General features: G+C 45.8%; 91 protein-coding genes and 3 tRNA genes (1 of these 94 running past the window's edge). 64 read left to right on the top strand and 30 right to left on the bottom strand.

From position 1 onward, the window contains the following. Positions 1 to 153: 153 nt before the first annotated feature. From B4F66_RS05440 to B4F66_RS05425, 4 genes are all read right to left on the bottom strand, one after another. Positions 154 to 1479, bottom strand: coding sequence for an ATP-binding protein (locus tag B4F66_RS05440; RefSeq protein ID WP_292354343.1), 1326 nt, complete (start codon positions 1477 to 1479; stop codon positions 154 to 156). Beyond that, positions 1476 to 2138: a response regulator transcription factor gene (locus B4F66_RS05435; protein ID WP_292354344.1), complete on the bottom strand. Its 663-nt coding sequence runs from the start codon at positions 2136 to 2138 to the stop codon at positions 1476 to 1478. Before B4F66_RS05435 ends, B4F66_RS05440 begins: the two co-directional genes overlap by 4 nt. Before the next feature lie 2 nt (positions 2139 to 2140). Beyond that, the gene (locus B4F66_RS05430; RefSeq protein WP_292354346.1) at positions 2141 to 2461 is read right to left on the bottom strand and encodes a PepSY domain-containing protein; all 321 of its coding nucleotides are present in this window, start codon (positions 2459 to 2461) and stop codon (positions 2141 to 2143) included. Between the two features lie 86 nt (positions 2462 to 2547). Beyond that, positions 2548 to 4131, bottom strand: coding sequence for a methyl-accepting chemotaxis protein (locus tag B4F66_RS05425; protein ID WP_292354348.1), 1584 nt, complete (start codon positions 4129 to 4131; stop codon positions 2548 to 2550). A 267-nt stretch (positions 4132 to 4398) separates the two neighbouring features. Between B4F66_RS05425 and cfa the strand changes: the two genes are divergently transcribed. The 3 genes from cfa (at position 4399) to B4F66_RS05410 (ending at position 7720) form a co-directional block, all read left to right on the top strand. Next, the gene (gene cfa, locus B4F66_RS05420) at positions 4399 to 5586 is read left to right on the top strand and encodes a cyclopropane fatty acyl phospholipid synthase (protein ID WP_292354349.1); all 1188 of its coding nucleotides are present in this window, start codon (positions 4399 to 4401) and stop codon (positions 5584 to 5586) included. 140 nt (positions 5587 to 5726) lie between these two features. Further along, positions 5727 to 7184, top strand: coding sequence for a catalase (locus B4F66_RS05415; protein WP_292354351.1), 1458 nt, complete (start codon positions 5727 to 5729; stop codon positions 7182 to 7184). Between the two features lie 65 nt (positions 7185 to 7249). Continuing rightward, on the top strand, positions 7250 to 7720 hold the full coding sequence (locus B4F66_RS05410) for a Dps family protein (RefSeq protein ID WP_292354352.1): 471 nt from the start codon (positions 7250 to 7252) through the stop codon (positions 7718 to 7720). A 76-nt stretch (positions 7721 to 7796) separates the two neighbouring features. On the opposite strand, the gene B4F66_RS05405 is transcribed toward B4F66_RS05410, so the two are convergent. From B4F66_RS05405 to B4F66_RS05395, 3 genes are all read right to left on the bottom strand, one after another. After that, on the bottom strand, positions 7797 to 9248 hold the full coding sequence (locus B4F66_RS05405; protein ID WP_292354354.1) for an aldehyde dehydrogenase family protein: 1452 nt from the start codon (positions 9246 to 9248) through the stop codon (positions 7797 to 7799). Positions 9249 to 9257: 9 nt separating this feature from the next. Continuing rightward, the gene (locus B4F66_RS05400; protein ID WP_292354355.1) at positions 9258 to 10898 is read right to left on the bottom strand and encodes an acetolactate synthase large subunit; all 1641 of its coding nucleotides are present in this window, start codon (positions 10896 to 10898) and stop codon (positions 9258 to 9260) included. Between the two features lie 86 nt (positions 10899 to 10984). Then, positions 10985 to 11791, bottom strand: coding sequence for an OmpA family protein (locus tag B4F66_RS05395; protein ID WP_292354357.1), 807 nt, complete (start codon positions 11789 to 11791; stop codon positions 10985 to 10987). A gap of 249 nt (positions 11792 to 12040) precedes the next feature. On the opposite strand from B4F66_RS05395, the gene B4F66_RS05390 reads away from it, so the two are divergent. The 6 genes from B4F66_RS05390 to B4F66_RS05365 all read left to right on the top strand — a co-directional run bounded on the left by B4F66_RS05390 (position 12041) and on the right by B4F66_RS05365 (position 20967). Continuing rightward, positions 12041 to 14995: a bifunctional diguanylate cyclase/phosphodiesterase gene (locus tag B4F66_RS05390; protein ID WP_292354359.1), complete on the top strand. Its 2955-nt coding sequence runs from the start codon at positions 12041 to 12043 to the stop codon at positions 14993 to 14995. A 345-nt stretch (positions 14996 to 15340) separates the two neighbouring features. After that, positions 15341 to 15829, top strand: coding sequence for a hypothetical protein (locus B4F66_RS05385; protein WP_292354361.1), 489 nt, complete (start codon positions 15341 to 15343; stop codon positions 15827 to 15829). Between the two features lie 61 nt (positions 15830 to 15890). Further along, positions 15891 to 17198 (top strand): sodium-dependent transporter, encoded by a 1308-nt coding sequence (locus B4F66_RS05380; RefSeq protein ID WP_292354363.1) that lies wholly within the window; start codon positions 15891 to 15893, stop codon positions 17196 to 17198. A 131-nt stretch (positions 17199 to 17329) separates the two neighbouring features. Beyond that, positions 17330 to 19447 carry a VTT domain-containing protein gene (locus B4F66_RS05375; protein WP_292354365.1) on the top strand — a complete coding sequence of 706 codons (2118 nt, stop codon included), beginning with the start codon at positions 17330 to 17332 and terminating at the stop codon, positions 19445 to 19447. Then, a complete protein-coding gene (locus B4F66_RS05370; RefSeq protein ID WP_292354367.1) occupies positions 19444 to 20151 on the top strand; it encodes an endonuclease/exonuclease/phosphatase family protein in 708 nt (235 codons plus the stop codon). Before B4F66_RS05375 ends, B4F66_RS05370 begins: the two co-directional genes overlap by 4 nt. Before the next feature lie 51 nt (positions 20152 to 20202). Next, a complete protein-coding gene (locus tag B4F66_RS05365; protein WP_292354369.1) occupies positions 20203 to 20967 on the top strand; it encodes a proteasome-type protease in 765 nt (254 codons plus the stop codon). A gap of 15 nt (positions 20968 to 20982) precedes the next feature. Here the strand turns inward: B4F66_RS05365 and B4F66_RS05360 are convergent, their stop codons facing one another. From B4F66_RS05360 to B4F66_RS05345, 4 genes are all read right to left on the bottom strand, one after another. After that, positions 20983 to 21999 carry a zinc-binding metallopeptidase family protein gene (locus B4F66_RS05360; RefSeq protein WP_292354371.1) on the bottom strand — a complete coding sequence of 339 codons (1017 nt, stop codon included), beginning with the start codon at positions 21997 to 21999 and terminating at the stop codon, positions 20983 to 20985. Then, entirely contained in the window at positions 21996 to 22937 is a 942-nt protein-coding gene (locus B4F66_RS05355; RefSeq protein WP_292354373.1) for an alpha-E domain-containing protein, read from the bottom strand. The genes B4F66_RS05360 and B4F66_RS05355 overlap by 4 nt, the downstream gene beginning before the upstream one ends. Further along, complete coding sequence (locus B4F66_RS05350) at positions 22937 to 24400, bottom strand: circularly permuted type 2 ATP-grasp protein (RefSeq protein ID WP_292354375.1); 1464 nt, start codon at positions 24398 to 24400, stop codon at positions 22937 to 22939. The genes B4F66_RS05355 and B4F66_RS05350 overlap by 1 nt, the downstream gene beginning before the upstream one ends. Positions 24401 to 24516: 116 nt before the next feature. Next, positions 24517 to 25011, bottom strand: coding sequence for a hypothetical protein (locus B4F66_RS05345; protein WP_292354377.1), 495 nt, complete (start codon positions 25009 to 25011; stop codon positions 24517 to 24519). 199 nt (positions 25012 to 25210) lie between these two features. Here B4F66_RS05345 and B4F66_RS05340 point away from each other — a divergent pair, with 199 nt between their 5' ends. The 25 genes from B4F66_RS05340 (at position 25211) to B4F66_RS05220 (ending at position 53550) form a co-directional block, all read left to right on the top strand. After that, positions 25211 to 26329, top strand: a complete 1119-nt coding sequence (locus B4F66_RS05340) for a porin family protein (RefSeq protein WP_292354379.1) — start codon at positions 25211 to 25213, stop codon at positions 26327 to 26329. A 46-nt stretch (positions 26330 to 26375) separates the two neighbouring features. After that, positions 26376 to 27599, top strand: coding sequence for a formamidase (fmdA, locus tag B4F66_RS05335; protein ID WP_292354381.1), 1224 nt, complete (start codon positions 26376 to 26378; stop codon positions 27597 to 27599). 16 nt (positions 27600 to 27615) lie between these two features. Then, positions 27616 to 27972 carry an FmdB family zinc ribbon protein gene (locus B4F66_RS05330; RefSeq protein ID WP_292354383.1) on the top strand — a complete coding sequence of 119 codons (357 nt, stop codon included), beginning with the start codon at positions 27616 to 27618 and terminating at the stop codon, positions 27970 to 27972. 63 nt (positions 27973 to 28035) lie between these two features. After that, positions 28036 to 29286 carry an urea ABC transporter substrate-binding protein gene (gene urtA / locus B4F66_RS05325; RefSeq protein ID WP_292354385.1) on the top strand — a complete coding sequence of 417 codons (1251 nt, stop codon included), beginning with the start codon at positions 28036 to 28038 and terminating at the stop codon, positions 29284 to 29286. A gap of 115 nt (positions 29287 to 29401) precedes the next feature. Next, positions 29402 to 30325: an urea ABC transporter permease subunit UrtB gene (gene urtB, locus B4F66_RS05320; RefSeq protein ID WP_292354387.1), complete on the top strand. Its 924-nt coding sequence runs from the start codon at positions 29402 to 29404 to the stop codon at positions 30323 to 30325. A gap of 14 nt (positions 30326 to 30339) precedes the next feature. Further along, entirely contained in the window at positions 30340 to 31506 is a 1167-nt protein-coding gene (urtC, locus tag B4F66_RS05315; protein WP_292411611.1) for an urea ABC transporter permease subunit UrtC, read from the top strand. Continuing rightward, positions 31506 to 32252 carry an urea ABC transporter ATP-binding protein UrtD gene (urtD, locus tag B4F66_RS05310; RefSeq protein WP_292354391.1) on the top strand — a complete coding sequence of 249 codons (747 nt, stop codon included), beginning with the start codon at positions 31506 to 31508 and terminating at the stop codon, positions 32250 to 32252. The genes urtC and urtD overlap by 1 nt, the downstream gene beginning before the upstream one ends. Positions 32253 to 32273: 21 nt before the next feature. Continuing rightward, positions 32274 to 32963 carry an urea ABC transporter ATP-binding subunit UrtE gene (urtE, locus tag B4F66_RS05305; protein WP_292354393.1) on the top strand — a complete coding sequence of 230 codons (690 nt, stop codon included), beginning with the start codon at positions 32274 to 32276 and terminating at the stop codon, positions 32961 to 32963. Positions 32964 to 33083: 120 nt separating this feature from the next. Beyond that, positions 33084 to 33962, top strand: coding sequence for an urease accessory protein UreD (locus tag B4F66_RS05300; protein ID WP_292354395.1), 879 nt, complete (start codon positions 33084 to 33086; stop codon positions 33960 to 33962). 27 nt (positions 33963 to 33989) lie between these two features. Beyond that, positions 33990 to 34292, top strand: a complete 303-nt coding sequence (gene ureA / locus B4F66_RS05295; protein WP_292354397.1) for an urease subunit gamma — start codon at positions 33990 to 33992, stop codon at positions 34290 to 34292. Positions 34293 to 34303: 11 nt separating this feature from the next. Next, positions 34304 to 34612, top strand: coding sequence for an urease subunit beta (locus tag B4F66_RS05290; protein WP_292354399.1), 309 nt, complete (start codon positions 34304 to 34306; stop codon positions 34610 to 34612). Further along, a complete protein-coding gene (gene ureC / locus B4F66_RS05285; RefSeq protein WP_292354401.1) occupies positions 34609 to 36327 on the top strand; it encodes an urease subunit alpha in 1719 nt (572 codons plus the stop codon). Before B4F66_RS05290 ends, ureC begins: the two co-directional genes overlap by 4 nt. A 23-nt stretch (positions 36328 to 36350) precedes the next feature. Then, complete coding sequence (ureE, locus tag B4F66_RS05280; protein ID WP_292354403.1) at positions 36351 to 36851, top strand: urease accessory protein UreE; 501 nt, start codon at positions 36351 to 36353, stop codon at positions 36849 to 36851. Between the two features lies 1 nt (position 36852). Next, on the top strand, positions 36853 to 37533 hold the full coding sequence (locus tag B4F66_RS05275; protein WP_292354405.1) for an urease accessory protein UreF: 681 nt from the start codon (positions 36853 to 36855) through the stop codon (positions 37531 to 37533). A 16-nt stretch (positions 37534 to 37549) separates the two neighbouring features. Beyond that, positions 37550 to 38158, top strand: a complete 609-nt coding sequence (gene ureG, locus B4F66_RS05270; protein ID WP_292354407.1) for an urease accessory protein UreG — start codon at positions 37550 to 37552, stop codon at positions 38156 to 38158. 24 nt (positions 38159 to 38182) lie between these two features. Then, a complete protein-coding gene (locus B4F66_RS05265; protein ID WP_292354408.1) occupies positions 38183 to 38752 on the top strand; it encodes a HupE/UreJ family protein in 570 nt (189 codons plus the stop codon). A 236-nt stretch (positions 38753 to 38988) separates the two neighbouring features. Next, positions 38989 to 42375, top strand: coding sequence for a hybrid sensor histidine kinase/response regulator (locus B4F66_RS05260; protein WP_292411613.1), 3387 nt, complete (start codon positions 38989 to 38991; stop codon positions 42373 to 42375). Further along, positions 42368 to 43321, top strand: a complete 954-nt coding sequence (locus tag B4F66_RS05255) for a response regulator transcription factor (protein WP_292354412.1) — start codon at positions 42368 to 42370, stop codon at positions 43319 to 43321. Before B4F66_RS05260 ends, B4F66_RS05255 begins: the two co-directional genes overlap by 8 nt. 109 nt (positions 43322 to 43430) lie before the next feature. Then, positions 43431 to 44306 (top strand): MOSC domain-containing protein, encoded by an 876-nt coding sequence (locus B4F66_RS05250; protein WP_292354414.1) that lies wholly within the window; start codon positions 43431 to 43433, stop codon positions 44304 to 44306. Between the two features lie 144 nt (positions 44307 to 44450). Further along, positions 44451 to 45653, top strand: coding sequence for a tetratricopeptide repeat protein (locus tag B4F66_RS05245; protein WP_292740801.1), 1203 nt, complete (start codon positions 44451 to 44453; stop codon positions 45651 to 45653). Positions 45654 to 45688: 35 nt separating this feature from the next. Next, positions 45689 to 48061, top strand: coding sequence for an EAL domain-containing protein (locus B4F66_RS05240; protein WP_292354418.1), 2373 nt, complete (start codon positions 45689 to 45691; stop codon positions 48059 to 48061). Positions 48062 to 48179: 118 nt separating this feature from the next. After that, complete coding sequence (locus B4F66_RS05235) at positions 48180 to 51776, top strand: DUF748 domain-containing protein (RefSeq protein ID WP_292354420.1); 3597 nt, start codon at positions 48180 to 48182, stop codon at positions 51774 to 51776. A 78-nt stretch (positions 51777 to 51854) separates the two neighbouring features. Next, positions 51855 to 52487, top strand: coding sequence for a DUF1294 domain-containing protein (locus B4F66_RS05230; RefSeq protein WP_292354422.1), 633 nt, complete (start codon positions 51855 to 51857; stop codon positions 52485 to 52487). A gap of 74 nt (positions 52488 to 52561) precedes the next feature. Next, positions 52562 to 53014, top strand: a complete 453-nt coding sequence (locus B4F66_RS05225) for a nucleoside deaminase (RefSeq protein ID WP_292354423.1) — start codon at positions 52562 to 52564, stop codon at positions 53012 to 53014. A gap of 77 nt (positions 53015 to 53091) precedes the next feature. Then, on the top strand, positions 53092 to 53550 hold the full coding sequence (locus tag B4F66_RS05220) for an ATPase (protein ID WP_292354425.1): 459 nt from the start codon (positions 53092 to 53094) through the stop codon (positions 53548 to 53550). A 192-nt stretch (positions 53551 to 53742) separates the two neighbouring features. On the opposite strand, the gene amt is transcribed toward B4F66_RS05220, so the two are convergent. Next, entirely contained in the window at positions 53743 to 57168 is a 3426-nt protein-coding gene (gene amt, locus B4F66_RS05215; protein ID WP_292354427.1) for an ammonium transporter, read from the bottom strand. 241 nt (positions 57169 to 57409) lie between these two features. Further along, positions 57410 to 59584: a glutamine synthetase III family protein gene (locus B4F66_RS05210; RefSeq protein WP_292354428.1), complete on the bottom strand. Its 2175-nt coding sequence runs from the start codon at positions 59582 to 59584 to the stop codon at positions 57410 to 57412. 734 nt (positions 59585 to 60318) lie between these two features. Here B4F66_RS05210 and B4F66_RS05205 point away from each other — a divergent pair. Continuing rightward, the gene (locus B4F66_RS05205; protein ID WP_292354429.1) at positions 60319 to 61395 is read left to right on the top strand and encodes an NAD(P)-dependent alcohol dehydrogenase; all 1077 of its coding nucleotides are present in this window, start codon (positions 60319 to 60321) and stop codon (positions 61393 to 61395) included. A 107-nt stretch (positions 61396 to 61502) separates the two neighbouring features. Next, on the top strand, positions 61503 to 61574 hold the full coding sequence (pqqA, locus tag B4F66_RS05200; RefSeq protein ID WP_081443609.1) for a pyrroloquinoline quinone precursor peptide PqqA: 72 nt from the start codon (positions 61503 to 61505) through the stop codon (positions 61572 to 61574). 82 nt (positions 61575 to 61656) lie between these two features. On the opposite strand, the gene B4F66_RS05195 is transcribed toward pqqA (B4F66_RS05200), so the two are convergent. After that, positions 61657 to 70266, bottom strand: a complete 8610-nt coding sequence (locus tag B4F66_RS05195) for a glycoside hydrolase family 94 protein (RefSeq protein WP_292354430.1) — start codon at positions 70264 to 70266, stop codon at positions 61657 to 61659. A 485-nt stretch (positions 70267 to 70751) separates the two neighbouring features. Between B4F66_RS05195 and pqqA (B4F66_RS05190) the strand changes: the two genes are divergently transcribed. Beyond that, on the top strand, positions 70752 to 70823 hold the full coding sequence (gene pqqA / locus B4F66_RS05190) for a pyrroloquinoline quinone precursor peptide PqqA (protein ID WP_081443609.1): 72 nt from the start codon (positions 70752 to 70754) through the stop codon (positions 70821 to 70823). A gap of 286 nt (positions 70824 to 71109) precedes the next feature. Here pqqA (B4F66_RS05190) and B4F66_RS05185 read toward each other — a convergent pair whose 3' ends face one another. Then, positions 71110 to 71322, bottom strand: coding sequence for a hypothetical protein (locus tag B4F66_RS05185; protein ID WP_292354431.1), 213 nt, complete (start codon positions 71320 to 71322; stop codon positions 71110 to 71112). A 289-nt stretch (positions 71323 to 71611) separates the two neighbouring features. After that, positions 71612 to 72304 (bottom strand): plastocyanin/azurin family copper-binding protein, encoded by a 693-nt coding sequence (locus B4F66_RS05180; RefSeq protein WP_292354432.1) that lies wholly within the window; start codon positions 72302 to 72304, stop codon positions 71612 to 71614. Positions 72305 to 72536: 232 nt separating this feature from the next. Here B4F66_RS05180 and pqqA (B4F66_RS05175) point away from each other — a divergent pair, with 232 nt between their 5' ends. Next, positions 72537 to 72608 carry a pyrroloquinoline quinone precursor peptide PqqA gene (gene pqqA / locus B4F66_RS05175; protein WP_081443609.1) on the top strand — a complete coding sequence of 24 codons (72 nt, stop codon included), beginning with the start codon at positions 72537 to 72539 and terminating at the stop codon, positions 72606 to 72608. Positions 72609 to 72800: 192 nt separating this feature from the next. On the opposite strand, the gene B4F66_RS05170 is transcribed toward pqqA (B4F66_RS05175), so the two are convergent. Both B4F66_RS05170 and B4F66_RS05165 read right to left on the bottom strand, forming a co-directional pair. Beyond that, the gene (locus tag B4F66_RS05170; RefSeq protein WP_292354434.1) at positions 72801 to 73868 is read right to left on the bottom strand and encodes a mechanosensitive ion channel family protein; all 1068 of its coding nucleotides are present in this window, start codon (positions 73866 to 73868) and stop codon (positions 72801 to 72803) included. Positions 73869 to 74355: 487 nt separating this feature from the next. Continuing rightward, positions 74356 to 75078: a plastocyanin/azurin family copper-binding protein gene (locus B4F66_RS05165; RefSeq protein WP_292354436.1), complete on the bottom strand. Its 723-nt coding sequence runs from the start codon at positions 75076 to 75078 to the stop codon at positions 74356 to 74358. Positions 75079 to 75581: 503 nt separating this feature from the next. Between B4F66_RS05165 and B4F66_RS05160 the strand changes: the two genes are divergently transcribed. Continuing rightward, positions 75582 to 76442, top strand: a complete 861-nt coding sequence (locus B4F66_RS05160; RefSeq protein WP_292354438.1) for an aldo/keto reductase — start codon at positions 75582 to 75584, stop codon at positions 76440 to 76442. A 50-nt stretch (positions 76443 to 76492) separates the two neighbouring features. On the opposite strand, the gene B4F66_RS05155 is transcribed toward B4F66_RS05160, so the two are convergent. From B4F66_RS05155 to B4F66_RS05140, 4 genes are all read right to left on the bottom strand, one after another. After that, positions 76493 to 76579: transfer RNA gene (locus tag B4F66_RS05155), tRNA-Leu, on the bottom strand. Between the two features lie 52 nt (positions 76580 to 76631). Continuing rightward, a complete protein-coding gene (locus tag B4F66_RS05150; protein WP_292354440.1) occupies positions 76632 to 78365 on the bottom strand; it encodes a chloride channel protein in 1734 nt (577 codons plus the stop codon). Between the two features lie 5 nt (positions 78366 to 78370). After that, on the bottom strand, positions 78371 to 79744 hold the full coding sequence (gene hemN / locus B4F66_RS05145; protein WP_292354442.1) for an oxygen-independent coproporphyrinogen III oxidase: 1374 nt from the start codon (positions 79742 to 79744) through the stop codon (positions 78371 to 78373). Positions 79745 to 79830: 86 nt separating this feature from the next. Then, positions 79831 to 80502: an LOG family protein gene (locus B4F66_RS05140; protein WP_292354444.1), complete on the bottom strand. Its 672-nt coding sequence runs from the start codon at positions 80500 to 80502 to the stop codon at positions 79831 to 79833. A 177-nt stretch (positions 80503 to 80679) separates the two neighbouring features. On the opposite strand from B4F66_RS05140, the gene purD reads away from it, so the two are divergent. Genes purD through hemF form a run of 4 tightly spaced genes read left to right on the top strand, consistent with a single transcriptional unit; the run spans position 80680 to position 84375 of the window. Next, positions 80680 to 81972, top strand: a complete 1293-nt coding sequence (gene purD / locus B4F66_RS05135; RefSeq protein WP_292354446.1) for a phosphoribosylamine--glycine ligase — start codon at positions 80680 to 80682, stop codon at positions 81970 to 81972. A 28-nt stretch (positions 81973 to 82000) separates the two neighbouring features. Next, positions 82001 to 82873 carry a phosphoribulokinase gene (locus tag B4F66_RS05130; RefSeq protein ID WP_292354448.1) on the top strand — a complete coding sequence of 291 codons (873 nt, stop codon included), beginning with the start codon at positions 82001 to 82003 and terminating at the stop codon, positions 82871 to 82873. Positions 82874 to 82906: 33 nt separating this feature from the next. After that, complete coding sequence (gene tsaC / locus B4F66_RS05125) at positions 82907 to 83461, top strand: L-threonylcarbamoyladenylate synthase type 1 TsaC (protein WP_292354449.1); 555 nt, start codon at positions 82907 to 82909, stop codon at positions 83459 to 83461. Next, positions 83458 to 84375 (top strand): oxygen-dependent coproporphyrinogen oxidase, encoded by a 918-nt coding sequence (hemF, locus tag B4F66_RS05120; protein ID WP_292354451.1) that lies wholly within the window; start codon positions 83458 to 83460, stop codon positions 84373 to 84375. Before tsaC ends, hemF begins: the two co-directional genes overlap by 4 nt. Positions 84376 to 84386: 11 nt before the next feature. On the opposite strand, the gene prfA is transcribed toward hemF, so the two are convergent. Beyond that, positions 84387 to 85475: a peptide chain release factor 1 gene (gene prfA / locus B4F66_RS05115; RefSeq protein ID WP_014705722.1), complete on the bottom strand. Its 1089-nt coding sequence runs from the start codon at positions 85473 to 85475 to the stop codon at positions 84387 to 84389. 3 nt (positions 85476 to 85478) lie between these two features. Next, on the bottom strand, positions 85479 to 86738 hold the full coding sequence (gene hemA / locus B4F66_RS05110; RefSeq protein ID WP_292354456.1) for a glutamyl-tRNA reductase: 1260 nt from the start codon (positions 86736 to 86738) through the stop codon (positions 85479 to 85481). A gap of 122 nt (positions 86739 to 86860) precedes the next feature. Between hemA and B4F66_RS05105 the strand changes: the two genes are divergently transcribed. From B4F66_RS05105 to B4F66_RS05060, 10 genes are all read left to right on the top strand, one after another. Continuing rightward, positions 86861 to 88636, top strand: coding sequence for a tetratricopeptide repeat protein (locus B4F66_RS05105; protein WP_292354459.1), 1776 nt, complete (start codon positions 86861 to 86863; stop codon positions 88634 to 88636). Further along, positions 88633 to 89232, top strand: coding sequence for a lipoprotein insertase outer membrane protein LolB (gene lolB / locus B4F66_RS05100; RefSeq protein WP_292354461.1), 600 nt, complete (start codon positions 88633 to 88635; stop codon positions 89230 to 89232). The genes B4F66_RS05105 and lolB overlap by 4 nt, the downstream gene beginning before the upstream one ends. After that, positions 89229 to 90074 (top strand): 4-(cytidine 5'-diphospho)-2-C-methyl-D-erythritol kinase, encoded by an 846-nt coding sequence (gene ispE, locus B4F66_RS05095; RefSeq protein ID WP_292354462.1) that lies wholly within the window; start codon positions 89229 to 89231, stop codon positions 90072 to 90074. The genes lolB and ispE overlap by 4 nt, the downstream gene beginning before the upstream one ends. Before the next feature lie 44 nt (positions 90075 to 90118). After that, positions 90119 to 90193, top strand: a tRNA-Gln gene (locus tag B4F66_RS05090). An 88-nt stretch (positions 90194 to 90281) separates the two neighbouring features. Then, positions 90282 to 91217 (top strand): ribose-phosphate diphosphokinase, encoded by a 936-nt coding sequence (locus tag B4F66_RS05085; RefSeq protein ID WP_292354683.1) that lies wholly within the window; start codon positions 90282 to 90284, stop codon positions 91215 to 91217. 112 nt (positions 91218 to 91329) lie between these two features. Beyond that, a complete protein-coding gene (locus B4F66_RS05080; protein ID WP_292354464.1) occupies positions 91330 to 92004 on the top strand; it encodes a 50S ribosomal protein L25/general stress protein Ctc in 675 nt (224 codons plus the stop codon). A gap of 20 nt (positions 92005 to 92024) precedes the next feature. Beyond that, complete coding sequence (gene pth, locus B4F66_RS05075) at positions 92025 to 92597, top strand: aminoacyl-tRNA hydrolase (protein WP_292354466.1); 573 nt, start codon at positions 92025 to 92027, stop codon at positions 92595 to 92597. Between the two features lie 102 nt (positions 92598 to 92699). After that, the gene (gene ychF / locus B4F66_RS05070) at positions 92700 to 93791 is read left to right on the top strand and encodes a redox-regulated ATPase YchF (RefSeq protein ID WP_292354468.1); all 1092 of its coding nucleotides are present in this window, start codon (positions 92700 to 92702) and stop codon (positions 93789 to 93791) included. Between the two features lie 59 nt (positions 93792 to 93850). Then, positions 93851 to 94918: a phospholipase A gene (locus B4F66_RS05065; RefSeq protein ID WP_292354470.1), complete on the top strand. Its 1068-nt coding sequence runs from the start codon at positions 93851 to 93853 to the stop codon at positions 94916 to 94918. Positions 94919 to 95007: 89 nt separating this feature from the next. Beyond that, positions 95008 to 95084, top strand: a tRNA-Met gene (locus tag B4F66_RS05060). Positions 95085 to 95316: 232 nt separating this feature from the next. Here the strand turns inward: B4F66_RS05060 and B4F66_RS05055 are convergent. Beyond that, entirely contained in the window at positions 95317 to 96183 is an 867-nt protein-coding gene (locus B4F66_RS05055; protein WP_292354472.1) for an SDR family oxidoreductase, read from the bottom strand. A 111-nt stretch (positions 96184 to 96294) separates the two neighbouring features. Between B4F66_RS05055 and B4F66_RS05050 the strand changes: the two genes are divergently transcribed. After that, positions 96295 to 97179, top strand: coding sequence for a LysR family transcriptional regulator (locus tag B4F66_RS05050; protein ID WP_292354473.1), 885 nt, complete (start codon positions 96295 to 96297; stop codon positions 97177 to 97179). Between the two features lie 16 nt (positions 97180 to 97195). Here B4F66_RS05050 and B4F66_RS05045 read toward each other — a convergent pair whose 3' ends face one another. Continuing rightward, complete coding sequence (locus tag B4F66_RS05045; protein WP_292354475.1) at positions 97196 to 98326, bottom strand: mechanosensitive ion channel family protein; 1131 nt, start codon at positions 98324 to 98326, stop codon at positions 97196 to 97198. A 364-nt stretch (positions 98327 to 98690) separates the two neighbouring features. Here B4F66_RS05045 and B4F66_RS05040 point away from each other — a divergent pair, with 364 nt between their 5' ends. The 3 genes from B4F66_RS05040 (at position 98691) to B4F66_RS05030 (ending at position 100227) form a co-directional block, all read left to right on the top strand. After that, the gene (locus tag B4F66_RS05040) at positions 98691 to 99077 is read left to right on the top strand and encodes a hypothetical protein (RefSeq protein WP_292354477.1); all 387 of its coding nucleotides are present in this window, start codon (positions 98691 to 98693) and stop codon (positions 99075 to 99077) included. A gap of 73 nt (positions 99078 to 99150) precedes the next feature. Continuing rightward, positions 99151 to 99711: a hypothetical protein gene (locus tag B4F66_RS05035; RefSeq protein ID WP_292354478.1), complete on the top strand. Its 561-nt coding sequence runs from the start codon at positions 99151 to 99153 to the stop codon at positions 99709 to 99711. An 81-nt stretch (positions 99712 to 99792) separates the two neighbouring features. Then, entirely contained in the window at positions 99793 to 100227 is a 435-nt protein-coding gene (locus tag B4F66_RS05030; protein WP_292354480.1) for a DUF6647 family protein, read from the top strand. Here the strand turns inward: B4F66_RS05030 and B4F66_RS05025 are convergent. Further along, on the bottom strand, positions 100224 to 100964 hold the full coding sequence (locus tag B4F66_RS05025; RefSeq protein WP_292354482.1) for a hypothetical protein: 741 nt from the start codon (positions 100962 to 100964) through the stop codon (positions 100224 to 100226). The two genes, B4F66_RS05030 and B4F66_RS05025, sit on opposite strands and share 4 nt — an antisense overlap. Positions 100965 to 101047: 83 nt before the next feature. Then, positions 101048 to 102031, bottom strand: coding sequence for a hypothetical protein (locus tag B4F66_RS05020; protein WP_292354484.1), 984 nt, complete (start codon positions 102029 to 102031; stop codon positions 101048 to 101050). 186 nt (positions 102032 to 102217) lie between these two features. Here B4F66_RS05020 and mscL point away from each other — a divergent pair, with 186 nt between their 5' ends. After that, complete coding sequence (mscL, locus tag B4F66_RS05015) at positions 102218 to 102619, top strand: large-conductance mechanosensitive channel protein MscL (RefSeq protein ID WP_292354486.1); 402 nt, start codon at positions 102218 to 102220, stop codon at positions 102617 to 102619. A gap of 54 nt (positions 102620 to 102673) precedes the next feature. Beyond that, positions 102674 to 103288 (top strand): hypothetical protein, encoded by a 615-nt coding sequence (locus B4F66_RS05010; protein WP_292354488.1) that lies wholly within the window; start codon positions 102674 to 102676, stop codon positions 103286 to 103288. Here the strand turns inward: B4F66_RS05010 and B4F66_RS05005 are convergent. Then, a complete protein-coding gene (locus B4F66_RS05005; protein ID WP_292354490.1) occupies positions 103266 to 104216 on the bottom strand; it encodes a LysR family transcriptional regulator in 951 nt (316 codons plus the stop codon). The genes B4F66_RS05010 and B4F66_RS05005 overlap by 23 nt on opposite strands. Positions 104217 to 104459: 243 nt before the next feature. Between B4F66_RS05005 and B4F66_RS05000 the strand changes: the two genes are divergently transcribed. The 5 genes from B4F66_RS05000 (at position 104460) to B4F66_RS04980 (ending at position 110182) form a co-directional block, all read left to right on the top strand. Then, complete coding sequence (locus B4F66_RS05000) at positions 104460 to 105878, top strand: form I ribulose bisphosphate carboxylase large subunit (RefSeq protein ID WP_292354492.1); 1419 nt, start codon at positions 104460 to 104462, stop codon at positions 105876 to 105878. Between the two features lie 69 nt (positions 105879 to 105947). Next, complete coding sequence (locus B4F66_RS04995) at positions 105948 to 106304, top strand: ribulose bisphosphate carboxylase small subunit (RefSeq protein ID WP_014705744.1); 357 nt, start codon at positions 105948 to 105950, stop codon at positions 106302 to 106304. Between the two features lie 96 nt (positions 106305 to 106400). Next, positions 106401 to 107213: a CbbQ/NirQ/NorQ/GpvN family protein gene (locus tag B4F66_RS04990; protein ID WP_292354496.1), complete on the top strand. Its 813-nt coding sequence runs from the start codon at positions 106401 to 106403 to the stop codon at positions 107211 to 107213. A 39-nt stretch (positions 107214 to 107252) separates the two neighbouring features. Beyond that, complete coding sequence (locus B4F66_RS04985) at positions 107253 to 109595, top strand: nitric oxide reductase activation protein NorD (RefSeq protein ID WP_292354498.1); 2343 nt, start codon at positions 107253 to 107255, stop codon at positions 109593 to 109595. Between the two features lie 275 nt (positions 109596 to 109870). Then, positions 109871 to 110182 (top strand): hypothetical protein, encoded by a 312-nt coding sequence (locus B4F66_RS04980; protein ID WP_292354500.1) that lies wholly within the window; start codon positions 109871 to 109873, stop codon positions 110180 to 110182. 119 nt (positions 110183 to 110301) lie between these two features. On the opposite strand, the gene B4F66_RS04975 is transcribed toward B4F66_RS04980, so the two are convergent. Continuing rightward, positions 110302 to 112368 carry the final stretch of an EAL domain-containing protein gene (locus tag B4F66_RS04975; RefSeq protein WP_292354502.1) on the bottom strand. Its footprint extends 2175 nt past the window's final position, so 2067 of the gene's 4242 nt are visible here — the last part of the coding sequence; its start codon lies beyond the right edge, outside the window; the stop codon is at positions 110302 to 110304.

Below are 112368 nucleotides of genomic sequence, written 5' to 3'. Positions count from 1 at the left end.
AAACGTTTTTGAGCGCAAGCCCCAATGGTGTGAGATACATGGATGTATCTCACAAAAGGCGCTCCTCGTGCCTCGATTGACGCTTTTTCAGCTCACAACAGAGGCGGAGATGAAAGATCAACAAGTCCTAGGGAATCCGCCGAGGCGGGTTCCTTATACAATTAATGGCAGTCGGACTTCCACTTTCAATCCGCCCATCGCAGAACGACTGAACAACATTTCGCCGCTATAACTTTCTACTATGTCAGACACAATGGCCAGCCCAAGCCCACTCCCAGGTACCGACTCATCAGCTCTGAAGCCTCGTTGTGGTAGTTGTGACAATTTACTTTCATCACAGCCCTGACCATCATCTTCAACCACAAAATAACAATAATGGTTTTGATAAACAGTAATATTGACGCGTTTACGACACCATTTACAGGCATTTTCCAGCAGATTACCCAGCATCTCTAGCAAATCTTCCCGATCACCAAAAAACTGTAAATCAGGTTCAATTTCCCAGTCGATAACGGGTGATTTATCTCGATAAAGTAACTGTAAGGTCCGGCTCAGCTCAGCAATCTCATGTTCCAGATCGACTTTTTGACCCGGCATCGGCGAACCTAGTAAACGGGCACGTTTTAATTCTCTTTCGATGGTTTGTCCCATATCCCGGCTGACCTGATGTAATGCTTTTTGCATATTCGGAAGCGTTTTCAGTTCGCTACTTTCAGCGGTTTGATTCAATAGCGTAAGACGTGTTTTTAGAGCATGTGCCAGATTACCTAATGCAGCACGTGAGCGTTGGGTTTTGCGAGTCATGGTCACCAATAAACGGTTAAGCTCTTGTATCATGGGCTGAATCTCTTCAGGCCCCTGAGTTTCAATTTTTTCCGTTTCACCTCTGCGTAATCTTGAGAGTTGTTGCTGGAGGCGTTGTAAAGGTTGTAATGCTTTGCCAACGATCAACCACTGAATTATCAGCAGAACAATCAGACCAATACCTGATACCAGTGAATACAGCATCTGAAAATGCGATATATCTTCATTCAGTTCACTGATATTTTGCCCCACCATAATGGTCAGGCTTTGTCCTTGCTTGAAATAGCCACGTTGCAGGCTGAACAGTCTTTCCTCATTCGGTCCATCGATTAATGTTTGGCGTTTCTGTCCACTGGCAAGTTGTTCGATGGTTAATGATTCATCCCATAAAGATCGCGACTGTTTACAGATTTTTTCAGTACACACTACATAGTAATGACCAGAAAAAGGTCGTTGATACAAACTGCTGAGACGAAGCGAGCTTAGGTCGAAGGAACCGTCAGGATTAATTTCGACGCTAGCCAGCAGCCCTTCAGTCTCGCTTTCCAACCGTTCCAGGAGTTGTGTTTCGGTAACACGTTCAATGACCAGCGTTATAAGTGCCCATTGCAGCAAAATTAACAGGCTGAGAGTAAACGTCAGACCAATCGACAGTCGGCGTTTTAGTGAGCTCATGCCGATCCGAAAATATAGCCTTGCCCACGACGGGTTTGAATCAAATCTGTGCCTACCTTCTGGCGTAGTCGGTTGACATACACTTCAATAACATTGCTGTCTCTATCACTGTCATATTCATAGACATGTTCCGTCAGTCGGCTTTTCGAAATAACCTGGCCTGGATGCAACATAAAATAGCGTAACAGTCGGAATTCCGTCCCAGTTAAGTTAAAAAAACGGCCATCTTTTAATTTAACGGACTGGGCATCTTCATCAAGCAGTAATCCGGCGACCTGTAATGGTCCTCCACTGGTACCTGAACTACGTTTCAGCACCGCACTGATTCGAGCCAATAGTTCTTCTGTTTGAAACGGCTTAGCAACGTAATCATCAGCGCCGGCTTTAAAGCCCTGCACCTTTTCTTCCCAGCTGCCTCTTGCTGTCAGGATAACCACGGGCACATGATTGTTGCGATGACGCCAGTTTTGCAAAACTTCCATCCCGGAACGTTTCGGTAAACCCAGATCCAGAACAATCAGATCATAGGGCTCAATATCGCCCAGGGCTTCAGCATCAATGCCATCGACAGACAAATCAACGGCATAACCTGCTTGTGATAATGCATTCTGTAGCGTTGGCCCCATCAGCACATCATCTTCAACCAGCAATATCCGCATGTTTAATCGTCCAGTTCGAGTTCGAGCAAGTCGCCATTTGTTGCGTCAAATTCAAGTTCCCAAACCCGTCCTTGATCATCCAGTATTTCAATTTCGTAGACCAGCAAACTGTCATCCCGCTCAAGCTCTGTATCAATAACTTCGCCTTTACGATAGTTATTGGCGGTTTCAAGAATGCTTTCTAATGGCAGAATCTTTCCGGACTCACGCAGCATTCGTGCTTCAGAATGACTGACATCATCAGCCAGCACAGGGCTGGGGAGCAGCCCTGAAACAAGCGCCAAGCCTATTAAATGAAATGCCGATGAAATTGAACGTTGCATAATTTTCCCAAAAAAGCCCTTGTGGTTAACTTGGATGGTATCGAATCAGCCTTAATTTAAGCTTAACTGTTTCTGCAGAAATTAACTTACCCCTGTTGGAATCGTTTAATCATATCGCTCATATGATGTGATTGAGTTGAAAGACCATTGGCAGCGTTATCTGCTATTTCAGCACCGTGTGTTACCTGAGCTGCACTTTCATTCACCTGCACAATATTTCGGTTTATATCCTCACTGACACTGCTTTGTTCTTCAACAGCAGTGGCTATTTGCGTATTCAATTCATTGATATTGCTGACTTCATTAGCGATAGTTTCCAGCGCCTGAATCGAGGATTTAACATGCAGCTCACTGGTTTCACTGGTTTGCTGGCTTTGTTCCATTACCACAACAGCTTGTTTGACCGCGCCATTAAGCTTGCCGATTAAATCCTGAATTTGCTGGGTAGAAAGCTGCGTTTTGCTGGCCAGTGAGCGGACCTCTTCAGCAACGACAGCAAAACCACGCCCATGTTCTCCTGCACGTGCTGCTTCGATGGCGGCATTCAATGCCAGCAAATTGGTTTGATCAGCAATGCTGGTAATGACCTCAATGATCTGACCGATATTACGAGTGTCTTTATCCAGCTGAGCAACCACGGAAGAAATATTCCCAATGGCAGTGCTCAGATCGCTTAACGAGTTCACCGCCTTAGAGGCACTGCTTACGCCATTTTTCGAGAGTTCATCTGTTTCGCGAGCCTTGGTGGCAGCATAGGCGGCATTATTAGCTACTTCCTGAATACTGGCTGTCATTTCAGTCATTGCAGTGGCGACTTCTTCCATACGCATGGATTGCTGGCGAATAGCTGTTTGAATATCAGTCACTGAACGGGCGCTTTCATCCGCTTCATGTTCGATACTGGATGCAGAATCCCGGATCCGGCCCAAAGTCGTTCCAAGCCGGCCACGTAAGAATTCGGTTGGCAACTGGATTTGGCCAATCTCATCTGAACGACCGGTATAGATCAATGCCATCAGTGGATTATCAATTTCCTGTCGCGCTTTTTCTGCAGCTTGTTTTAAAGGTGAAAAAGCCCAGATGGACAATATAAAAAATACCGATAAGGCAATGATTAAAGCGGCGGTCATGGCATAAACAGGGGTGGTGCTCAATAATAAACCTGCTACAACAATAGCGCTCAACAAGGCCAGGGTATGCGCGAGCATAAAACGTGTTTTCAGGTCCATCCTTGCCAGGAAGCTGCCATCCCGAGCTGAACCGCCATTATTGACTCGTTGGTAAACTCTTTCAGCTCTGGCAACACGTTCTCGACTCGGTTTGGTGCGAACCGATTCATATCCAGTAACTTCTCCATTATCGATCATTGGGCTTACATAGCCATCCACCCAGTAATGATCGCCATTCTTAGTACGATTTTTGATAATACCCATCCAGTGATGATTGGATTTCATTGCTTTCCATAAATCATCAAACGCTGCCGGAGGCATTTCTGGATGTCGAATAACATTATGATTTTTATTTAATAATTCATCGGATTCAAAACCGCTGATTTTCTGAAAGGTGTCGTTAAAACTGGTAATAATCCCTTTTAAGCTGGTGGTTGATATTATTTCTTCACCTTCAGGAAAGGCCACCTCGTTATTGGTTATAGGTAGGTTTTTTTTCATGATCTTGCCCTCTGTGGCCCGATTTTTTTATTTTTGTTCAACACTTAATGCGAACTGCCGTTTTTGTACTTTTATTATTATCGGCACTTTCATTGTGGACTTTAAATGAACAGAGGTGAATGGTTTCTGTAATTCATTAAAACTTTTAACTTAATTATCAGAGCAAACAACCAAGCTGAAAAATCAGTAATTACCTTATACAAATCATTTTATTTTTCAGCTATGGTAGGGCTATAAACCCGAAAGAATAGAGGAGAAATACCGTCTATGACTGAATCCACTTCAAAAGTGCCTCACGTAAAGTTGAGTGAGGAACGACAAAGTCAAACGCAAACGGTTTCCCCACCTGCTATTTTAAAAGAGGCAGCTGATCTCGCCGGTGTCAGTTTCAATGGCGATCAGCCTTGGGACATTCAGGTGTTTGATTCAAGAGTTTATCGGCGGATTTTAACGCAGGGTTCTCTCGGGTTTGGCGAAAGCTATATGGATAACATGTGGGAGAGCCATGAACTGGATGAGCTGTTTCACCGCTTACTTAAAGTTGATATCGAAAAACATCTGGGCAGTGTCGCCAAATTCAGACTGTATTTTGAAATCTTTCGCCAGAACCTGTTCAATCGCCAAACCAGCAAACGGGCTTATGAAGTAGGCAAAAAACATTACGACACCGGTAATGATATTTTTCAGGCGATGCTCGACCCCACAATGAGCTATTCCTGTGGGTACTGGGCAGAGGCGGATAATCTGGCCCAGGCCCAAACGCATAAGTTGGATTTGATTTGCAGAAAACTTATGCTTCAACCCGGTGAACGGGTGCTTGAAATTGGCTGTGGCTGGGGCAGTTTTGCTCAATATGCTGCAGAGAATTATGGCGTAGAAGTTCATGGCATTACGATCTCAAAAGAGCAACAAACCCTCGCCCAGGAGCGTTGTGCCGGTTTACCAGTGACGATTGAATTGATGGATTATCGGGATTTAGAAGGGCAATTCGACAAAATTGTGTCTATCGGTATGTTCGAACATGTTGGGCCCAAGAATTATCCGATCTATTTTGACAGTGCAATGAAACTGCTCAAACCCGAAGGACTGTTCCTACTGCACACCATCGGCATTCACGCTACGTCACTTAAAGTGGATCCATGGATTGATAAATACATCTTTCGCAATGGCAAATTACCTTCAGCAGCAGAACTGGCATCAGTCCTTAATAGCCGTTTTGTCATTGAGGACTGGCACAACTTCGGCACTGATTATGACAAAACACTGATGGCGTGGTGGGAAAACTTCGATAAAGCCTGGCCCGATTTATCCACCCATTATGATGAAAGGTTTTACCGTATGTGGAAGTATTATTTGCATAGCTGTGCCGGTTTCTTTCGCTCCAAACAAGGCCAGCTGTGGCAGCTCGTATTAAGTAAACAGGGCCGTGAAGGCGAGTACCGATCTTTAAGATAAGTGATATCGAAAAATTTTGTTTATTGATAAAAGCGATTAATGTTATTGATATTAGTTGTTTTACCGATTCATCTGTTTCGCCTATAGTCATTAAAAACTCACAAAGATGAGTTTTATTTAATGCCCTCAAGGAGGCGAACATGGCAGATAAACAAAAACTTACCACAATTGGTGGTGCACCGGTTGTAGATAACCAGAACAGCATGACAGCTGGCCCTCGTGGCCCGTTATTGATGCAGGATGTCTGGTTTCTGGAAAAAATGGCTCACTTTGATCGTGAGGTGATTCCAGAACGACGGATGCACGCTAAAGGTTCGGGTGCTTTTGGCACGTTTACAGTGACCAACGATATAACCCAATACACTCGTGCTAAAATTTTTGCTGAAGTGGGAAAACAAACGGAATTATTTGCCCGTTTCTCCACTGTTGCCGGTGAAAGAGGGGCGGCAGACGCAGAGCGTGATATTCGTGGCTTTGCCGTTAAGTTCTATACCGAAGAAGGTAACTGGGACATGGTCGGTAATAACACACCGGTGTTTTTCTTGCGTGATCCGTTGAAGTTTCCGGATTTGAATCATGCCGTGAAACGGGATCCCAAGACCAATATGCGTAGCGCGCAGAACAACTGGGATTTCTGGACTTTATTACCAGAAGCGTTACATCAGGTCACGATTGTGATGAGTGATCGCGGTCTGCCGAAAAGTTACCGGCATATGCATGGCTTTGGCAGTCATACCTATAGCTTTATCAATGCCAATAACGAGCGCTTTTGGGTGAAATTTCATTTCAAATGCATGCAGGGTATTGAAAACCTGACCGATGAAGAGGCGGCCAGAGTCGTCGGCGAAGATCGTGAAAGTCATCAAAAGGATTTATTTGAAGCAATTGATCGCGCTGATTATCCTCGCTGGGAATTGAAAGTGCAGGTCATGCCTGAAAAAGATGCGGATACCTATCACGTTCATCCGTTTGATCTAACGAAAGTCTGGCCCCATAAAGATTATCCGCTGATCGATGTTGGTGTAATGGAGCTTAATCGTAATCCAGAAAACTACCATGCAGACGTAGAGCAATCAGCGTTTACACCGGCTAACGTTGTGCCTGGAATTAGCTTTTCGCCAGATAAAATGTTGCATGGACGGTTGTTTTCTTATGGTGACGCCCATAGATATAGGTTAGGGGTTAATCATCATCAGATACCGGTGAATACGCCTAGATGTCCTTATCACAGTTATCATCGCGATGGGGCAATGCGAGTTGATGGCAATTACGGAAGTACTAAAGGCTATGAACCTAATAGCTATGGAGAATGGCAGGAACAACCTGATTTCAGTGAACCACCATTAGCCATCAATGGTGCTGCAGATCATTGGAACTTTAGGGAAGATGATGATGACTACTATTCACAACCCGGTAACTTGTTCCGTTTGATGACGCCAGAGAAACAGCAAGTGCTGTTTGAAAATACTGCTCGGGCAATTGATGGTGCTGATGACGAAGTTAAGAAACGTCATATTCGCAATTGTCTGAAAGCAGATCCTGCCTACGGTAAAGGTGTGGCGGATGCGATTGGTATTTCGCTGAACGATGTGAACTAAACAAATATGGATCATGGTCGCCGTGATATCACGGCAGACTTCGAATTTTATCAGGAGGTAAATTTATGAGTTCGATTGATATTGGTATTAATAAGAAAGACAGAGAAAAGGTCGCCGAAGGTTTGAAAAAATTATTGGCAGACACTTACACCCTGTATTTGCAAACCCATAATTTCCATTGGAATGTCACGGGTCCACGCTTTCGTGACCTGCACTTGATGTTTGAAGAACACTACGTCGAGTTGGCTACAGCCGTCGATGATATTGCGGAACGAATCAGAACACTGGGTGTCTCAGCTCCAGGTACTTATAAAGCGTTTGCTGAATTAAGCTCCATCAAGGAAAAAGACGGTGTACCAGATGCGATGGAAATGACCGAAATTCTGACGCATAACCACGAATTAGTGGTGAAAACCTGCCGTGAAGTATTGAAATTGGCAGAAGCAGCAGATGACGAATCTTCGTCGGCATTAGCATCTGACCGTATGCGAATTCATGAAAAAACTGCCTGGATGTTACGGGCAATGACGCAGTAGCAAGTACTTTTTTCTCTCTCAAATTTTAAGACCGCCCTCGGGCGGTCTCTTTTTGTCTGCAATATGGGATTCACACCTAAGGGATACTTTTAGAGGTGAGCACTATCATTTTGTCTATCTGCATATCTTCCATGCTGTAGGCAATGCCACCGGTGCCATGCCCTGAATGTTTCAGGCCGGCAAATGGCATCCAGTCAACCCGAAATGCAGTATGTTCATTAATCATCACAGCAGAAGCATCCAGTCTTTCTGCAACATACATGGCATTATCAATATTCTGGCTATAAACAGACGCCTGAAAGGCAAAATCCAGACTATTGGCCTCAGCAATCGCTTGATCCACATTCTGATAAGGATAGACACAGACCACCGGCCCGAAAATTTCGCTTTTGGAGACTTTGGCATCTGCTGGCGGATCAAATAATACAGTCGTGGCATAACAGTTATTTGCCATAGCTTCACCGCCGGATAATAATTTTGCGCCCTGGCTTACTGCTTCCTGTACCCAGTCATTTACCCTGGTCACTTCACTGTTACGAATTAAAGGACCGATTTCCGTTTGATCAGATAATGGGTCGCCAATCTGCATTTTATTGCCTGCCACTGCCAGTTTGTCAGCCAGCTCACGTGCAATCGAATGATGAGCAAAAATACGCTGAACTGACACACACACCTGACCGGCATGGTAAAAGCTGCCTTTGGCCAAACCAGGAATGGCTGCATCAATATCGGCTTTTTCATCGACGATTACCGGTGCTACGCCACCATGTTCCAATGCACAGCGGGTTCCAGCCGCCAGTTTGGAACGTAAATACCAGCCTACTTTGGCACTGCCGATAAACGTTAAAAAAGCGACCCGGTGATCGGTGGCGAGTTGCTCAGCAACCTGATGATTTTCGGTCAGTAAAGCCTGGCACCATTCAGCGGGTAAACCAGCCTGATGGAAGATTTTGACTAGACGGAAACAGGATAACGGAGTGTTTTCAGCCGGTTTGACAATTACCGGACATCCCGCAGCAATTGCCGGTCCCACCTGATGAGCAATCAGATTTAACGGGTGATTAAAGGCACTGATGGCAACCACCACACCAATTGGCTCTTTGTGCAGCATGGTTAAGCGATGCTGTGAAGCAGGATTAACACCCATCGGAACCGGATGCGACGTTTGATGACGCAAGGTGTCCATACAATGCCGAATACTATCAATACAACGCACCATTTCGACTTTGGAATCAATTAACGGCTTGCCGCCCTCTTCAGCAGCGCCTTTGGCCAGCTCATCAGATTGCTGCTGCATTAATTCAAGCGATTTTTCCAAAATCGCCAAACGCTGTGGAACAGAAAGCCATTTGCTTCTATCGGTAAATAAACTATGTGCAGTTTGCAGGGCGGTTTCGACGGCGTTGCTATCTGCCACATCAGCGGTAGCGATCAGCTGATCATTATATGGATTGGTCACATCAATCTGTGCCCGTTGTTTGGCTGCTACGCCGGGTAGGTTCAGGGCGAAGTGAGGTGCGCTAGACATAAAGCTTCCTTATAGAATGCAGATTTTTTGTTTCAACCCTTCATTAAGTATTGAGTGGTTGAGAGAATAATCAATGGCAACATCAATCAAATGTACGCCGGGGCTATTGAGTGATTCGCGCAGCATTTTATCGAACTCAATATAGCTGGATGGTCGATGTCCGATGGCACCATAGCTGTCAGCATATTTCACAAAGTCAGGGTTATCGAAATTCAGACCGAAGTCTTTAAATCCCATTCCCTGCTGTTTCCATTTGATCATGCCGTAGGCGTTATCATTAAGAATAATCACCACCAGATCCAGTTTCAGTCGAACCGCGGTTTCCATTTCCTGCGAATTCATCATAAACCCGCCATCACCACAGACCGCAACTACTTTACGATCGGGGTTTATCAGTTTGGCCAACATTGCTGTCGGTAAGCCGGCCCCCATTGTTGCCAGCGCGTTATCCAGTAGCAGTGTGTTGTTTTCATAACATTGATAATTCCGGGCAAACCAGATCTTGTAAAGCCCATTGTCCAGCGCCAGGATATCTTTTTCACCCAGCGCTGCACGAATGGTGGTGACTGCGCTTTGCGGTAAAATTGGAAAACGATCATCATCACTGTAAAGCCCCAGGCGTTGCTGAACTTCCTGTTTAACACGATAGAAATAGGAAAAATCCCAGTTTGACTGTGGTGACAGGGCATCTGATAAGCGATTAATTGACGTGGCAAGATCGCCGATGACATCCAGTTGTGGAAAATACACCGGATCGACTTCAGCCGGCTGGAAATTGATATGAATAACTGGTGCCCCACCATCTTTCATAAAGAAAGGAGGCTTTTCTACAACATCGTGGCCGACATTGATGATTAAATCTGCCCGTTCGATGGCGCAGTGCAGATAATCGGATTCGGATAATGCCGCTGTACCGAGATAACTATCATGACGCTCATCAATAACGCCTTTACCGAGCTGCGTATTAAAAAACGGAATCCCGGTTTTTTCGACAAAACGGGTTAACGCTTTGCTGGCACGTTTCCGGTTTGCCCCGGCACCAATCAATAACAGTGGCATATTGGCCTTGCGAATCATTTCCAGCGCATCTTTTATTGCCGTGTTATCAGCATCCGGACGGCGGATATTTTCGACTACATAAATTCTGTCCTGAACTTCTTCAGCAGCAATATCTTCCGGTAATTCGATATGCACGGCGCCGGGACGTTCCTGAACCGCCAGACGGCAGGCCTCCCGAACCACAGCACCAATCGTATTACCATGCACCACCTGCTTGGTGAACTTGGTGATAGGCCGCATCATGTTAACGATATCGACAATTTGAAAGAGTGCCTGTTTACTGGCCTTTATCGGTTTTTGGCCAGTAATGATCAACATCGGCATGCCACCCAATTGGGCATAAGCAGCGGGGGTGATGAGATTGGTCGCGCCAGGCCCCAGAGTTGACAGACATACACCGGGTTTGCCGGTTAAACGTCCATAATTAGCCGCCATAAATCCTGCGCCTTGCTCATGGCGGGTAATAATCAGTTTGATGGAGGAATGTTGTAGTGAATCAAGGAAATCGAGATTTTCTTCGCCAGGGATACCAAAAATATATTCGACCCCTTCGTTTTCTAACGCTTTAACCAGTAGATCAGATGTTTTCATGGAGTGTTCCTAGGTCCTCTGGGATGGCGGAGCAAACATTGCGTCGTTGCTTGGTTGTACCATAAATAATCAAGGCATCACAGCCCTTACTGAGTGAGGACAGCTATTTCTACCCTTCGGTTGCGTGCTCGACCTGATTCAGTGTCATTTTCTGTGATTGGACGTGTATCTGCATAGCCCTCAACACGAAAACGTTCGGCTTGATATTCTGGATAGCGAAGCAGTTCATGCACCACGGAAGTGGCACGTGAACCGGATAACTCCCAGTTGGAACGATATTGTGATGTACTCAATGGACGATCATCAGTATGCCCTGAAACGACCAGTGGATCCTCAATATTTGCCAGGGCATCTGCAATAGTCTTCAGAACAGGAACAAAGGCCGGTTTTATCGAGGCCAGACCGGAAGGAAAGGAGGCTTGCTCATCAATGGTGATGACCACCCGGTCCTCTCTCGTTTCAACCTGTAGCAGTCCTTCATCAATTTGTTCTTTTAAGGCTTCTTTGATTTCCCTCAGTTGCCGTTGTTGCTTGGCTTGCATGTATAAATTGAGATCAGAGGTTTCAAGAATAGGGTTATTAGGATCAGCATCCTGTCGGACCTCCTGAATGACCGTCATATCAGAAGGATTTGGAGAAAAGGTTTGCCTTATGATTGAAGTGCCTTTTGGGATGGGGTCGGGTTCTTCGGGCTGCTCAACGCCAAAAGCGTTGTGCATGGATTGGGCAACCATTTTTAACCGGACAACATCCAGCTCTGACATGGATAAAAGTAACACAAAGAAACATAACAATAATGTCATCAAATCAGCAAAGATAGCGATATAAGCAGGAATAGCTTTACGTTTTACCATGCGATTCGAAGTACCCGGCGTTCGTTTTTGATTTGTCATTTGTCCGTTCACCAATTCATTCAGATCTTCATAATTGGCTGATGGAATTAGGACAGTATTTATTCGAGGTTTCATTGTTACCGTAACTGTATGATAAATCAAGATTTTGCCGTAGCAATAAGTGGCCTAATAGTAATCCTGTTGGTTAGAACAGGTTGTGACCTGTAACACATCGTTCGGCAATCATTTTTTTATCACATTGTTCCAGCTGTAATATATTGTATGTATTGGCTATTTCACGGATCGCAAATGCGTCCTTTTATCGCAACTAAACCGGTTTTCAACAGCATGATTGCCATAATCGCATTGCTGATTCTGGTTGCCGCAACTTATCTTGATTATGTTATTCAGGATCGGCATAAAAATGCTTTGCTGGCGGAAACTCAGCAGCACCTGAGTATTTTGCATAACAATCTGGTTACAAATTTACAGAACCATATTCAGATCGTACGTGGCCTGCCAGGCTTATTTGCCGTAAATCCTGACTTAACCCAGCAGCAATTTGCAATTGCCATGCAGCATTTGATTGGTGAACACACGCAACTGCGAAATATTGCTGCTGCCCCCGAAATGGTTATTCGTTATATGTACCCGATAGCAGGAAATGAACAGGCTATTGGTCTGAATTACCTTCAGGAGCCCACACAAAAAGATGCGGCTGAACGTGCGAGATTAAATCGAAAACTGGTACTGGCTGGTCCTCTTGAGCTTAAACAGGGTGGGATCGGATTGATTACTCGTATTCCGGTCTATCTTAACGATGAGAAAGGAGATGAATATTTTTGGGGCATTATTTCAGCCGTTATTGACGTTGAGGCCTTTTTTGAGGCCTCAGGCCTTAAGGATGAGACGTTACCAATTGATATAGCCATTCGGGGGAAGGATGGTCTTGGTTCCGCTGGCGAAGTATTTTTTGGTGACGCTTCCCTGTTTAAAGACCCGGTCTTAACCATGCCGCTGGCCTTACCGGACGGCTATTGGCTGCTGACAGGACAACCTGAAGGGGGCTGGAAAACCATTAACAATGATGTATGGCAATCCAGAATTCTGGTTTTTGTGGTTGCATTGGGGATTTTTGCTTTATTGACCGCTTTTGTACGCTTCATGTTTACAGCTTCTCTGGCCAATCTGAAGTTTCGTCAGGTAATAGACTCATCTCCCATCCCCTATATTATGGTGGCAAGGGATCGGAAAGTAAGTTTTATTAACCCTGCTTTTACCGAACTCTATGGCTACAGCACTGCCGATCTGCCTAGTCTTGCTATCTGGTGGAATAAAACCGATATCAATCAGGAATATTTGAGAAAAATAAATGCCTGGTGTGATTCGACCATTGATGCCAAGGCGTTACCCGAGCACTCTGTTGAGATCAAAGTTCACTGTAAAGATGGTACGCCGCGCGATGTGATGCTTTCAGTTTCACCGCTGGATGCGGCTGTGAACAGAGAGTTATTACTGGTGGTTTATGACTTAACCAGTCGTAAGCTGGCAGAACAGAAAATTCACTTTTCAGAGCAGATTTTCAGTCAGGCACATGAGGGAATTGTAGTAACCGATATCCAGGGGCGAATTTTGGAAGTTAACCCGGCTTTTACTGAAATTACCGGCTTCACCGCTCAGGATGCGTTGCAAAATACACCCGCCATAATGAAATCAGGCAAACATGATGATGTTTTCTTTGAGGAAATGTGGCGAAAGCTGGAAAATCACGGACATTGGCAAGGTGAAATCTGGAATCGGCATAAAGATGGACATTTGTATGCATTGCAACTGACCATCACGGCGATGACCAATCCTCAAGGCTTCAAGCAATATTACGCAGGCTTGTTTTCCGATATTACCCAATCAAAAACGCAGCAGGAAAAGCTCGAGCTAATGGCACATTACGATGTGCTGACTCACTTGCCAAACCGGGTATTATTTGCTGACAGATTCAGTCAGGCTGTGGCTCACAGTCAGCGTTTAGGTACTTGGTTAGGGATCTGTTTTCTGGATTTGGATGATTTCAAACCGGTCAATGATACCTATGGCCACAATGTGGGCGATTTATTACTGATTGAAGTGGCTGATCGGCTACGTGCCAGCGTCAGGGAGGAAGATACTATTTCCCGCTTTGGTGGTGACGAATTTGCTATTTTATTTCGTGATATCAATTCCTATGAGCAATGTGAGCAGCTACTCATCAGATTGCATCAGACTCTTGCAGAACCTTATTGGATAGATAACAGGCGCATTACCATCAGTGCCTCCAGTGGCGTCGCCCTGTATCCAATGGATAATGTGGATTTGGATACCTTGCTGCGTCATGCCGACCAGGCGATGTATCAAGCAAAGATGACTGGGCGCAATAAGTCCAGATTATTCAACCCGGAACTAAACCAGCAGGTTATTCAAAAGCATCATGTTGTACAGCGGTTACGTGAGGCGTTGTTAAACGATGAATTTGTTCTGCATTATCAACCAGAAATAAATATGCGAACTGGAGAAATAATTGCAGTAGAGGCTTTGATTCGCTGGCAGCACCCGCAGCGTGGATTGTTGTTTCCAGGCGATTTTTTAACGGATATGGAAGGCTCTGAGCTCGAGTTTGAGCTGGGACTGTGGGTTATTGATTCAGCTTTGCAGCAATTACAGTACTGGCAGCAGGGTGGTTTGGATATCGTAGTGAGTGTCAATATTGCAGCAAATCATTTACATGCCAAAAACTTTATTCAGTCTTTACAGCAGATTTTAAATCGCTACCACGATATACGGCCAGCGTCATTACAGTTAGAAATTCTTGAGAGCAGTGCATTGGGTGATGTGACCACACTTAGTCGTATTATTGATGATTGCCGTGAGCGGGTAGGGGTTCTGATTGCACTTGATGATTTTGGCACCGGCTATTCCTCGCTAACCCATCTGCGGCATTTGGCGGCTAACTCAGTAAAAATTGACCAGAGCTTTGTGCGGGATATGTTAGAGGATGCCAGCGATTACAATATCGTAGATGGTGTGATTAGCCTGGCCAAAGCCTTTAACAGACAAGTGATTGCCGAAGGCGTCGAAACTGTCGAGCATGGTTTGATGCTGTTATCGATGGGCTGTGATCATGCACAGGGTTACCAGATTGCCCGACCTATGCCAGCTCAACATATTATGAACTGGTGTCAGGCGTATCAATTGCAGCCTGAGTGGAGAGAGTTTCACGACAATAACGTTTAACCAAATAGCCTTTGGTAGGCAAACAGCTAATATCCTGGTTAATACCCCCATTCATACTTCAACATAACTGAGCAAAGCTACTTTCCCCACCAACCATGCCATTATTGAATATTTGATTGCCAATACATAGCAATAGCCGAAATTTCTCCCAGAGCTAATTTTGCGACATCACGAAGAAAACTTTACCCATGATAAAGACGTGACTTATGCAAAAAAGGCATGATATGCATTAAATAATATGGCGAATAATGCTCTTCGTAAAAATAAGTACAATCATGATGACTATCTTATTCTTTATGGGTAACAATCTATTCAAATGCGTTTGAACAATAATCAGGATGAAATATGTCTCGAGATTTAACCAGATGGCTCTTGATTACATTAATGGTATTACCGGTTATCACTGCCTGTGCATCACGTACACAGAGTAATTACTATCGAGATGAAATTGGTGAGATCATGGCGGTTGAAGATGTCTGGATCATTTCATCTCGTATGGTCAGGATTGAAGGGCTCGGTGATAAACGTCCAGGTTGGGGCGCTGCGGTTGGTGCAACAGTTGCCGGAGCTTCTGCTTACGGAATTACCCAGGCGGATAATCCTGCAGGCGTAGCCATTACTATTGTGGCGCTGGTGGGCGGGGCATTGGCTGGCCAGTTCTTTGATGAAAAGATTAAGTCCCAGCTGGGTGTTGAATACATTCTGGATAAACCCGCGGGCAACAAAGTTGCTATTGTTCAGGCAGTCGAAAGTGCTGAAGAAATGTTACCCGCCAGAACCCCGGCATTATTAATACGTGGGAAAAGCGGTTACTATCGCGTCATTCCGCAGTAATTCTTTTTTGTTCAACTAACTTTAAACCGTTCAACTCGGATGTTTGAAACGGAAGATTTTTATGCCAGACCAAAGTTTTATCATTCAATCGAGAAAACAATGGAGCTCTGAACCGGCCTTTATAGCATCGATGGCAGCAGCAGCTGTTGGGCTTGGTAATCTATGGCGGTTTCCTTATATCGTGGGCGAAAATGGTGGTGGCGTATTTGTCATCGCTTATTTGCTGGCGTTATTTATCGTCGTGTTACCAATCATGATGCTCGAAGTGGCAGCCGGACGTCTTACCCATGGCAATACCGTTGCAACTTTCAGACAGGTGAATCGTCTGGGAAGCTATTACGGCTGGCTGGTTGTGACCATTACAATTGCTATTACCAGTTATTATCTCGTCATTACCGGTTGGACTCTGGGCTATGCTATTGATGCCAGCCGAGGAGAGTTAAGGGTATTTGATCAGTTTACCGAGGGCTATAACAGTTTTTGGTATTTTCTGGTCATTATTGGATTGGCCTCGATCGTCCTGATTAACGGTCTAAAATCAATTGAGCGATTGTCAAAATTTCTGATGCCGGTGCTACTGGCGGTAATGATTTTTTTAGTGGTAATGGCCAGTAAAACTTCCGGCTGGGAACAAACCATTAATTTTTTCTTCCAGTTTGACTGGAATAAAATAACCAGCGGCGAACTATGGGTTTTTGCTTTTGGCCAGGCTTTTTATACGCTGGCAATTGGCCAAGGCTATTTAATCACCTACGGCAGCTATATTCCGCGAAAAACTAACCTTCCAAGAGCGTGTATTATCGTTGCGGTCTTTCAGACATCAATTGCCTTGCTTGCTGCCTGGATGATCTTTCCATTTGTGTTCAGTCAGGGATTGTCTCCAGAAGAAGGTACCCAGTTGGCTTTTGCCACCATGCCTAAAGTGTTTGCAGAAATGTCAGCGGGATGGTTCTTTGGCATTGTTTTTTTTGTCTTGTTTTTTGCTGCAGCATTTACCTCAACGCTGGCAGGATTAAAGGTCGTTGTCTCCGCTTTTGCCGAAGAGTTCGGCATCACGAATGTTAAAGCGGTTATGCTGGTAGCATTAGTGATGTTGATTATCGGCTCGGCCTCGGCTCTGAGTTTTACTCCAATGAATTTACAGATAGCGGGTGAGCCCGTGCTCGACATGGTCGACAGGATTGCCGGCGGTAATATTATTATCCTGTCTGGCATCATTGGCGCCGCCTTGTTTTGCTGGTTTATCCCCCCAACTAAAATTCATTCGGTTCTGGGGACCAATTCACATTGGTGGGAGTGGCGAATATATCTGGTGGGCCGCTTCTTGCCAATATTCATGCTAATCACTTTTCTCATGCAGTATTTCTGATCTTTAGCAGATTATTGATGAATAAGATCGTATTTATAACCACTTGGTGGTTAACCTGAGTAAATTTGAATCCAGCATTGCTATGCTACGCTTGATTGATAATCGATTATTGCAGGGAGCTCATTCTGAATATGCATGATAAAAAAATTATCCGCCACGAAGAAAACTGTTGGCGGTATGTTCAGGCTGATAGAGCCTCCGTGCTGGTGGATGGTGAAAATTACTTTAGCGCCTTGCATGCTGCCATTTCACAAGCTCAATCTGCTGTTTATATTCTTGCCTGGGATATTGATAGCCGACTGAGACTGGTGAGAGGTGAGACCCCTACGGATTTACCTGTTGAATTAGGAGATTTGATAAATGCCGTTCTTGAGCAAAAGCCTGAGCTAAATATTTATATCCTCAACTGGGACTGGGCAATGCTCTATACGCTTGAGCGCGAATGGTTACCCCTGTTTCGTCCCGGCTGGAAAAAGCAATCCCGTTTACATTATCAGCTTGATGGCGAGTGCCCATTTGGTGGTTCACAGCATCAAAAAGTCGTTGTAATTGACGATAAAATCGCTTTCTGCGGCGGTATCGATCCAGGTAAACATCGCTGGGATAGCAGTGAACATGCACCTGATGATAAACGTCGTATTGACCCTGATAATGAGCTCTACCCTCCATTCCATGATATGCAGATGATTGTCGATGGGGAAGCGGCAAAGAGTCTGGCGGAACTGTCGCGGGAACGATGGCAAAAAGCAACGGGTGAGCAGCTGGCTCCCCCCTCCGCAAACCAGGATGATATTTGGCCTGAAGATATCAAGGTTGATTTTCGACAGGTCAACATTGCCATTGCCCGAACCCTGCCGGAATTTAAGGGAAACAGGGAAATTACCGAAGTGGAATTACTCTACCTTGATGCTATTGCGGCGGCCCAAACCCTTATATACATAGAAAATCAGTATTTTACATCCTGGAAAGTGGCAGAGGTTTTAGCCCAGCGACTGAAGGAAGAGAGTGGCCCGGAAGTTGTGATTATCTGTCCCAGCATGACCGGTGGCTGGCTTGAACAACACACGATGGATGTATTGCGTTCCAGGATTTGCCGAAAGCTTTGTGAAGCCGATAAACATGACCGTCTGTTGATTTGTTACCCGCATCATGAAGCATTAGGTAATAGTTATATCAGTCTGCACAGCAAGATGATGATTGTTGATGATGTTTTTTTGCGAGTGGGGTCAGCTAATTTAAGTAATCGCTCGATGGGGCTTGATAGTGAATGTGATTTGGCAATTGAAGCAGAAAATGCAGAACAGTCTGATGCGATAAAGGCCTTACGTCATAGACTGCTCAGTGAACATCTTGATATTGCGGTTGATGTATTGGAAGAATTGCTGGCAGAACATGATTCGCTGCTTACGCTGATTAATTCCCGGGAACAGTTTCCACGTACCTTGAGAAGATTAAATTGTGAAGTTGATGAGAGTATCGATGAATTAACCCCGACAGCTGACTATATCGATCCTGAGCGTCCGGTAGACTCCGTTGAAATGAGCCGGAAGCTGGTGCCTATTGATGAGCCGAAGTCCCCTAAAAAACAGATCATTATCACGGCATTAGTCTTATTAGCCGTCATTGCAATGACCGCTTTATGGAAGTGGACGCCACTCAATGACTGGTTAACGGCTGAAAATCTTCAACTTATGATCGAGACCCTCAACGACAGTCCCTTTACTCCTTTTATTGTGATTACAGGTTTTGCTATTGCCGGTTTATTTGCAATACCGCTGACCTTATTAGTCGTGGCCGTTGCGATCAGTTTTGGTGCATGGCCGGGCAGTATATACGCTATTCTGGGGTCAATGCTGAGTGCGATATTGGGATATATCGTTGGTGAGTGGCTGGGGCGTAAAAGTGTGTCCAAAATGGCTGGGTCAAAATTAAACCGACTGTCAAAACGCTTGGCCAATCATGGTGTAATGGCCATTATTACCGTTCGGATTATTCCTGTGGCTCCTTTTACACTGATAAACTTGGTAGCAGGTGCATCTCATATCAAATTGAGAGATTTTATCTGGGGAACTCTGCTGGGAATGTTGCCGGGTATTTTAGCCATAACCGTTTTTGCAAATTCACTTATACAAGTCGTCCAACACCCTGAACCTTTCGAGATTATAATTTTTGTATTGGTGATTTTAGGGATTGGTAGCTTGATGTACGGTGTCAAAAAATGGCTTAACAGAATTTCGACAGATACGTGACCCAAATAAAACGACCAAATACCCTCAAGATCGCTACTTATAATATTCATGCCTGCATAGGGGCGGATGGAAAATTTGATCCTGCGCGTATCGCTGCCGTTTTAAAAGAAATCGATGCCGATATTGTTGCTTTACAGGAAGTCGAACACCATTCGATTGATGAGCTGGACCTACTCGAGTATCTGGCCTATCAGACGGGCCATGAAGCCATTGCTGGACCCACATTGTTTCGGGAAACTCGTCACTACGGAAATGCCCTGTTAACAAAGTTACCATTAAAGTCCTTCAAACATATTGATTTAAGTGTTGCCGGTTTCGAGCCACGAGGAGCCATCGAAGCTACTTTTGATGTTGCCGGCTATGAACTGCAAGTGATTGCGACCCATTTAGGATTGAAACCGGCAGAGCGGCGTTGGCAGGTTAAGCAGTTACTCGATGTTAAATCACAACAGGAAGCCGATATAAGCTGTTTACTGGGGGATGTGAATGAGTGGTTGCTATGGGGGCGTCCATTGCGTTGGTTACACAGACACTTCAGCGCGCCACCACACTTGGCGACTTTCCCGGCACGCTGGCCAATTTTCGCTTTGGATAGAATCTGGATTGCTCCGCAACGCAGCAACATTAAACTATCAGTTCATAAATCTGTTTTAGCAAGACAGGCATCAGATCATTTACCACTTGTTGCCAACATTGCTTTCTGAGCCCTATCAAGAACACTAAATAACCCCTTTTGGGCATTGCCCTGCAGCCAAATGTCGACTATCTTTGTACAGATTACTTCAGAGGCATGTATGACCTATTGTGTAGCCATTACCTTAGATGCAGGATTAGTGCTGACATCCGATTCCCGAACCAATGCCGGAATCGATCAGGTGAGCACCTACAGCAAGATGACCCGGTTTGAGACCCATGCTGATCGTTGTCTGGTATTAATGAGTGCAGGTAATCTGGCGACTACACAATTTGTGGTTGAACAGATTCATCGCGATATTCGTGAAAGTCAGGCACGTAATTTAAATACCTTAAGTTATCTTTCTGATACGGCTGATTACATCGGTGAAATCCTCAGTAGTCGAATCCGCCGTTATTCTGAAAATGAAGCTTCAGGCTTTGCCCCGGAAGCCACGTTATTGCTGGCCGGTCAGATTCAGGGTGGTCCTCCGCAGGCGTTTATGATTTACCCGCAGGGTAATCACATTACCAGTTCCAAAGAGACCCCTTATCTGCAGATTGGCGAGAGCAAATATGGCAAACCGGTGCTGGATCGTTTTATCCGGCCGGATACTTCTTTACTGGATGCAGCCACTTGTTCACTGATCTCAATGGACTCTACCATGCAGAGTAATGTCAGTGTCGGACCACCCATTGAAGTACTGATGTACAAAAAAGACAGTTACAATGTTAGCAATCACTACCGGTTTGGAGTAGAGCACCCATATCTTATTGAATTGAGAAAGGCGTGGGGGGATAAGCTTCGTCAGGCCTTTACCGAGATGCCCAGGTTTAGTGAACAGTAAAAAACGTCGTTAACGTTAAATATCATGCATTAGATCATGGATAAACTGCAGCTTTTTCTGCACCGCGGTTGACACCACAAATGGATAGGCATCAGCATTACCGATACTTCTGTTCAACGCGTTCAACACCAGTACTAACTGCATCCATTCTGATAACCAGACATGAAATTCCCGATCCGTTTCGGGGGGGCGAATAACCTCAAACTCCACTGCCGTTTCCAGTGTTTCATGCATCAACAGATAATGTGCCCAGGTTTCAGCCCAGTCTTCCAAGGCATGGGCGCTGGCGTAGGCTGAAATAAACTCCTGCTGAAAATCTTCGGGAGGGCCAGCCTCGTAATAAGCTGCCAAAGCCTGCGGATAATCAATAGTGTCATCACCGAATAATGCTTTAAACGCATCATAAATTGGCTGGTTTTTAATCAGTTTTTCCCAGTAGAAATGCCCGATTTCATGACGGAAATGGCCTAGTAACGTACGATAAGGCTCATTCATGGCCTCTCGGGTTGCTTCGCGATAGCTGTTATCAGCTTCTGAAGCATTTAACGTAATGATACCTGCCGCATGACCACTGAAAACCTGCTCATGACCATCAATCGGATTACTTATCTGATCTTCCAGAAAATGAAACTGCAGTTGCTGTGTATCAGTAGCTGGCCATTGATCTATCGGTAAACCTAACCGAAGCAAGCCATACAGCATCCTTCTTTTGGCCGCTTCCAGCACTGACCAGCGTTTAACGTTATACGGGTAGTTCTGATTAGGTATGACACGGGTTAACCGGCAGGATATGCATTGCGTAAAATTATCATCGGCCGGCAGCAGCCAGTTGCACTGCATCAAATGCTGATGATGGACACAGCGTTTATAACGTTTTTCGGGACTTTCCACCGAACGAAACTGGCCTTTGTAAGGCTCGATACTGACAATCTGTTGCTGTTCGGTATCAAATCCTAAGATCCTGTTGCAGCTGTTGCAATATGTATTATCAAAAAAAACTTCTTGCCCGCAATGACAATAAAAACGTTTCATGCGACCGATCTATCAGGGTGAAACCATTTTTGACTTATCTGAGAACTCAATTCAGCAAGTTTTGCCTGTAATTCATCCATACGGGTATAGATCATCTCGGCTGGAAGTTCTTTCAGATTTTCATTAAACATTTCAGACATGATTTTTTGATGGTGTTCCAATGTGGTTGCTGACTGAGGAAGAGGCCACAAATAACGTCCAATTGCTTTAAGCGAAAAGAATAAAGAACGTGGAAAAGCCTCATCTCGAATCAGAAAAGTTAATACGCCATCGGCGTTAACGGATGAACTGTAAGTCTGAGTGTACATCTGCTGAGCACTTAATGCGCGTAATAAATGTGTCCATAAAATGCCTTCTGCTGCACGCATCGATTCACTGCGGTTTTCAGCCATCAGTAATGACGTCATTTCCAGGATTCGACTGGTCATATCGGCGCGTTCCAGATGCTTGGCCGTTTGCATAAAATGATAGGCATGATTCCGGCTCATATGATTGACCAATATGCCCCACACAGTCTGACAGCGTTCCATGATGGTCAATAGCAATTGCTGACGTCGACGCCGGTTACTGATGGCCGCCATTTCATTTTTAACCAGCAGATACAGCTCATTTACCTGCTCCCAGGTTTCTTCCGGGAGGATATCCAGCGAGGTACGGGCATTTTCCCGAACGGCGGATAATGAATTAAGTAGCGATATCGGGTTATTGGGTTCTGCCAGCAAAAATTGCATCACATTATTTTCATTAATCTGTTCAAAGTTTGCGTGATAAAACATTTCAGCATCAAAAATGGTGACTAAGGTAAACCAGTCTATTTCGACGTCTCTGGGTAAATCCATCAGCAGCCCGGTATGGACATTGATTAAACGAGCGGTATTTTCGACCCGCTCCAGATATCTGGCCAACCAATAAACCCGTTCAGCTACCCGCGACAACATCAGTTAAGCCCTCCAAAATGTGAGTCATCCACTATCCAGGTATCTTTGCTGCCACCACCCTGTGAAGAATTAACAACTAGCGATCCTTTGACGAGTGCTACCCGGGTTAACCCGCCAGGTGTGACGTAGTTATTTTTACCAGACAGGATAAATGGCCGTAAATCCACATGACGAGGCGCAATATGATCGCCGCAACTGGTGGGGGATACCGATAACTTTAGGGTCGGTTGGGCGATGTAGTTATTAGGATCGTCGATTAATAATTGGCGAAAAGCTTCTATTTGTTCTTCACTGGAATGCGGCCCAACCAGCATGCCATAACCACCGGACTCATTAGCAGGTTTGACGACAAGATCCGCTAAGTTGTCGAGAACGTGCTGAAGTTGGTGCGGATCTCGACACATCCAGGTTGGTACATTGGGTAACAAAGGTTCTTCGTTGAGGTAATAGCGAATCATTGCCGGCACATAGGCATAAATAACTTTATCGTCGGCAACACCGCAGCCGGGGGCATTGGCAATGGCGACTTTTCCTTCGCGCCAGGATTGCATAATGCCGGGAATACCAAGTGTAGAATCCTCACGGAACACCAGAGGGTCAATAAAATCATCATCTATGCGTCGATAAATGACATCGACTCGTTCCAGACCATGAATGGTTTTCATATAGACATAACCATCATTGCCAACGGTCAGATCGGCGCCTTCCAACAAGATCAAACCCGCTTGCTGAGCTAATGCAGCATGCTCAAAATAAGCTGAGTTATAGATTCCCGGGGTCAGTAAAACCATCTTTGGATGTGTTATGTCATCGGGTGCCAGCGAAGCCAGCATTGCAGAAAGGTGTGAAGGGTAATCATTGACCGGGCTGATATGCAGTAATTTGAATAATTCCGGTAATACACGCTTGGTGGTCTTGCGGTTTTCCAGCATATAGGCAACACCGGATGGCACCCGTAAATTGTCTTCCAATACATACATCGTGCCGTTGTCATCACGCACTAAATCCGAACCACAAATATGCGCCCAGATCCCGTGTGCAGGTTGCATGCCTTTACATTGAGGTCGGTAACCTTTGGATTGCAGCACAACTTCTTCTGGAATCAGCCCATCACGAATAATGTTGCCATCGTTGTAAATATCATTGATGAACATATTTAAGGCACGAATTCGTTGCACCAGCCCCTTTTCGGTGCAATCCCATTCGCCTTTGGGAATGATGCGGGGAATGATATCGAAGGGCCAGGCACGATCAATATTGCCGGCATCGCTATAGACCGTGAAGGTAATACCACGCTCCAGAATTTCGAGTTCAGAATCAACGATACGCTGCTCGAATGCCTCTTTTCGCATGGATTTCAGATAATCCAGCAGTTTATAACTGAAGTGTCTTGGCTGATGCTGATCATGCATCAGCTCATCGTAGAACTCACCGGGATCATAATCACGCCACAGCTGCATCATGCTCATTTCCCCTTCTTCAGATAATCATGAAGCTGTGACTGCAATAGTTATGCCCTAAATCCCGGCGAATCCCTAATGCAGCCCGCTCCAGGCCATTCAGATGTGATTTTCAACAGTTACTGTTGTAACAAGGCAGCCCAGCCTTTTTTCTGCATACAGCCCAATAAGCCGCGGGTAACCAGACTCATATTCGCTTCAGGGGAGTGTTCTTTACCTAATTCCGCTGTGCAGGCTTCACTGTCATTCATTAGTTTTTCCGGTCCAGCACCCGCTCGCCACCATGAATTAACCTGTAATTTTTCCATGGGATCAACGGGTTTATCGTCAATTTCTGCCATGGCATCATCCGCTATCGCAATGGTTTTGCTTTCACCACGACTCAGTGGAATCAAGGGCTTATCTGCACTAACGACTAACCAGCCTTGCTGCTGCAGACACTGATCAATTTCTTTTTCAGAAGCTGACTCTGATTCACAGCGCTCTTTTTCACTTTGAAAATCTGTCGCAGTAGCGCCTCGTTTATAACTGAATTCTCCTCCACAACCTGAAACAACTAACAAGCTGCTGAACAAAATCAGCGAACCGATTACGTGAATGCTTTGGCGTTTCATTTTTCCTCCTTAACAACCTGTTATTTGAAAGTGTGTTCTCAGAGTAACTGAAACCCTACGTAACCCATGTACGCAATTTGACGTATTTAAGCACTAGACCCAGCTGACTAGTATGGCTCTCGAACTTAATGGTTGATGAGCACCGAGGCGAATTCAACAACAACGCTTTAATTCTGGTGAGTTTTTCGGGAGAAGAAAAATGAAAAAAATGAACAAAGTCGCATACCTGGTCGCCTTGGCCACAACCGCTACTCTTGCCCCTGTGGCAACTAGTCATGCTGCTGGCACGATTACCTTTGGTGAAGATCAATATGTCAGTGTTGGATTTGGTATGCGTGGCAGCTATAGCAATCTTGAAGATGCGGCAAATGATGGCGGCAATTCTAATGATTTTGAACTGGACAGTGCCCGTTTGTATGTTTCAGGTTCATTAAATAAATACATCAAAGGTATGTTCAACTCTGAAAAATCAGGTGGTAATGATTCTTTCCAGATTATTGACGCTGCCGGTATTTTCCAATTTACCCCAGATATGGCGATTTGGGCAGGTCGTTTCCTGTCACCAAGCAGCCGCGCCAATATGGCTGGGCCTTACTACACATCAGGTGATGGTTATTGGGCAAACATTACAGCTCGATATGGCTGGAATGGCGGCACTATCGGTCGTGATGATGGTGTGGCTTTAGTTGCCACGGCATTTGACCAACGATTGGCTTATTCATTCGGTGCTTTTGAAGCCGACAAGATTTTTGAATTCAGTGGTGTGGGAGACGTTACCGATAATGCCGATCAAGACGATGACCTGATGTATGCCGGGCGTTTGCAATACAGCTTCTGGGATAAAGAGCCAGGTTATTACGGTACAGGTAACTATCTCGGTACCAAAGATATTTTCACTATAGGTTTGGCAGGCCGTCATAAAGGCGATGGTTCAGCTTCAGCAACTGAAGTTGGTGATTACTCTCAATGGACAGTGGATCTTCTGGTAGAGAAGAAACTTGCCGCGGGTGCGGTATCTCTTGAGGCCGCCTACTTCGACTATGACACGGATGATGTCTTCCTTTCAGAGCAAGGTGAAGCCTATTACGTCAGTACCGGCTATATCTTCAACCAAAGAGTTGGTTGGGGCCAATTTATGCCATTCGTTCGCTACCAAAGTTTTGATTCTGATGCTGGCGAAACCGAGCGTACAGATTTTGGGGTGAACTACTTCATTGATGGCTACAACGCATCCGTTACCGCCGTTTATCGCGACCTGGAAAGAGAAGGTTTAGCGGATCAAGATCAATTCGTCGTTTCAATGCAGCTGCAATTTTAATCCAAATATTACCTATCAAAACGTTTCTTCAACGTAGGAGATACCGATGAAAACCTTAGTAAAACTTGATTTAGATAAAAAACCCTGGGAACAGGACGGACAAATACATAATCGTTGGCATCCTGATATTCCGATGATTGCCATGGTGAAACCGGGCGATGAATTCCGTGTGGAATGTATGGATTGGACCGGTGGCCAGATCGGTAACAACGACAGTGCCAATGACATTCGTGATGTGGACTTGTTACAAGTCCACTATCTCAGTGGCCCAATTGGTGTTGAGGGAGCAGAGCCCGGTGACTTGATGGTGGTAGACATTTTAGATGTCGGCACTTTTGAAGATTCACAATGGGGGTTTAATGCCTTCTTCTCCAAAGAAAATGGCGGTGGATTTTTAACCGACCACTTCCCTGAAGCGCGTAAATCCATTTGGGATTTCCACGGTATTTACACCACTTCACGTCATGTGCCGAACGTTAAATTCGCCGGCATTATGCATCCTGGTTTGATTGGTTGTTTGCCATCGAAAGAAATGTTGGCGGAATGGAACAAACGTGAAGCTGAATTGATTTCAACCGAACCAGATCGTGTGCCTCCTCTGGCATTACCACCTAATGAACAGGCTGCTGTGATGGGCCGTTTGAAGGGTGATGAAGCGTCTAAAGCGGCAAAAGAAGGTGCTCGTACCGTACCACCGCGTGAGCATGGCGGTAACTGCGATATCAAGGATTTGACCAAAGGTTCAAAAATCTACTTTCCGGTGTATGTGAAAGATGGCGGTTTATCGATGGGTGACCTTCACTTCTCTCAGGGTGATGGCGAAATCACGTTCTGTGGTGCTATCGAAATGGCCGGCTATATCGATATCAAAGTCAGCCTGATTAAAGATGGCGTGAAGAAATACGGTATTAAAAATCCACTGTTCAAAAACAGTCCTTTAACACCGACTTACAGCGATTTCCTGATGTTTGAAGGGATTTCAGTCGATGAACAAGGTAAACAACATTATCTGGATGTTCATGTTGCCTATCGTCAAGCCTGTCTGAATGCCATCGAATATCTTAAGAAATTCGGTTACACCGGTGAGCAAGCACTATCCATTCTAGGTACCGCCCCAGTTCAAGGTCATATTAGTGGTGTGGTGGATATTCCGAATGCATGTGCCACATTGTGGATCCCAACAGAAATCTTTGATTTCAATATTAACCCTACGGCAGATGGCCCATCGCAATTTGTCACTCAGGGTTTTGATTTAAGTTCGACTTCTTAAGACGGGATATCACGTTATGCCGATATATGACTACCGATGTGAGCATTGTGGCGATTTCACCGCGCTTCGCAAAATGAGCGAAGCCGGTAACTCGGTGGAATGTGTGGAGTGTGGCGAGATGGCGGTGCGGATTATTTCCGCCCCCTATCTCGCCTTGATGGACCGAAACACTCGGGTGGCCAAAGAACGCAATGAAAAGTCTGCCCATGAACCTAAACAAGTGCGACGTTCCAGCTGTGGTTGCTCAGGAACGCACACGTGTAAAACCGATTCCACCGATAAAGCCAAAACGGCAGCACAGGCCAAAAGCAATCCCAACGGCCTGATGATGCAGACAAAGAAAACCGCAAGACCCTGGATGCTCGGACATTGAGCGCCAAGAAAAACCGTTCGGAACAACGCTGTTCACTCTAAATTTGCTAACAGGAGATACACGATGAGTTACTTCAGTCGACGAAAATTTTTAGGTAAAACCGGAGCACTGTTAAGTGCAATGGTGGCTGCTGGATTTATTACCAGTAGTGCAATGGCAGCGGATTATCCGACTGCTGAAGTCAACACAACCGGACTTGCAGTGACAGATGACACTGTAACAGTAGGGATCTTGCATTCATTAACCGGCACCATGGCGATCAGTGAAACCGGTGCCCAGGAAGCGGAAAAGCTGGCTATCAAACAGATCAATGAAAGTGGCGGTATCCTCGGCCGCCAGATTGAGATCATTCAGGAAGATGGCGCCAGTGACTGGCCAACATTTGCTGAGAAATCCAGAAAGTTACTGGTGAATGATAATGTAGCGGCAGTTTTCGGTTGCTGGACATCGGCATCACGTAAAGCGGCTTTGCCAGTTTTTGAGAAAGAAAACGGTTTATTGTATTACCCGACTTTCTATGAAGGACTGGAACAATCCAAAAACGTTATCTACACCGGTCAGGAAGCTACCCAACAGATCCTTGCTGGTCTGGACTGGGTTGCTGAAGAAAAAGGTGCCAAAACGTTCTATCTGATTGGTTCGGACTACATCTGGCCACGTACTTCAATGAAGATCGCTCGTATCCACATCGAAAAAGTACTTGGCGGTAAAGTGGTCGGTGAAGAGTACAAACCTTTAGGTGATACTCAGTTTGGTTCAGTTATCAACAAAATCCGTTTGAAAAAGCCTGACGTTATCTTCGCTGCTGTTGTAGGTGGTAGTAACGTGGCCTGGTTCAAACAGCTGAATGCTGCCGGTATTACAGCAGATAAACAAACGCTGTTGACCCTGTCGGTGACCGAAGATGAAGTGTTGGGTATCGGTGGTGAAAATCTGGAAGGCTTCTACTCTGTTATGAAGTATTTCCAAAGTCAGGACAATCCGAACAACGTTGCATTTGTAAAAGCATTTAAAGAAATGCACGGCGAAGACAGCGTTATCGGTGATGTGACTCAGGCCGCTTACCTTGGCCCATGGTTATGGAAAGCAGCAGTCGAGAAAGCTGGAAGTTTTGATGTGGATAAAGTTGTCGCCGCATCTGAAGAAGGTGATATCGAGCTGACTACAGCGCCTGAAGGTTACGTCAAACTGCATCCTAATCATCATTTATGGAGCAAAACCCGTATCGGTAAATGGAACAAAGACGGTCAGGCAGAAGTGGTTTATACCTCTGATCTGATTGAGCCAAACCCATTCCCAGAAGGTTACCAATAAATCGAAATAGAACGTTCGCAAAAGCAGGCTGGTCGTTGACCAGCCTGCCAAGTGACAGAAGAGCGAAAGGTTGTCCAACCTTTGATTAACGAGTAAATGTTACGGAGTATCCGTTATGGGTGAGTATTCAATACAGGAATTGACTTCAATTCTAGCCATGCAGGGCTTTGCCGGGTTCAGCCTGTTCAGTGTGTTACTGCTGATGGCGCTTGGATTGGCAATTATTTTTGGACAAATGGGCGTAATCAATATGGCCCATGGCGAATTTATGGCGATGGGAGCCTACACAACTTACCTTCTCTCCGTAGTGACGGAAACCTATTTTCCAGCATTCATGGATTACTACTTTTTATTAGCAATATTAGTTTCATTCCTGGTAGCCGGGCTATTTGGCTACATCACAGAATTTGTGCTTATCAGGCATCTTTATAAACGCCCTCTGGACACCTTACTGGCAACTTGGGGACTGAGCCTGATTATGCAACAGTCGTTTCGTTCAATTTTTGGGGCACGTGAAGTCAGTCCAGCCTTACCGGATTGGTTGATGGGGTCTTGGATGCCAACAGAAACGATATTTATTCCAATTAACGGCATGTTTGTATTAGGTCTGACCGCATTGGTCACTCTCGGTGTGTTTTTGCTGATGTATCGCTCCAGCTGGGGGTTGAATGTTCGGGCTACTACACAAAATCGGGTTATGAGTGGTGCCGTCGGTATTAATACCAAACAGGTTGATCGATTGACCTTCGCGCTGGGTTGCGGTATTGCCGGTATCGCCGGTGCAGCATTTACTACCATTGCGTCCACAGGACCGACATCAGGTTCTTTATATATCGTTGATACCTTTATGGTTGTTGTGTTTGGTGGGGCAGCCAGTCTGTTCGGCACCATTGCCTCAGCGTTCACCATTGCTCAGGCGCAATCCATTCTGGAGTTCTTTATCAGCGGATCTATGGCGAAAGTATTTACCTTGCTGGCTTTGGTCATCATTTTGATGATGCGTCCTGAAGGTTTGTTCTCAATCAAAGTTCGTAAATAACCAGCAGGAGATAAATGATGAATTTTGTCTATGAGCGATTTTTAGGTGGTAAGAGTGGGGCGATTGCCATTGGTGTTCTGGCACTGCTGATTTTAGTGGTGTTGCCTCTGGCACTAGACTTGTTCCGGTTAAATCTGGTCGGAAAATATCTGACCTACGCGTTTGCAGCGGTCAGTCTGGTGTTGTTGTGGGGGTATGGCGGTATTCTCAGTTTGGGACAGGGAATATTTTTTGGACTGGGTGGTTATGCGATGGCCATGTTCTTGAAACTCGAAGCCTCTGACCCAGAAAGTACTAGTATTCAGACTACACCAGGCATTCCAGACTTTATGGACTGGAATCAGTTGACCGAGTTACCGTGGTTCTGGATTCCTTTTGAAAGTTTCACCTTTACCTTGATAGCTATCCTTCTGGTGCCGTCGATCTTTGCCTTTATCATCGGTTATTCGATGTTCAAACGTCGGGTTGGTGGGGTTTACTTTGCCATCATCACGCAGGTTATCGCTGTGATTCTAACGGTGTTAATTGTGGGGCAACAAGGGTTTACCGGTGGTATTAATGGTATTACCGATTTGAGAACCCTAAATGGATGGGATATACGTGCCGATTCTTCTAAATATATCCTTTATTTTATCAATGCCATTTTGCTGTTAGGCGTCATTATGGTGAGTAAATTCATTCTCACCAGCAAACTAGGACAACTGCTTCTGGCGATGAAAGACAAGGAAGATCGAGTGCGTTTTTCAGGCTATGACGTCTCGAACTTCAAAATCTTTATATTTTGTGTTTCAGCCGTCATTGCGGCCATCGGTGGAGCGATGTTTACCTTACAGGTAGGCTTTATGTCTCCGTCTTTTGTCGGCATCGTGCCTTCGATTGAAATGGTTATTTTCGCTGCTGTCGGTGGCCGAATGTCCTTGGTGGGTGTGGTCTACGGCACATTGCTAGTGAATTACGGTAAAACGGCGTTTTCTGAAACTTTCCCTGAATTATGGTTATTCCTGATGGGCGGGTTGTTTATCGCAGTGGTGATGTTCTTCCCGAATGGTTTGGCGGGTATTTACAACAAATATGCCCCTAAAGTGAAGTTTCTAAAGCCATTATTTGATAAACCAGTGCAATCAGAAAAGAAATCTGCCACGAAGATTGAATCTGAAGCCACCACCGAGGGAGCTAAATAATGACGACTACAACAGATTTTTTGCTGGCAATTGAAGATCTCACGGTTTCATTTGATGGCTTCAAAGCAGTCGATACGTTAACAATGTATATCGATAAAAACGAATTGCGAGTGGTTATCGGCCCAAACGGAGCGGGTAAAACCACCTTGCTGGATTTGATATGCGGCAAAACCAAATCCAGTTCCGGTTCGATCAATTTTAAAAACAAAGAAATGACCAAGATGGCCGAACATGAAATCGTTCGGGCGGGTATTGGTCGTAAATTTCAAACGCCATCTATCTACGAGAACCTGACGGTGTACCAAAATCTGGAAGTTTCTTATCCAGAAGGACGTGGGGTATTTGGCAGCCTGTTTTTCAAGACCACTGAACAAGTGATTAAACGCGTTAATGAGGTAGCCAAAGAAATCCAGCTGGAAAACTTTCTTGAGACTGAAGCGGCGATTCTCAGTCATGGTCAGAAACAATGGCTGGAGATTGGCATGTTACTGATGCAGGATCCGGAATTATTGATGCTGGATGAGCCAGTCGCCGGGATGAGCGCCAAAGAACGCGATGAAACCGCCGAATTGCTCAACCGGATTTGCCAGAATCGATCCGTGATAGTGATTGAGCATGATATGGAGTTTGTGAAAAAAATCGCCCGTAAAGTCACCGTTCTGCACCAAGGCAAAATCCTTGCTGAGGGGACGATGGACAATGTTCAGGCGGATGAAAAAGTCATTGAAGTCTATCTTGGGCATTGATTTTAAGCTGGGAGATTAACCATGTTTGAAGTAGAAAATTTACAAGTAAGTTACGGCCAGAGCCAGGTTATTCATGACATCAGCTTTAACGTCGCTAAAAATGAAACGCTGGCCATTATGGGACGCAATGGCATGGGTAAAACCACGTTATTCAAATCCCTCATGGGGATCCTGCCCAGTCAATCAGGTAAAGTCAGTATCGAAGGGACTGATGTTGGCAGTATGGAAAGTCACAACCGTGTTGCCAATGGGATTGCTTATGTGCCACAGGGAAGAATGATTTTTCCAACATTAACGGTGCAGGAAAATATCGAAACCGGTCTGCAGGTGTCGAAAATGAAACATATTCCGGATGAGATATTCGCCTTGTTTCCCGTATTACATGATATGCGTCACCGCAAGGGCGGTAACCTTTCAGGTGGTCAGCAACAACAGTTGGCGATTGCCCGTGCTTTGGTGACCAATCCAAAAGTATTACTATTGGATGAACCGACGGAAGGTATTCAGCCTTCAATCATCAAAGATATTGCCAAGGTCTTAAATGAAATTCGTAAAATGCGTGAAATCACCATTATCGTTTCTGAGCAGGTGTTGAGTTTTACGATGGAAGTGGCAGACCGTATTATTGTGATTGAAAAAGGTAAGTTCATTCATGAAGATATGCGAGCCGACGTTGATGCCGACACGATAAAGAAATATTTGACGGTTTAAGACAAATATTATTAGGTTCTGTTGATATTTCAGGTTTACAACAAAGGCAGCTATGAAAGACCAGCAGATCCAGGCAGACAAATATGCTTATCAATGTCCAACATGAAGGAGTGTGTTGGCATGAATGTTCGCTCAGAATTAACACAACAAATTGATAAACCGGTAATTAATCAATTGATGACTGGCTGGGATGCCAGTCTCAAACTGCTGTTCGATAGCCGCTCCAACAAAACCATCCTTGCCCGCCGTCAGCATCATGGGCCGTTGGTGATTCAGAAAATTCTCTATCCTGAAGGCGCTAATCCTGCCCATGGCGTTATTATCCACCCTCCCGGGGGTGTGGCAGGTGGCGATAATTTGCAATTGACGGTGCAAATGCAAACTGAATCATCTGCACTGTTGACCACCCCGGGTGCCACCAAATGGTATAAATCAGCCGGTCGCCAAGCCAGTCAGAAGATTGAGATGACGATTGATGATAATGGCCAATTAGAATGGCTGCCACAGGAAAATATCGTATTTGATGGCGCTGATGTCGCACTTAATACTCAGGTTAATCTTAGTGAAACAGCAGTATTTGCTGGCTGGGAAGTCGTTTGCCTGGGCAGGCAGGCCAGTGGTGAACGTTGGGGTAGCGGGCGTTTTCGTCAAAAGTTATTGATTAAACGTGAAGGCAGGTTAATCTGGAATGAATCTGCATTACTGGATCCCGATAGCAGAGTACTGCGTTCAATGGCCGGATTACGTAATCAAGTGGTTTTTGGCAGTTTTGTGGTGGCCGCTGGCACTACGCCGGCAGAGATCCTGCAAAGCTGTCAGGACATTCAGATTGATTCTTCAGCGGATTATGGCGTTTCAGCACTGCCGGATATATTCACCGCACGTTATATTGGTCCCTGTGCCCAGGAAGCCAAAATATATTTTGAAAAATTATGGCACTGCCTGCGTCCGTGGTATGGCAAGCGATCAGCTATCCGGCCTCGCATTTGGGCTACCTAGACAAAGATAAACAAGGTTGAAAAAGCAATGGAACTGACTCCTAGAGAAAAAGATAAATTACTTATTTTTACTGCGGCACTGGTGGCCGAGCGACGAAAAGACCGAGGCCTGAAACTGAATTACCCTGAAGCTGTTGCCTATATCTCGGCGGCGATTATGGAGGGGGCACGAGATGGCCGAACGGTTGCGGAACTAATGGACTATGGTGCGACTTTACTGACATTGGATGATGTGATGGAGGGTATTGCTGAAATGCTGCCGGAAATTCAGGTCGAAGCCACCTTTCCTGACGGCACCAAACTGGTCACCGTGCATAACCCAATTATCTGAGGACACTGACTATGATTCCCGGAGAAATGCGAGTAAAAGCGGGCGATTTACAGATGAATGTAGGTCGTGAGGTGATCACCATTGATGTTTCCAATAGCGGCGACCGGCCGGTGCAGATTGGATCGCATTATCATTTTTTTGAAGTCAATGATGCTTTGCTGTTTGAACGCGAAAAGGCTTATGGATTTCGCTTGAATATTGCTCCGGGTACAGCTGTCCGCTTTGAGCCCGGCCAGACCCGCACCGTCGAATTGGTTGCGTTGTCCGGTTTGCGTCAGGTTTACGGTTTTGCCGGCAGAGTTATGGGAGCTTTATCATGAGTCTGAAAATTGATCGGCAAGCCTACGCCGAAATGTTTGGTCCGACAGTGGGCGACAAAATCCGGCTGGCCGATACAGAATTATGGATTGAAGTCGAACAGGATCTCACCACCTATGGTGAAGAGGTTAAGTTCGGCGGTGGCAAGGTCATCCGCGATGGCATGGGGCAATCACAGAAAGTCTCAGTTGAAGTTGCTGATACCGTGATTACCAATGCCCTGATAGTCGATGCTGTTACCGGTATTATCAAAGCGGATGTAGGGCTTAAAGATGGGCATATCTGGGCCATTGGCAAAGCCGGAAACCCGGACATTCAACCTGATGTAACCATACCATTGGGTGCCGGTACCGAGGTCATTGCCGGCGAAGGCATGATCCTTACCGCAGGGGGTATCGACAGTCATATTCACTGGATCTGTCCGCAGCAGATTGAAGAAGCCCTTATGTCTGGGATCACCACCATGCTGGGTGGTGGCACTGGACCGGCTACCGGGACCAATGCCACCACCTGTACGCCGGGACCATGGCATATTCACCGGATGCTGGAAGCCGCCGAGGCCTTTCCAATGAATCTGGGTTTTTTCGGCAAAGGCAATGTGTCGCAGCCTGAGCCAGCCAGAGAACAGATCGAAGCTGGCGTTATCGGCCTGAAATTGCACGAAGACTGGGGTACCACCCCTGCTGCTATCGATAATTGTTTATCGGTGGCCGAAGAGATGGATGTTCAGGTAGCCATCCACACCGATACGCTGAATGAATCAGGTTTTGTTGAAACCACGATAGCGGCCTTTAAAGATCGCACCATTCATACCTTTCATACCGAAGGTGCTGGTGGAGGGCATGCGCCGGATATTATCAAAGCTATCTCAGCCGAGAATGTTATTCCGTCGTCCACCAATCCCACACGACCATTTACCATCAATACCATTGATGAACATCTGGATATGTTGATGGTGTGCCATCATCTGGATCCTTCGATTGCTGAAGATGTGGCGTTTGCTGAATCGCGTATCCGCCGGGAAACCATTGCTGCAGAAGATATTCTTCACGATACCGGTGCGTTTGCCATTATGTCTTCTGATTCGCAGGCGATGGGGCGTGTTGGTGAGGTGGTGATTCGCACTTGGCAGACTGCGCATAAAATGAAAGTACAGCGAGGGCCTTTGAAAGAAGATGCCGAGCGTGGTGATGGTGATGCAGATAACTTCCGGGTGAAACGTTACATTGCCAAATACACCATCAATCCGGCGATTACTCATGGGTTTTCCCATAAAGTCGGTTCCATTGAAGCCGGTAAATTTGCTGATTTGGTGTTATGGCGCCCTGCATTTTTTGGCGTGAAACCGTCACTGATATTAAAAGGCGGCATGATTGCCGCAGCAGCGATGGGCGACCCTAATGCATCAATTCCCACACCACAGCCGGTGCATTATCGGCCGATGTTTGGCAGTTTTGGCAAAGCCTTAAAAACCTCTTTAACCTTTGTTTCAGAAGCGGCCTTGGCCAATCCTGCGGTCGCAGCACTGGATTTACAGAAACCGCTGGTGGCAGTAAAAAACTGCCGTAATATCGGTAAAAAAGATATGGTGCTCAACAATGCCACGCCCAAAATTGAGGTGGATCCGGAAACCTATCAGGTGTTGGCAGATGGTGAATTATTAATCTGCGAACCGGCGACTGAACTGCCTATGACGCAGCGTTATTTCCTGTTTTAGCAATTTATAGGCAAGGTTCAAAAATGTTATCGATTTCCACCAAACTGGATCATATTCATAGCGATACGGTCATTGCCGATGTGGTCAGTCTGAGTTTCGATTTACGGCAGAAAAGCCGTATTCGTGTGACCTTGCAATCAGGCACGGAAGCCGCGTTATATATGCAGCGTGGCACGATTTTACGTGGAGGCGATTTTCTGCAGGCGGATAGCGGTGAAATTATTGAAGTAATTGCTGCCGAACAGGCCGTGATGAAAGTAACCGCTACTACTTCAAAGGCTTTAACCCGAGCCGCTTATCATTTGGGGAACCGTCATGTTCCGCTGGAAATTGGTGATGGATGGCTGAAGCTGGAAACGGATTCAGTTCTCAAAGATATGTTGTTGGGGTTAGGGGTGCAGGTTGAAGAATTACAGGCGCCTTTTGAACCAGAACCCGGGGCCTATTCTGGTGGCGGACATCACCATCATCATGATGATGAACATTCACCTGATCATGTTCACGCACATGGACACAGTCACTAAGATGAGTTCAGCGTCGCTTTCCCGTCTGTTACAACTCGCCAGCCCGATGTTGCCAGTGGGTGCCTACAGTTATTCACAGGGACTGGAATGGGCAATTGAATCCGGTGAGGTGATCGATATTGAATCATCGAAGCAGTGGATAGGCGATGTGCTGTCGATCTATTTTGTAAACTATGAATTACCGGTTTTGTTGAGGTTATATAAGGCCTGGCAGCAGATGGATGGTCCACAGATACAATACTGGGACGAGTATTATCAGGCCGGTCGCGATAGCAGTGAAGCACTGGCAGAAACGCGGCAGATGGCCTATTCGTTACTACGGTTGCAACGTGATTTAGCTACCTGGCCCCCACAAATCGTCTTATTAAGCGGCACCCTGCAACAACCGGCTTTTCCGACCATTTATTCAGTCAGCGCCCTGTGCTGGGAGATTTCGCTTAGCGATATGTTGCATGCCTATGCCTGGTCTTTTCTGGAAAATCAGGTCAGTGCGGTGATGAAAACCGTGCCTTTGGGACAGGTGGCAGGACAACGCATTTTGTCAGAGTTAGCGATGACCTTGCCTGCTTTAGTCGATCAAGCCATGCAATTACCCGATGACGATATACAGAATTTCTGCCCAGCACTGAGCATTGCTGGCTGTCGACATGAAACCCAGTATTCCCGTTTATTTCGTTCATGAATAAGAGAAAAACAAAATGAAAGAACCTTTACGAGTTGGCATCGGTGGTCCGGTTGGTTCCGGTAAAACAGCCTTAACGTTGGCCTTATGCAAGCGACTACGCGACAAATACAATATTGCCGTGGTGACCAATGATATTTATACCAAGGAAGATGCCGAGTTTTTAACCCGTAATGAAGCGTTGTCAGCTGATCGGATTATTGGGGTCGAAACGGGTGGATGTCCGCATACCGCCATCCGCGAAGATGCTTCGATGAATCTGGAAGCCGTGGCTCAACTCAGTAAACGTTTCGATCCGTTGGACATCGTGTTTGTTGAAAGTGGTGGCGATAATCTGGCTGCGACGTTCAGTCCGGAACTGTCGGATCTGACTATTTATGTGATTGATGTGTCCGCTGGTGAAAAGATCCCGCGTAAAGGTGGTCCGGGCATTACCAAATCAGATTTGCTGGTGATCAATAAAACCGATCTGGCCTCATTGGTCGGGGCTTCTTTGGAAGTAATGGATCGTGATTCCAAACGTATGCGTGGTGAACGGCCTTTTGTATTCAGTAACCTTAAGCAGGAAGACGGTCTGGATCAGATTGTGGCGTTTATTGAAAAACAGGGACTGATGTTGAATTAACCGTTTAACCAAGAGGGAAAAGAAATGAAAAAAATGCTTTTAACGATACTGGGTATAGTCGCTTTTCCAGCCATTGCTTTTGCTCATCCCGGACATGATATGGCTAACTTTGCCAGTGGATTCAGCCATCCGTTTACGGGTATTGATCATTTGCTGGTGATGCTGGCGGTAGGTTATTGGGCCGGAAAGTCTCAGTCTTCTGCACGATGGCAGGTGCCGATGCAGTTTGTCATGTTTATGCTGTGTGGTGTGGTACTGGGTGCAGTGATATCCGGGCTGGCAGTTGTTGAAGTAGCGATTGCAGTCAGTGTGTTGGCAATGGGCTTGGTGATTTTACTCAACACTTCAATTAATCGATTCTGGCAACTGACATTAACCACGGTCTTTGCGTTATTGCATGGCTTTGTTCATGGTCAGGAATTGGTTGCTGCAGGCAATGGCCTGGCAGCTGTAGCGGGTATGGTGATGGCGACCATGATTCTGCTCGCCACGGGTGTTTACCTTGCCAGTTTTAAAGATCAACTGGGGCTGTTCGTACAACGTGCCTTTGCGACAGTGTTAACGTTGAGCGGAGCATATTTGTTAATAATGTAAACAGTCACGAACAGCAGGGACAAGTGGACCGGTCTGTCTTTCAGGTAAGTGACTGAAAGGATAGATCGGTCCCAGCTTTATTAGCGTTGAAAAAAACAATACGTAATACTACGTAGATAAAAAACCGCTGCTCGTACATTATGATGTTATTGGGTAAGTTACACCCAGCGCATTTAATCTGGAGCATGGATATCCATCAATCGGTTGGGCTAAATGTATCAGGAAGTGAAGCTTTGATGGATTCATCAGAACATAATGCACCACAGCGTATTGTCAAAATTCGTCGTGATTACAATACCTGGGTCGCTAATGAAACGCTGGAAGACTATGCGCTGCGTTTCACACCCCACTCTTTCAGGAAGTGGTCAATTTTTCGTGTCTCCAATACGGCACTGGGTGCTATTTCCTTTCTGGTTCTGGAGGTTATCGGCGGTGCATTAGCTGTCAATTTTGGTTTTGTGAATGCCTTTTGGGCCATTCTGACCATTAGTCTGATTATCTTTATGACCAGTTTGCCCATCAGTTATTATGCCGCCAAATACGGCCTGGATATGGATTTGCTGACCCGCGGTGCGGGATTTGGCTACATCGGTTCTACTATCTCTTCATTTGTCTACGCGACCTTCACCTTTATTCTTTTTGCGCTTGAAGCCGTGATCATGGCCTACGCCTTAAATATGTACTTTGGATGGCCGATTTATGTCTGGTATTTGATTTCAGCAGTGATCGTAATTCCTTTAGTCACGCATGGTGTGACCTTAATCAGTCGGATTCAGATGATCACTCAACCGATCTGGCTATTCCTCATGGTGTTGCCATTTATCTTTATTTTTGCCAAAGAACCCGATGCCATTCGGGGCTTGATGAATTTTGCCGGCAGCTCCGGTTATGACAGTACGTTTAATATTTACATGTTTGGTACTGCCATTGCCATTGGTATGGCATTGATCCCTCAGGTGGGTGAGCAGGTCGACTTTCTGCGATTTATGCCGGAAAAAACCCAAAAAAACCGTTTTCGTTGGCATTTAGGAGTCATATTCGCCGGTCCGGGCTGGATTTTTATCGGCATGATCAAAATGTTTGCCGGGGTGTTATTGGCTTATCTGGTGTTAAATGGCGCAAAGTCGGTTGAAGAAGCCGTTAACCCCACCTATATGTACCATGTGGCATTTAGCTATGTTTTCTCCAACGCGGATGTATTGCTGGCGGTCACAGTATTTTTTGTGGTGCTGTCACAAATCAAGATCAATATCACCAATGCTTACGCTGGTTCACTGGCCTGGTCCAATTTCTTTGCCCGCCTGACCCACAGCCATCCTGGCCGTGTGGTGTGGTTATTATTCAATGTGTTGATAGCCACCATGCTGATGCTGCTAGATGTGTTTCAGGCACTGGAACAGATTTTGGGACTATATTCGAATATTGCTATTTCCTGGATCACGGCTGTAGTAGCCGATCTGGTGATTAATAAACCCCTGGGTTTAAGTCCCAAAGGCGTCGAATTCCGCCGGGCCTATCTATATGACATTAATCCGGTTGGGGTGGGGGCAATGGCCATCGCCTCTTTGTTTTCAGTGTTGGCATTTGTCGGCGTATTTGGATTGGAAGCGCAGTCATTTTCATCTTTTATCGCCATGTTTACGGCGTTAATTTGTTCTCCATTATTTGCCTGGTGGACAAAGGGAAAATATTACCTGGCGCGCCAGCCGTATAAGTTTCATCCCGGCAAAACCAAAGAAATCTGCAGTATTTGTGAGCGAGAATATGAAATTGATGACATAGCCTATTGTCCAGCCTATCAGGGTGCTATCTGCTCATTGTGCTGTTGTCTGGATGCTCGCTGCAATGATGCTTGTAAGCCACATGCCAAACTGGATTCGCAGTGGCAGGCGGCCATGACAAAACTGTTGCCTAAATCCTTGTGGGGCTATATCCAGAATGGTGTAGGACATTACATCTTGCTGATGGGGATGACGGTGTTACTACTGGCATCCATTTTTGGATTGATCTATCTGCATATATCGCTGACCACCACGGACAACGCAGCGCAGATTTTGCCTGAAATACAAGTGGGTTTTCTCAAGGCTTTTGCCGCTCTGGTTCTGGTCAGTGGCATTATTGTCTGGTGGCTGATTCTTACCTCGCAAAGCCGCAATGTGGCACAGCAGGAATCCAACCATCAAACCAACTTGCTACAGCGTGAAATCATTTTACATGAACAAACCGATGCTGAACTGCAGCAGGCTCGTGTTATTGCAGAACAGGCAAATCAGGCCAAAAGTCGCTATATCACTGGTATCAGTCATGAGTTACGTACCCCATTAAACAGTATTCTGGGCTATGCCCAATTGATGGATAACAATGCTGATGTAACGACAGAAAATAAAAATGCCATTAAAGTCATTCTGCGTAGCGGTGAGCATCTGCTGTCGTTGATTGAAGGTACTTTGGATATTGCCCGTATAGAAGGTGGAAAGCTGCAATTTGATATCAAATCACTGCGTTTTCCTGAATATATCCAGCAAATTATCAGTATGTTTGAATTGCAGGCGATTAATAAAGGGCTGAAATTTGAATATGAGATCAGCTCGGATTTACCTCGTATCGTGCGTGCTGATCACAAACGTTTAAGCCAGATATTGATTAATATCATTGGTAATGCAGTGAAATACACCAGTGAAGGGGCTATTTATCTGCGCTTTAACCATGCCCGCGAATTTCTCTCGATAGAAGTTGAAGATACCGGCCCGGGCATCAAGCAATCCGAACTGGATCATATTTTTGAGCCGTTTATTCGGGGCAGTGCGGCGCAGGGAATCGGTGGTACCGGATTGGGACTGACGATCAGCAAGTTGCTCACTGAGTTGATGGGCGGTGTTTTGCATGTTGAAAGCCACGTAGGCAAAGGCACCACATTTTTTGTCCGACTGTTTTTACCCTCAGTGCGGGTCGAAGAAGATTTGCCGCTTATCTCCACCCGAATGCCAGTGGGTTACCGGGGACCGCGGCGTAAATTACTGGTGGTCGATAACGAACCGGTGGATCGGGAACTGCTGTTAAATATTCTTGAGCCGCTGGGGTTTGACGTCAGAGAAGCCGCATCGGGAGCCGAATGTTTACGGATTTATCCGGACTTTCAGCCCGAAATCATTTTTATGGATTTAGCTATGCCGGAAATGGACGGTTGGGAAACCTGTCATCTGATCCGTAATGTACATAAGTCTGATGTCAAAATCGGCATTATTTCAGCCAATGCCTTTGATAAAAACCTGGAAAATTCATCGGGTATTACTGATAAAGACTTTATCCTGAAACCGGTCAATCTATTTGAACTGATCAACTGGATTGGCGAACGATTGAATCTGCAATGGATCGAGAGCAAGGAAGAACTGGTATCAGAAACTTCCGTGGTGGAATATTCACTGCCCCCGGTTGAGGTCTTAAATAACTTGCTGGAGATGATCAACATGGGCTATCTGGTCGGCGTCCGTAAACTGATTACCGAGATTGATGAACAAGGACTGGCCTGCGAACAGTTTGTTAGTGAAATACGCCAAATGTCTGAAAAATTTCAATTAGGCACCATGAAAACCTTTATAGAAGAGAAATTAGCTAATGTCTGAAAGCCCGCTTAATGCAGTAGTGCTGGTGGTCGACGACACCCCCGATACGCTGGCGCTTTTACATGATGCTTTGGTGGAATCCGGTTATACCGTTCTGGTGGCTGATAATGGTGAATCCGCATTAAAAATCAGTCTGGACGCAACTCCGGATATTGTTCTGCTGGATGCGTTAATGCCAGGTATGGATGGTTTTGAAGTTTGCAGGCACCTTAAGCATGATCTGAATACCCGCCATATTCCGGTGATTTTTATGACTGGTCTGACCGAATCCGAGCATGTGGTCGCCGGGTTCTCAGCAGGAGGCATCGATTATGTGACCAAACCGTTGAGCCCTGTCGAAGTTATTGCCCGGATTAATACCCATTTGAAAAACTCCCGTTTGATCAATCAGACACAGGGCGCTCTGGATGCATTCGGTCAGGCTGCTATTGCGGTATTACCGAGCACCGGCAAAATTGTCTGGCAGACACCTCTGGCGCGTCAGTTGATTGAAAAATATATGAGTCATGAAGACGATCTTTTGATTCAGGATACCCCCGAAGCCTTGCAGGATTGGGTGTTGCAGTTACATCAGGGGGGAGAAAGACGGTTACGTCCTTACATTGTGCATAAACCCACCGGGCGACTTATTTTTAACCCTGCTGATCTGCAAAGTGAAGAGCAATGGCTGATCCTGTTACGAGAAGAGTCTGAAACCGCACAGATTGAAGCCTTGAGAGCGGTATTCAATTTAACCAATCGGGAGTCGGAAGTATTGCACTGGGTGATCCTTGGCAAAACCGACAAAAGTATTGGTGAGATTCTCGGTACCAGTCCACGTACCGTCAATAAACATATGGAACATGTGTTTACCAAACTGGGAGTGGAAACCCGTACAGCAGCGGCTTCGTTGGCCGTAAATAAACTGCGTTCACTGACGGGCAGTAATAGCTTCGGCACAGAATAACTGTTTCAAAACGTCTCTATTTCCGGATGGCTCTGCCATAAAATAATAGCGTGCATTACAACGACGTGAGCATGAAAAACTGAACGTATCGAATCTTTCAGGAGCATTCATGATCAAAGTAGGAACTGTAAAACAAATCTGGCGTTATCCGGTGAAAGGTATGGCGGGAGAAAGCCTGAACTATTGCCATCTTGGCGATATGGGCTTGCAAGGCGATCGTATCTGGGCGTTGCGTGATGTGGCACGTCAGGAAATTCAAAGCTGTAAATTCAGGCCCCAGTTATTACGTTGTGTTGCTCGTTGTCGCAGTACCCAGATGACCGGGGCACATGATCAGGTCGATATTCATTTTCCGGATGGTCGTGTTGTAGGCAGTGACGATCCCCAGATCCATAGTTTGTTATCTGAATTAACCGGCCATAATTCGACCCTTGAATCGCTGAGGCCCCTAGCCGAGCTGGATTTTTATCGGCGGCATAAAAAAGATGACCATACCTGGCTGGAAGAATTAAAAGCCACGTTTAATCGAGAAGCCGGTGAACCCTTGCCAGAGATCCTGGATGATTTGCCATCAGCAGCAAAGGATTTTGTGTCTCTCCCAGGTACGTTTTTTCTGGTGACATCTTTTCACCTGCTCACCACTGCGACGCTAGCCCATATGCAACAACTTAATCCGGAAGCCGATTGGGATGTGCAACGCTTTCGTCCCAATCTGGTGATTGAAACGCTGCCCGGTATGGAAGGACTGGTTGAACAGGCATGGATTGATAATAAACTACGAATTGGTCGTGCCACCATTGAATGCAATAGCAGCACACCACGTTGTGGGGCAGTGACCCGATCTCAACAAAAACTGGAATCGGACAGCAGCATATTACGCAGCATTGTGAAACAAGCCGATCAAAATCTGGGTGTTTATGGAGCCATCAAACAAAGTGCAGTAATTCAGCTAGGGGATGAGGTTTTTCTGCAAAACGCGTCATGATTTGCAATAGAACAGACTTGAGATTAGATATAAAGACAGCTGATAAGCGATCAGACAATTAATGTCCTACATAAATAAAGGAAATTTACCCAAAATTAGATTAACCTACATTAATACATTCTAATTTGATGTTGAAGGTTAAAATTGCAACGACTGGCATTAACTCTGCTTTTTAGCAGTATGCTCTTTGGCTGCGCTGGTTATCAGCCAAAGGATATTTTTGCGCAATCCAGAGAGTGGCTAGCACAAACCAGTGATGGGGCAGCGGCAAATTACGATGATGAAATTGAAGTCTTATTTGCCCAGCCCTATATCGATCCGCTTACCGATTATATCAATCAGCATATTGATGATGAACGTCGTGCCGAACCACTACGAAAGGTCAGTGCAGAACGTAAAGTTCGCTGCCAGGAAATTGCCGATAAATATCTCACTCGACCACTTACCCAAGAGTCATTGAATCTATATAAGGCGGGATACAGCTACTCCTGCCCGAAAGATGTGGAACAGTTTGCTGTGAGACTGGCCGAAGCCAACAAACAAGCACCCACAGCATCTTCTCAAGCCGAACCTCCCGTCTCTGATGAAAAAGTGGTGGTGGATAAAGCCATTGTTTCAAATGTGAATAAAGAACAGTTAAACGACTGTTATTTGTTAACAACCATCAGCAATTTTCGTGAAGCCAAACAGGCTTGTCTGCCACCGGCAAACAATGGCGATGTGCGCTCCCAGTTAAATATGGCGGTTATTCATAAAGCTCTGACGGAATATTCACAATCTCTGCAATGGGCGGAGAAAGTTGAGCAGGATTCACCACGCGCACGTTATCTTATTGGTGAGATCTACGCTTTGGGACTTGGTGTGCAACAGGATTATCAAACCGCTTTTGAATGGTTTGAGAAATCTGGGCAGGATGGTTATGCCGAAGCACAACATATGCTGGGTTTATTTTATGAAATGGGTAAAGGCACCCAACAGAATAAAGATCTGGCGCTCAAATGGTTTCAACGTGCGGCCTTAAATAACTATGTTCCGGCCAAGCATTCGCTGGGAGCGTTGTTAATTCAACAAAATAAAAATCCAGCGAGCATCACACAAGCAGAAAAATGGCTGATTCAAGCTGCTCGTGCTGGATATGCTGAGTCTTCCTTACTGATGGGGCGACAGTTACAACAAAGTGACCTTACTGAGGAAAAAGCCAAAGCGGTCATCTGGTATGAAGTAGCCCAACAACAAGGTTCAGCCGAGGCAGAAAAGCTGGCGGAAAATCTTCGCCCTCAAGTGAATCCTGAGGCTATTAATCTGGCTCGACAGCAAATTCAACGCGTTCTTGACGGTCAGAATTAAGGGCTTTTAAGGATGTATAAAATGGTCATCATCTGATGCTTCGTTCATTACTGGTCGATTCTTCCAAAAAACTCATCCTATGGATGTTGTTTATGCTGGTCATCCTGTTTATTGCCGGGATGTGGATTTTATCGTCACTGAATCTGAATTATTCGGAAGATACCATTGGCGAAGTTCGCCAGAAGCAGATTGAAGAGACTTTTTTCAGTAATCTGAACAAAATTGTCCAAACCCAAAGTGCATTGGAACGTGACACCAATGGCTTAGCGCGTATCGGCAGCCTGTTTGCAGATTTATTTGCTTCAGAAAGTAACTCTCAGGTGTTAAATGCCGAGTTAGGCATGATGTTACAGGACAAGCTGAAAGACTTTGAAGGCACATTAGCGGTCGGGATCTGGTTTGATCCAGAATACGTCAGCCTGAAAGGACAGCCGATATCACGCTATGTATTTCGAGATAAAACGAACAGCATCCAAGTATTAACTGAATCAAGTTCCCGACTCTTAAGCATTGAGCAACAACAATGGTTCGATTTGGCAGGTATTGCTGTTAAAGACAAAACGAAAATTGAAGGCAATGAAATCCATTGGACACCAGCTTATTACAATGAAATCACGGACAGTGCCGTGTTAACGCTGATAAAACCTATTTTGAACAGCCAGCTGCAAGTGGTTGGTTATGCCTCAACAGACTGGGAAGCGAAACAGATAATTGATCTCGTCAGTCAGGTCAGCATCACGCCAAATACCTTTGCCCTGTTAATCGATAAAAATAAACGCAAATTATCCAGCTTGAGCAGATTAAATAATGAACGTTATGCCCAGAAGATCATTGACTCGGTAATGAGCCAGGATTTTATTAAACTGGCATCCAACAACGCTATTTCTCAGCTTAAATCCCAACAGCAAAAAGCCCTGCTGCAAACGCATCAGTTTGCTGTTGAAGATATCGAATATGTGCTTTATGCCGCGACCACACCGGCTCAGATGCTATTTGCAGTGGGCGTGCCCAAGAATGAAATTGATGCGGTTATTGCCCCGATGCGGGTGATAAATCAACGGATCCTGATTGCAACCAGTATTGTCATTTTGCTGCTATCGGCTTATCTGGTCTATCGTATTGCTTTGCTGATGCAGGAGTTGCAGGCCTCCTATACCGATCAGCTGACGGGTTTACCTAACCGGGCAAGGTTATTACTGGATTTGCAGCAACATCAAAACTGCACCTTAATTCTGGTGAATATCGATCGGTTTCGAGAATTAAACAGTATCTTTGGAAATGATTGTGGTGATGCGGTTTTGCAAAGCCTAACCACTAACATTGGGGCATTTTGTCAGGATTATAATCACGCTGACAGCGCCAAACTGTATCGCTTATCAGGTGATGAATTTGTGCTGTTGGGTTTTGATTGGTCCAAGGAGTTTCTGACCGGATTCCTGAGGCAGTTAAGTGACTTTCTGCAAGAGCAGCAACTGCAATGGCAGGATCAGGATATCAGCATAACGGCAACCCTTGGTGCAGCAGGTCAGCATGATGCCGACCCTGACAAAGACAGCTCACCGGATATATTGATCAGTTACGCCACAGCCGCATTAAAAATTGCTCGTGATAAGTCACGGCATTATGCGATCTATGACAGTAAGCAAGATGTAGAGCGTATTTACGAACAAAACCTGTTCTGGGCCAGACAACTAAAACAAGCATTACAGCAAAACCGTATTGTTCCGTGGTTCCAACCCATAATGGATAATCAAAGTGGTGAGATAACCAAATATGAATGCCTGATCAGAATGATTGATCCAGATGGGCAGGTTATCAGTCCCGGTGTATTTTTGCCGGTGGCCAGTAATTTACGTCTGGATAGCATGCTGACACGGGTGATGGTGGAAAAATCGTTCCAGAAATTTGCCGAACTGGATTACGAATTTTCTATTAATCTTTCCTATCGTGATTTACTGGATACCGAATTAACCCAGTTTATTTTTGACCAGCTCAAAACCTATCAGGTTGGAAAAAGGTTAATTTTCGAAATCCTTGAATCCGATGGTATTGATAATTACAACGAAGTCCGTCGGTTTATCGATAAAGCCAAAGGCTTTGGCTGTAAAATTGCCATTGATGATTTCGGCACAGGCTACTCGAACTTTGAACATTTGCTGCGTCTCAATGTGGATCTCATCAAAATCGATGGTAGCCTGATAAGAAATCTCAATGATGATCAATCAGCCATTATTGTTACCCGTGGTGTAGTGCAATTTGCCCGTAGTCTCGGCATTAAAACCGTTGCGGAATTTGTTCACTGCGAAGCCGTACAGAAACAAGTCCAGGCACTCGATATTGATTTTTCCCAAGGTGCCTATTTCAGCATGCCTAAGGCAGAACTGGTTGAAACACCAAAGATGATGTAATAACGCTTATTCTGAATGGCAGCTTGAATACAACAATCAAATTTAGCCTATTGATTACGCTCAGTCGCAATATTTAGGTACACTGACTTATCTCTGCCTTTGAGATAAGCCATCAGTCATGAAATCTGTCAAAAACACCTTTCTGAAATATCGAAGTTTGCTGATCTGGGTTGTCAGTATTCTGCTGTTATATACCTTGATAGGATTTTTACTGGTTCCGTGGCTGGCAGAGCGCCAGTTGGTGAAGACAATGCAACAGAGACTGGGCGTTGAGGCCAGTGTCGAAAACATATATTTCAATCCCTATACATTTGAAGCGACAGTCGACAATCTGCAATTAACCACGGAGCAGGATGAGCCGCTGGCAGCATCAGAAAAGCTTTACCTCAATCTGCAACCTTTGCAACTGGCGAGACTGACTTTACGACTGGAAGAAATCAATCTGGCCGATACAACACTGCATTTCCGTCGTTATTCGACAACGGCTAATACGCTGACAAGACTGGCAGACAACTGGGCAGCTTCAGCTAAAGAGGAAGCGGCTGAAGACGAAGCCAATCAATCCAGCGAACAGGACGAATCTTTATTTAGCTTGGAAATAGCTGAGGTTAACTATACCAATGGCGAGATTCATTATCGGGATGAAGTACCCAAGGAGCCTTTTGAAACGGTATTGAGGCCGGTCAATATTCATCTGGATAATTTTTCAACCGAGGCCAGTCAAACCGCCAGTTTAGATATGGCGGTCGGACTGGAAAATGACGCAAAATTATCCGCAGACGGAAAGCTAAGCATGTCTCCGTTACAGTTATCGGGTCAGATAACGCTGGATAATTTCAGTTTACAGTCGCCCTATCGTTATTTTAAGGCACAGTTGCCATTTGAATTGAACCAGGGGCGGCTGGATTTACAATTATCCTACGATATCGATTTTGCCGATGAAGCGGCAGATATTGATCTCAGTGCGATTGATATAGGCTTGACCGGTTTTAGTATTCTTCAGCCGGGCATGACCAAAGCGTTATTGCAAGACGGGAAACTGGAGATAAAAAACGCCAGTTATGCTTTTCCAGAAAATCAGCTCATATTGGATAACGTTTCGCTGACTGACTTTAAACTGGCTTTGACCCGAAACCAGCAGGGTGATCTCAACTGGCTGCAGTTAATAGCTGCCCTGCCCGGAAAAGATTCTGAGGCAGTGGTGGAAGATACTGATGAACAAACCGATAAACAAAACACGTCACCGTTTACCTTGGAAATTGGAGCGTTAAGTTTTACCGAAGGTGAGATTCATTATCGTGATGAAAATCCGCAGGAGCCTTTTGAAACGGTATTACGTCCGGTCAATATTCAGCTACAAGATTTTTCCACTGAGGCCAGTCAAACCGCCAATATAGATTTAGATATCGGACTGGAAAAGGACGCAAAATTGTCCGCAGACGGAAAGTTAAGCATGTCACCGTTACAGTTATCAGGCCAGGTAACACTGAACAATTTCAGTTTGCAGACGCCATATCGTTATTTTAACGGTCAGCTGCCTGTTGAACTGAATAGCGGCCGAGTTGAACTGCAAACGTCTTACGACATCAATTTGGCCGGTGATACTAAAAAAATAGATCTCAGTGAGATAGATATCGAAATAGCCGAGTTAGATATTCACCAGCCCGGTGAGAGTGAAGCGTTAGTAAAAGGCGGTAAGCTGACCATTAGTAATGGGCTTTATGTTTATCCAGAAAATCAGCTCACTATAAAATCGGTTTCACTGGATGATTTCAATCTGGCTGCAACCCTAAACGAGCAGGGTGAAATCGACTGGTTACAAGTATTGGAAAAAATGCCTGATCCAGCCACTGATGAACCCGATACGCAAGCATCACCACTTCAGCTCGATATCGCCAATCTGGCCATCAATAATACCAAGCTGACGTTAATGGATGAGCAACTGAAAACGCCCTTTACTCTTACAATGATGCTGTCTGGCAGCATGCAGAATTTCACTCTGGCAGAGGGTAATCAGATTCCTTTTACTACCGATATCAGTTTGCAAACAGGAGGTGATATTGGGATTGAGGGTGAAATTCAATTGTTTCCAGAACTGGCCGTTCAGGCAGAGGCTACTATAGATAATTTAGCCTTAAAGCCGGTGCAACCTTATCTCAGCAAGTATGCACATGTTGGTATTGTAAAAGGTGAAGTCAGCTCCACCGCCCAGATTACCTCTAATCAACAAAAGCCGTTTAGCCTCCAGGCTAATCTAACGGTTGAAGATGTGCAGCTCGATAATCAGAAAAACAATGAAAAACTGTTCAGCTTTGACCAGCTAGACATTAATACAATTGATTTTTCATTAGCGAAACAACGCCTGGCTATCTCAGAAGTGATCGTTGATGAACTATATGCCCGCATATTTATTAACGAAGATGGCGAAACCAATGTAAGAGGACTACTCAAGGAGCAACCAAACGACAAAGCTGAGACAGAGAATAAAGATCAAGACAGTCTCTTCAATGGCTATGAGTTGGCAATTGGTCAAGCGATTATTAATAACGCGAGTTCGCGTTTTACCGATGCCAGTTTGCCGATAGTTTTTGATACACATATGCAGGCACTCAATGGCGAAATAAGCGGTTTTTCTACGCTTTCTGAACAACCCGTAGAGCTGACATTGGAAGGTAAGGTTGATGAATTTGGTCTGGTGGAAATTGATGGTGAAATAAAACCGTTAGCCCTTCGCGAATTTGCCACGGTAAAACTGTCGTTCAGTAATATAGATTTGCCTGCTATGAGCCCCTATACAATCAAATTTGCAGGTAGACGTATTGACGAAGGACGTGGCGACGTAGAGCTGACGTATAAGGTTGTTGAGGGTGAACTTTCTGCAACGAATAATATTGTGTTGCATGATATCAAGCTTGGGGAGCGGGTTGAGGCGCCCGATGCGCTAGATTTGCCACTTGATTTGGCGGTGTCGTTACTCAAAAATAAGGAAGGGGTGATTGATCTGACGATTCCAGTAAGCGGAAGTGTCAATGATCCCGAATTTGATATGAGCGCGGTAATTACTCAAGCAATTAACCAGGCGATAACCAATATTGTGACTGCACCTTTCAAATTTCTTGGAGGTTTATTCGGCAGTGATAACGAGGAACCGATAGACAATATTCGTTTCCGGCCCGGTGAGAGTGACCTGGCTCCACCGGAACAGGAAAAATTACAGAAGCTCGCAGGAGCATTAGCCGATCGTCCGCAACTGGCGATAAACATCCCCCCAACCTTTGCGATGGAAGCCGATCGTCAACAGCTAAAACAAGCTGCCGTTGAGCAACGTATTGAATCGCGTCTCGATCAAACTGATCCAGAAACACAATTGGCAGAACGTCGACAAACAGTTTTGGAAACACTTTATCGTGAGGCGGGGTTAAGTCCAATATTGAGGACACTGCAACAGGAATTCACTGTAAATACCGAAACTCAGGAAACAGCTGCACTGGATGTGCTGGCTTACAATGCTGATCTGAAACAGCGATTAATTGAAGCCGAGTCGATATCCGCCGCGCAGTTGCAACAATTAGCTGAACAACGTCAGCAAACCGTTATCGAGTACATTCAACAACACGCGGAAGTGAACAGCGACCAATTAAAACGCAGTGAAACGGTGGCCACCAGATTGGAAGATGGATGGGTAAAGCTGAAATTTGAACTGGTAACACTCTAAATAATTTTTGAGCTAGCAATATCGACGTTATGCCAGAGGCACCATACTAACTGGTAGATATAAAACGCGAGGGAAAGCATGAAGCTGCAAGGAAAAATTTCAAATTGGAATGATGACAGAGGCTTTGGTTTTGTCGAGCCAAATGGTGGTGGAGAGCGTGCTTTTGTCCATATTAAAGCCTTCAACCCTCAAACCCGTAGACCCGCGAATGGTGAAGTTATTATCTATGAAATAGCTCGCGATAATAATAATCGTTATAAGGCTGAAAATATTCAATTTGCTCGTGACATTTCCAAGCCCAAAAAACGAGATAAAGTAAAAAGCCAAAGAGGCTTCGGTGGTATCTTTACGATTGTCTTTTTCATTGGACTGTTGGTCTCAGTCTTTAGTGGAAAGTTGCCTTTAGTTATTGTCGGTGTATATCTAATCATGAGCCTAATTGCGTTTATCGCTTATGCAATTGATAAATCTGCAGCTCAAAATGGAAGATGGAGAACGCAAGAAAGCACCTTGCACTTACTATCTCTAATAGGTGGTTGGCCAGGAGCCTATATTGCTCAAAAGAAAATACGCCATAAATCGAGTAAGAAAGCGTTTATAAATGTTTATTGGGTTACTGTGTTATTGAATTTAGGTGGGTTGTTTTGGCTTCATACAGAGAAAGGAGCTAACTTCATTAATAATGTGGTTTTGCCTTTGTTCAATGGTTAATATGCAAATCAAGGTGGCTGACTCCTTAGATATACAACTTTTTGATCTACACAACCTAAAGAAGGAACACAGGCATGACAACCATTGACTATAAGGCAATGCTGGAAGTGGCGATCAATGAAGCGCGTCAAGGATTAGCCGAGGGTGGTATTCCTATCGGTGCTGCAGTTTTCAATAAAAATGGCAAGCTACTCGGTGCAGGCCACAATCGCCGAATTCAGGAAAATGATCCTTCTGTTCATGCCGAGACCGATGCCTTTCGTAAGGCCGGAAGACAAAAGTCCTATCGCGACAAAATCATGGTCACAACACTTGCACCCTGTTGGTATTGCAGCGGGCTGGCACGGCAATTCAACTTCGGCACGGTGGTTGTTGGCGAATCCGTAAATTTCGACGGCGGGCTAGATTGGCTTCGCGAAACTGGCGTAGAGGTCATCGATCTTAACTCGCAGGAATGCATCCAAATGCTCGGCGATTTCATTGCTCAAAACCCAGAAATCTGGAATGAAGATATCGGTGAAGATTAGGGGCTGTGTCTTTGATCTTCAATTGATCCCTCAAACTATTCCAATAACAACGGCAAACAAAAATACTGGAAATTATTATGAAAGTTGAAACGTTAAGAGATGTTCTTCATTGGACAAGCGAGTTTCATCAACACCTCTCAGAATGTTTGAAACGTGGTGCCGATAAAACTGATAATACGCGAGCACAAATGCTTCTTAACTATTTGTCAGAGCATGAAGAAAAGCTCGGACATGCTGTGCACCAATTCGAAGTCACAGGGAATGAACATGCGTTAAATACCTGGTGCTATGAGTACTTTGATAAAAATCCCATCGTGCAACATCATCATTGTGATGCACCATTTTCTGAACTATCAACCACCGACATTATGCAAGTAATCATTCATCAACATCAGCAAATCATTGACCTTTATCGTTACCTGCATGATTGTGCGGATATATCCTCGGCAAAAGAGTTGATGGAAGATCTCAGATCTTTTGAAGAGCATGAAATTATGGTGATGTCACAGTCAGCTAATCGATTAGAAGATATTTGAGATTGAAACCTTGGAGATAAGGTCGATTGAAAGTTCTCTAAATACAATCGTTTCTGATACCTTTGATACGACATCTGGAACGAAAATATCGGCGAGGAATAGAGTTATTTCTTTCAATCAGCTTGATAAAGTATAAAACTAAATTATTTGGCTAACCCTTTAATCCGGACGCGGATCCCAAATATCCATCATCTAACGCGGCATTACCCGGACGCTCATGAGTGATTCCAATGGCTCTGGTCGTGACAGATAAAAGCCCTGAACATAATCCACTCCAATTTGACGCAGGATATTCAGTGTTGCGGCGTCTTCAACAAACTCGGCAATGGTCTTTAACCCCATGATATGGCCGATGTTGTTAATCGAAGCCACCATGGCCTGGTCAATCCGGTTATTGGCTAGCTCTTGAATGAAAATACCGTCAATTTTCAAGTAGTCGACGGGTAATTGTTTGAGATAGCCGAATGAAGAGAGGCCACTTCCAAAATCATCCAAAGCAAACTGACAGCCTAGGCGTTTCAGTTCGGTAATGAAGCGAGCGGCATTGGCTGGATCAGCGATGGCAGCGGTTTCGGTGATTTCAAAGCAAATATTATTGGCCGGTACTTTGCGTTTCGCCAGTTGTTCCTGAATTAACTGCAAGCAGTCTTCACGACCGATGGAGGCACCGGAAAGGTTAATCGAGCAAAAAACCGGCTGGTTGTTCTGGCGGAGTTGATCGCCCATCCAGGCCAGTGTGTTGCGAATCACCCATTGGTCGATTTTGGGCATTAATCCAAAACGTTCGGCGGCTGGAGTAAAGGCACCTGGCGGAATGATTTCGCCTTGTGGGCTAATCATACGGGCCAAGATTTCATAATGCGGCATGGTGTTTTCGCTGTTTTCCAGCGGAACTATCGTTTGATAATAGAGCCGGAAAAGATCTTGATCGAGCGCTTCCTGTAACCGACTGGCCCACTGAATTTGCCCTTGATGCTCTTGAGCTTGAATATCATCGGGCTGAAACAGATGCACCCGGTTACGCCCGCGATCCTTGGCAGCGTAACAGGCGGCATCGGCATGGCTTAACACCTCATCCAGGCTGCCACTAGCTTCTGTAATACTGACCAAACCGATACTGACGCCTACAGAAAATACCTGACCTTCCCAGGAAAAACGAAAAGCAGTGACGGTTTTACGCAGTGTCTCGGCAATGTCCAGGCCTTTTTCAATTGGACAATGACTGAGTAGCACTCCGAATTCATCACCCCCCAGCCGTGCCAGAGTATCGCTCTGACGCAATACCGGTTTAAGAAGATTTGAGAGTTGCTTCAACAGTACATCACCGGCTCTGTGTCCACAGGTATCATTGACCAATTTGAACTGGTCTAAATCGAGATAGCAGAGCAGGTGCTCCGCTTTATCATGATGTGCTTCATTGATCAGCGATTCCAAACGCTTTTCAAATTCACGTCGGTTGATGAGGCCAGTCAGAGTGTCGTGCACCGCCTGAAAGCTCAGCATCTTTTGCAAACGACTGTTTTGGGTAATGTCCTGTAAAGCAACCACCCAGCCTATATTTTGTCGGTTGGTATCGAGCAAGGGCGCACAGTTCAGTTGCACTTCAAATTCATCACCTTGCTTGTTTTTCAGCAGAAACAGACGTTTTTGGCTGGTGTTAGGCGTTTTAACTGAGTACTGCTGACACAATGTCGTGATGTTAATTGGGGTCGCTTCACTGTCTTCAATCAGAATAATCTCGTCAATCGGCTTGCCGAATGCCTCTTCAGATGTCTGTCCCAGTAGTTCACTGGCCATCGGATTAAGATAGACGATGTTATACGCTGCATCACAGGTAACAACTGCTTCCGTGATGGCTTCAAGTGTGACTTGTGCCAGCTCAGAGTGGCGGTGCAGACGAGCCTCCATCTTTTTTCTTTCGCTGATATCCCTCAGCATGGCGCTGTATTGCACGCCCTCCTCGGTTGGACTGGCGGTGGTGGTGACTTCCAGGGTAAAGGGGTTGCCCTGACTGTGTCTGGCGATGATTTCATAAGGCCCCGGTTGTTGACTACTGGCCAGGGTGACAAATAAACGTTCCGGGCTTGTGCCCGAAAAAGTTTGTTGGTTTTGTTCATGGAGTAAAACATCAGTTGGCTGCCCCACCAACTGGTGAGCAGGAAGGCCGAACATAATTTCTACGCCTGGATTGGCGCTGGTCACAATCCCCTGGCTGGAGAAGGTGATAACCCCGTCACGCATATCACGCACAATCAAGCGGGTGCGTGTCACCATGCGGTTCAGGTTAGCAATCACCCGGTTGTACTGGGAGGCAATCTGGCCAACTTCGGTAAAAGGCTCAACTGGCACTCGCTGCTTCAAATCACCACTACGCTCTTGCGTTTGCATGGCTGAAAGCAGATCCGTCAGTTCGGTTTTCGCGCCATGTTCTGACACATTCAGCCCCTGCTGCTCGGCTTCGATGCTGACGCGCAAAGGTATGAAACGGTTCAGTAGAAAGAGGAATGTGATTGTCAGCGGAAAAATAAACAAGGCACAAGCAAATATGCCAAGCAATTGCACCTGCAATTGGTCAAAGCGGCTTAAGCCAGTATCAAGCAGTTGCAAATCACCAAAAAGTGCAACGGCCAGTGTGCCCCATATTCCGGCGACCAAGTGTACTGGCACCGCCGAAATGGCATCATCCAGCTGCAGTCGGTGCATCTGTTTTTCAGCCAGAAACATCACCAGCGCGCCAAGGCTTCCAATCACCGCCGCTTGTGGCGTTGAAACTACATGACAACCTGCTGTAATAGCGACTAGTCCGGCCAGGGTGCCATTAATGGTGAGCGAGGTGGTCTGGCTATTATCCTGTTGTGTTTTTGAAAGCAGGATCGCCGTGATTCCACCAGCAGCGGCTGCAATGATGGTGTTGACGATGATGCCGGCAATAGCCGTGGTAAAAGCCAGTGTACTGCCACCGTTAAAGCCAATCCAACCGATCATGAAGAACAGCATGCCAAGAATCGCCAACGGCAGGTTGCTGCCTGGGATGTTTTGTACTTTGCCTCGAATGAAACGTCCGGTACGTGGGCCGATAACAATCACGGCGGCCAGTGCTACCCAGCCACCCACACTGTGTACTACGGTGCTGCCGGCAAAATCGGTGAACCCCATGGCTTCCAACCAACCAGGAGATTCATTAACGGCGCTGCTCCAGACCCAATGACCAAACACCGGGTAAAGTAGCAAACTGATTAATGCGGTGATGATGATGTAAACCACAAAGCGACTGCGTTCAGCGATAGCACCAGAGACAATCGTGGCGGCTGTGGCACAAAAGGTTAATTGGAAAAAGAAAAAACTGGCGTGCCAGAATTCATCTCTGGAAAAATCAGCAAGAAACCAGTGAGTATCGAGTTTCATGCCTTCATGGGCACCAAACATGATGCCAAAACCAAACAGCCAGAAGAGCATGGCGGTAACGATCAAATCAAAGGCGTTTTTAAGCGCTACGTTAATCGCATTTTTACTTCGGGTAAGCCCAGATTCGAGACACAGGAATCCACCCTGCATAATCAGAACCAGCATCGCTGCAATTAAAATCCACAAAGCATCCAGCGCACTCATATCAGGCATTATCCGTCTCCGAAGATAAAGTCAGCACTCTATCGGTGCGAGAGCCTGGCAGTTATTGACACAATAGCGCCAGCCCGCGCCATATCGAGCGTTGTGACTTCTCAAGGAGCAGAAATTGTGCCATTTCAGCTAATATTGATTGCAGTGGAAAGGAAAACGATTTAAACGAGGGATCATTACAAACAAAAGGGCCAGAGAAAATTCTCTGGCCCTTTTTGTTGCCTGTAAAGTAGATGTTAGTTTATTTGATAAACAGCATCTCACGGTATTTCGGCAGTGGCCATAAATCATCGGCTACTTCCGTTTCCAACGCATCAACATGGGCACGGACTTTATCCATCAGGGTATGGATATCATTCGCGCAGTAGTTCATATGTGCTTCGATTGAGTCAAAGTCATGTTTGGTTATGGCTTTGGACAGTTCAGCTACCGCAGCGATCATGGCATTGGTTTCGTTGGCGATTGAGCTGGCAATCGAGTTGTCCATTTCAATGCCCAGATCAGACATACCTGAACAGGTCATCGATAATTCGCCCAGATATTGCGTCGCTGCCGGGTAAATCATGGTTTTGGCCATTTCGATAACCAGTTTGGCTTCGACTTCAATCGATAAAATGTACTGCTCGGCATAGACTTCAAAGCGGCTTTCCAGCTCGACCGGTGAAAACACATTGGTCCGCTTGAACAGCTCGCGGATTGACTCATCACGCAGGTATGGAAGCGCATCAGCTGAGGTCGGCAGGTTTTTCAAACCACGTTCCTCAACCGCCATTCTATGCCATTCAGCAGAATAGCCATCGCCACCGAAAACTACGTTGCCATTCTCTTCCATCAATGTTTTCAATACGGCTAAAACGGCAGTGGTTCGTGATTCCGTTTTCGCCAGTTCGGTTTCCAGTTTTTCAGCAATCCAATCTAACGAGTCTGCCAGAATGGTGTTCATCGCCACTAATGGGCCGGATACCGATTGTGAAGAACCGACAGCACGGAATTCAAAACGGTTACCGGTGAAGGCAAACGGAGAAGTACGGTTACGGTCACCTGGATCACGTTCGAATTTAAGGATTTGAGACAGACCCAGATCCATTTCGCCGCCTTGTTTCGATGAGGCGATATTGCCGTCTTTAATATCCTGGAAGACTTTTTCCAGCTGGTCACCCAGATAGACAGACAGGATTGCTGGTGGCGCTTCATTGGCACCCAAACGGTGGTCATTGGAAGCAGAGGCGATAACTGCACGCATTAGCGGGCCGTATTTATTTACGCCACGAATAACCGCGCCACAGAACAACAGGAAGTTGAGGTTATCGTGTGGAGTACTGCCTGGATCCAGCAAGTTGCCTTGTGTGGCATTACCGACAGACCAGTTGACGTGTTTGCCTGAACCATTCACACCCGCGAACGGTTTTTCATGTAACAGGCACATAAAACCATGTTTTTTTGCCGTGCTTTTCATCAGTGTCATCATCAACTGCTGATGGTCGGCAGCGATATTGGCAGATTCATAATACGGTGCGATTTCGAACTGGCCAGGAGCCACTTCGTTGTGATGAGTTTTGGCAGGAATGCCCAGACGATACAACTGGTCTTCAAAATCCTGCATAAAGATTTGCACACGTTCAGGAATCGCACCGAAGTAATGATCATCAAATTGCTGACCTTTGGCAGGCGAGGCACCAAATAGAGTACGACCGGCTAACAATAAGTCTGGACGGGCATTGGCAAAGTTGATGTCGATCAGGAAGTATTCCTGTTCAGCGCCACAGCTTGAGCTCAGTGGGGCAATTTCTTCTTCCCCCATTAATGACAGTACTTTGCGAGCGGCTTTATCCATGGCTGCATTGGAGCGCAGTAACGGGATTTTCTTATCCAGCGCTTCGCCGGTCCAGGACATAAACACGCTTGGAATCATCAGCGTTGAACCATTTTCGGTATGCATGATGAACGCAGGGCTGGTTGGATCCCAGGCGGTATAACCACGTGCAGCATTGGTCATACGCAAGCTGCCGTTAGGGAATGATGAACCGTCCGGCTCACCTTTAATCAACAAGCTGCCCGAGAATTCGGTAATCGCATTACCTTCGGAATTGGTCACAATAAAACCGTCATGTTTTTCAGCGGTGATATTGGTCATTGGATAAAAAAGATGTGAGAAGAACTTAACACCTTTGGATAACGCCCAGCTCTTCATCGCTGCTGCCACAACATCCGCCACCGCCGGTGCAAGTGGTGCGCCGGTTTGTACTGTTTGTTTAACCGCTTTGAATGCCGATTTATTCAAAGCCTGTTCCATGGTTTCCAGGTTGAATACATCCGTTGCCCAAATCTTATCTAAGGATTCAGGTGTTTTTACAGCGATCTTTTCGCGGTTGGTGATTTGTGAAATGGCTGTCAGGCGCGTTTCGTTTCCACTCATTTAATTATCCTTTTTGCGATGTTTGTTTAATTCGTGTTGTAGTTATTCGACATGGTAGTAAGAAGCTTAACCCCGTAAAAATTGATCATGAGTAGAACGGCGAAACAGAACACGACCATTAAGTTCTTTTTATCCAATCACAGTCATAAGCAATAAGCAGTCCAATTATCATAGAAAACGTAATATTCAGCAAAACAAGAATAGGCCTGAGGCACTGATTTTTTAAGGATGCAGAGAGGGTCAGGATTGAGTCTTACTGCGAGCGAAGAAGGTGCGGGCAGCACCAAAATGGGGCATAAATATTGCGCAATATTATGGCGAGAAAAAGGCAATTTGGCGCTACATTTTGTAGTAGCTGTTAGTTATTTTTTGCTTTCATTGATAAGTCAGTGATTCGTTACAATCAAACCCTTGGTTTTTCGTCTGGCTGATATCGTTTTTTTAAATATTAGATGTGATTCACGGTTTCTGAAACGAATTAGGCGGATAACTAATCTCAACAGAAGATCCTTCTGGTAGTTGACGTTGTCTCTCTCGTTGTTTTTGTCAGGCTTATGCCTGACTTTTTTTATCTAGCCCCATAAATTTATTGCAGTGCTTAAGTTACGGCAAAACAAGTTGTGCCTTAAATGATCTGGGTCAATGACATAAAATTCCAAAAGACCTAATCTGGTTTTATCGCTCCCACTTTTACAGCTATGGGAACATCTCAGACAATTATGAGGAGTCGCGTTATGGCAACTATGATGAAAGCAGCTATTTTTATTGAGCCAGGCCGCATCGAGATTGATGATAAACCCATTCCCGACATTGGCGATAATGATGCATTAATCAAAATTTCCACAACCACTATCTGTGGCACGGATGTGCATATTCTTAAAGGTGAATATCCCGTTGAAAAAGGCCTGACAATTGGCCATGAACCCGTCGGGGTGATTGAAAAGCTGGGCAAAAATGTTCAGGGCTACCATGAAGGGCAACGGGTGATAGCCGGTGCAATCTGTCCCAGTTATACCTCCTATGCCTGTCAGGATGGCTGTTCGGCACAAGATGGTGGAGCACACTCTCATGGATATAAACCTATGGGTGGCTGGCGGTTTGGCAACACCATTGATGGGGCACAGGCCGAATATCTTCTGGTGCCGGATGCGCAGGCGAATTTATCCCCTGTGCCAGAAAATTTAACCGACGAACAGGTCCTGATGTGTCCCGATATTATGTCCACCGGTTTTGCCGGTGCTGAATCAGGCAATATTAAAATTGGGGACATTGTGGCGGTATTTGCTCAAGGTCCGATTGGCTTGTGTGCCACAGCCGGGGCGCGATTAAAGGGTGCCAGTTTTATCATTGCGGTAGATGGGGTGGATGAACGTCTGGCGATCTCCAAACAAATGGGCGCAGATGTGACACTGGATTATAGAAAAGATGATGTGGTTGCCGAAATACTGAAACTGACCGGTGGACGTGGTGTCGATGTCGCCATTGAAGCCCTTGGACAACAAAGCACTTTTGAAGCCGCGTTGCGTGTCCTGAAACCCGGCGGAACATTATCAAGTCTTGGCGTGTATTCATCCGATCTGACCATTCCTCTCGATGCGTTTGCCGCAGGATTGGGCGACCACAAAATCGTTACCTCACTATGCCCCGGCGGTAAGGAACGTATGCGTCGTTTGATGGATGTTATTTCGCACGGCAGACTGGATTTAAGCCCTATGGTGACCCACCGGTTCAAACTGGAAAACATCACCGAAGCCTATGATTTGTTTTCTCATCAACGCGATGGGGTATTGAAGGTGGCTATCGAGATCTGACCAGCAAAATCCTGAGTCCCAACAAGCAATTCACCTTATGGCTATTTATTGTGACAGCGTAATATATGAACCGTAAGACAAACAAAACAACCAACGAGGTGATTATCATGTGGACTAAACCAGAATATTCAGACATGCGTTTCGGTTTCGAAGTAACGATGTACATCTGTAATCGTTAAGATTTGAAACAACGCAAAACAAGAAGCCCCCGAAAGGGGGCTTTTTAATGTCTGTCATTTACAACTTTTGGTCTGCTTACCCCTAACTATTCAACTCAATCACCACATGATGAACCTGCTGATCATTAATCAAGGGAAACTTACCGTTGTGAGCACCTGCTTCGCTCGCAGAATTTATTTCAACATCATCCAGTAACAGCTTTGTCACTTGCTGCGGCTGACCGGCATGACAATTTATCGTGATGTGATACAGCGTTTCATGGTAACGGTAATGCACCTTAAACGATGGCCAGTCGTCTGGAACACACGGAGCAATTCGGAGATGGCCATCTTCCAGATTGAGGCCTAATAACGTTTCTACCGTCAGCCGATACATCCAGCCCGCTGCACCGGTATACCAGGTCCAGCCACCGCGGCCGGTATGCGGCACCACACCATAAATATCGGCGCACATTACATACGGCTCAACTTTATAACGAGCAATGGCTTCTGCTGTATCACCATGATTGACAGGATTGAGCATGCCGTAAAATTCCCAGGCACGCTTTTTATCGCCCATCGCGGCAAATGCCATGGTGGTCCAGATAGCCGCATGAGTATATTGGCCACCGTTTTCACGAACACCTGGCACGTAACCTTTAATATATCCCGGTTCCAGATCAGATTTATCAAACGGTGGATCCAGTAACTGAATCAGCTGGGCATCGCGGCGTACCAGACGTTTATCCACGGAACTCATAGCTTGAATGGTTCTGTTTAATTCACCGCCTTTGGATAAGACCGACCAACTCTGACTGATGGAATCTATCTGACATTCATCATTGCTGGCAGAGCCCAACGGCGTGCCATCATCAAACCAGGCGCGCTGATACCATTCGCCATCCCAGGCATTTTCTTCAATGTTATGACGCAGTATTTCAGCCTGTTGCTGACATTTATCAGCAAACTCAGCATCACTGAACGTGATTGCCAGCTGTGCAAACTGCTGCAAATTGTCATATAAAAACCATGCCAGCCAGACGCTTTCGCCTTTGCCGTCTTGCCCGACCAGATTCATTCCGTCATTCCAGTCACCGCAACCCATCAGCGGCAATTGATGCGCTCCAAAGCGTAAACCATGTTTGAGTGCACGGACGCAATGTTCATAAACACTGGCGATTTCAGTCGAACGTTGTGGCTGGTCATAATAGGCTTCTTCATCAGCACTTAATTCGCGGCCTTCGAGGAAATGAATCTGCTCATCAAGAATGCCGGTATCACCCGTGGTCATCACATAACGACAGGTGGCATACGGTAACCACAGATAATCATCAGAAAAATGCGTTCGCACACCCTGACCATTTGGCGGATGCCACCAATGCTGGACATCGCCTTTGACAAATTGTCTGCCAGCACATAGCAGGATCTGTTCACGGGCCAGCCAGGGCGTGGCATGAATTAAGGCCATGGTGTCCTGTAATTGATCACGGAAACCAAACGCACCACCCGACTGATAATAGCCACTACGTCCCCATAAACGACAGGAAATGGTTTGATAAACCAGCCAGCCATTGGCTAATACATTCAAAGCCGGATCCGGGGTGTCGACATTGATGGTACCCAGGGTGTGATTCCAGAATTCCCAAACCGATTCCAGAGCCTGTTTGGCGCCAACGGGCCCACCATATTGGTGAATCAGCTGATTCGCTTCATGCACACTTGTTGCCGAACCAACTACAAAGACCACTTCACGCGTTTGACCGGCCGCCAGTTCAAATTTACTTTGAATGGCCGCACAGGGATCGAGTCCCGCGCCGGTATTACCGGATAATTGTTGTTTTACCATCGCCGCAGGATTTGCCAGCGAACCATTACGGCCAATAAATTCCGTACGATTGCCGGTCATGGTTTGTTTCTGTTCACTGATATGCACAAACGCAATCTGGTTTGCGTATTCACGGCTATAAGCATTACGGCCAAACACAGCGCCCGAATGTGGCTCAGTTTCAGTGACAATATGCATTAGATTGCTATGCCGCCATTCACCCAACACTAATTCCCAATAACCGGTTAATGACAGATTTCGGCTACGTTTTGACTGATTGGTCAGTTTTACCACTACAAATTTTACGGCAGCATCCATTGCTACATAGGTGGTGAGTTCAGAAGTGATTTCAGCTTCGTTATGCTCAAACACGCTATAACCAAAACCATGGCGGCAGACATAACCTGAACGGCCTCGTGCCGGTAACGGAGTGGGTGACCAGAATTCACCAGTTGCTTCATCACGTATATAAATGGCTTCACCACTGCTGTCACTGACCGGATCATTCAGCCACGGCGTGAGTCGGAATTCATGAGCATTTTTCACCCAGGTATATGAACCACCACTTTCACTGACCACGGTACCGATATGTGGACTGGCAATCACATTCACCCAAGGGGCTGGTGTTGTTTTACCCGGTTCAAGTTTTACAACGTATTCATGACCATCGGGTGTGAAACACCCCAGGCCATTTTTGAAAATACCATCACGCGGTTCCAGCGGCTTGGACGGAAGTAAGGCTGGTTTTGCCGTGGTGGTTAATTGATCTGATGGTCTTGAAACGGAAACACGACGATCCACTTGTTCAATCAGGGTGTCATGAATATCGCTGAATACCAGACGAGCAACGGTCTGCAATAACACTCTCTCATCTTCGGTCAGCTCATCGGAACGGCGTAAAAATACACCACCCGGTTTATCCAGCACTTGTGCTTCCGGGCCGGCATTAATCAGAGACATAATGCGATCCTGAAGCTCAGCACGGTAGTTGGAAAAATCTTCATTGATGATCACCAGATCAGCAACCAGACCTTTCATGCGCCAGTATGAATGGGCCTGCAGAGCCTGTTTGACCAGGTCGATACGATTGATATCACCGATATGCAACAACACAATGGGTAAATCACCCGAGATGGCAAAACGCCATAATCGTGATTGTCCCAACTGATTGCGGGCAATAATTTCTGGTGCAATACGGCGTAATCTATTGCCGAAAATAACCGAGTTGGCTAAACGGCCATAAATCTGGGCATCCGCTTCATTGATATTAAGATGACGTAATACTTCCTGGCTTTGAAACCAGGCCATTTCAAACGCCCGATCAACAAAATGCCGATCACAATATTTGTCTACCAATGTCAGAGCCGCTTCACGACTCTCAGCAACACCGGAAATAATCTGTACGACTGTCGACACATCGGGTGATAGCATCAGCGTGCGACGAATAGCGACAATAGGATCCAGTACTGGTCCATCGGTATCAGATAAACGGTGTATGGCGGATTCATCTAAATCTCTGTGAGTGAGTGCTACCGGATTAACGGCAGTTCTTCCGCGGCCAATAAATTTAGAGCGATCTGTTTCAAATGATGGTAAATCAGTGATTGCACCGGGTGCTGCCATTAAATGAAACATCCATGGCACTTTTTCACCGGCTGTCCGGGGACGTCGAGTGCAAATAATCGCCTGTTTGTCCGCTAGAATTTCAGTCTGCACAAACAGATTACTGAATGCTCGATGAGCCAAATCGGCTGTTAATTGTGCCAACACCACTTCGGCATAGCTGGTGACTTCTATACGACGCGGGACTTCCGACTGATTGGTTAAGGTAACCCGCCGGATTTCAACATCATCCTCTGGCGAAACACTGATTTCAGTATGTGCTTCAATTTCTGCATCCAGGCGTCTGTATTCGGCCCGCGCCTGAACAAAAATCGCTTCGTAATGATCGGCTTTGCGTAATGTCGGTTGATAGGTGGTAGACCAATACTGGCCATTATCCATATCACGCAAATAGATAAAGGTGCCCCAGTTATCGGCAGTGACATCTTCACGCCAACGGGTAATCGCAAGATTATTCCATCGACTGTAACTGCCACCTGAATTCGTTGCCATCACGTGATAATGACCATTAGACAGTAAATGGACTTCAGGTATCTGCGTGTTATGCGTGAAGACACGCATCATAGAGCGGCTATCAGCCGTCGGTGGTTTGGCGGTTGCACTGACTTCTGCAGCATGTGGATGCAATGTGGCACTTTGTTTTGGCACCCGTTCCTGAAGTAACAACTCCGTGGCCCGGATCTGTGGATCGGAAAGAAAACGCCGCTGCATCGGCTGATCTAATAAAACATGGGCGAATGACAGCAAACTCATGCCCTGGTGATGCGCCATAAATGATTGCACAATGGCATAACTCTTATTTCGCGGCACCCTCAGCGGTGTGTAATCAATCGCTTCATAAAAACCGTAATCGTCTGAAAAACCCTGTTCTTCAAGGGCTTGTAAATTCATACAGGCTTCGCGTGGCATCACCATTAACGCTAACGCGGTGGCATAGGGTGCAATCACTAAATCTTCGCCCAGGCCCCGTTTGAATCCGAGTCCTGGAACGCCAAACGCCCGGTATTGATAGACCTGATTAAGATCGGTGGTGTTGTAACACGATTCGGAAATACCCCACGGCACCGATCGTTGCCGGCCATATTGAATCTGGCGTGATACAGCCGCCTTGCAGCTATGATCCAGTAACGTATCCGCATAACTGGGCATGATTAACTGCGGCATCAGATACTCAAACATCGAGCCGCTCCAGGAGATCAAACTGATATCACCACCATGGCTGGTCAGTAAGCGTCCTAAAGCAAACCAATGTTTCTGAGGCACCTGGCCTTGAGCGATCAACATAAAGCTGGCCAGTCTGGCTTCTGAAGCCAGCAAGTCATAACACGCCAGATCCCGGCGACGTTCAGTGACATCAAAGCCAATGGTTAATAATTCAGCTTTTGAATCATATAAAAAGCCAAAATCCATAATCGCTACGGTATGGCAGCGATGAATTAACGCATCGATCCGGTTCAGATTTGATAAAGCATGTACATTTTGACTGGCCGCTAATACATGCAGCGTTGGCATCGGATCTGATGGAGAGGACTCAGCCAGCAACGTAGTATGCGAATCCAGTAAGGCGCTGACTTGCAAGTTAAAAGCTTGTATCCAGTAGCGACTTTCTTCATCAATATCTGTCACTAACATTTCAGCAATGACTTCACTGCTATGTTTGATGTTCTCTAAAATATCGGCCGTTTTGTCGATTGATATAACAGTTTGTCGTGAGATAGATGAATTCAGAACCTCATTCAGACGGTTAATTTCACTGGCCAATGACTTTTGGGTTGCGGCATCAAGCGACTCAACGAATACCTTAAAGGTATCTAGAAGACCTTCAAATGCGCTGGCGGTAATAATAGGCTGATGTTTGAATTCGGCGAGGCCCGCAGCCAAGGTCAGTAAACTACCCGCCAGATTGCCGCTATCGACCGATGAAATATAATACGGCGGCAGTACTTTTAAGGTGCGAGTGTCGTACCAGTTATAAAAATGCCCGCGATAGCGTTCCAGCTTTTCCATCGTGGTTAGGGTCTTGTCGATGCGATCGAGACTTTGACTGATAGTGATATAGCCAAAATCATTGGCCGCCAAATCGGCTAACAATGACATGCCCATATTGGTTGGCGAGGTACGCGTTGCAATTAGCGGCGCTGGATATTGCTGAAAATTGTCAGGTGGTAACCAATTCTCTTCAGCACTGACAAAGTCATCAAAGTAGCGCCAGGTTTTGCGAGCTGCGATCCGCAGAAATTGTTGCTGCTCCAGTGTTAAATCTTGTGCCTTCTCAACAGCTGGTTGACTGATCCACCAGGCAATGACCGGTGATATCAGCCATAACACTAAAACCGGTAGGCAAAACACTAATACAGACAAAGGATTGATCGCCGGAATGGATAATAGCGTCGGCGTTAATACAATTGCCAGCAGCGGTGCAATCCACATCTCTCGGAAATAATCCGTTAGCGTCTGACATTTGTTGCGACGGGCATAGCTTGGAAGTTGCCAGATTAATAAGCCACGTTTAGTAAACAACATCCGTAGGCCGGATTGCACGATGGCACTGAGGTTTATCAGTGCGTCATATGGCAGAAATATCAGCGACATCAATGCCTGCATTATCGGACGATCAGTGGATAGAACCGTCATTTTCAAATGCAACAACCAGTCACTTTGTTTGGGCTTTTTCACCAGCGAGATCAGCGAAAATAGCAGAGTGGGTAACAATATGATTGTCAGCAACAGCAAGGTCCAAAACCAGACTATTCCAGTGGCAAATAACCACCCCATCACTAACAAAATCAATAATGACGGCGCCACCAGGCTGCGCCGCAGGTTATCCAGCAGTTTCCATTTTGATAACAGAGACAAAGGATTTTTGCGCCATGGCGTTAAGCTGTCATCCATCCGGTTTGAACATAAAACGTTGGGTAACAACCAGCCGACTAATTGCCAGTCACCACGAATCCAGCGGTGACGGCGACTGGTTTCAATGGGATAACTGGGTGGATGTGATTCAATTAAATCCACATCGGTAATTAGCGCTGATCGCGCGTAGCCACCTTCGAGTAAGTCATGGCTGAGGATCAGATTTTCGGGTAAACGGCCTTCGGTCACCTGCCGGAATGCATCGACATCGTAAATGCCTTTACCGATAAATGAACCTTCGCCAAAAATATCCTGATATACATCCGACACTTCCCGGGTGTAGGGATCAATACCTGATGCTCCAGAATACAATTTACTGAAGCGGGATTGGTTGGCGCTGGCCAGACTAATCGATGCTCGCGGTTGCAAAATCGCATAGCCATCCACAATCCGCCCGACATTTTCATCAAAAACCGGCCGGTTCAGTGGATGTGCTAGATTACCGATCAATGCATGCGCTGCGTCACGAGGTAACTGGGTATCGGTATCCAGGGTAATGACATATTGTATAGTCGTTAAAATATCGGTATCACCGACGATAGCCGAAAATGCAGTTAACGCCTCACCACGAAGCCTGGCATTGAATTGTTCTAATTTGCCACGTTTACGTTCATAGCCCATCCAGATTTTTTCATAAGGATTCCAGACGCGTGGGCGATGAAACAGGTAAAAAATGCACGGCCGATCTTCATTTCGGTAGGTATCATTCAGCCTCTCAATCGCCTTGGTTGCATAGCTGATGATCGCGGCATCTTCTGGCAAGGTTTCTGTGGCTGCGTCATGAAAATCAGTTAGCAGGGCAAAAAACAGATTGGCATCCCGGTTACCCAGATAGCGAATTTGTATCGCTTCAATCAGTTCATCCACATCCTTGGTGCTGGCTAGTAAGGTTGGCACGATGACCATGGTGCGATGTTGCTGTGGAATGCCTTGAGAAAAATCCAGCCTGGGTAAAACACGTGGCGGCAGTATTAAGGTAATAAAGTGATTAATTAGTGGAATCATCAATGCTGAGACACTGATTAAAAGTGGGATTGCCAATAATCCGAGCAGCCAGCCAGCAACATTTAACTGGAAAAGCCAGCTAACAATCAATAGCGTTGACACGATAGGCAGGATGACTATCGGTGCGAGGTATAGCGATAATCTCGAACGTTTAATAACGCGTCTTGCTTTTAGCTTCCACGAGACTTCGCAGTTCACCGACTGTTCGAGCAGGGTGCGACCGTCATCGATTAAATAATAACCAATATGAGCTTTACGATGATCTGCACCGACGGTTCGGGCAGCCTCTGCTGTGAGTTGAATACAGCCTTGGGCAACTTCCAACTCACTACAACTGCTGTTACGGGCAATATCTTCGACAACATGCCGATACCGGTCACGTGTTGCAAAATCCTGCCTTGGATAAACGTTCGGATCGCCTTGCTTTAATGCCTGTTCAACCACACTCAGGGATTCGACATACTGTTTCCAGTCCATAATGCCAATGAAGCGTAGGCTACTGAAACTATTGGCAATGGAGATTTGATTGGCGGCCGCCACACGACCTGATGATTCTGATAATTGTGTGGCCGTGACACCCTGTTCTAATAATCTGTGTTCAACCCAGGTTTGCACAAAGGCCATGGCCGGGCCCTGCGCCTGAAGCCGGGCATAAAATTCTTCCACAAAAGAAGCTGTTAACGGTACATCGGCATTGGCAAATTCAGCCAATACCTGAATAAGTTTTTTCGGATCATCTTCCGCCATCGCCAGCATGCGGTCTGCCCAGGTGATCGCGGCATCGCGTTCTTCACGACGTTGAGCAATACGTACGGCAACGCGGCGTAAATTTTCTAGTAAAGCCAATTGCAGCATAATTGGAAACGCCCACAACTCGCCCAGTTTTAAAGGCTCAACCGTTTGATAGGCAGCAATAAACTGGCTGACATTATCGCTGTCTAGACGGCCATCCATATGGGAAATCAATTCAATTGCCAGGTCGTAAACCCGTGGGTAACCAGCAGACAAGCCGTTGGCCAGCTTGGGTAATTCCCGGCTGTAGCCTCGTGGTAAATGATTTTTTGCCAGCAGAATTTGCTGTTCGATAAGATAAAAATTATCCAGTAACCACGACTCGGCGGGCACCATGGATTGCCCAGCGGTGGCTGCTTTGGTCACAACATCATAAGCAACATGCAGAACGCGCGAATTATCGGCTAACCGAGGCAGCAATTTATCTGAATCGAGTTTTGGATCAATTTGATGTTCCTGAGCCAGGGTCATCGCGTGGCGTTTGAGTTGTTCGATGCTTAATAATTCTGAGCGCAACAACTCCGTGTCCTTTTCATTTCGAAGGACGTGTCGCATGCGTGCTGCCAATCCGAACTCTTTGATATCTATGTCGATCTCCTCGTTCGAATGTGATGCCAGCAACTGCAACGGGAAGCTGCAGGTGCATCACAAGGGGCTGTTTAGCTTTCAGAAACAAAAAAGGCAGTTATGAAAGATCAACAAGCCCTAATATGATGTGTAGAAAATAGGCGGGGTGTCGTTTCGCTTATCTAGTGGGGACTAATGCACAGTATGGGCTCAATTTCGGTGTTATGTTTGATGATTTTGTGTAAGAAACCAAACACCCATTAAGCCTGTCTTTATGCAAAATATCCGTTACAAATAATCTTCAACGTTCTTTGGCAAGCCTGTTAAATAGAGTAGTCGTATATGAATCAAATGTACTTGATTTAAGTTAAGCAAAATCCTGAGCACAGACAAGCAAATCCCCTTATGGAAAATTTACCTGCAGGCGTAATATTTGATTCGTAAGTTAATGAAACAACCGGGAGGTGATTATCATGTGGACTAAACCAGAATATTCAGACATGCGTTTCGGTTTTGAAGTAACGATGTACATTTGTAATCGTTAAGATTTGAAACAACGCAAAACAAGAAGCCTCCGAAAGGGGGCTTTTTTGTGGGCGAGTGTTGGGGATGAAATCACGACATCACACTCTTAAATATCAAATTTCAGACATAAAAAAAGCACTCATGAATGTGTGCCTGTTTTATTTATTACCGGGACCAGTATCAACTACCACCCCCTAAAAACTTACTGGATGTTAAGTGTTTTTTTGTATTAATTTATGACAATCATTGCTTCTGTACATAGTGAGTTGGGAATCTTGCTATAAAGTTTAAAGCTGACTTTATGTTTCAATTTTTCTTTTGAATATTCTGAAAAGCTTTTGCAAGTAGTAAAGGAGCTGACTTTCCAGACATTCTTCTTGGTTTTCTTCCAAATCGACGGCTCATTTCTAACTCATGCTGCTCTTGTGCATCTAATTCTTTGATCAGTCGATCCAATTCATCCTGACTATGAATTATGGCGTGCTCTAATACGCTACGTCTTCGGGTTTTAAGGGGCATTTTAACGATTCCATATAGGTAAATAACGTCAGAGCACGAGCTATTGAAAAAGTTCAACTTTATCCAAAATATAGTAAGTCTATGACTAGCTAGGGTTTTTTGACTTGGTCAACAACAGACAATTCCAGGACCAACACTCAATCTTTCTGGGTATGCCGATGCCTTGGATTTAGCTTGTCCAAATACGTTTCCGATCAGTAGACTTATTTCAGGACGAGTCATCAGATATAAAAAAGGCACTTAAAATAAGTGCCTTTTTGCTATGGTGCCAAGTTATCTGAGCCCGAAATTACATACTTTCTGCTTCAGATATTGCTTTTCTGACCAGACGTCCAGCACCGCCACTGACATCGGCATTTTTAATCTGTTCGAGATTTACTGGTTCACCTACGATGATGACTCCACCCATACCTGAACCAATATGCGGTGTGCATTTATAGACGTAAATGCCTTCCTCTGTGAAGGTGTGCTTATAATTTTCACTCATCGGCGAGTTCCATTTCTCGGCACCTTCGGGAATCAAGCCATCTATTGATTCAGAGTTATGTGTGCTCATGTTGCGCCAAGACACAGAGTCACCAGAATTAATTTTGACGACCAGCGGATTAAACTTCAGGCCCTCTGCAGTTACGAAATGCGTTTCTGCTCCTTCACTTTTTGGCTCATCGGCTTGAGCGGCTGCGTCATCTGATGTTCCACTGACTTCTGTTTCTTCAGTAGCCATGGTGCTATCAGTCTTATCAAGCTCAGCGGCAGGTTCATCTTCAATGACCACTTCAGTTTCTGATGGGGCCGGGGTGATATTTTCAGTCGTGTCCATATTGCTCTGATTTTCAGAGCTCATTCCCGTTTCTTGGTTTTGTGTCGTGTCAGAACTGTCATCGCTACCACAGGCTGTAAACAGCGTGGCAGCCGCGAAAGACATAGTCAGTGCAATGGCGATATTTCTCGTTTGTGTAAACGCCGAAGTTGCTTTAAGCATATTTTGTACTCTCCTGATAAAAAAACTCTTGTTACAGATTAGGACAATGGCAAACCCCGTCCGTTCGATTTCCCTCTAAACCGCAAAATTATTATATTCACCCCAGTTGTTTATTGTGAAAATGCATAAAGTAAAATCCTGAGTCCGGATGAGTAAATCACCTTATGGCATTTTTAACTGTCAGCGTAACATTTCAATCGTAAGTTAACGAAATAACTTGGAGGTGATTATCATGTGGACTAAACCAGAATATTCAGACATGCGTTTCGGTTTTGAAGTAACGATGTACATTTGTAATCGTTAAGATTTGAAACCACGCAAAACAAGAAGCCCCCGGAAGGGGGCTTTTTTGTGGCTAGGTGATGCGTTACTCCATCCAAACTTTAAAAAGTTTCGGAATCTCGAATCTCAAGCTTAAAAAAAGCACTTATAAATTGATAGTGTCCAGGGCTGGAATCAAAACTGCACAGGCGCAAAGCCGAGGGGGGTAAATTCCTCATGATGGTCGTTGCTCCGAGCTTTCCTGATCATAGTTTATCGCTCTGATGGGATATGGAATGGTGATGCCTTCTTCTCTATAGCGTTTGTGAAGGGCTTTGATAAACGCTGATTTCACCCAAAAGCGATTGAAATATTCCTGGGCTCTTAACATAACGGTGAAATTAATACTGGAATTGTCAAAAGTGTGAAAAACAACAAATGTCTCATATTCCTCCACTCCCCATTTATGTGATTTAAGAATTTCACGGGCGACTTCGAGCGTTACGCGCTCAACGTATTCCAGATCAGAGTTGTAGTGCACCCCGACCTCAACCGGTACGGAAAGCTGTTTTTCCGGATAATAATAATTGATCAGCTTCGACTTTGATAAAACACTATTGGGCATTATCACAATATTGTTGGGAAGCATTCGGATCCAGGTTGATCGCCAGCCTATTTTCTCAACAAAGCCTTGTTCACCTGAATCCAACTCAATAAAGTCTCCCATCCGGATAGGCTTATCGATGACCAGCTGAATGCCGGAAAAGAAGTTCTCCAGTGTCGGTTGCAGCGCCAATGCCAGCGCCAAAGACGTGATACCCAGTGAGGCGATAATGGGAGTCAAGGAAATACCGATGGTGCTGAGAATCATCAGCAAGCCAAGGCCGAGGATCACGATATGCGTGATACCTTGCATGATGCCTTTGCTGGTTCTGAAACTAACGTTTCTATCGGCATAGCGGCCAACTAAACCGTTCACCAATCTATCAACAAATACCACTAACGCTAAGATGAGCAGAAGCTTGGCAACAATATTAAAAATACTGGAATTTATGTTGACTGAATAATGTACCAACAACTGTTCAAAGAGTTTGGAAAGGAACGCCAGTAACACAAGTGTGAGGGGGAAGTTGACCGATTTAATGATTATGCCGATTAGGGAGATTTGACTGGTCTCCGCGGCTTTTAAAATACGTGCCAGAATAAATCGCTTAACAAGAGTAAGTGTAATAAAAGCGCCCAAGACAATGATCGTCATCATTGACCATTGGGGCAAGGCATCAAGCCAATCCTGGAACTTCATTACGCAACCTTAATGACTAAGTTAGTAATAACTTATGCAGAAGTTGTGCCCTTAATGAGAAAGCGGTCAGCGTGTTTCGTATCAAGTGATAGGACAGAAAATGATGCAATTTCTGAGCGTTATATCGTTAAAGTTGCACGGTTTGTTGGCAGGCTGAACCAAAAAAGTGCACCTTAAAATTTATGTAGCCGTTCCTGAACACCTTCAACGCGATATAAACGAGTAGATGGCCAATTAAAAACCTTTAGGTTATTAACCCATCAATTCAGGCGCTTTTTTAGGGATTTTTAAAACACGTTCGTGGAATTGGGGGTGAACTCTAGACATAAAAAAAGCCCCAACACTTTTCAGTATTGAGGCTTTGATATTTTGATGGTGCCCGGGGCCGTAATCGAACAGGCCATTACATTAGTTTCTCCACCCCAACACTCATATGCTGATTCCGTTTTGAATCCGCTTTTTGGTATCAACTTCTCAGGCAAAAAAACTACATACTTTCTGCTTTAGAAATAGCCTTTCTGACCAAACGGCCAGCAGCGCCCTTGGCATCGGCGTTTTTAATCTGTTCCAGATTGACTGGCTCGCCCACAATAACGACGCCCCCCATGGCAGCTCCGAAGTGAGGGACACATTTGTAGACATAGATACCATCTTGGGTAAATGTCCGATCATAGTTTTCATTTATGGGTGATTCCCAGTGCTCAGCATCTTCCGGAATCAAGCCATCGAGTGACTTTGTGTTGTGAGTGGGCATGTTGCGCCAGGAAACAGTGTCTCCATTCTTGATGGTGATGACCAGCGGAATGTATTTAAGCCCTTGCGCCATAACAGTATGGGTTTCGGGACCTTCGCTAGCTGGCTCATCGGCTGGAGTAGTGGTTGCTTTATCAGCGGTCGATGCAGAATCAGTCTCTTCAGCTTCAATATTTGTCTCTGTTGCTTCAGTTTGATCCGTCGCAGATGTCTGATCACTCTCAGCGATAGGTTCATCTTCAATGACCACTTCAGTTTCTGGTGCGCTTGGTGTGATGTTTTCAGTCGCGTCCATGTTGCTCTGATTTTCGGAGCTCATTTCAGTTTCAGGGCTTGGTGTGGTGTCAGAGCTGTCATCGTTACCACAACCAGTGATCAGCGTAGCGGTCAAGAATGACATGGTCAGTGCCATTGCAATGTTTCTCGCCTGTGTAAACGTCGTAATTGCTTTGAGCATCTTGTGTTCCTTAATTAAAGGCAAAAAATTTCAACAATAGTGTAACAGTGAAAAACCTGCAGTAGGTTCGATATCCCACTAAATCCAAATATCAGCTTTGTGTTAATTAGCGTGGAGAGCCAGTTTTGATGTTGTTTTTATGCTTATAAAAAGCTAACTGCTGTCAGATTAAGTCTTAATCATTACAAATTAAGCCAAAAAAAAGCCCCAACACTTTTCAGTATCGAGGCTTAGATATTTCTGATGGTGCCCGGGGCCGGAATCGAACCGGCACAAGAGGTCGAGTAAGTTAGTTCAAATATCCATAACAGCCTTATATACCCCTGTGATCTCAACTGAATTGAGGCTATCAAGTTGATGTAATCTATGCTTTAACAAGCTTAACGAGAGTAAATCTGATGCAGATACGAACTGTGCATTATGAGCAAGGCTAAATCCATCGTAAAAATAGATGGCTAATCAGACATGTTAACATCAAGAAAAGCAATTAGTCGGAGTCGCTCATGGTTAAAACCAATTCACTTGTACAGCAAGCCTCATTCCAACTCGGGCAGTATTCAATTAACCGTATAGGTTTGGGAACTATGCGAGTTACCGGGCCTGGCATATGGGGTGAACCAGAAGATCGTCAGCAATGCCTTCGAGTGTTAAAAAGGGCACCAGAATTAGGCATCAACTTTATTGATACAGCAGATAGTTATGGCCCTAATGTCAGTGAAGATTTAATTCGTGAAGCATTGTATCCATATGATGGCATTTTGGTTGCAACGAAAGCTGGTTTAACCCGGCATGGTGAGAATATCTGGGCGCCACTTGGAAGGCCAGAATATTTGAGGCAATGCGTATTAATGAGTATGCGAAGGCTCAATGTAGAACAGATCGGTTTGTGGCAGTTACATCGAATTGATCCCAAAGTTCCTCGGGACGAACAATTCGCAGCTGTGCAGGAATTTCAGAATGAGGGGCTGATTAAGCATGTCGGCTTAAGTGAAGTGGGTGTCGACGACATTATTGCAGCTCAGAAGTATTTCAAGGTCAGTACGGTACAGAATCAATATAACCTGAAGATGCGGCAATACGAGGAGGTCGTTGATTACTGTACCGAACAGGGTATTGGCTTCATCCCCTGGTACCCCTTGGCAAAAAATGCACTGGCAGAGTCCGCTTCAATACTCAAAACCATTGCCGCGAAATACGATGCCACTCCGAATCAAATTGTGCTGGCTTGGCTGTTAAAACGCAGCCCAGTAATTATTCCCATTCCAGGCACCAGCAAGGTGAATCATTTGGAAGAGAACGTAAAAGCTGGTGATTTTGAACTATCAGACGAAGACTTTACGGCTTTAAGCACCACTAAGTATTGAAAACAAAAAAGCCCCAACACTTTTCAGTATCGAGGCTTAGATATTTCTGATGGTGCCCGGGGCCGGAATCGAACCGGCACGACCGCAAAGTCGAGGGATTTTAAGTCCCTTGTGTCTACCAATTTCACCACCCGGGCAGCAAGCCGCACATTATAAACAAGATTTCACAATTGTTCACACCCAATTCGCTTATTTTCTGGTGGAAGGGGGTAATTGGTAATGGCTTTCGATCATTTCCCGGGTCAAAATCCCATAAATACGGTCGATCATTGGGGTGCTCTGTCGACTGACGTAAAGCGCCTCTACTTCATATTTATCAAGCGCCTGATAGGCTTCATGCAGGCTGGTATGCAATGAGATTTTATGTACATTGCGTCTGGTTGCCGGGATTTGCATCAAATCGATTTCTGACTCATCTTCGTCTTCTTTTACGCTCACCGCTCTGGCCAGGTCGCTGGCGGGCATCAAGGCAATCGGATTGCGTTCTTTGGTGATTAAAATCCATTCCGGGTTGTTTTCAAGTGTATGCAGGGCCAAATCGCGATTGATTGTCTGATTCAATACAGCGATATTGCGTTGCATCGCGGCGCCAACACTGATTTTACGAAGCGTTTGCGAGATAGGGTCATTACGAAAATCCAGACCTTTTACTCGCATCATATTGACGAATAGTGGCTCCTGTTTGAAATAATCGTGCGTAATCAGACTGGAAAAGACGATGGCGAGCATGCCCGGCAGAATGATTTCCGGGTTGCCGGTGAGTTCCAGCATGGCCATTAATGCGGCAAGCGGGGCTTTCAGGGTGGCAGACATCATCGCGCACATGCCTAACACGGCATAAAAGGTCATTGATGAAGCATATTCAGGCAATAGGATCTGGCCAAAGTAACCTAATATTGCGCCGGCACAGGCGCCGACGACCATGGTCGGCCCAATGACTCCGGCCGGGATGCCTAAACCGACGGTGGCAGAAGATAACAGCAGTTTCATCACCATGATGATGACCAGCGTGCCGATGGCAATATCATTGGCGGAAATACTGCCGATAATGCCGTAGCCCATACCCATCACTTCCGGCACCATCATGCCGCACAAGCCCATTAAAATTCCGGCATAAACCGGCCGTAACCATGACGGGTGATTGGTGTATAGATTAGTAAACAGCGTCAGTGTTTTTAACGCAATGGTGGCTAAACCACCGATAACGAGACCCAGGAATATGATGTAGGGCAGTTCCCATAGTGACTGCATCTCGGCGCTGAGGTTGATAAAAACCGTATCGTCACCAAAGGTCAGCCGGCAGACCACTGCGCCGGTGACGGAAGCAAGAATCACCGGAATAAAACTGGCGATGTAATATTCCATCATGATGACTTCCATGGCGAAAATCACTCCGGCAATCGGTGTGTTAAATGAGGCGGCTATGGCCGCCGCTGTGCCTGATGCCACCAAAATCCGAACACTGTTGTTGGGTAACTCCAGACCATTTGCCAGTAAGCTGCCGCTGGCGGCACCCAGATGCACACCGGGACCCTCACGACCAACGGAATGACCGGTGATGATGGCAATACTGGTGCCGATAAATTGGCGAACGGCATTTTGCCAGGGGAGGCGGCCTTCATAAGCGGAGAGCCGTTCGATAACATGGAGGATGCCGGTGGTGCGTTGTTCTTGAGTTAATCCGCGAAACAGTAAACCGATAAGCAGGCCGCCGACAATAGGCAGGCCCAAAAGACCCCACCAGGGCAGGCTGGCAAAGCCTTCGACTTCACCGGAGGGCAATAGCAGCATTTGACCATGTTCAATGGTGAGTCTGAGCAGGATGATGGCAAGGCTGGCCAATAATCCGGTGATAACGGCGAGCACATAGAGCTTTACGCCTAATCTACCAAATATGAAATACTGTCGGATTTTTTCCAGCATCAGCCCTATATAACTTTGGAAAATCGCTGTTTTGCTTGTTGACTGTATTTATCAAACGCCATGCAGATATTACGGATTAACAAGCGACCAGCTGGTAAGACCACAATGTTTTTCCAGTTATACTGCAACAGGCCATCTTCGGCAAATTGTTCGATCTGAGGGTAGGCATCGGCAAAGTATTCTTTAAATTGGATGCCGTATTCCTGTTCGATTTCTACAATGCTCAGTTCAAAATCACAGATTAAACGGGTAATGATTTGACGTCGCAGTTTGTCGTCCTCTGAAAGGCTGATGCCACGCATTAACGGTAACTGATTTTGCTTGAGCAGAGTGTCGTATTCGAGCAGGGTTTTTACATTCTGTGCATAAGCATCACCGATATTGCCAATCGAAGTGATACCAAAGCCGATCAGATCACATTCGGCGTGAGTGGCATAGCCCTGAAAATTACGATGTAACCGATTTTGTTCCTGGGCCAGACTGAGCTCATCGTCCGGTTTGGCAAAGTGATCCATACCAATATATTGATAACCGGCCTGCGTTAATTTATTGATCGACAGTTGCAAAATGCTCAATTTCTGCTCTGCAGTAGGTAAGTCTTCACTTTTAATCTGACGCTGAGTTTTAAACAACTTTGGCATATGGGCGTAGTTAAATAATGAGATACGATCAGGATCGGCAGCGATGATTTTATCGAGCGAAGTATTGAAGCCGGATAACGTTTGCAGCGGCAGGCCGTAAATCAAATCGATGCTGATCGAGCGGAACTGATGCTGGCGGGCGGCATCTATGACCGCCATGGTTTCGGCCTCGGATTGAATGCGATTAACCGCTTTTTGCACGGCCGCATCAAAATCCTGCACGCCCAGACTGATACGGTTAAAGCCTATTTTCTTTAACAACGCGATGGTATCGGCATTAGCTTCACGGGGATCAATTTCAATCGAGATATCGGCATCGTCAGCAATATGAAAATGCCGACGGGTTTCAGTCATCAGATCCTGCATTTGCTGTTCGCTTATAAATGTCGGTGTGCCACCGCCCCAGTGCAGTTGCGTCACCGGACGGCTGGTATCAATTAATGCGGCCTTAAGGGCCAGTTCTTTGTAGAGGTTTTCAAGATATGGCGCAGCATGATCGCGATTTTTGGTGATGATTTTGTTGCAGGCGCAATAAAAACACACGGTATCGCAAAACGGTAAATGGAAATACAGAGACAGTGGCCCGCCGCGCTGGTTGGATAACTCGGCGTGTTCGATGAATTCCTTTGTTTTAAAGGTTTCATCAAACTCCAATGCGGTGGGATACGAGGTGTATCTCGGTCCGGCCGTATCGTATTTCTGGATAAGTTGGCGGTTCACGATCAGCTGATTTTGCATAGCAAAGCCCTGTAAAACAGTTGGGCGATGATTATAAACAGCCAATTTTTACCGTGGATGGCTAATACACGCTTTCTTGATCCAGATCAGACTGGGAAGCGTTGATCGTCTTCCGGATGAGCCCCTAAATCAGCAAAATGTTTCTGAATAATTGGTAAGACCTCTTCGGGTTTATCAACCAAATGGAAAATACTCAGATCGTCTTCCTTGATACAGTCCATCCGCAGCACTTCAGCCCGAAGCCAGTCAATCAGTCCTATCCAGTATTCTGAGCCATACAAAATAACCGGAAAGTGGCGGATTTTGCGGCTTTGGATAAGGGTTAATGCTTCAAAGAATTCATCCAAAGTACCGAAACCACCGGGAAATACTACATAGCCCATTGAGGATTTAACAAACATCAGTTTGCGAACAAAAAAATAGCGAAAACTCAGGCTGATATCCTGATTCGGATTGGGTTTTTGTTCCATCGGCAGTTCAATATTGAGGCCGACCGAATGTGCCCCCTGTTTGAACGCACCGGCATTGGCAGCATGCATAATGCCGGGACCTCCACCGGTAATAACCGAAAACTTTGCCTGGGAAAGTGACAGTGCAACCTGTTTGGCCGCCTGATAATACGGAGAGTCTTCTGTTAAACACGCACTACCGAAGATGGATACGGCGGGACCAAGCCCATTAAGGGTTTCAATACCGTCAATCAGTTCAGATTGAATGCGGAAGACGCGCCAGGCTTCCGATGTTTTTAAATCTTCCACTTGTATTTTTCTCACTTGGCAAAGGCTGAACATCACAATAATGAAAAGCCGCCACAGTTACAATCCATGCCTTATATAAGCTGACTTGGGTATGTCATAACCATGTATTAATGTTTGGTTATACAGTCATCTACGGTATCATTGCCGCTTTATTTCAGCAGGTGTGGCAACAAGATAATGAAAGTTCTGGTCATTGGTAGTGGCGGTCGTGAGCATGCGCTGGCTTGGAAACTGAAACAATCACCGCGTTGCAGTGAAGTTTTTGTCGCCCCAGGCAATCCGGGAACCGCAAATGAGGCAGGTGTCAGCAATGTCGACATCGCGGTTGATGATATTGATGCGCTGGTGGCCTTTGCACAGCAAAATGATATCGGTTTAACCGTTGTTGGCCCTGAAATTCCATTAGTTAAGGGTGTCGTCGATGCCTTTGAAAAAGCCGGGTTACGCTGTTTCGGTCCGAGCAAGGACGCCGCTCAGCTGGAAGCTTCCAAATCGTTCACCAAAGATTTTCTGGCCCGTCATCAAATTCCTACTGCTGCCTATCAAGTCTTTACCAATATCTCCAATGCCATTGAATACATTCTGGAGCGTGGCGCGCCTATCGTTGTGAAAGCTGATGGTCTAGCTGCCGGTAAAGGCGTTATCGTCGCGCAGACGGTTGAAGAAGCGATTGCTGCAGTTGAAGACATGTTGTCCGGGAATGCCTTTGGGGAAGCCGGTCATCGTGTGGTTATCGAAGAATTTATGACCGGCGAAGAAGCCAGCTTTATTGTGATGGTCGATGGTGAACATATCCTGCCGCTGGCAACTTCACAGGATCACAAAGCTCGCGATAATGGTGATAAAGGACCCAATACCGGTGGTATGGGCGCCTATTCGCCTGCTCCGGTAGTGACAGATAGCGTTTTTGATCGAGTGATGCGTGAAGTTATCGAGCCTACCGTTAAAGGTATGGCAGCTGATGGTCGCCCATACACCGGCTTTTTATATGCCGGATTAATGATTGATGAAACGGGTGCGCCACGAGTGGTGGAATATAACTGCCGTTTTGGTGACCCGGAAACCCAACCTATCTTGATGCGTTTGCTTTCCGATTTAGTCGAGTTATGTGAAGCAGCATTGGATAAAAGACTGGATCAAGTCACCGCTGAGTGGGATCCCCGTGCTGCCGTGGGTGTCGTCATGGCTGCTGGTGGTTATCCGGACAGCTATAAAAAAGGCGATGTGATTAGCGGATTGGATGTCGTGGATTCAGCTGATACCCGTGTATTCCACGCCGGTACAGCATTTGATCAAGATAAAGTTGTCACCGCTGGTGGCCGTGTTTTATGTGTGACCGCTCTGGGTGAAGGTGTTGCTGCTGCTCAACAACAGGCTTATGCTGGAGTCGCAAAGATTCAATGGCAGGATGCCTATTATCGAACGGATATTGCCTATCGTGCAGTTGCCCGTGAGCAACAGAAAGGCTGATAAATTGCGACTTTAAGGAGAAGGCGGAATGTCTGTATCCCATCCGATTATTGCAGTTACAGGTTCTTCCGGCGCAGGCACTTCGAATGTAAAACATGCATTTGAAGATATTTTTCGTCGTACCAATGTTAAGCCTGCTGTTATCGAGGGCGACAGCTTTCACCGATATAATCGTGAAGAGATGCTTGCCGCTGTGGCTCAGGCGGAAGCCGAAGGTCGCGCGATGACGCATTTCGGTCCTGAAGCCAATTGTCTCGATCGGCTGGAAAGATTGTTTCAGACCTACTCAGAAACCGGCCGTGGCGAAAAACGCTATTACATTCACGACGAAACCGAAGCCGTTAAATTCAATCAACCACCCGGAACATTTACAGAGTGGGAAGAGCTGGATAATGACAGTGACCTTCTGTTTTACGAAGGGCTGCACGGCGGTATGGTTACCGATGAAGTGAATATCGCCCAATATACCGATCTGTTAATTGGTGTGGTGCCGGTTATCAATATCGAGTGGATCCAGAAGATCAAACGTGATTGTTCCAACCGTGGATATTCTCAGGATGCCGTTGTCGATATTATTTTGAAGCGTATGCCGGATTACATTCACCACATTACGCCTCAGTTTTCCCGCACCCATATCAATTTTCAGCGGGTGCCATTAATTGATACCTCCAACCCGTTTGTTATGCGGGAAATTCCCACCCCGGATGAAAGTCTGTGTGTTATCCGTTTTAAAGATCCTAAGATGGCAGATTTTCCGTATTACCTTTCAATGCTGAAAGATTCATTTATGTCACGACCCAATAATATGGTCGTGCCCGGAACCAAAATGGGTCTGGCCATTGAAATTATTTTGATGCCGTTTGTTGAAGAAATGATGCAGAAAAAACGGCAACGTGGTTAATTTATCTTTTAAAAGTAGCGATCTGCACCGAATATGAATTTTTCTAACTGGCAATTAAGACAGGCCTGCCTTGCTTTGCAGGAGGATGGGGTAATTGCCTATCCTACCGAAGCAGTGTTTGGCGTTGGCTGTGATCCCTCGAGCGAAACCGCCATTATCAGATTATTGATGATGAAGCGTCGCCCCTTGGAAAAAGGCCTGATTCTGATTGCATCAGACTTCAACCAATTGCAGGATTTTATCCAGCCGTTATCTGCTGACATTCTCGCCAAAGTCACTCAGAGCTGGCCCGGCCCAAACACCTGGTTATTGCCGGTTCGTTCTTCGGTTTCTCCCTTATTAACCGGTGGCCGAGACACACTGGCGGTCAGAGTAACAGCACATCCCTTAGCGGCAGAACTATGCCGCAGATTTGGCGGACCGCTGGTTTCCAGCAGTGCCAATATTACCGGGTTGCGACCTGCCAAAAATGTTCATCAAGTGCATTGGCAGTTACCTGAACTGGATTATGTGCTTCCCGGGGCATTGGGCGGAGCTAACAAGCCATCCACTATTCGGGATGCAGTAACGGGAGAAGTACTGCGATGAGTGGGCCGGATATTAATGCCGTACGTGAGTATTTACTCACTCTACAAGATGCTATCTGTAAAGAGGTTGAAAATTCAGATGGCAAACAGAAATTTGCTGAAGATGACTGGCAGCGCCCAGCCGGTGGTGGGGGACGAACCCGGGTTTTAAATAACGGGGCGGTGTTTGAACAGGCAGGGGTCAATTTCTCCGAAGTCAGCGGTGATAACTTACCGCCATCAGCAACGGCCAGTCGGCCTGAACTTGCCGGGCGCAGTTTTCAGGCGATGGGCGTATCGCTGGTGATTCATCCACATAACCCGTATGTACCAACCTCCCATGCCAATGTACGTTTCTTTATTGCTGAAAAAGCCGGTGAAGAACCTATCTGGTGGTTTGGTGGTGGTTATGATCTGACGCCCTATTACACCTTTGATGACGATGTTATTCATTGGCATCAAACAGCTAAAAATGCCTGCGACCCTTTTGGTGACACGGTATACGATGATTACAAAAAGTGGTGTGATGAGTATTTCTTTCTCAAGCATCGCAACGAACCGCGGGGGGTTGGCGGGCTGTTTTTTGATGATTTGAATCAGCCGGATTTTGAACATTGCTTTGGTTTGTTGCGAAGCGTTGGCAACAGCTACACCGCAGCGTATTTACCAATCGTCGAGCGTCGCAAAGAGTTAAGCTATACCGAAGAACAGCGTGACTTTCAGCTGTATCGTCGTGGTCGTTATGTGGAATTTAATCTGGTTTATGACCGCGGCACCTTGTTTGGTTTGCAGTCGGGTGGACGTACCGAGTCGATCCTGATGTCGTTACCGCCATTGGTCAAATGGCGCTATAACTGGCAACCCGAGCCGGGCTCGGCGGAAGCCAAGTTATATGATTACTACCTCCAACCTCAGGATTGGCTAGCTAAAACCTAGGTCTTTTGATCCTAGGAATCCTTAGACAATAATGCCAGCTGATCCGCCTGGTATTCGCTGATTAACGGATCAATGACCTGATCCAGTTGACCTGACATGACTTCATCCAATTTATATAACGTTAAATTGATTCGATGGTCGGTAATGCGGCCTTGTGGATAGTTATAGGTACGGATACGTTCGCTGCGATCACCGCTACCGACTAACAATCTGCGGGTTTCGGCCTGTTCGGAGGCTTGTTTTTCCTCTTTCGCCGCCATGATGCGTGATTGCAAAACGGACATCGCTTTGGCGCGGTTTTTGTGCTGTGAACGTTCTTCCTGACACTCAACGATAATGCCGGTTGGAATGTGTGTGATACGTACGGCGGAATCAGTAGTATTAACGTGCTGGCCACCGGCACCGGATGAACGGAAGGTATCCATTTTGATATCGGCCGGGTTGATTTCAATCTGATCGATTTCATCGGCTTCCGGCAAAATCGCTACCGTACAGGCTGAGGTATGAATCCGTCCTTGCGATTCTGTTTCCGGAACCCGTTGCACCCGATGGGCGCCGGATTCAAATTTCAACCGTGAGTAGGCACCATCACCAACAATACGGGCGATGATTTCTTTATAACCACCATGCTCGCCTTCCTGAGCATTGAGCACTTCAACCTGCCAGCGACGTGACTCAGCATAACGCGTGTACATTCGAAATAAATCACCGGAGAAAATGGCGGCTTCATCACCACCGGTACCGGCGCGGACTTCCAGAAAGATATTACGTTGATCATTTGGATCTTTAGGTAACAACAATTTCTGCAAATCAATGGCAAGCTGTTCCTGCTTTTCTTCGGCAATGGCCAATTCTTCCTTGGCCATTTCACGCATTTCCGGATCACTTTCTTGCATCATTGCTTGAGCGTCTTTCAAATCACTCAAGGTTTGCAGATATAAGCCAAAGTGTTTAACAACTGGCTCCAGCTGTGCATATTCCTGCGATAAAGTGCGAAATTTGTTCTGATTGGCCATGGTTTCCGGATCAGATAGCAGGCCACTGATCTCTTCATGACGATCAACTAATGCTTCAAGTTTATGCCTGATGGAATCTTTCACAGATCAATCCTTAATGTTAAATAAACGGCGGGCAGCATCAATCATCGGATTATTTTCATCTGATTCAAATGCTGATTGCCGCAGTTGTCTACTGGGTTCATGTAACAGTTTGTTGGTCAGGGTTCGGGCCAGTTCAGTCATCACCATTTCAGCACTCGCACCCTGTTCCAGCTGACGCAGGGCTTTATCAACGGCCTGGGTGCTGAGCATCTGTCCGCGCTCACGAATCGACCGAATTACCGGTACGGTATCCTGACTGCGCATCCAGCCGGCAAAGTGATCGGCCTGCGTGTCTATGATTTCCTCTGCCTGCTTGGCAGCATCACGCCGTGACTGCAGATTTTCTTCAATAATGTCATGCAGATCATCAACGCTATATAAATAAATGTCTTCAAGCTGTCCAACTTCTGCTTCGATATCCCGTGGAACCGCAATATCCACCATAAAAATCGGTTTACGTTTGCGCAGCTTTAATGCACTTTCGACCGTACCTTTGCCAAGTATGGGCAGCTGGCTGGCGGTGGAGCTGATCACAATATCTGCTTCGGCGAGGTGGGCCGGAATTTCACTCAGACTAATCGCGTATCCATTTACCGAGGTTGCCAGAAGATGGGCTTTCTCAACGGTGCGATTGGCAATAATCAGACGCTTGATACCATTATCAAACAGATGACGGGCGACCAGTTCGATGGTTTCGCCGGCACCGATTAGCAGGGCGGTTGATTCGGCCAGATTACTGAAGATTTGTTTTGCCAGACTGACAGCAGCAAAGGCGACTGAAACCGGACTGTTGCCAATGGCGGTATCGGTACGCACCTGCTTGGCTACGCCAAAAGCATGTTGAAACAAACGTCCCAGCGATTTCCCCAGCGCCTTTGCGTTAAGGGCCTGGGTGTAGGCGGTTTTTAACTGACCGAGAATCTGCGGTTCGCCTAAAACTAACGAATCCAGACCACAGGCGACCCGAAATAAATGTCTTACCGCATCAGCACCTTCGTAACAATAGAGATAGGACTTGAGGGCATTGGCATCCTGTTGTTGAAAGTTATGCAACCATAACAGGACACTATTGTCATAATCTTCGTCTAGATGACAGTATATTTCGGTACGGTTGCAGGTTGAGACAATGACTGCTTCAATCACGCTTTCATTCAGCATCAGTGACGCTAAAGCCAAAGGTAATTTATCAGCATCAAAGCTAAGCTTCTCGCGCACATTAACCGGTGCGGTTGTGTGATTAATGCCGTAAGTGACAAGATGCATAATTAAGGAGTCGTGTTGTATGCTGTTAAACTTTGCAGCCGTGAGCTAAGTTGTCTTATATCTCGGTCTGGACAAGACTAATTCGCCATTCTATCAAACTCAATCAGTCAGGTCGTTGAATTATGGATTTATTGCAACAGTTACGCGGTCATTCAAAACAGTTCGCCTCATCGGCGGCCTGGGTGATGATACCTATTTTACTGTTTGGATGCGCCGCTACAGCTAAGCAATCAGACGAAAAAACTCCCCTGCAGCCAGTGGAAGTAAACGAAGCAGAGACAGTGGAAACTGCGCAGACGGAATTGGATTTGCCTTTGACTCCAGAACTGATTTATTACGTGCTTACCGCCGAAATTGCGGGTCAGCGCGGTCAACTTGATATTGCGGTCGATTTATATAACCAGGCAGCAGAATTAACCGATTCTCCCGAACTGGCGGGACGTTCCGCACGAATTTCGACATTTTCACGAGATCCCAAACGTATTGACCGGGCATTGACCCGATGGCAGGAAGTCTCCCCGGAAGAGGCCGAGGTCTATGTGATGCGGGTTCCATTTTTATTAATGGAAGATAATTATGCCGAAGTCGTTGTGAACATAAACAAAGCGCTCGCTTTGGAGCCGGAGAACAAAGAAAAATATCTGGAAAGCCTAGCCGCCAATTTAAGCGAGAAGGGAGATCCGGAAAGAGGTTTGCAGACGATTCTGGAATTGGACCTGTATAAAAATGATGATCCGGCTGCTCGCTTTACCTATGCCCGATTAGCGGCTTATTTCCAGCGCTTTGATGTAGCTGAAATCGCCGTCGATGAATTGTTGGAAGAAGACCCAAACAACGAAGCTTATCTGAGCCTTAAAGCGGATTTACTGCAAACCTTTGATAAAAAAGAAGAAGCGTTAAAGTTAATTGCCAAAGCAGCTCAGCGCGATGGGGCAAGTGAGTCCTTACGCTTCACCTATGGAAAACTGTTAGGGGAAAGTGGCGAATCGGAAAAGGCAAAGCGCATTTTTGAAGAATTGCATTTGGAGAGTCCGGAAAACCCGGATGTGATTTTTGCGCTGGGATTACTGGCTTTGGAACGCGATGATGGAGAAACCGCCAAGTCGTATTTCAGTCAGTTATTACAAATGGGTGATGCCGGTGGTCAGGCCAGCTATTTTATGGGGCTTGCCGAAGAAATGAATGGCAATGTGGATTCTGCTTTGGTCTGGTTCGCCTCAGTGCCAACAGACAGCCAGCGTTTTGAAATGGCGCAAACCCGTTATATCAATTTATTGGCCGATCAAGGTGATATTGATAAAGCACGACAGCATCTGCAATTGCTGCGTCAGGAACGTCCTCAGCAGGCCATTGATTTTTATTTGTTTGAAGCCGCTTTTTTGCGGGATCACGACATGCCGGAAGAGTCTGTTGAGTTGTTAACGGAAGCCCTGACCAATCATCCGGGCAATCAGGATCTGTTATACAGTCGCGCCATGGTGGCCGAATCGATTGGCAAGCTGGAGATGCTGGAACAAGATCTGCGCACTATTCTGAAAATTGACCCGGAAAATGCTCAGGCGATGAATGCCTTGGGTTATACCCTGACCGATCGTACTGATCGACATGAAGAAGCTTTGCAGTTAATCAATAAAGCTTTGGAACTGCGGCCTAATGATCCTTATTACCTCGATAGCCTGGGATGGGTGTATTACCGGATGGGTGATTTGGAAAAAGCTGAATATTACCTGCGTGAGGCAGTGGAGATTCAGGCCGATGTGGAGTTTGTTGCCCATCTGGGTGAAGTGCTGTGGATGCAGAATAAAAAAAATGAAGCCAGAAAGTATTGGGAGCAGGGGAAGAAACTGGATCCGAATAACAAAGTCCTTCAGGAGACCCTGCAGCGGTTGACCAAATGAAACAGCTTCTTGTAGTAACCAGTTTGCTGTTGATGACGGCCTGTACCCCATTCTGGCAGACAAAACCATTAGAACCAGCTGAACAGTTGTGGGAAACCCGTCAGACGGCGTTAAAACAAATGGATAACTGGTCATTTCGAGGTCGCACGGTTATTCGTCAGGACAAAGAAGGCTGGAATGTCGGCGTGACCTGGCAACAGCAGAAGGAAGAATTCAATATCCGCTTGTTTGGTCCCTTTTCTCAAGGGGGAGTGGAGTTAGCCGGTAATGACAAACTGGTCACCATGACTTTTTCTGATGGTGAAACCTATTCTGCTGCTACACCGGAAGAGCTTCTTGCAGAAGTGCTGGGCTGGTTATTACCGGTCAGTGCCTTGCGTGACTGGGTCAGAGGCTTGCCGCATGCCCCTATCAAGATTGATGAGAAAACCCTGGATGAAAAAGGCCGCTTAATTACGCTTTCCCAGGCAGGGTGGCAAGTGGAGTTTGTTGATTATGCGCCGTTGGAAGGCAATGATGTGCCGGCGAAGATCTTTATCGAACATCCGCAGTTAAGTATTCGTCTGGTAATGAATGGATGGAAAGCTGGTAAATGAATGAATGGTGGCCTGCACCGGCAAAACTGAATCTGTTTTTACATATCACCGGCAGACGGCCAGATGGATATCATGAGTTACAGACGGCATTTCAGTTTCTTGACTATGGCGACAGATTAAAATTTACCGTCACCGAAGATTCGCAAATCACCTTACAAGGCGATCTGCCAGACGTTGCAGATCAGGATAATCTGATTGTAAAAGCCGCCCGGCTTTTACAATCAACCTGCAATTGTCATTCAGGTGCTGTTATCCAACTGGAAAAAAATCTGCCGATGGGAGGTGGTCTGGGAGGAGGCAGTTCCGATGCCGCCACCACCCTCGTTGCGCTGAATAAGCTTTGGCAATGTGATTTATCAGAAGATCAATTAGCGGGTCTGGGGTTGCAATTAGGCGCAGATGTGCCGGTTTTTGTGCGAGGTCACGCGGCGTGGGCCGAGGGTGTAGGAGAAATTTTTACTAAAATTGATCCACCAGAACCTTGGTATTTAGTTATCTTTCCCCAATGCGCCGTCTCCACCGCTGAAATATTTTCCGCAACTGAATTGACACGCGATTGTGAACCCATCACAATAGCGGGCTTCCTTGCGGGGGAAGGCAGTAACATTTGCGAATCGGTGGTGAAAAAAATGCATCCACCAGTTGCACAAGCACTGGCATGGTTGGCACAATATGCCACCAATCCACGTATGACCGGAACAGGGTCTTGTGTATTTGCCCGCTTTGACTCAGCCACTGCGGCTGAAAATGTTTTAGAACATGTGCCGGAACATTGGCATGCTTTTACTGCCAAAGGCTGCAACAAATCACCGTTGAGTTTTTGTGCTCAAGACTTCGATTGAAGTCTTAATGTAACTGCAATTTGATAGAGTTGAGTAAAAACAGTTGGGGTATCGCCAAGCGGTAAGGCAACGGGTTTTGATCCCGTCATTCCCAGGTTCGAATCCTGGTACCCCAGCCACTCTTTTTGTTTATTGAATGAACTCGGCATCTCTATAGTGACTCAAAACCGACTCCTCCAGTTACAACAGCGTTCTGCAGACGACAATATGATGGTCTTCACTGGAAACGCTAATCGTAAACTGTCAGAAAATATCGCCAATTTTCTGAATATCAGCTTGGGTAAAGCCACAGTTGAGAAATTCAGTGATGGCGAGATCATGGTTGAAATTCTCGACAATGTCCGAGGCAAGGACGTGTTTATCGTCCAACCAACCTGTATGCCTACCAACGATAACCTGATGGAATTAATGGTGATGACCGACGCTATCCGTCGTGCATCAGCCAAACGCATTACCCTGGTTGTCCCTTATTTTGGTTATTCCCGTCAGGATCGCCGTCCTCGTTCAGCTCGTGTTGCCATTACCGCTAAGGTAGTTGCCAATATGTTGACAGGTGTTGGCGCAGACCGTGTTTTAACCGTTGATTTACATGCCGATCAGATCCAGGGCTTTTTTGATTGCCCTGTTGATAATGTCTACGCCTCACCCGTGTTACTGGGTGACATCTGGAAACACAAATACCAGGACTTGGTTGTGGTCTCGCCGGATGTTGGGGGTGTGGTTCGTGCCCGTGCATTAGCCAAACATTTGGATGTTGAACTGGCGATTATTGATAAGCGCCGCCCTCGTGCCAATGTGGCCAAAGTAATGAATATCATCGGTGATATTGATGGCCGTACCTGTGTGATGGTCGATGATATGGTCGATACTGCTGGTACGTTGTGTGCCGCAGCAGCCGCTTTGAAAGAACATGGTGCCACCAATGTGGTTGCTTACTGTACTCACCCGGTTTTATCGGGAGCAGCCATTAAAAATATCAATAATTCGTTGCTGAACGAATTAGTGGTGACAGATACCATCCCATTGCAGCCTGATGCGGCCGCATGTGACAAAATTCGCGTCTTGAGCATTGCTGAAATGCTCGCGGAAGCGATGTACCGAATTAGTAATGAAGAGTCAGTTAGCTCTTTATATATGGATTAACCAAAAAATTTATTTTGGTTGTATGTGCTGAACCTGGTCGCGGGGGAGGCGAAAAGCCGGAAAACGGCATATGAACGGGCCTCGTGTCCGTTTTTTAGTCTTGGAGAAGAAGATGGAAAATTTATTTGAAGTACAAGCTGAAGCGCGTACTGACCAGGGGAAAGGTGCGAGCCGCCGCCTACGTCATGCGGGCAAAGTACCAGCAGTAGTCTACGGTGCTGAAAAAGAACCTGTTTCAATTTCAGTAAACCATAACCAGTTCATTCGCCATTTGGCAGAAGAAGCGTTTTACGCTCACATTCTGACATTGGTTATTGATGGCAAGAAAAATCAGGTCGTATTGAAAGATCTGCAACGTCATCCTGCGAACGACAACAAAATCATCCATGCAGACTTCCTGCGCGTTGATGCCAAACATGCAATGACAATGACTATTCCATTGCACTTTATCAATGAGGAAAAAGCGGTTGGTGTTAAAGCCGGTGGTTTGGTTTCGCATCTGATGACAGAGGTTGAAATCTCTTGTTTGCCTAAAGATCTGCCAGAATACATCGAAATAGATGTTGCAAAACTGGCTATGGATGAAGCAATTCACCTGAGCGAATTGAAGCTGCCTAAAGGTGTCACTCTGACTGCCTTGACGCATACTCAGGATGAGCAGTTGGAAGAAGGTGAACGTTCTTCTTACGATCAAGCCGTTGTCAGTATTCATGAGCCACGTGTTGCTAAAGTGGATCTTGAAGAAGATACAGAAGCTGATGATGAGGAAGAAGCGACTGAAGATTAATTCAGTCGACGGGAACCGTTATGACAAACTGGATTATCGCCGGTCTGGGCAATCCCGGTTCTCAGTATGAACAGACCCGACACAACGTCGGGTTCTGGTGGTTGGATCAGTTGGCTAGTGATTTTGGGCTGAGTTTTAAAACAGAATCCCGATTTCATGGTCAACTGATTCAATACACAAATCCTGAACACAAAGTCTGGTTGATCAAACCACTTACCTTTATGAATCGCAGCGGTCAATCTGTTGCGGCGCTGGCCAATTTTTATAAAATCCCTGCAGAAAATATTCTCGTTATCCACGATGAATTGGATTTACCCGCCGGTACGGTGCGCCTGAAACGCGGTGGCGGTCATGGTGGGCACAATGGTCTGCGTGACATCATCAGTCAACTGGGCAGCAAAGATTTTTTACGTTGCCGGATTGGTATTGATCATCCGGGCAATAGTAAGCAAGTTGCCGATTATGTGCTGAGTAAACCCTCTGCAACAGATCGGGAAAATATGATGGCAGGTATCGATAACAGCCTGCGTGTTTTACCTGATGTACTTTCAGGAAACCTCGAAAAAGCCATGAACTGGCTGCACTCACAGTAAGAATCGTTTTTTAACTTTCTTGTTGTGAACTTTACAAAACACCTGTGTAAGGTGCGAGGTAAGAATTTTGTCATTGTTATAAATAACCCCTAAGGATTTCTCATGGGATTTAAATGCGGTATTGTCGGTTTACCTAACGTAGGCAAGTCCACGTTATTTAATGCGTTGACGCAGGCGGGCATCGAAGCACAAAACTATCCGTTCTGCACGATTGAACCTAATGTTGGCATCGTACCGGTGCCGGATCCGCGTATGGATAAACTGGCTGCAATCGTTAATCCGCAACGGGTTTTGCCCACTACCATGGAATTTGTTGATATTGCCGGTCTGGTTGCCGGGGCTTCCAAGGGTGAAGGCTTAGGTAATAAATTCCTGGCCAATATCCGTGAAACTGATGCTATCGCCCATGTTGTTCGCTGTTTTGAAGATGAAAATGTGGTGCATGTGGCCGGTAAAGTCTCGCCGGTTGATGATATTGAAGTGATCAATACCGAACTGGCTCTGGCTGATCTGGAATCAGTAGAAAAAGCGATCACCAAAACTACCAAGGACGCCAAAGGCGGTGATAAAGTCGCCAAAGCACGCCTGGATTTATTGACACAGATCCGCGAACACCTGGACCAGGGGGCACCTGTTCGGGCAATGAATCTTGATGATGATCAGTTGGCATTATTAACGGGTTTGCATTTATTAACCATCAAACCAACAATGTATATTGCCAATGTTGCTGAAGATGGTTTTGAAAACAATCCTGCTTTGGATGCAGTAATGGCCTTGGCTGATAAAGAAAATGCTATTGTTGTAGCAATATGTGCCGCTATTGAATCTGAGATTGCCGATCTGGCAGATGAGGATAAAGCAGAATTTCTTGAGGAACTTGGTCAGGAAGAACCGGGTCTGAATCGAGTCATTCGTAGCGGTTATCAATTGCTTGGATTACATACCTACTTTACCGCTGGTGTTAAAGAAGTACGTGCCTGGACTGTTGAAGTCGGCGCGACCGCACCTGAAGGTGCCGGTGTTATTCATACTGATTTCCAAAAAGGCTTTATTCGCGCAGAAGTTATCAGCTATGAAGATTTTGTGCAGTTTAATGGTGAGCAGGGTGCTAAAGATGCTGGAAAATGGCGTCTGGAAGGCAAAGAATATGTCATTAAAGATGGCGACGTAATGCATTTTAGATTTAACGTCTAATTGAAAATTTGCCTTTGATCAGTGGATCTCGGAAGGCGCTCTGAAGTAAAGGAATAATCATGAAAAGATGGTTTGTTGGCGTGTTATTAACACCGATACTGATGGGCGTGGCACAGGCCGATCCGGCTATGAATGCGTGCATTTTGTCCAAGATGGCTACTTCCGATGATACGGTTACGGTCGGGGATATTCGCGCAATATGCAGCGCTGACATCAGCTCACAAAAACAGGAATCTTTTGATCCGGTCACTTTGCCTGCGGTGAAGCGTGCTGAGGAGCAGACTATCTCCCTTGATGGCGATGATGCCACCAGTATTAAAACGGCGGATGGTTCTGCCTTAACACGTCGTTTGGTTTTAGAAAAAAGTCAGTCAAATAATCCATTTGCATTCTTGCCGCATCGACCCAATTACTTCATTTTCAGTAACAATGTAGCTTCTTACAATGAAGCTCCTTTTGAAGCTTCTGATCCTGGCAATGACTATGATTTTCAACCGTGGGAAAGTAAATTTCAAATCAGCTTAAAACTTCCCGTGGTCAGAGGTTTGTTTAATAATCGGGCGGATGCCTTTATTGCTTATACCAACCGATCTTTCTGGCAAATGTTTAATAACGATAACTCACAAGTGTTTCGTGATTCCAACCACGAACCAGAGGCCTGGCTTTCATTTGCAAACGATACCGAGTTATTCGGGTTTAAAAACTCACTGATTAATGTCGGCTTTAATCACCAATCAAATGGCCAGAGTGGTGAATTATCCCGTAGCTGGAATCGCATATTTGCGGAGTTCGTCGTAGAAAAAGGCGACTTTTATTTTGCTGTTCGCCCATGGTATCGGGTTCCTGAAAGAGATAGCTCGGACGATAACCCGGATATTGAAAAATATATGGGGAATTTTGATTTCACTTCGGTTTATAAATACGGTGATCACAGTTTTGATCTAATGATCCGTAATAATCTGCGTAGCGATAATAAAGGCGCAACGCAACTGGGCTGGAGCTTTCCGCTGTATAAAAACTTTAGAGGTTATGTGCAGTGGTTTAATGGCTATGGTGAAAGTCTAATTGATTATGACCACCGCACCAACAGCATAGGGTTTGGTATTCAGTTCAGCGACTGGTTATAACCATCTCCCCAGCCTTTCAGGTTGTAAGAGATTAACAGTCTCTTAATGTTGATATTTATTGCCCAGCAACGTAAAATGCTCGGCTTCGTGGCTACATAGCTCAGTTGGTTAGAGCACATCACTCATAATGATGGGGTCCCTAGTTCGAATCTAGGTGTAGCCACCACTTTCTTCTCTAATTTTCCGCAAAATTAAACTTGGTGTAGCTCTGCACCGATCTCTCATTTTATGTAGTTATAGCAATAGTCATTGGGTTTTATCAGCTTAATTGCGGCCTGGTAGATCCCCATCCTCCGTTCGGACAAAAGCCCAGTCATCATTAGATGACTGGGCTTTCTATTTTGTGTCGTTAAAAATTACTCACACACTACCTGATTGACGAGAGTTTCCTGAAAGATTTATGCCGAGACAAGTTTGTCAGCGAAGTCGCGATAGCTCCGCAACGGACGTCCAAGTAGCGAAGTCAGACGTTCTACATCGCCAGCATCGGGGATCATGCCCTCGGTGAGGAAACGTTCGCTCATTAGACGCATATCATAAGCCATCCAATTCGGCATGAACTGCCGGAGATTCTGCTCGAATCCTGCAGTGTCATCGCCCGGATAGGTGATCGGAGTACCCAATACCTGCGTCCAGATTTCGGCGACATCCTGTCCGGTCAGCGTGTCAGGGCCGACGAGATTGATTCGATTAAGCGGCTGCGGTACTGAAGACTCCTCACGACGGATAAGTTCGAGGGCAGCGACCTCGGCAATATCTTGCGTATCCACCATGGCCAGTCCCTTGTCGCCAATGGGCATTGGATAAATACCGTATCCCGTCACTACATCCTTAATCGTGATGTCGTTACTGATGTAATAGGCAGGACGCAGAATGGTGGCGTTAAGGCCCATCTGCTCGATCATACGCTCAACACCATATTTTCCGGCGAAGTGCGGCACGTTCAGATAACGGTCGGCGTGAATGACAGAAAGGTAAACAATCCGCTCAATGCCGACCTCCTGAGCAATATTGAGCGCTATCAGAGCTTGGGTATATTCGTCTGCTACCACTGCGTTGAGCAGAAATAATGTCGAGACGCCGGCGAAGGCACTTCTCAGCGAATCAACGTCGAGCAGATCGCCTTGGACAATGTCGACACCAGCAGGGAAGTTGGCTTTAGTGGTATCACGAACAAGTGCCCTAACATCGGCAGCGCGCTTTGTGAGTTGTTCGATAACTTGGCTTCCGACAGTGCCCGTTGCACCTATAACGAGAATGGTCATGATAATGTCTCCTTGGTTGGGTTTGAATTGCGTACAACCAAACAATAAGTGATTCCATATTTAAAACAAAGACACTAAAATAAAGACAGTTTGTATCAAAAGTGAGACATAATGGATTTGAATGCACTTAACGACTTCCAACTGGTAGCAGCTCATGGTGGTTTTGGAAAAGCCAGCCGTGCCAGTGGCAGGTCTAAGGCAACCCTATCGCGTCGTATAGCCGATCTCGAAGAAGCTTTGGGTATTCGGCTCATCGAGCGAGGTTCGCGTAGCATGGAATTGACTGAAGCAGGACAACTGCTACTGGCCAGAACGCAGGGACCAATGCATGAGATCACCGATGCAGTAACGTCGGCAAAGGATGGCCTTGATTCACCGCGTGGTCGCCTGCGTATTGCAGCACCGCTCCTGTTTTCTCAGCTCGCTTTGGGACGGCTTACTGCTCAGTTCCTGGAAAATTATCCGGATGTACAGATTGAAGTGGTGTCGGAAGATCGTCTGGTCAATCTCGTTGAAGAACATTTCGATGTTGCCATCCGTATTAATCCAGATAATGACAGTTTGTTGGTTGGCAGATGCTTTGCTAGAGACAAAAGAGTGCTTGCTGCCGCACCTTCATTTCAAATGCCGAAGGGCCAACGCGGTAAGCCGATTAAGGTTCCGGCAGTGGTTATGCAAACCTATCGTGACGGAGACTTTTGGACCGTCAATGATGGCCAGCACATCATTGAACCGCAACCTGTTCTTCGTCTTTCATCGCTGTTAATGGTCCGCGATGCCATTGCTGCAGGGGCAGGAGCGGCAATGCTCCCGCACTCCATTATTGGCAGTCAACTTGAAAAAGGTGAACTGGTGTCATGGGGCATGGCCGACGGGGAAACCGAGCTTTGGATTCTGCATACGTCACGTCGTTTACAAAGCCCGAAGGTTCGTGCCTTCGTTAAGTTTATGTGCAACCAGTACCCTGACGGCATTTTCACCATTCCAAATCAATAACAAGCCCTAAACAAACTTATTCTGCTTTGTGAATAGTCTTGTCGCTGAGGTGACTGCTCGAAGCATGAGGTTTGTCAGGAATCGGTATATCATCAAGAAACTCAATGGAACGCACAGGCATAGCAAATCTGATTTCTCTTTTGTCCAGCTCCTCCAGCAACGTAAAATTAACGTTTTGCTGGATATCCATATAGATATTGTAGTCTGAGCTTAGCACGTAATAGACCACCTCAAATCTCATCGAATAATCATCAAATTTGAATAAATGCGCCCGATCAAATCGGGTTTTGTCGATGGATTCGATGATTTCCTTTATTAAGCCGGGTATCTGTCTGGCTTTGGCGACTGGCGTGCGAAATGAAATTGCCAGAAAGAAAACCACTCGACGTTCATTCATTCGTTTGTAATTGTGAATGATTTGCTGCAGCAGGTTGGTATTACCGCAAATGATCTGTTCGCCACTCAGGCTTCGAATACGCGTGGTTTTCAGCCCAATATATTCAATGGTACCGGCAACATCATTAAAAACAATAAAGTCTCCGGTTCTAAAAGGTTTGTCAAAACCGATGGATGCAGAGGCAAACAAATCTCCCAGCAATGTCTGAAGTGCCAGAGCGATGGCAATGCCACCAATACCCAGGCTGGCAACCAGAGCGGTAATGTTGACGCCCAGATTTGCCAATACAGATAGCAATACGACAGCCCAGATGCTGGTACGAACCAGTAAGGAAACAATGGTGACGGTTAATTGGTTTTCACGGTATACCCGCGTTTCGATGGTTTCTGTTTTCCACATGACGATGGCAGCATCAATCCACAGTCCCAGTTGCAAGGCCAGCACCAGAAACCATATATGACTGACCCGATTATCCCATTCAGGACCAAGATCAACTAGTGCCAGACCAATTTGGACGGCCATGGCGGCTATTAATAATCGACTTGTATGCCTGAAGACCTCAGCGCCATATCGTCCCCAACGTCCTTTGGATCGTGAGAGCAGATCGACGCTGCGGGTAATAAAAAAACGCATCACCATGCGAAGTAACATGTAGCTTACAACTGCAATTCCGAGCACCAGGAAGAAATTCAATACGGCTGGTTGAAATATCCATGCCTCCCCATCACTCATTAAATTCCAGTCAAACATTATGTTCTCCAAAAAAATGATGAAAGATCAACAAGCCCTGGTAACACAAAATTGATCAGAATCCAGTTAATGCGATGACTCAGGAAGATTAACGGATTCAATCACAATAAAGGTTTAGCGGGGATTACGTTATCAGGCCTGAAAAATTGTACTTACCTGCTTAAATAAACTATCGAGTTGTTTTCGATCAATCAAGTTTCCCGCTTCAGGTCAGTTGGTTTAATGCTGCTGAGTAATAAATATTCTTTATTCCTGAATCATCTAGGGATGATGTCCTGACCTTGGGTTGGGGAGAAACTTTGATTCTTAACACTGAGTCTGGACTTAGCTATGAACCCATATTTGTTTCAGGAGTTAAATTTTTATGCTCACTAAACTTTCTACTGCCAGTTTGCTTGTTTTTATCGGGGGGCTATTTTGCATTGCTAACAGCTCAGTTTTAATGGCAGAAGCAAATGCAGCAACTCACTATATTGAGTTTTATGAAGAGTGGGATGAGGATTGTGATGAGAAAGGTGGGGCCAGAGTGTTTGTAAAAAATACCCACCAGACACATATCATTGATTTACAACTGGATCGTTATTTTTATGATGTAAGACAGGCGGGACGATCAATGTTTCCGCTTAAACCCAACGTTTCACAGGCCTTAGGATGCAGTCGAGTGTTTGATGCTGAACAACGCTGGGAGTTGGTAGCTGCGAGTTTTATCAGTGAAGCTGCTGCTGAAGAACGCTACGGTGACTTTCAGTAAACGGCCATGCCTTCATAAAGTGTCAGACTGATAAACCCGGCAGGTTCGAGCAAACTATTCAGGGAGCAACCAAATGAAACTAATAATAATGGTCCTGGCGGTGCAACGTGTGGGGTTCTTTTTAATTATTTCATTCGCCATTATTGGCGTCACCGGGTGTAATGATGATGCTCAGCAAACGTCTCAGGTTGAAGAACAGCAACCATCCTATGCCATTGTCAAACCGGTCCCGCAAAATCTACAGCAAGGAATGCCAGAGGCCAAACCAGTAGAAATGCTATCAGTTGCCGATCCCACCCCGCCGGAACAATGGTTGCTCTCACTTTATCAAGCTAAACCAGATGCTGATAACACACGTGATAGCAACTATTACCAGAAACTTCTCTTTTCTATTAAGCCATATGTGCATGAGCAACCCCGGGTGATCGCCAATCGTACGGTACAGACCACACGGCAATTACAGGAAATGGGGATTGAGGCAAATGAAGATCAGATTCTGGAGGATTTTGCCGAGCAATTACAAACCGTGAACGGCAGCTATGTGTATGGCGAGTTATGTGCCAATTACAGTAATTTAAGACAGCAGAATTTAACGCATCAACAGGCAATGCAGAAATTGTTTGAATTGCTTTAGGGCTTGTTTAGCTCTTATCTTCGCCTCTGTTATGAGCTGAGAGATAAACAGACTCTAGTACAAAAGCACCGGAGCAGAGATATGCAAGAGCTAATCAATGATTTGATGATATGGGCAGTAACTTTAACCAGCTTTGAGCAGCCGATTAAGTTGCCAACAGTTGAGGCCGTTAGTCATCAGCAGCTGCTGCAGACATTATGTGATGATCAATTCTGTACCGCCGTTGCCTATTACGATACCGAGACTCGGACAATTTTCTATGATGAGCGAATGGAGTTGCAGCAGGACCAAAGTGCCCGGGGTTTTATAGTGCATGAAATGGTGCATTATCTTCAGGATATTAATGGCGAACTGGTAATCGATGAAATGCGTTGTGAACAGCGCATTGAAAAAGAGCAACAAGCCTATCGAGTACAGCAATTCTTTCTGCGCGAGCATCGACAACCGACTTATCAGATTGATCTGGCTATGGCAGTGTTAGCCAATGTCTGTAAAAATGCGAATGTCAGTCCTTAGTTAATCGGCAAATCAATATATTCGTCGTTAAGTTGCTTTGTTTCGATCATGATGCTTTTAACCGAGGTGACCATCACATCTTCTGGGTGCTCACAGTCTGCCTGAAATTCTTCAAGTTCAATTTTATCTACAGCATCGTTATTAATGCTGATTCGAAATGTGCTGAGCAGGCTGTCTTCACGCAATGTTGCACAATTGTCATAAGCAAGTGGCATAGTGCCTAATAAAACAGTTTCCCTCGCAGGCAACGAAATAATACGTAGAGTTGTTTCATTGCTACCACCCATTCCAAAGCTACTAACCAATGCCAGTTCATCTAGTTGGTCATGATTAATATCAGCGACAGAAAATAAATGATGCGTGCCACCGGCAAACACAATATTACGAACAAGCTGATTATCTTCGATAATGGCGAGTCCCATATTGCTGCAACAACGTGGCCATCGACTGAGCAAATACAATACTGCTGACTGTCGACTCTCGGACCGGGTAAAGTTTCCCTGGCTGCTTGCCATAATCCGAAAATCTTCCTGATAAACGGTGTTCTGTTTTAGCCAGTATGACCTCGCCAGATTGGCCGCCTGCAAAATTGCCGGATGGGTTAACCAAGTGCTCTGATCTTCGCTTTTCAATGGCTGGCGACCATCAATAATAATATGCATATTGTCAGTTTGTTGAGCAAAACAGACATGTGTCGTACTAAGGCAGAGCAAAAAGACTAATGAATAATGTTTCATTACTCAGCATCTCCCAACAAAACTAATGTGTTATGGCTTGACACATCAACTGTTTATTTCTGACTGATTTCAGATCTTGAATATTACCCCGGTTTTTTGGTTTCGACATCCACATCATCAAAGCTGACGATAGGCTCTTTACGAGTGGTTTTTTTGGATGTTTCAGCAACATTTTCCGGCGAAGTAACGACAGGTTCTTTTCGCTCAGTTCTATTTTGTTGCACCGGGACAGAAACCTCATCCATCACTACCGGATCCTTGCGAACTGTGTTGTGTCTTGCCGCTTCAATACCCGTTTTCATTCCTTTAGGCAGCTGATCGAAGAATAGCGGATCCAGTCTGCCATTAATGTAACTCAGTGGTTGTGAATGTTTTTGTTGCTGACAATAACGAATCACCCCAATCAGGACTTGTCGTACTGCTTCAATATCATCAATGCTACCGCGGTTATCTTCTGCAAAGTAAGCGGCCATAAAGCTGAAGCGGTTATCAATGGCAAATGGCAATATCTGGCGCCATAAGCTATAAATATCTTCAACTTTGATGATTTCTCCGGCAACGGCCCGGTCCAGGCGACGGAACCAGAGCAATATTTCATCAAGCAAACTGGCGGTCAGCAAATCTTGCTGATCTGTAATCGTGATCAGCCGATCTCCCATATGCCATGATGTTTCAACTGTTTGTGGGACATGCCAGCGTACTTCCGGCGTCAATGCCAGTGAGAATTCATAGACCAGTTTGGCGTCAAAATTTGATCTGTTGTTTAACCATACCGAGGGTTGATTGCTGATAGTCAGAAATTGGGTTTCAAGGTCCTGCAATAAGCGTTGACGTTCAAGTTCTTTATTGGCGGTTGTAGCGGGATTTGCACGTCGTTTCAAAATCCATAAAACAAAGATTGCGATCAGCAAAGCTCCAGCAAGCGTGAGCAAAATGGTCGAAAAATATAATGCCAATTCTGAGGACAATTGCGCCAGTTGTTCGGCCGTTAATGAGGTTGTATCGTCAGAGTTCGCAACATTGTCGATAATCTCTTCAATACGTTTTTGAAAAAAACCAATAGCCATATATTAAGCCTTATAACTTTATCGAGTGACGAAGTAAGTGTCAGTGGAAAAATCGCATTCCTTCTATTGTCCGCTAATTTTTACCGACAAATAATTATTTATGTCATATATTCTAAACTGCTGATATAAAAGCCGTAAAAAACTGTTTTATCGGGAAATTTATTAAAGTCAAAAAGGAGAGCAGATATGAGCATGGTACAAGAATTTAAGAAATTTGCGATGCGTGGCAATGTGATAGATATGGCCGTCGGTATTATCATTGGTGTCGCTTTTGGCAAAATTGTTTCCTCATTTGTAGCTGATGTGATTATGCCCCCACTGGGCTTGTTACTGGGGGGAGTGGATTTCAAGGATCTGACAATAGTGCTTAAAGAAGCGGTTGGTGAAACGCCGGCAGTGGTTATCGCTTATGGACAGTTTATTCAAACCATTGTTGATTTTGTGATTATTGCCTTTGTGATTTTTTTGGTGATTAAAGCAATGAACTCACTGAAAGCAAAAGAAGAGGCTGCTCCTGAAGCTCCACCAGCGCCAACTAAAGAAGAAATTCTGTTAACGGAAATTCGTGATCTGCTCAAAGAAAAATAAGCTTTCCAAAAAACACCGGAAATCTTTTGATTTTCGGTTTTTTAGTCATTTTGCATGATGTTATTGCTTGCCAGGTTTGCTGTAAGTCTTCTTGCTGGTTTATTACTTGGAGGGATATTTTTTTATGGCTATTTGGCTGGTCTAATCGGTAGTCCTTCGCATTATGCAAATTGGTTGGTTCCGCTTTTTTTCTATGCGGGCATTTTATTATGCCTTGCCGGCGTTATCTTCACGCTAGTCGAGAAGCTGGATTGGACTCGCAGAGCATTTGCTGCTGCAATCGTGTTGGTGGTGATATTTGCAGGATATCTGCTTTTGATTGAGCCAAAGCTGCAACAGCTGGAGCAGCAAGCTCAAATCAAAACGATGCAGCATTTATATCAACAACATTCTCTGCAGCGGCTGGACTGCGATGATAAATTCCAGGTACACCTGAGTAGAATCCAACAGCGTCCGGCTGAGGTGGTGCTCTTTCAGAAAGGCAATTTTTCGCAACCCGTTCAATACCTCGCGGGGTGGGATAAATCTGCATCAATGAATAACTGTCGATTTATCGAGAACACTTATTCTCTTGGCACTCAGAGGAGCTTTCTCAGCCGATGCCGGAATCAACAGCAAGCTTCGGTGGCGGACTTGATTGCCCAGGCTAAACGTCTGGGTTGTCAGTAAGAAGAGACAGGTTATCTGTTAGTAAATGCTCGATTTCCTGTTCACCTTCCTGTTGCAGATACTCCAGAAATGTTTGTGCGGCAAGTGATAGTCTTTTGCCTTGCCGATGCACAGCATACCAGCGCCGTCTTAATGGAAAGTTCTCTACATCCAAGACCACCAGTTTTTTTGCTGCCAGCTCTAACCGCAGGCTATGTAGTGATAATACTGCCAGTCCCAAACCCGCCATCACGCCGTGCTTGATTTCATCCGCTCCACCTAATTCCATATACGGTGAGACTTTTAAACCGCTTTTGGCAAATAATTCTTCCACCGCTTTGCGTGTGCCCGAACCTGATTCGCGGCCAACCAGTCGTTGTTCAGAGATAGTTTTTAATGAAATATTTTTTTGTTTGGCCAATGGATGGTCAGGCCGGGCGACGATCACCAGAACATTTTCTAAAAACGGGTACTCAACCACTGGCAGGTCTTCTGGTACCTGACCCATGACATAAAGATGATCTTCATTGGCATCGAGACGTTCGAGTAGTCTGGCTCGATTAGTTACCTGTAGCCTCGGTTCAACTTTGGGATAGCGCGCAATAAAATTGCCCAAAAGATAGGGTAGAAAATATTTGGCAGAACTGACCACAACAAGGTTTACCGGACCAGCAACCTCACCATGTAAATCAGCTAATGCGGCGTCCAGATCGGCAAGACGTTGTAAAACATCTCGGCAGGCATCATAGAGTTCATTACCTGCGACAGTAAGATGTAACTGCCGCCCAACGCTTTCAAATAAAGGCATACCGACAGATTCTTCCAGTTTTTTCATTTGGATCGACACGGCAGGTTGGGTTAAATGTTTTTCTTCTGCCGCACGGGTAATGCTCTTCAGGCGTGCAACCGCTTCGAATAGGCGTAACTGTTGTAATGAGGCATGTAACATATATAACTTTAATTTATGACAAGGATAAAAACTATTAACTTGTTTTAATAGGTCAAGTCAACTATTTTTACCCCAGACATGAAATAGTCGCTGGGTTACATTTGGATAAAATTCGCTTTCACAGCCACCATGGCTGGAGACAAAATTTGTCCATCTCAAGATAACTATGAGATATACAGGCTCTGACTAACCCAAAGTAACAGTTTGATTAATCTGCTTGCGCATATACCTGGAGAGAGCACCATGGCAAAAACTTATCAAGCGGGTGTAAAAGAGTATCGCGAAACATACTGGATGCCCGATTACACTCCAAAAGACACCGATTTTCTGGCATGTTTCAAGGTTATTCCTCAAGAGGGTGTGCCACGTGAAGAGGCTGCTGCTGCGGTAGCGGCGGAATCATCAACTGGAACCTGGACCACAGTCTGGACCGATTTGCTGACGGACCTGGATTATTACAAAGGCCGTGCTTACGCTATTGAAGATGTTCCCGGCAACGATGAAGCGTTCTATGCCTTTATCGCTTATCCGATCGATTTATTTGAAGAAGGTTCAGTCGTTAACGTGCTGACTTCTCTGGTGGGTAACGTTTTCGGTTTTAAAGCCGTACGTTCTTTGCGTCTGGAAGACGTGCGAATTCCTGTTGCATACGTAATGACTTGTGGTGGACCTCCTCATGGTATCCAGGTTGAACGTGACATCATGAACAAATATGGTCGCCCATTACTGGGCTGCACCATCAAGCCAAAACTGGGTCTGTCTGCAAAAAACTACGGTCGTGCTGTATATGAATGTTTGCGTGGCGGTCTGGATTTCACCAAAGATGATGAAAACGTTAACTCACAGCCATTTATGCGCTGGAGACAACGTTTTGATTTTGTTATGGAAGCCATCGACAAAGCCGAAATCGAAACGGGCGAACGTAAAGGTCACTATCTGAACGTCACAGCGCCAACCCCTGAAGAAATGTACAAACGTGCCGAGTATGCCAAAGAACTGGGTGCACCAATCATCATGCATGACTATCTGACGGGCGGTTTCACCGCTAATACCGGTCTGGCCAACTGGTGTCGTGATAACGGCATGTTGCTGCACATTCACCGGGCAATGCATGCGGTACTGGATCGTAATCCGAACCATGGTATTCATTTCCGCGTTTTGACCAAAATGCTGCGTTTGTCAGGTGGTGATCATCTGCATTCAGGCACTGTGGTCGGTAAATTGGAAGGCGACCGTGCTGCAACACTGGGCTGGATCGATATCATGCGTGATTCTTATATCAAAGAAGATCGCAGTCGCGGCATCATGTTTGATCAGGATTGGGCATCCATGCCTGGCGTCATGCCGGTCGCTTCCGGCGGTATTCACGTATGGCATATGCCTGCACTGGTCAGCATCTTTGGTGATGATTCGGTATTGCAGTTTGGTGGCGGTACTTTGGGTCATCCATGGGGTAATGCGGCGGGTGCAGCTGCCAACCGCGTGGCTTTGGAAGCATGCGTAGAAGCACGTAACCACGGCAGAGAGTTGGAAAAAGAAGGTAAAGAAATCCTGACCGCCGCTGCTGAACACAGTCCAGAGTTGAAAGTGGCGATGGAAACCTGGAAAGAAATCAAATTCGAATTCGACACTGTCGACAAATTAGACGTTGCACACAAGTAAGTGATGTTGGTCGGTGCTGTTGACCATCGTTAACTGATATCGAATTCGCCATTATTTGAGGAAATGACAATGAGTGAAATGCAAGATTACGCTTCAAGCCTGGCCGATACTTCAAGCCGCAAGTTTGAAACCTTCTCGTATTTACCTGAAATGGATGCTGCACGTATCCGTAAACAGGTTGAATACATCGTCAGCAAGGGCTGGAACCCTGCAGTAGAGCACACTGAACCAGAAAATGCGTTTGGTCACTACTGGTATATGTGGAAGCTGCCTTTATTCGGTGAAACCGATGTGGATCGCATTCTGGCTGAAGCCGAAGCCTGCCACAAAGCACATCCGAAAAACCATGTCCGCTTGGTGGGTTATGATAACTATGCTCAATCCAAAGGCGCAGAAATGGTCGTGTTCCGCGGTCAGTCGGTATAACATCAAATCGAATAAGTCCCTGACCGCAGCGTCAGGGACTTATTCAAGCAAACTTGTACAAAAAGTCTTCCCCTTGAATACGCTGAGGTTACTGCGATGAGCGAGAAAATTGCTGAACAGTATAAAGTCAAAACAGAACCTTTTTACCGTCCGGTCAGTAACGAAGTGGAACTGTATCAAGCCGCTTACGCGCGACGCATGCCGGTAATGCTGAAAGGTCCGACAGGCTGCGGTAAGTCGCGTTTTGTCGAATATATGGCCTGGAAGCTAGGTCGCCCGCTGATCACAGTTGCCTGTAATGAAGATATGACCGCCTCAGACCTGGTGGGGCGTTTTCTGCTCGATAAAGATGGCACCAAATGGCAGGATGGACCCTTGACCACTGCAGCACGTATTGGTGCAATCTGTTATCTGGATGAAGTGGTGGAAGCACGTCAGGATACAACCGTTGTTATCCATCCGTTAACCGATCACCGTCGTAGTCTGCCGCTGGATAAAAAAGGTGAACTGGTCGAAGCCCATAAAGATTTTCAACTGGTGATTTCCTATAACCCCGGTTATCAAAGTTTGATGAAAGATCTCAAGCAATCCACCAAACAACGTTTCGGGGCAATGAATTTTGATTATCCTGATGCCGAGTTGGAAGCCGAAATTGTCACCAGGGAAACCGGTGTCGATGCCGAGATAGCCAAAAAACTGGTACAGATTGCCCATCGGGCACGCAACCTGAAAGGCCATGGCCTGGATGAAGGTATATCCACACGATTGTTGGTCTATGCAGGGCAAATGATTGCAGAAGGGGTTGAACCTTTGGCTGCCTGCCAGATGACATTAGTCACGCCATTGACCGATGATCCGGATATGCGTGAAACGCTGGAAGCCGCTGTTCATACCTTCTTTGTTAGTTGATAAAGGCCGACCCGGTCTCTCCGGTCTGGATATCACATCATGAGCGTCAATCTAGACGATTACCGCGAACAGCTTGAAAAGATAGCGCCGGAACTGGTGCATACGCTGGACAGTACTTTCCAGGATGCAGCCAGAATCATGTCGCCAGCTGGTTTGCAGGAATATATGGAAGGTGCCAAAGGCCTGGCAGAGCTGGGACGGGGTAAAGAACTGGTGGTTGCCTTTCTGGAAGATATTCCGCAAGTGGTCAAGGAATGTGGCGAGGACGTAATACGCGATTGCATCAATGCGGCAATGAAATTATCGTCAATGACCTCGGGTGAGGTTATTGCGCTGATGATTCATAGTCTACCAACTGCTGCCAGACGGTTGGGCGACCCGGAGTTATTACGCGGGTATTTGAGCCTGATTCATCAACTGTCTGCCAAAGCTTCCCGTGGCTTAAGGCCAATGCTCGGCATTATTGATGAATTATTATCCAAACTCACCTTGTCCGGTTTACGCCGCTGGGCTAATTTTGGAGCCGAAGCCTACCGGCGCGACTTGAATAACCTGGTCAAATATTTTGCTCTGGAAACCGCTGACAGCAAGAAGATGCTGCAGAAGGAACGCCGCGGCACGCTGTTTATTGATACCCAACGCAAACTGAATTTCTATCTGCGGGCATTATGGGGCAGGGATTTCTTTCTGCGTCCTACAGCGGCGGATTATGAAGGTTTCAAACCTTATATCGAACTTTTTGTTATGCATTTGCCAGATGCCGTGGATGATATTGCAGGTATCACTGGTCTGGAGCTCTATCGAGCCCAGGCCGCCCATCTGGCAGCACACATTCAATATACCCGAGCACCGATTTCGGCCGAACAACTCAGCCCGGCGCAAATGTTTTTTATCGGACTGCTGGAAGACGCACGGGTTGAGTATCTGGCGATACAGGATTTCCCCGGTTTGCAGAAACTCTGGGGCAGCTTGTTAAATATCGAACAAAGTCAGGATGTTGAGCATAAGGGGCTGCTAAAACTCGAACAATTTGCCCGCAGCCTGCATGATGCATCGATTAAAAACAACGATGACCCATTAAATGCCTTGGCGGAAAGATTCCATCAAAATATTGCTGAGCAAGCAGAAAATAACCAGTTCAGCTGGGATATGGGGCTGGAATTATTTCATCTGTTTGCCGAACAGCGCGAGGTACCCAGTTTACGAATATTAGAATCTATTCGTTTACCTTATCGCGACGATAATCGTTTTGTCTGGGAGTTTGAAGAATTCGATTTCCTGAGGCACGGAGCGGAATATATTCCAGCGAGCCAGCGACAGATACGTAAATATGTCAGTGCCGTTGAAATGGCCAATGAAGTGGATTGTGAGTTGGCTGGCGATGATGCTCAGGAAATCTGGGTGTGTTCCACCAAGTTCATGCCGTATGAAGATGCCGGTGAGGCAACGGTCAGCTTTAATGAGATGTGGGGTAAAGATCCCGTCTCAGAACCCTATCATTATCAGGAATGGGATTATCAGGTGCAGCTGTATCGTCCCGACTGGAGCACGGTATATGAGTATCGTCCCAAAAAAGGCGATCCAGATGACATCGATAATATTCTGAAAGAATACAAACCGGTGGCACATCGTATCCGGCAGATCATCGACTTATTGTCTCCGGCCGGAGTACAACGGCTTCGCAATATGGAAGATGGTGATGAGATTGATATCAATGCTGCAGTTGATGCGATGATTGCCATCCGTATGGGCGAGCAACCCAATACACGGATCACCATGCGCAATGTGATAAAAAATCGGGATTTAGCCGTGACAGTGTTACTGGATTTATCGGAATCAACCAATGATGTTATCGAAGGCAGTGATAAGACGGTTCTGGATTTAACCCGCGAAGCAGCCACCTTAGTTGCTACGGCCATCAATGGCATCGGTGATCCATTTGCTTTACATGGCTTTGCTTCGGATGGCCGACATGATGTGCAATACTTCCGCTTTAAAGATTTCAATCAGCCCTTTGATGATGAATCAAAAGCTCGATTGGCTGGAATGAAAGGTGGTTTATCAACCAGGATGGGTGCGGCAATGCGCCATGCCGCTCAACAGTTATTAAAACAGCCGGAACGTCGCAAGCTATTATTGCTAGTCACCGATGGTGAACCTTCGGATATAGATGAGCGCGATCCTCAGCATTTACGACATGACACCCGCAAAGCGGTGGATGAATTATGGAGCCGTGGTGTGATGACTTATTGTCTGACGCTGGATGCTAATGCTGATAGTTACGTTAAACGAATTTTTGGTGAAAATAACTACACCATTGTTGACCATGTGGATCGGTTGCCTGAAAAACTGCCCACTTTATTTGCCAGCCTGACCCGTTAGGGCTTGTTGATCTTTCATCTCCGCCTCTGTTGTGAGCTGAAAAAGCGTCAATCAAGGCACGAGGAGCGCTTTTTAGTTGTTCTAAATAAGTGACGAGCAACGAAGAGTGGCGTTTTTTCAGTCACAACCCAAAGGGCTGGGGCTATTTTTCCGCCCTACGGCGTTGGAAATGACTTATGTAGAACAACTACATCGCATCATTTCCGTCTTGTAGGACGAAAAAATAGCCGCCAGCAGTGGTGGATATGAAAGATCAACAAGCCCTAGGAAAAATCATGAAAGATCAAAAACGTTACGTTGGTATTGATAAAGAAATAAATGGTGGCATGACCGACACCGGGAAAATCATCCGTGATGCCTGGGTATTTGGTTTAATACCGGAGACCGAAACCTGTGAAGGCTGGGTAGTCCAAGGACTTGAAGATCTGTGGCGCAAGGTTAATCTGGAATGGGAAAAATATGGTTTCAGGGTGGCAAACCTGCCACCGGAGATGCAACAGAAATTTATGTGTATTCACGATGCGGCAATTAATCAAGCCAAACAATCTGGCTGGGATGCCGAACGGGATCTTATCGACGAAGTCTGATGGTCTTGTATTTATACCCGACATCATAAGATTCCAGTTTTGGAAATGAGATCTGGAAAATCTGACTTAAATCTTAAAATCCACCAATAGCTAAATGTGACAATTACGCAGTATCACCACTATGATGGGGTCGCAAGCATCTGCTTAATTTCGGCATATAACGTTTGTAAATCTTCTACACCCTTACGGGCTAACGCGATTTCATTTTCTTCGAATTGATTTCGTAACCCGGCAGCGGCATGAAATAATTCGTAATAGGCTAATTTGAGTCGATCCAGCCATAATTGATTAAATAGCTCTTCCTGCTTACCCTGCTCCAGCCAGTGCATAAAATGGCTGCGTTTGGGGTTCATTAATGGCCAGCTGCTAATTTGAGCAGGACTGCTGTGCAGATTATCAATTACTCGCTGTAACCACTGCTCGCCCTGCATTTGCATTAATGCCAGCAGGCGCTGTTGGGGGGATAAGGTATTATGTGCATGATTCAGCCAGCGTGATTCCGGCTGGTAATCCTCCATCCACAGGCCTAATTCATCTGCTGGCATTGGTTGGGCAATGACATATCCCTGTGCCATATCGCAACCGATAGTCATCAGCATCAAACCATGTTCAACGCTTTCTACCCCTTCGGCGATAACCTGGTGTTGAAATGCATGACTTAACCCAATAACGCCTTCCACTATGGTGAAATCATTGGGATCATCCATGATGTCGCGGACAAAACTCTGGTCAATTTTAATCACATCAACCGGCAAATGCCGCAAATGGCTTAATGATGAGTATCCGGTGCCAAAATCATCTAGTGCGATTCTTACCCCTAGGCCTTCACGGCAGGTACTTATAATCGCTGAAATATTCTGGATATCTGTTAACACGCTGCTTTCAAGCACTTCCAGCTGCAAATATTCGGCTGGCAAGTCCGGATATTTGGCCAATAACCGATCAAGATGGTCAAAAAATCCTGGCCATTGCAGATGATGCGCGGAAATATTCACGCTGATTTCAATGACTCTGTTTTGCTGATGAAAATTTTGTAACTGTTTTAACGTCTGATCAATGACCCAGTTGCCAATACGGATTTCCAGCTCAGTGCCCGCCATTGAACTTAAAAAAGCTGCTGGCTCCAGGATACCTTGCTGAGGATGGTTCCAGCGAAGCAGCGCTTCCGCGCCATGAATGCGCCCATTACGCATATTAATTTTCGGCTGGTAATACAGGCAAAACTGATTTTTGTTAAAGGCTTGATGTAAATTGTCCAACTGGCTTTGCTTAAGCAGAATTTGCTTGTCATGCACAGCATCAAAAATTGAGTAGCGATTTCGGCCTGTCTGTTTTGATTGATACATGGCCTGATCAGCATGACGCAGCAACGTATCTGCATCGGACTGATCCAGTGGATAGAGTGTTACCCCCATACTGGCCCCTAACTGGATGATATCGCCATCAATTCGATAAGGCAGTTGAATGGTGCGTAACAGTCTGCTGACCAATCGTTCGCAGTGTTCTATCGAACTGATGTCATTGAGCAAAATAGCAAATTCATCTCCACCCAGTCGTGATGCTGTGTCATCCAGACGAATACAGGCTTTTATTCGCTGGGCCACCTCAATCAGTACTTGATCGCCGATTTCATGACCATAGTTATCATTGACCGGTTTGAATCCATCCAGATCCAGAAAAATGACTCCCAGCAGACTATGTTGACGAATACTGTGTGCAATAGCCTGCTGGAATCGATCTGCAAATAATGTGCGGTTGGGCAGCTGGGTGAGCATGTCATAATGCGCCATCATTTCCAGCGCCTGCTGTTGTTCCTTAATTTCAGTTATATCGGAAAATAAGCCCAGATAATGCAAGGTATCGCCTTGATCATCCATCAAGGTGGAAATGGTTAACAACTCAGCTAATAATTCGCCATTTTTGCGACGATTCCAGATCTCTCCCTGCCAGTAGCCTTTCTCAATAAGGCTTTGCCAAATCTCCCGATAAAATGACTCGGGATGTTTACCTGATTTGAGGATTGATGGCTGTTGATTAATGACTTCATCACGACTGTAACCGGTGATATCACAAAATGCCGGATTCACATCGACAATACGACCATCCGGTTTGGTGATCAGAATGCCTTCATGTGCCTGGTTAAATACCCGGCCTGATAATTTGAGCTTTTCCTCAGCGAGCTTACG

The organism is Methylophaga sp. UBA3603, assembly GCF_002375335.1.
Classification (GTDB): Bacteria; Pseudomonadota; Gammaproteobacteria; order Nitrosococcales; family Methylophagaceae; genus Methylophaga.
The sequence above is the reverse complement of the archived record's forward strand: the minus strand, read 5'-3'. Positions and strand labels throughout refer to the sequence as shown.

Excerpts from the sequence above, each read along its gene's own strand:
- B4F66_RS05440 (WP_292354343.1), bottom strand. The coding sequence starts at position 1,479 with ATGAGCTCACTAAAACGCCGACTGTCGATTGGTCTGACGTTTACTCTC.
- B4F66_RS05435 (WP_292354344.1), bottom strand. The coding sequence starts at position 2,138 with ATGCGGATATTGCTGGTTGAAGATGATGTGCTGATGGGGCCAACGCTA.
- B4F66_RS05430 (WP_292354346.1), bottom strand. The coding sequence starts at position 2,461 with ATGCAACGTTCAATTTCATCGGCATTTCATTTAATAGGCTTGGCGCTT.
- B4F66_RS05425 (WP_292354348.1), bottom strand. The coding sequence starts at position 4,131 with ATGAAAAAAAACCTACCTATAACCAATAACGAGGTGGCCTTTCCTGAA.
- cfa (WP_292354349.1), top strand. The coding sequence starts at position 4,399 with ATGACTGAATCCACTTCAAAAGTGCCTCACGTAAAGTTGAGTGAGGAA.
- B4F66_RS05415 (WP_292354351.1), top strand. The coding sequence starts at position 5,727 with ATGGCAGATAAACAAAAACTTACCACAATTGGTGGTGCACCGGTTGTA.
- B4F66_RS05410 (WP_292354352.1), top strand. The coding sequence starts at position 7,250 with ATGAGTTCGATTGATATTGGTATTAATAAGAAAGACAGAGAAAAGGTC.
- B4F66_RS05405 (WP_292354354.1), bottom strand. The coding sequence starts at position 9,248 with ATGTCTAGCGCACCTCACTTCGCCCTGAACCTACCCGGCGTAGCAGCC.
- B4F66_RS05400 (WP_292354355.1), bottom strand. The coding sequence starts at position 10,898 with ATGAAAACATCTGATCTACTGGTTAAAGCGTTAGAAAACGAAGGGGTC.
- B4F66_RS05395 (WP_292354357.1), bottom strand. The coding sequence starts at position 11,791 with ATGACAAATCAAAAACGAACGCCGGGTACTTCGAATCGCATGGTAAAA.
- B4F66_RS05390 (WP_292354359.1), top strand. The coding sequence starts at position 12,041 with ATGCGTCCTTTTATCGCAACTAAACCGGTTTTCAACAGCATGATTGCC.
- B4F66_RS05385 (WP_292354361.1), top strand. The coding sequence starts at position 15,341 with ATGTCTCGAGATTTAACCAGATGGCTCTTGATTACATTAATGGTATTA.
- B4F66_RS05380 (WP_292354363.1), top strand. The coding sequence starts at position 15,891 with ATGCCAGACCAAAGTTTTATCATTCAATCGAGAAAACAATGGAGCTCT.
- B4F66_RS05375 (WP_292354365.1), top strand. The coding sequence starts at position 17,330 with ATGCATGATAAAAAAATTATCCGCCACGAAGAAAACTGTTGGCGGTAT.
- B4F66_RS05365 (WP_292354369.1), top strand. The coding sequence starts at position 20,203 with ATGTCGACTATCTTTGTACAGATTACTTCAGAGGCATGTATGACCTAT.
- B4F66_RS05360 (WP_292354371.1), bottom strand. The coding sequence starts at position 21,999 with ATGAAACGTTTTTATTGTCATTGCGGGCAAGAAGTTTTTTTTGATAAT.
- B4F66_RS05355 (WP_292354373.1), bottom strand. The coding sequence starts at position 22,937 with ATGTTGTCGCGGGTAGCTGAACGGGTTTATTGGTTGGCCAGATATCTG.
- B4F66_RS05350 (WP_292354375.1), bottom strand. The coding sequence starts at position 24,400 with ATGATGCAGCTGTGGCGTGATTATGATCCCGGTGAGTTCTACGATGAG.
- B4F66_RS05345 (WP_292354377.1), bottom strand. The coding sequence starts at position 25,011 with ATGAAACGCCAAAGCATTCACGTAATCGGTTCGCTGATTTTGTTCAGC.
- B4F66_RS05340 (WP_292354379.1), top strand. The coding sequence starts at position 25,211 with ATGAAAAAAATGAACAAAGTCGCATACCTGGTCGCCTTGGCCACAACC.
- fmdA (WP_292354381.1), top strand. The coding sequence starts at position 26,376 with ATGAAAACCTTAGTAAAACTTGATTTAGATAAAAAACCCTGGGAACAG.
- B4F66_RS05330 (WP_292354383.1), top strand. The coding sequence starts at position 27,616 with ATGCCGATATATGACTACCGATGTGAGCATTGTGGCGATTTCACCGCG.
- urtA (WP_292354385.1), top strand. The coding sequence starts at position 28,036 with ATGAGTTACTTCAGTCGACGAAAATTTTTAGGTAAAACCGGAGCACTG.
- urtB (WP_292354387.1), top strand. The coding sequence starts at position 29,402 with ATGGGTGAGTATTCAATACAGGAATTGACTTCAATTCTAGCCATGCAG.
- urtC (WP_292411611.1), top strand. The coding sequence starts at position 30,340 with ATGATGAATTTTGTCTATGAGCGATTTTTAGGTGGTAAGAGTGGGGCG.
- urtD (WP_292354391.1), top strand. The coding sequence starts at position 31,506 with ATGACGACTACAACAGATTTTTTGCTGGCAATTGAAGATCTCACGGTT.
- urtE (WP_292354393.1), top strand. The coding sequence starts at position 32,274 with ATGTTTGAAGTAGAAAATTTACAAGTAAGTTACGGCCAGAGCCAGGTT.
- B4F66_RS05300 (WP_292354395.1), top strand. The coding sequence starts at position 33,084 with ATGAATGTTCGCTCAGAATTAACACAACAAATTGATAAACCGGTAATT.
- ureA (WP_292354397.1), top strand. The coding sequence starts at position 33,990 with ATGGAACTGACTCCTAGAGAAAAAGATAAATTACTTATTTTTACTGCG.
- B4F66_RS05290 (WP_292354399.1), top strand. The coding sequence starts at position 34,304 with ATGATTCCCGGAGAAATGCGAGTAAAAGCGGGCGATTTACAGATGAAT.
- ureC (WP_292354401.1), top strand. The coding sequence starts at position 34,609 with ATGAGTCTGAAAATTGATCGGCAAGCCTACGCCGAAATGTTTGGTCCG.
- ureE (WP_292354403.1), top strand. The coding sequence starts at position 36,351 with ATGTTATCGATTTCCACCAAACTGGATCATATTCATAGCGATACGGTC.
- B4F66_RS05275 (WP_292354405.1), top strand. The coding sequence starts at position 36,853 with ATGAGTTCAGCGTCGCTTTCCCGTCTGTTACAACTCGCCAGCCCGATG.
- ureG (WP_292354407.1), top strand. The coding sequence starts at position 37,550 with ATGAAAGAACCTTTACGAGTTGGCATCGGTGGTCCGGTTGGTTCCGGT.
- B4F66_RS05265 (WP_292354408.1), top strand. The coding sequence starts at position 38,183 with ATGAAAAAAATGCTTTTAACGATACTGGGTATAGTCGCTTTTCCAGCC.
- B4F66_RS05260 (WP_292411613.1), top strand. The coding sequence starts at position 38,989 with ATGGATTCATCAGAACATAATGCACCACAGCGTATTGTCAAAATTCGT.
- B4F66_RS05255 (WP_292354412.1), top strand. The coding sequence starts at position 42,368 with ATGTCTGAAAGCCCGCTTAATGCAGTAGTGCTGGTGGTCGACGACACC.
- B4F66_RS05250 (WP_292354414.1), top strand. The coding sequence starts at position 43,431 with ATGATCAAAGTAGGAACTGTAAAACAAATCTGGCGTTATCCGGTGAAA.
- B4F66_RS05240 (WP_292354418.1), top strand. The coding sequence starts at position 45,689 with ATGCTTCGTTCATTACTGGTCGATTCTTCCAAAAAACTCATCCTATGG.
- B4F66_RS05235 (WP_292354420.1), top strand. The coding sequence starts at position 48,180 with ATGAAATCTGTCAAAAACACCTTTCTGAAATATCGAAGTTTGCTGATC.
- B4F66_RS05230 (WP_292354422.1), top strand. The coding sequence starts at position 51,855 with ATGAAGCTGCAAGGAAAAATTTCAAATTGGAATGATGACAGAGGCTTT.
- B4F66_RS05225 (WP_292354423.1), top strand. The coding sequence starts at position 52,562 with ATGACAACCATTGACTATAAGGCAATGCTGGAAGTGGCGATCAATGAA.
- B4F66_RS05220 (WP_292354425.1), top strand. The coding sequence starts at position 53,092 with ATGAAAGTTGAAACGTTAAGAGATGTTCTTCATTGGACAAGCGAGTTT.
- amt (WP_292354427.1), bottom strand. The coding sequence starts at position 57,168 with ATGCCTGATATGAGTGCGCTGGATGCTTTGTGGATTTTAATTGCAGCG.
- B4F66_RS05210 (WP_292354428.1), bottom strand. The coding sequence starts at position 59,584 with ATGAGTGGAAACGAAACGCGCCTGACAGCCATTTCACAAATCACCAAC.
- B4F66_RS05205 (WP_292354429.1), top strand. The coding sequence starts at position 60,319 with ATGGCAACTATGATGAAAGCAGCTATTTTTATTGAGCCAGGCCGCATC.
- B4F66_RS05195 (WP_292354430.1), bottom strand. The coding sequence starts at position 70,266 with ATGCGACACGTCCTTCGAAATGAAAAGGACACGGAGTTGTTGCGCTCA.
- B4F66_RS05185 (WP_292354431.1), bottom strand. The coding sequence starts at position 71,322 with ATGCCCCTTAAAACCCGAAGACGTAGCGTATTAGAGCACGCCATAATT.
- B4F66_RS05180 (WP_292354432.1), bottom strand. The coding sequence starts at position 72,304 with ATGCTTAAAGCAACTTCGGCGTTTACACAAACGAGAAATATCGCCATT.
- B4F66_RS05170 (WP_292354434.1), bottom strand. The coding sequence starts at position 73,868 with ATGAAGTTCCAGGATTGGCTTGATGCCTTGCCCCAATGGTCAATGATG.
- B4F66_RS05165 (WP_292354436.1), bottom strand. The coding sequence starts at position 75,078 with ATGCTCAAAGCAATTACGACGTTTACACAGGCGAGAAACATTGCAATG.
- B4F66_RS05160 (WP_292354438.1), top strand. The coding sequence starts at position 75,582 with ATGGTTAAAACCAATTCACTTGTACAGCAAGCCTCATTCCAACTCGGG.
- B4F66_RS05150 (WP_292354440.1), bottom strand. The coding sequence starts at position 78,365 with ATGCTGGAAAAAATCCGACAGTATTTCATATTTGGTAGATTAGGCGTA.
- hemN (WP_292354442.1), bottom strand. The coding sequence starts at position 79,744 with ATGCAAAATCAGCTGATCGTGAACCGCCAACTTATCCAGAAATACGAT.
- purD (WP_292354446.1), top strand. The coding sequence starts at position 80,680 with ATGAAAGTTCTGGTCATTGGTAGTGGCGGTCGTGAGCATGCGCTGGCT.
- B4F66_RS05130 (WP_292354448.1), top strand. The coding sequence starts at position 82,001 with ATGTCTGTATCCCATCCGATTATTGCAGTTACAGGTTCTTCCGGCGCA.
- tsaC (WP_292354449.1), top strand. The coding sequence starts at position 82,907 with ATGAATTTTTCTAACTGGCAATTAAGACAGGCCTGCCTTGCTTTGCAG.
- hemF (WP_292354451.1), top strand. The coding sequence starts at position 83,458 with ATGAGTGGGCCGGATATTAATGCCGTACGTGAGTATTTACTCACTCTA.
- hemA (WP_292354456.1), bottom strand. The coding sequence starts at position 86,738 with ATGCATCTTGTCACTTACGGCATTAATCACACAACCGCACCGGTTAAT.
- B4F66_RS05105 (WP_292354459.1), top strand. The coding sequence starts at position 86,861 with ATGGATTTATTGCAACAGTTACGCGGTCATTCAAAACAGTTCGCCTCA.
- lolB (WP_292354461.1), top strand. The coding sequence starts at position 88,633 with ATGAAACAGCTTCTTGTAGTAACCAGTTTGCTGTTGATGACGGCCTGT.
- ispE (WP_292354462.1), top strand. The coding sequence starts at position 89,229 with ATGAATGAATGGTGGCCTGCACCGGCAAAACTGAATCTGTTTTTACAT.
- B4F66_RS05085 (WP_292354683.1), top strand. The coding sequence starts at position 90,282 with ATGATGGTCTTCACTGGAAACGCTAATCGTAAACTGTCAGAAAATATC.
- B4F66_RS05080 (WP_292354464.1), top strand. The coding sequence starts at position 91,330 with ATGGAAAATTTATTTGAAGTACAAGCTGAAGCGCGTACTGACCAGGGG.
- pth (WP_292354466.1), top strand. The coding sequence starts at position 92,025 with ATGACAAACTGGATTATCGCCGGTCTGGGCAATCCCGGTTCTCAGTAT.
- ychF (WP_292354468.1), top strand. The coding sequence starts at position 92,700 with ATGGGATTTAAATGCGGTATTGTCGGTTTACCTAACGTAGGCAAGTCC.
- B4F66_RS05065 (WP_292354470.1), top strand. The coding sequence starts at position 93,851 with ATGAAAAGATGGTTTGTTGGCGTGTTATTAACACCGATACTGATGGGC.
- B4F66_RS05055 (WP_292354472.1), bottom strand. The coding sequence starts at position 96,183 with ATGACCATTCTCGTTATAGGTGCAACGGGCACTGTCGGAAGCCAAGTT.
- B4F66_RS05050 (WP_292354473.1), top strand. The coding sequence starts at position 96,295 with ATGGATTTGAATGCACTTAACGACTTCCAACTGGTAGCAGCTCATGGT.
- B4F66_RS05045 (WP_292354475.1), bottom strand. The coding sequence starts at position 98,326 with ATGTTTGACTGGAATTTAATGAGTGATGGGGAGGCATGGATATTTCAA.
- B4F66_RS05040 (WP_292354477.1), top strand. The coding sequence starts at position 98,691 with ATGCTCACTAAACTTTCTACTGCCAGTTTGCTTGTTTTTATCGGGGGG.
- B4F66_RS05035 (WP_292354478.1), top strand. The coding sequence starts at position 99,151 with ATGAAACTAATAATAATGGTCCTGGCGGTGCAACGTGTGGGGTTCTTT.
- B4F66_RS05030 (WP_292354480.1), top strand. The coding sequence starts at position 99,793 with ATGCAAGAGCTAATCAATGATTTGATGATATGGGCAGTAACTTTAACC.
- B4F66_RS05025 (WP_292354482.1), bottom strand. The coding sequence starts at position 100,964 with ATGAAACATTATTCATTAGTCTTTTTGCTCTGCCTTAGTACGACACAT.
- B4F66_RS05020 (WP_292354484.1), bottom strand. The coding sequence starts at position 102,031 with ATGGCTATTGGTTTTTTTCAAAAACGTATTGAAGAGATTATCGACAAT.
- mscL (WP_292354486.1), top strand. The coding sequence starts at position 102,218 with ATGAGCATGGTACAAGAATTTAAGAAATTTGCGATGCGTGGCAATGTG.
- B4F66_RS05010 (WP_292354488.1), top strand. The coding sequence starts at position 102,674 with ATGATGTTATTGCTTGCCAGGTTTGCTGTAAGTCTTCTTGCTGGTTTA.
- B4F66_RS05005 (WP_292354490.1), bottom strand. The coding sequence starts at position 104,216 with ATGTTACATGCCTCATTACAACAGTTACGCCTATTCGAAGCGGTTGCA.
- B4F66_RS05000 (WP_292354492.1), top strand. The coding sequence starts at position 104,460 with ATGGCAAAAACTTATCAAGCGGGTGTAAAAGAGTATCGCGAAACATAC.
- B4F66_RS04995 (WP_014705744.1), top strand. The coding sequence starts at position 105,948 with ATGAGTGAAATGCAAGATTACGCTTCAAGCCTGGCCGATACTTCAAGC.
- B4F66_RS04990 (WP_292354496.1), top strand. The coding sequence starts at position 106,401 with ATGAGCGAGAAAATTGCTGAACAGTATAAAGTCAAAACAGAACCTTTT.
- B4F66_RS04985 (WP_292354498.1), top strand. The coding sequence starts at position 107,253 with ATGAGCGTCAATCTAGACGATTACCGCGAACAGCTTGAAAAGATAGCG.
- B4F66_RS04980 (WP_292354500.1), top strand. The coding sequence starts at position 109,871 with ATGAAAGATCAAAAACGTTACGTTGGTATTGATAAAGAAATAAATGGT.